This window comes from Cystobacter fuscus (genome assembly GCF_044360685.1).
Classification (GTDB): Bacteria; Myxococcota; Myxococcia; order Myxococcales; family Myxococcaceae; genus Cystobacter; species Cystobacter fuscus_C.
Genome location: NZ_CP043491.1, coordinates 7,876,967 through 7,992,309, shown reverse-complemented (window position 1 = coordinate 7,992,309; position 115,343 = coordinate 7,876,967). Strand labels below are relative to the sequence as shown.

The window sequence follows — 115,343 nt, the reverse complement described above, 5'->3', positions numbered from 1 at the left end:
CATGTCGGCGCTCGTCGACGTGCTGGAGCGGCTGGGCGCCCTCACCGAGGGCGATGAGTCCGCGTCCTTCTTCCTCAAGGCGGCCAACCTCCACGAGCAGAAGCTCTTCCGCCGTGACCGCGCGGTGCTGTGCCTGCAGTGGGCCGCGCGCGCCCGGCCGGATCGCAACACCTTCAAGCGCGCGCGCCAGTTGCTCATGGCCGACGAGCGCTTCCAGCCCGTCTTCGACTCGCTCGAGCGCGAGCGGGCCGCGTTGGGCGGCGAGGGCATGGCGGAGGAATACGCGGCTCTCTGCGAGAAGCTCGTGGAGGATCCCACCGAGCACGTGCTCGCCCAGCAGGCGCTGGCCGTGGTGCGGGAGCTGGAGCCGAAGAATGTCCGGGCGGACAAAGCCGCGCAGACGCTGCAGCGCTTCGAGCAGACGTGGCGCGAGCGCGCGCGCACCCTGCGCGGCATGTCGCTGGAGGAGCGCGATCGCAAGAGCGCGGCGCGGCTGTCTCTGCTGGTGGCCAAGCTGCACGCCTGGTACGAGCCGACGGCGACGGACAAGGTGAAGGAGGCGCTGGATCGCTGCTTCCTGCTGTGGCCGGGCATGCCCGAGGCCGTCAACCTCATCGAGTTCCAGGCCGAGCGCAATGGCGACGTGTCGTCGGCGCAGTCGTGGATCGAGACGCTGGCGAACGAGGCGCGCGAGCGCACGGTGCAGGCGGACCTGTGGCTGCGGTTGGGCACCTTGCGGATGACCCGGCTCAATGATCCGGCCGGGGCGCTCGCCGCGTTCGAGAAGGCCACGTCGGTGGATCCCTCGCGCGCGGACATCGCCAACCTCGGCGCCGAGCTGCTGCTGGATCAGCAGCGTGAAGCGGACGCGCTCGCCCTGTTGGAGCGGGCGCTGGCGACGGTGAAGGACCGCACCACCCGGGTGACCCTGCACCTGCGGCTGGCGGACCTGTACCTGCAGCAGAAGGATGGGACCGCGACGCGCACCCACCTCGAGTCCGTGCTCAAGCTGGATCCGGTCAACGCCGCGGCGGCCTTCATGCTCGCGCGGCTGCTCGCGGAGCAGGAGGATCTCGCGGCGCTCGAGCCCCTGTTGGATCTGGCGATGCTCGCCCCGCGCTCGCGTGCCGAGCGCGTGGCCTTCTGCGAGGGCCTGGCGCTGCTGTACGAGGAGGCGGAGAACGCGCGGGGTGCCTTCGAGGTGCTCGCGCGCGCCCTGACGCTGGAGCCGAGCCGGCCGATGTTGCTGGAGGCGGTGGTGGAGCACGCGAGCAAGGCCCACGCGGAGCCCGCGCTCGCGACGGCGCTGCGGCGCGCGGCCCTGGCGGCGCTTCCTCCCGAGGCGTCGCTGCCCATCTGGCGCCACCTCGCGCGACTGCTCGAGGGGCCGCTGGCGGATCCCGCGGGGGCGGAAGCGGCCTGGAAGGAAGTGCTCGCGCGCGCTCCGGGAGACAGTGCCGCCCAGGAGGCGGTGAAGGCGTTGCGTGCCGCCGCGGCGCTCTCGGCGGATCCGAAGACGCGCCTGGAAGGGGAGATCCTCCGGCGCGAGGCGTCGGGGGCGACCCCCGCCGAGCTGGAGCCCCTGGTGCGCGAGTTGGTGCGGCTCGCGCCGGATGATCCGGCGAGCGTGCGGCGCTTGCAGGCGGTGTGCATCGCGCTGTCGAAGGTGGAGGAGGCCACGGAGCTGGCCGGACGGCTGGCGAAGGTGTCCGAGACACAGGTGGAGCGCAGCGACTGGGCGGCGCGTCAGGCCCGTCTGTACGCCGAGCGCCTGAACCGTCCGCAGGAGGCGGCGACGCTCTTCCTGCAATTGCTCGCGGAGAACGTCTCCACGGGCGTGGTGCTGGGTGGGCTCGAGCGGCTCGCGACGGCGGGGGTGCGCACGGCGGAGATCGCCGAGGCGCTCGCCCGTCATTACGGCCGCCAGGGAGATCATCAGCGCCAGGTGACGGCGTTGTCGCAGCAGTTGGAGGCCACGCAGGACGTGGCGGCGCGGCAGCGGCTGTTCGCGCAGATCGCCGGCCTGCAGGAGAAGCAGCTCGTGGACGGCCGGTCCGCCTTCGATCTGCGCCTCAAGGCCCTGCGCGAGATGCCCACGGACGAGGCCAACCGTGCCCAGCTGGCGCGGCTGGCCCATGAGCTGTCCGCCCACGCCGAGCTGGTGCGCGTGCTGCGCGCCCTGGCCGGTGAAGCGGAGGCGCCGGCGCTCGCCGTGCAGTTGCTCACGGAGACGGCGACGCTGGCCGAGGCGTCCGGGGCGCTTCCCGAGGCCCTTGGCGCACTGGAGGCGGCGCTGCAGCGCGCGCCCGATTCGTCCGACGTGCTCGGCCGCCTCATCCAGATGTACGGCAAGGCGGGCCGCGCGGCGGAGGCGGACGCGCTCTTGCGCAAGCGCATCCAGACGGCTCCTCGCGCGGAGAAGGTGGAGCTGCTGATGCAGCTCGTGGAGCTCAATGCCGGGCTGGGCCGTCCGTTGCAGGCGGCCGAGGCGCTCCAGGCCGCCATCCACGCCGGTGCGGACGAGGTGCGTCACCTGCCACAACTGGCCGAGCTGTACGAGAAGGCGGACCGCAAGCCCGAGTGGGGCCAGGTGCTCGCGCGGCAGATCGCGCTCGCGGAGGACGCGGGCGATCTGGACCGTGTGGCGCGGCTGACGCTCAAGCGCTCGCAGGTGCTCCAGGACTCCTCGGGAGACCGCACGGACGTGGTGCGCAGCTTCTCGGACATCCTCCGCCAGCGGCCGTCGGATACCGACGCCCGGGCCGCGCTCGAGGGGATGCTCACGGCGGGCCCCGCGCGCGAGGAGGCCGCGCGGGCGCTCATCCCGGCGTATGAGGCCACCAAGGATCATCGCAAGCTGGTCGCCGCGCTGGAGGTGCTCGCCGAGGTGGCCAAGGATGACGCCGCCCGGGTGTTGGCGTTGCGGCAGACCGCGCAGGTGCACCTGGCCCAGCTGCGTCAGCCGGAGCTGGCCTTCGCCTCGCTCGCCCGGGCCCTGCGCCTGGCGCCGGGTGACGCCGCGCTTCGGGTCGCGGCGCGTCAGGCCGCCGAGGACGCGGACTCGCTGGATGCCTACGCGGAGATCCTCATCGAGCTCACGGAGGAGGGAACCTCCGACGCGGTGCGCGTGGGTCTGCTGCGCGAGCTGGCCGAGGTGCAGGAGAAGAAGCTCGACGACCGTGGCGCGGCGCTCCAGTCGCTGCGGGCCCTGCTGGTGCTCGAGCCGGGCAGTGTCGACTGCCTGAAGGCCTTGCAGCGCCTGCACCGCGCGGGCGAGGAGTGGGCCGCGCTCGCCGAGGTGTTGGAGAAGCTCGCCGCCGCGGCTCCCGATGTGGCCGAGCAGCTCGCGTACCTGCGCGAGGCCGCCCTGCTGCACGAGACGAAGCTGTCTGATCTGGAGAGCGCCGCCAACGCATGGCGGGCCATTGCCGAGAAGGATCCGCTCCAGCGCGAGGCCGCCGCCGCCCTGGATCGCCTGTACACCGAGCTGGAGCACCCGAAGGAGCTGGCCTGGGCGCTCGGGCTGCGACGCACGCAGGAAGGGCAGAGTCCCCAGGGCCGCGAGGTCTCCTTCCGTCTCGCGGAGCTGCTGCGCACGTCCCTGGGCGACGCCAACGCCGCGCTCCAGCTCTACCAGGGCATCCTCGCGGAGGATCCGGGCCATCCCGGTGCCCGCGCGGCGCTCGAGGAGTGGGTGAAGGCGGCCGTGCCGATGAGCGCCGGGGCGCTGGAGGTGTTGGATCCGGTGCTGGCGCGGCTGGGAGACCATGCCCGCCGCGTGGCGCTGCGCGAGGCGCGCCTGGCGTCCGCCCTGAGCGCGGAGAAGGTGCAGCTCACCGCGGACATCCGCCGCATCTACGAGCAGGACATGCAGCAGCCGTCGCTCGCCTTCATGGCGGCGGTGAAGGCCTTCTCCCAGGGCATCGAGCGGGAGTCGCTCCAGCCGGAACTGGAGCGGCTCGCTCGCGACACGGGCTCCCACGAGATGCTGGCCGAGCTGTACGAAGAGGCTGCCTCGGATCTGCCCACGGGTGAAGCGGCGGCGCTCTCGATGCTGCGCCGCGCCGCGGAGCTGCGCGAGCAGATGGGCCAGACGGAAGAGGCCGCCAGCGTCTGGAAGAAGGTGCTCGAGGACGCGCCGCAGGACCGGCAAGCGCTCGACGCGCTCTCTCGCCTGTACGAGCGGGGACAGAATGCCAAGAGCCTCTCCGAGGTCTATGCCGCCCAGTCCGCGCTGGCCACGGACCCCGAGGCACGGCGCGCGCTGCTGGTGAAGGCCGGCGAGGCCCACGCCGCGGCGGGTGACGACGCCAAGGCGATCGAGACGTGGCGCTCGGCGCTGGCCATCCGCAAGGCGGCCGACGGGCTGCTCGCGTTGGACAAGCTGTTCGCCAAGACGCGCCGTCCCCTGGAGCAGGCGGATGTGCTGGCGCAGCTCGCCGAGCTGGCCAAGGACAACGAGTCCCGCCATGGCTTCATCCTGCGCCGGGCCCAGTTGCTGGAGAAGGAAGGCAGCCACGCCGAGGCGCTGAGCGCCTACCGGGAGCTGCTGGGACTCGCCCCGGGCGATCCGCAGACCGTCGCGGGCCTGGAGCGCCTGCTGCAGCTCGACGCGCAGCGGGTCGAGGCGTCGCGGCTGCTCGAGCCCGTCTACCGCGGCCTCAATGACACCCGGAAGCTGGTGGATGTGCTGGAGATCCTCCTGCCCGTCACCCAGCCCGCGCTGCGCCTGGAGCGCATCCAGGAGATCGCCACCCTGCGCGAGGCGCTCGGCCAGACGTCGCTCGCCTTCGTCGCGCGCCTGCGTGCCTTCAACGATGCCCCGCAGGCCGAGGGCGTGTGCGATGACCTGGAGCGGCTCGCGGCCGACTCGGGCTCGTTCGAGGAGGTGGCGGCGGCCTACGAGGATCAGCTCGATCATGGGGCCGCCGAGCCCCTGGCGGGTGAGCTCTGGCGCAGGCTCGCGGCCATCTACGACGGGCGGCTCAAGCGCTACGATCTGGCGGTGCGCGCGTTGGAGGAGGTCAGCCGGCGCGATCCGAAGAACAAGCAGGTCCTGGAGTCCATCTCCCGCGTGCACCGGCGCACGGGCGCCAACCGGGAGCTGGCGATGGTGATGCGCCGGCAGGTGGCGGCCGAGCCGTCCGTGCCCGCGCAGGTGAACCTGCTCTTCGAGCTGGCGCACCTCGCCGAGGAGACGCTGGGCGACAAGGCGCTGGCCGCGCAGACGTACCGCGAGGTGCTGGAGCGCCGTCCGGAGGACGCCAACGCGTTCAAGCTCTTGGGCCGCGTGCTCACGCAGATGGAGCGCTGGCCGGAGCTGGCGCAGCACATCGAGCGGGAGATCCAGCTCGCCGACGCGCGCAACGCCCAGGAAGAGGGCAGCGAGCTGCGCGTGCGCCTGGGCCGCTTGAAGTTCAGCCGTCTGGATGATCCCCGCGGAGCGCTGGAGCTCTACCAGGAGGTGCTGCGCCGCCGGGCGGGACACGCCGGCGCGGTGGGCGCGCTGGAGGAGATGGCGCGCTCGGACAGCCCGCTGCGAGGCCAGGCGGCCCTGGCGCTCGAGCCGGTGTTCACGGCGGTGGGCGATCACCTCAAGCAGGTGCAGATGCTGGAGTCGCGCGTCTCCGCCGAGCCCGTGCCCCAGGAGCGCGCGTCGCTGCTGCGCCGCATCGCGGAGACGTACGCGGGCCCGCTGGAGAACGCGGAGATGGCCTTCCTGTCGGCCACGCGCGCGCTGCGCGAGCTGCCGGATGAGCCGCGCACGCTCGAGCTGTGCCTCTCGTTGGTGGACAAGGCCGGAGCGCTCGAGGAGTTCGCGGCCATCCTCTCCGAGATCGCCCCGAGGGCGGGCGACACGGCGCGCTCCGAGCTGTACCGGGCCCTGGCGCGGCTGCAGGCCCGTCTGGGCGAGGACGACGAGTCGCTGGCCTCGTGGCGCAAGGTGTTGACGCTGCTGCCCACGGACACCGAAGCGCTCGACAGCATGGCGCGGATGGTGGCCGATCAGGGCACGCCGCAGGAGCTGTTGGAGGTGCTGCGGCGCCAGCTCGCGAGTGCCGAGGAGCCCGCGCGCCGCGCCCAGGTGCTCTTGCAGATCGCCGCGCTCCAGGACGAGAAGCTGCACGACGGCCTGGGCGCGCTGGCCACCCTGCGGCGCCTGTTGGACGTGAAGCCCGACGACGCGGCGGCGCTCGCGCGCATGGATGGCCTGTGCCAGAAGCTCGAGCGCTGGCCGGAGCTGGCGGACGTGCTCGCCCGTCGCATCGCGCTCGTGACGCCCGAGGAGGGACTGGAGCTCAAGTTCCGCCTCGCGGTGGTGCGCGAGACGAAGCTGCTCGACAAGGCGGGGGCGCTGGCGCTCTACGGCGAGGTGCTGTCGGTCCAGCCCAACCACATGGGGACGGTGGGCCGCCTGGAGGCGCTGGTGGGCCGTGAGCCCCAGAACCTGCTCGCGGTGGAGACGCTGCTCAACGCCTTCCGCGCGAGCGGGGACGTGACGCGGCTCGCCTCGCTCATCGAGACACGGGTGGGGGTGTCGCCGGACGCGCACGAGCGCAAGACGCTCCTGGGCGAGCTGGCCACGCTGCGCGAGTCCCAGGGCGAGCCGGAGCTCACGTTCCTGGCGCTCTTCCGCTCCTTCAAGGAGGACCCGAACGACCGCGAGCTGCGGATCCGGTTGGAGAACGCCACGGACGCGGCCGGCTCCTATGACGAGCTGGTGGTGGCCTACGAGGACGCGCTGCCGCGCGTGGCCGAGGTCCAGGACGCGGCGGAGATCTGCCTCAAGCTGGGCCAGCTCTTCGAGTCGCGCCTGGGCGAGCCCGAGCGCGCCATCATCTACTACGAGCGCGCGCGCAAGCTGGACTCCACGGCGCAGGTCAAGTCGCTGGCCGCGTTGGACAGGCTCTACATCACGCTGGAGGCCTGGCCGGAGCTGGCGGATGTGCTGGAGGCGCTGGCCTCCACGGCCGAGCAGACGGTGGAGAAGGTGGGCTACCTGTTCCGCCTGGGTCAGCTCGTCCAGGAGAAGCTGGACAACATGGATCGCGCCGCCTCCGCCTTCGAGCAGGTGATGGCGTTGGATCCCACGCACCTCGCGTCGGCGCGGCTGCTCGAGGGCATCTATGACGCGGCCGGAGCGCAGGACAAGCTGTACGCCATCCTGAAGCTGCAGTCCGAGCGCGTCACGGGCCTGGAGCGCGAGCGCGTCCTGATGCGCATGGCGCAGGTGTCCTCCGAGGGCCTGGAGGACCTGGACCGGGCCATCAAGCTGTACCGCGAGCTGCTGGCGAAGAACCCGCGCAACGAGCAGGCCTTCACGGCGCTGGAGGGGCTCTACGAGCAGGCGGGCCGTCACGAGGAACTGCGCGTGCTGCTGGCGGACAGGCTGGCGCAGACGTTGGATCCGCGCGAGGTGGTGCGGCTCAACGAGCGGTTGGGCAAGGTGGTGTACCGGTTGCTCAAGCAGCCGGAGCTGGCGGTGACCTACCTCAAGGCAGCGCTGGAGCGGGATCCCCGGCACCGGGGCGTGCTGGACACGCTGCGTGAGCTGTACGAGGAGACGGGACCGGCCGAGGAGCTGGTGGGCATCCTGCGGCGGCTCGTGCCGCTGCAGGAGTCGGCCGAGGGCGTGAAGGTGCTGCGCCTGCGGCTGGCCGAGGTGCTCTCGGGCATGGGTCGGCGCGAGGAGGCGCTGGACGCGGCGCGCCGGGCGCTGGAGGTGGAGCCCCACGCGGTGGCGGACCTGGAGCGCGTGCAGGCGCTCTTCGTGTCCCTGCGGGCCTACAACGACGCGGTGCGTGTGCTCGAGCTCAAGGTGCAGGTGCACCTGCAGGAGAACGAGCGCGACCAGGCGGTGGCCTCGTGGTTCGCGGTGGCGGACCTGTGGTCCGGCGCGGGCAACAAGCCCGAGCTGGCGGCGGGTGCGCTGGAGAAGGTGCTGGAGCTGGATCCGGCCAATCGCACGGCCTACGAGCGCGTGTGCGAGCTGTACCGCGCGAACAAGGACTGGCGGGCGTACGCGCAGGTGGTGGACCGCTACCTGCCGCACCTCGTCACGGAAGAGGAGAAGCTGGCCACGCTCAAGGAGCTGGCCAAGGTGCAGGAGGAGCGGCTCGGTCAGAAGGACGTGGCCTTCCTGGCGCTCTGCCGCGCGCTGCAGCTCGACGCCTCGGACGACACGCTGCGCGAGGAGGTGGAGCGGCTCGCCGACGAGACGGGCTCGCACGAGGAGCTCGCCGCCGTGTACGAGGAAGTGGCGGACGCGCTGCCGCGTGGGCCGCTCGCCGAGCGCATGTATGCGACGCTGGCGCGCGTCCATGACCTGAAGCTGGATGACGCGCAGGCGGCGGAAGCGGCGCTGCGGAAGATCCTCGAGTTCGATCCGACGAACGCCACGGCGCTCGATGGGCTCGCGGGGATGTTCCAGCGGCGGGGCCGCGAGCGCGAGTACGTGGTGGCCCTGGAGCAGAAGATCGAGGCCGCGGGCTCCATCGAGGCGCGCAAGGCGATCCTCCGGGAGATCGCGCGTGTCCAGGACGAGCAGGGCGATCCGGACGAGGCCGCGAGCGCGCTGCTGCGGGCGCTGGAGCTGGAGCCGGACACGGAGACGCTGGGCGAGCTCGTCGCGCTCTACCGTCGCCAGAAGGCCTGGCGGGACGTGGCCGCCACGCTGCTGCGGGCGCGCGACCTGGCGGCCACCGTCGAGGAGCGGGCGCGCATCCAGGTGGAAGTGGCGGGTGTCTACGAGCGTGACATCGGGGACGACGAGCCCGCGGTGGCCGCCTACCGGCAGGCGCTCGAGTTCGAGCCGTACAACCTCCAGGCCCTGGAGTCGCTGGAGCGGCTGCACACGCGGCTCGACCAGCCGGGGGAGCTGCTCGCCATCTACGAGCGCATGCTCGAGGTCATCACGGACTACCGGGAGCGGGTCCGGGTGCTCTTCCGGTGCGCGAGCATCTGGGAGGACACGTACCAGAACCCGGCCAACGCGGACGCCTTCGTCGAGGGCGTGCTGGCCATCGATCCGCAGAACATGCAGGCGATCAAGTCCCTCATCCGCCTGCGCAGGACGCAGGCGCGGTGGGAGGATCTCATCGTCGCCTACGAGCGGCAGTTGCAGCTGGCCACGTCGACGCAGGAGCAGGCGGAGATCTACGTGGAAGTGGGCAACGTCTACCACCAGCAGCTCAAGCAGGTGGACCGGGCGGTGAACACGTACCACCACGCGCTGAGCATGGATCCGATGTGCCGGCCGGCGCTGCATGCGCTCGGCAACCTGTACGAGCGCAGCGGCAACTGGCCCTACGCGCTGGAAGTGCTGCAGCAGGAGGCGCAGCTGGCGGGCCGCACGCCCGAGGCGGTGGAGCTGTACTACCGCATGGGCCGGATGCACGAGGACATGCTGATGGACACGGGCAGCGCGCGGGCGAGCTACCAGAGCGCCCTGGCGATTGATCCGGGCCACCTGGCGAGCATCCGCGCCCTCAAGGGCATCCAGGAGCAGGAGAAGGACTGGGGCGGCTACGAGCAGACGCTGCTGCAGGAGGCGCAGCAGACCGAGGATCCCGAGGCCAAGGCGCGCGCGCTGCTCGAGGTGGCGCGCTACAACGCCGAGACGAAGGGCGATCCCGACACGGCCACGCACTACTACGAGGAGACGCTGCGCTACGCGCCGGACAGCCTGGAGGCGGCGCGTCCGTTGTCGGACGTCTACAGCGCGCGCGAGGACTGGGTGCGCTGCGAGCGCATGCTCGACATCGTGGTGCGCAAGATGGCGGAGCGGGCCATCGCGGAGAAGGACTCGGGGCTGGCCGCGGAGTTGTGCCGGCAGCTCTACCGCCTGGGCTACGTGGCGGACAAGCTGGGCAACCGCGACAAGGCGCTCGACTCCTACAAGAAGGCCTATGATCTCGACGCCACGTACCTGCCGGTGCTCGAGGGCTACGGCCACCTGCTGGTGCAGCACGCGCAGCGCTACGAGGACGCGCTGCGCATCTTCCAGACCATCCTCATCCACCACCGCGAGGAGCTCACGGACATGGAGGTGGTGGAGGTCTACTGGCAGCTGGGAGACATCCACGCGAAGCTGAACCAGGTGGACCGCGCGCAGAACCACTTCGAGAAGGCGCTGGCGGTGGACTCCAGCCACGAGGCCTCGTTGCGGGCGCTGGTGGCGCTGATGGACGCGTCGCAGCGCTGGGAGCGGGCGGCGGACCTGCGCCAGCAGCTCGCTCAGGCGCTGGAAGGGGAGAGCAAGGCCCAGGTCTACCTGGAGCTGGGTCAGATCGCGCGCGAGAAGTTGAAGGACGCGTACCAGGCGATCGACGCGTACACCGGTGCGCTCAAGCTCATGCCGGAGTCGCTGGAGGTGCTGGACGCGCTGTACGTGCTGTTGCGCGAGACGCGCCAGGGCCAGAAGGCCGCGGACATGCTGGAGCGGATGTTGCGGCTGCCCGCGCTGAGCGCCGAGCCGAACAAGGCCAAGCGGGTGTGGTTCGCGCTCGGCGAGCTGCGCCGGGACGAGCTGCGTGACGTGGAAGGCGCGGCCGAGGCCTTCAACACGGCGCTGGACCTGGATCATCGCTTCGTCGAGGCCTTCAGTGCCCTCGAGGCGATGCTGGGAAGCGCGAGCCAGTGGAGGGCGCTGGAGGAGAACTACGTGAAGATGATCGGGCGCATGCCGAAGACGCCCGACACGCACGGAGCGCGCATGGGCCTGTGGCGGGCGCTGGGTGACCTCTACCGCCAGGTGTTGAAGAGCCCGGAGAACGCGGTGGCGGCCTACGGGCTCGTCGCCAAGGGCCTGCCGGACGACGCGTCCGTGCAGGAGATCTACGCCGAGCTGGCCGCGGCCTCTCCGGGCAAGGAGGACGAGGCCATCGCGGCGCTGCGCCGGGCCCTGCCGAACACGCGGGATGCGCGCAAGGTGTGCTCGCAGCTGGTGCGCCTGTGCGCGTTGCGCCGTGACTATGACGGCGCGTGGCGGGCGGCGCAGGCGGTGGCGGGGCTGCTGGGCGAGGCGGGAGACGACGAGAAGGAGATCCTCTCCAAGCTCGGGCCCTACGCCAAGCTCAAGGAGGTGGCCCAGAGGCCGCTGCCGGACCGCATGTGGTCCTCGCACCTGCTGCACCCCCGGCTCAAGGGTCCCTTCACCGAGCTGATGGGCCTGCTCTTCGAGCAGCTCGGCCACCTGTACGCGGTGCCGTTCCAGAACTACCAGATCGTGCCCAAGAGGCACCGCATCGACCTGGCCAGTTCGCAGGAGTACCACGTGCAGCACTACCGGTACGTGGCGCGCCTGTTCGGGATGGACGCGGTGGAGTTGTACTCGCCGCACCTGGTGGCCCGGCGCGAGAACATGGCCAAGCGCTCCAACGAGCCGGCGCCGGATCCGCGCCTCAACGTGGAAGTGCTCCAGACGCACCCGGCCTGTATCCGCGCGGGTGGGCGCTTCTTCGCGGAGCAGGGACAGAAGGAGGCGTACTACATGCTCGGCCGGGCGTTCGCGCTGGTGCGTCCGGAGCTGGCGTTGAGCCAGCGGCTGGCGCCCGAGCGGCTCGAGGCCGTGGTGCAGGCCGCGCTCAGCCTGGTGGTGCCCAACCTGCGCTTCACGGTGGATCCGCGCGCGGTGGACGCGGAGCGCCGGGTCCTGGAGAAGAGCGTCAGTGAGCAGGGCCGAGCGGCGCTGGCCAAGGTGGCGCGCGTCTACGTGCCGGTGGCGACGCCGGCGGATGTGCGCCAGTACCTCGAGGGCGTGGAGCTGACGGCGGTGCGCGCGGGCCTGCTGGCCGCGGGCGAGTGCGAGCCCGTCAAGCGCATGGTGCTGGAGGAGACGGGGTCGGCCTTCCGGGTTTCTCCGAAGGCGAAGCTCCAGGATCTCCTGTTGTTCGCCACGTCCGACGAACTTCGCGAGTTGCGTGTCGCGATAGGTACGGACGTGGAGGTGCAGGTAAAGAAGTAGCCGCACCATGAAGGGCGCGTGAACCCGGGAGAGGGGTTCACGCGTTGAAGAAGCAACCGGGCGGGCTAGAGCGGCGTCCTTGACCCCCCCGGAAGCCACCTCTACGATTCCAACGGGTTTTCTCCCGTTATTCCTGAGACTTGCGGGGAACGATGCGTTTCGTTTGCGATAGCTGCCGCGCGCAATACATGATCAGCGACGACAAGGTTGGCGCCAAGGGCGTCAAGGTTCGTTGCAAGAAGTGCGGCCATAACATTGTCGTCCGCCCAGCCGGCTCCGCGCCGGTGAAGGAGGATGGGACGGGTAGTGAGGCCGCGGGCGGAGCGGCCGCGTCCCAGGGTCAGTCGAGTACGGACGGTTTTGGCGTTCCCGCGTCGCTGGGCACGCCTCCCGAGGGAGGAATCTTCGGGGGGGTCGAGGACGACGAGATCGGCGCCGTGTTCGATCAGGTGCTCAACTCCGGTTCGCACAAGGTGCCAGCGGGAGAGGGTCCGGCCCTGGTGGAGGACGCGGCGGTTTCGGACGCGAGCGACGCGATGCGCAAGCTGGCGGAGGCCGAGGCGGGGAGCGCCAAGGCCGCGGCCTCGCACGAGTGGTTCGTCGCCATCGACGAGAAGCAGGTGGGCCCGCTGTCGATGGAGAAGGTGAAGGACCACTGGGAGCGGGGTGAGGTCGGTCCGGACAGCCTGTGCTGGCGTGCGGGCTTCAGCGACTGGATTCCGCTCTCCGAGGCTACGGAGCTGGCGTCGGTGTTGGCGCCGCGTCCGACCCGGCCTGTGATCGTGGAGCCCGCGCCGGTGGCGTCGTCGTCGCCGGTGTCGTCGGGTCCGGTGGAGTCCGCGTTCAGCGCGGGAGGCGCCTCGAAGGCGGGCCGGGCTGAGACGCCCGCGCCCGTGGCTCCGTCCGCGCAGGAGTCGGGTTGGAAGCCGTCGGCGGCGAGTGTGCTCGCCTCGCTGGTGAAGGAGGAGAACGAGGCGCTGTCGAAGCCCGCGGCCAAGAGTTCCGTGGCGGAGGAGAAGGCGAAACCCGCGGCGTCCGGGCTGCTGGATGTGCCGCCGCCCGCGGCCGCGCCGGCGCCGAGCCCGTTGCTGGCCGAGGCCCCCGCGCCTGTGGCGCCGGCCTACGCCCAACCGGCGCCGCATTACGCGCAGCCGATGCCGCAGCAGTACGCGCCTCCTCCGGCCTATGCACCGCCTCCCGCCTATCCCGGCTATCCGCCCCCGGCGGCGCCCAAGCAGGGCGGCAAGATGGGGATGGTGATTGGCGGAGTCGTCGGAGCGCTGTTGCTGGCGGGTGGCGTTGGCTTCTTCATGGCGTCCCGGCCGTCGGCGGCTCCGGCGCCGCAGCCCGTGGCCCAGGCCCCGGTGACACCGCCTCCGGCGAAGGCCGCGGAAGTGCCCATGCCTCCGCCCCCGGCGGCCGCGGTGGCGCAGAATCCCGCGGCAACGCCTCCGGCGGCGGCTCCTGGCGCGGCCACGGCGCCCGCGACGGCTCCGGCAACCGCGCCCGCGGTGGCTGCGGCGGTGCCTCCTGCGGTCGCGCCGACGGCGACTCCGCCCGCGGCGACGCCGCCTCCTCCCGCCGCTGTGCCGGCACAGACTCCGCCGCAGCAGGTCGCCCGGGTGGATCCGCCTGCACGTGGAGGAACCAAGCGGCCTTCGACGGGCCGTACGCAGCGCGAAGACGAGGACGAAGCGCCCGTGGCGCGTAGCAGCCCGCCGCCCAAGAGCAGTGGCGGGGGAGGGGATGACGAGTTCGACGAGCTGTTTGGGACGAAGCCGGCGAGTGGAAAGGGCTCGGCGCCCGCGGGCCGCACGGTCTACGTGCCTCCGGAGCCTGGTGGCGGTGGATCCATTCCCCAGCGGCTCGGACAAGCGGACATCATGCAGGTGGTCGTGAACAACAAGCCCGCCATCGTGAAGTGCGTGAACGAGCAGAAGAAGAAGGACCCGGGTCTGAGCGGCAAGCTGGTGATGCGCTGGACCATCCAGACGTCGGGCAAGACGTCGAACGTGTCCTGCCAGACGGGGGAGTTCCGCTCGACCTACATGGCGACCTGCATCTCCGGGCTGATCAAGGGGTGGAACTTCCCGAAGCACAAGGTGCAGGGAGATCCCATCGACTTTCCGTTCACGTTCTGACCCCAGGGTAGGAGAGGACAGTCACCCAGCGGACAAGACTACAGGGTGACTGTTCCTCTCATGGGGCATGAATCTTCCTCTGGGAGGATGCGTCGAGAGGGCCTGTCGACACTCGTTGACAGGCCTGGAGCGACGGGACTAAAGCCGCGCGCTGCAGGGTGAAGGGGGGCCTTGAGTGGCCGGCTGCCCGCCTTCATGTGACGTATCCCTTCAGGAGGAAGCCGATAATGCAGCTTCGGAAGATGACGTTGATGATTGCCGCACTGGGCCTGGCGTTGACGGCCTGCCCGGGTGGCCGTGATGATCTGTCGTGCACTGTGGCCACTGAGGCTGTTGACTGCACCGGAGAGAACGAGATCTGCCACCCGACGGCCGGGGTCTGTGTGCAGACCTGTACGGACACGAATGATTGTCCGGCCTCCTCGAAGACGTGTGAGGCGATCGGCGGTAGCGGTGCGAATTCGCAGCAGAAAATCTGCAAGTGCGCCACGAATGAGCAGTGCCAGACGGACGAGCGCGTGACCGACGCCTCGACCCTGTCGTGCGTCAAGAGTGGTAGCAACTACGGCGTGTGCAAGTCGACTGGGACGACCCCGCCGCCGGGAGCTGCCTGCACGGGAGAGGGCCAGTCGACCTGTGGCTACGGTCAGTTCTGCAGCAACAGCGTTTGCACGGCGGTGCCTGCGCCGACTTGCCCGAACTTTGACAACAAGCCGGCGAAGAACTTCGATCCAGCTAATGGTACGGGTAATATTATCTACAGCGTGGAGAAGCTGATCTTCGGTGGAAGCAGTGGGTGTGCTGACGCCTCCTCCCAAACCGTCAAGGCTAAAGTTCGCTTCTATACCAAGAGTGGCACGTTGCCGACCACGAAGGAGGGACTGAACGGATTCTTCTACGTGAGGACAACAGGAGGCGAGCAGAACGCTGTTCCCCTTAGCAACGAGTATCAGCGCGCTGCCGATGGTAAAAGCGCAGCCATCTCTGTCAATCTCTGCACTGACGCCGATTTCTCCCAAGTCGTTCTCGGTTTCTATTTCACGGATGGCAACGGTTATTGCGCCACCTTCTCGAAGTAGAGCTTGCATGGTCGGAGGTGTGTAACCTCCGGTAGGCCCTGCCCTCGTTGTGGGGCAGGGCCTTTTTTTGTAGGTATGGTTGGAAATTGTTTGAGCATGCGACTGGGATAGTGAATTTCAGCTCCTTATGCTCGTCATATCAAGTGCAGCGTATAGCGTTGCCGCTCGATTCTCGAAAGGAAGATCCATGTTCAAGAATACTCCGTCCCGTGTACTGGTCCTCTCCCTCTCCCTCTGCACGTCACTCGCTGCGGCGGCTGATGTGAGCGGCGAAGTCAAGCTCTCCTGCCCGGCAGGGACCAAACAGTTCGGTGGTCGAGACACGATGACAGATCGGGGCGTCTTCTGTGTGAAGAGCATTACTGATACTGGTATGCCCATTGCCCATGGCCCGTATGTGAGCTTCCATGTGAATGGTCGCAGGAAGGCGGTCGGGCAGCACATCGACGGTGCTCAGTCTGGACTGTGGACGTTCTTCGATGAGAACGGAGTTAAGACTGAGGAGATCGAGTTCTTGGGTGGCAATTACCACGGCAAGCGCGTACAGTATTTTCCCAACGGCAGGTCGCGCGTGGCTGAGCAGTATGTGAAGGGCAAGCGCAATGGGTTTGTCCAGGAGTTTTCCGAAGACGGAAAGCTCGTTCGTCAAGCAGAGTACCGCGACGGCCATGAGGTCATTGCAAAGTAGCTTGGCTACATTACGGTAACTCCCGGAGGGTCCTCCCCGAGTGGGTGAGGACCTTCCTGTTTTTTCGGAGGCCCTTCCTTCTGTAGGAGCGCTCGGCTAGAAGTCTAGATGTGACGTCCACGCCTTCTACCCCACAGTTGCCTGACATCCCTGTTTGCACCGTGGCGGACATGGGACTCCGCGAACTTGAGCGCATCCGGCTCATTCTCCGAGGTGGATCTGTCATCGACTGGCGGCGAATGCACTTCCAGACCCATGAAGAGGTCGATCGATTTCTTCGCCTCTGCCAGCTCGACATGTCTCGAGCTGAGGACGAGGCGTGGGCGCGAGTTGTGCTCTCGGATGCTGTGGAGTACCTCCGAAAAACCTTCAACTACCGGGTAGCGGATGCTGTGGCGAATCCGGAGATGATCCACGACCTTTTTCTCTTTGCCTCTGGCGTCAAGGGATTACCAAGGCATCGGCGTATCGCTTGTATTGTCCTCAAGGTGATGCACGTTATTCAGCACATTGAAGGACGAGATTTACTTCATCGATTGGCATGCTCCGAAGTGGAACTGTCACGGCTGGTAATGGACAAGGTGCTGAGCGTAGCTCAGTTGCTTCAAACGAAAGGCCTACCAGTTGTTGAGTTCGCTCATTCCATCAAGACGCGAGAATCTCTTGTTACAAAATTGCTGGCCAAGAGAGAGACGGTTGCTGCGCAGATATACGACCGCACTCGTTTTCGGATTATCACTCGGTCACAATCGGATATTCTTCCTGTTTTGTATTTCTTAACTCAACACCTGTTTCCTTTTAATTTCGTTGTTCCTGGGCAAACTGAAAATACGCTTGTCTCGTTCAAGGCTGTGCTTGCGGAGAACCCTCATCTCCAACAATACGCTCAGCATCTTCATTTAGACCTCGATTATGAAGAACGAGAAGAGAGGACGCGTAATGTTTTTTCTGGCGGCACGTACCGAGCGCTGAATTTCATCGTGGACGTGCCGCTAAGGATGGATGCGTACTTGCCCACTCCTGACCAAGACTCGCGTGAGCGAAAGAACAGGACTGTTTTCACGCTTGTTGAATTCCAGATCATGGATGAAGAGACTGCTCAAAAAAATGAAGAGGGCCAGAATGCTCATAGGATTTACAAACACAGACAAAAGCGGCGTGTCTTGCGCCGCTTGTCTCGTGGCCTTGTGATTCCAAAGCGTCAAGGATGAGCTTGTGGTGAGCAATGCTCTCCGTGTTATTGGTTGCGTCTGCGAATGTAGATGTAATTTCCCGTGAAATTGTCTCCTACATTCCCGCTGTCGAGCCAGGCTATAACTGGTCGTTCAGATTGATCGACTGCTAGTGTTGAGCGGATGCTGCTTTTTTGCCCATAGTTGATGCCATTGGCGCTTGAGAGACTGGTCCATGAATTTCCTTCCCAGGTACTAACGAAACTCTGCCTACTTCCGTCGTTATCCCAGGAAAACTCTTGCCATCCGACGAATACTCTTCCGGTGGGTGAAACTTTTGTGTCGGGAAAACTGGTGGTGGTATATGCGTTGTATGCACTTAGTGCTGCACCCATTTTTTCCCAAGATTGTTCGCCCGTTGAGTGAAAGACTTGTATGTCCCTAGCTCCATCTGGAGCGGATTCTTCTGACCAAGCCAAGTATAGATTGTTGTTCAGTCCTATGGCCAACGAGCAGTCCTTCGCCAATGTCTCTCCTCCAGGTGTAGCGCTAAGGCCTCCTGAGATGTATCCATTGGTGTCATCTCCGCGGAAGGGGGGAACAGCGTATTCCCACTTGTTGCTGGCGTTGCTGTACTTCATGACGTAAATGTTGGTGGGAGAGTATTGCTCCAGGGTTTGTTCTTGGAATGCGACAATGGGCTGGCCGTAGCTGTCTACTACCAGCGAAGGCTTTGAACTATTGGTTAGCTTTGCAACCGCATGTACCCGCCCCTTGCTGGCTCCTACGCCCGCGAAGCCACCTCCATTGGCCGACATCCAGACTTGGATGTTCGACACATTGTCGATGTCCCTCTCATCCCAGGCCACATAGATTAGTTTGTCCTTCACCACTAGTGATGGATTGTGCGCGGGCGTCGGAACCCGGCTGGAACGCGTGTCATTTTCAGCGGACAGGGGCCCGGTTCCCACCGTTTGCCAGGTGCTCCCAATCCATCGCATTACGTAGATGTTCTCGTTGAATCCATCGGACTCTTCCCAGGCGATGATGGGGTTGCCATCGCTACCAAGGGCCATTGACGCCTTGAACGCAGATCCAAACGGCGTGCCATTGAGCGACCCCCCCATGGGCACGAAGGCCTTTCCATCCCACCGGGAGACGAAGATGGATGACCTCCCTCCTGGAGCCCGCTCTTCACTCCAGGCAACGATGGGGTTGCCCTCCTTGTCGAGCACCATGGTGGAGTCCTTCAATTGGGTGTCGGTGCCCGGGATGGCTTCCAACGGGCCGCCGAAGGCGTACCAATCCGGAACATCGAAGCTCCATGGCGAACTGGTCGATGTGATGGGGCTTGCCAGCGCATTGCCCGCCAGATCGGTGATGCCCCGGCTCAAGCCAAACGAGAAGGTCGCCGGCAGCGCCGGGCGCTCCTTGGGCGTGATCGTCAGCGTCTTTCCATCGCTCGAGAGCGAGAGCGTTTTTTCCGCCTGGACCCCCGCTACCGCGAAGCTCACCGTGGTGTCGTTGACCGTCGTCGCCTTCACGCCCTTGGTGAACACCACCTGGAAGGGCGTTCGGTAATCCACGTTGGTCGAACCATGTGTCGGCGTCCGTGACGCAACCTGCAGGTTGGTCCGGTCGACGACCACCTTCACCGGCTTACTGTCGAAGCTCTTCCCCGAGCGAAGGGCTCGGGCCGTGATCGCGTACTCCCCCTCGGCTTCCAGTGTGGTGTCCCACGTGTACTGAAACGGTGGGGCAGTCGGTGCGGCCAGCAACTCCCCATTCTTGAGGAGCTGGACGGCGTCCGCGACGCCTCCTCGCACCTCGACCGTGATGGTCACCGACGTGCTGCTGTAGAAGGTGTCCGCGGGACTCGTGATGCTCACCGCCAGGTCACTCACCGGCGTCCCTGAGTCCGGAACTTCCGCCGCCCCCGCGTCCGGTCGGCCGGGTTCGATTTCGGGAACGTTGATGCAGGCGGACATCCACCCGGTGAGCAATAGAGGAATGATGCGTTTCTTGATGGTCATGGCTCTTCGCAGTGCAGGCTCCATTCCAGGAGCCCGTGGCTGACTCGCGGGGCCGCGTGCTGCCGTAAGTCCCCGCAATGTCTCGCCGAGCGTGCCTCAGCCCTCTCCAGACGGAAAGCCCGATGCGCTCGGCTCATCCCGAGTCGAAGAGGGGGGTCCAGCAGAGTGGACGGGAGCCCACAAACGACCGCGCCGCTCCAGGAAGCCCTTCGCGGGACTTCCGAGCGGCGCGTGTGCGGTGCTCCCGTACCGGACGGGTCTACTTCTTCTTCCGGTTCTTCTTCTTGTTCTCCTTCTCGCGCTTGCGGCGCTCCTTGATGGCGTCCTTGTTCTCGGGCTTGGCCGCGGAGGGTGGGGCGTAGCCCATCATCCGCGCCTTCGCCATCGCCGCCTGCCCCATGGGCGCCGTGTAGCCCGGCGCGATCTGCGGCAGCTGCATGCCTCCCATCCCCATCCCCGCCATGGCCTTCTCCATCATCTTCGGGTCCTTCCCGAACATGCTCGACAGGTCCATGTTCTTCATCTGCGCCAACTGCCCCATCTGCTTGAAGCCCGGAATCCTCCCCAGCAGGCCCGGATTCTGGCCAATCGTCCCCATCACCTGCTGCATCATCCCGAACTTCTGCAACAGCTCGCGCACTTCCTCCGTCTTGCGCCCGCTTCCCTTCGCGATGCGCTTCACCCGGCTGTCGTTGATGATCTGCGGGCGCAGCCGCTCCTGCTCCGTCATCGAGTCGTACATCGACTCGATCTTCGTCAGCTCCGTCTCGTCCGGATTGAGCTGCTCGGTCATCTCTCCGAAGAGCGGGAACTTCTCCAACAGGTCCTTCAGCGGGCCCATCTTCCGCACCATGCGGATCTGCCCCACGAAGTCCTTCATCGTGAAGTTGCCCGACAGGAGCTTCTGCGCGTCCTCGGCCGCCTTCTTCTCGTCGACGACCTGCTCGAAGTCCTTCATCAGCCCGACGATGTCGCCGAAGCCGAGAATCCGGCTCGCGAGTCCGTCCGGACGGAACTCCTCCAGCTTGTCCATCGACTCGCCCATGCCGAGGAACTTGATGGGCTTGCCCGTCACCTCCTTGATGGACAACGCCGCGCCGCCTCGCGCGTCACCGTCCAGCTTCGTGAGGATGAAGCCATCCAGGCTCAGGCGCCGGTCGAACTCCGCCGCCGTGCGCACCGCGTCCTGTCCAATCATCGCGTCGCACACGAGCAGGATGTTGTCCGGCCGCACCTGGCCCTTGATGGCCTCCAGCTCGGTCATCAACGCCTCGTCGATGGCCAGGCGGCCCGCCGTGTCGATGAGCACCACGTCGCACTTCTGCTCGCGCGCCGCGGCGTACCCGCGCCTGGCGAGCTCCGGCGGCGCCACGTTAGGCTCGAAGTACACCGGGACCTTCAGCCGCTCGCCGAGCACCTTCAGCTGATCCACCGCCGCCGGCCGGTAGATGTCCGCAGCCACCAGCAGCGGCTTGCGTCCCTCCTTGAGCAGCTTGCTGGCGAGCTTGCCCGTGGTCGTCGTCTTTCCCGAACCCTGCAAGCCCACCATCATGATGCCGCTGAGCTGGTCACGCGGCTTGAGCTGCAGGCTCGTGTCCACCGGGCCCATCAGCGCCTCGAGCTCGTCGTGGCAGATCTTCACGAAGTGGTCGCCCGCCGAGACGCGGCGCTTGTTGCCCGCCTTGTCCGTGATGGTCGTCTGCACCACTTCGCCCACGGCCTTCTCGCGCACCCGGGCGACGAACTTCTTCACCACGTCGAAGGCGACGTCCGCCTCCAGGAGGGAGACGCGGATGTCGCGGAGCGACTCGTCCACCATCTCGGGGGTGATTTCACTCTTGCCCGCGAGGCGGTTCTTCGCGGCACGGAAGCCCTTGGTGACGGTTTCAAGCATGGCGGTCGCTATATAACAGCGGCGCTCGGGACGGGATGCCCATGTGCGGCGCCGTCGTCCGGTGGATGCCACCCCTCGTGTCCGGTGCGGGGCGCTCTCCCTCCCCCTGGCCTCCAGTCGAAGGATGTCCGTTGGCTTCGCCTGTCGAGCCGCTGCTCGCCCCTGCGTCGGGTGCCTTGGACGTCCGCTCCCCGGTGCACCAGTCAGAACCGGCGCCGCGCTCCGAGCCGGACGCTTCGCGGCCGAGGCCAAGCCCCCACGTCTTGTCCTGCCGCGCTCGTGGCGTCGGGCCGCAAGGAACGCTCCCTCCCATACGCTCACCGGGTGTGAGCCTCCCACCCGTACTCGGAGTCGAGGACGCGCTGGCAGTGCCCCCCTCGGGTCTGGTAAGTTCGGCCACCCTGGCCCAACTACCTGTCCAGTTGGGCTCTTTTCATGACCTCTCAGGTAAGAACGGGGGCCGCCCAGGGAGGGTCGAGAGCAGGACGGGGCGGAATGACGCGGAGAAGGGGACTGCCTCCTGGATTCATCCGTTGTTGAGTCGACGCGCGCACGAGTGGCGAAACTGGCAGACGCAGCGGACTTAAAATCCGCTGGCCCGAAGGGGCCGTCCGGGTTCGATCCCCGGCTCGTGCATTCGCAGCTCCATGCTCGGGGCAATGTGCTCGAGGCATGGCGTGGAAGCGTGGCTCCGCCTGGTGAACTGGCGGACAACCTCCCCACTTCCACACGCTTCTTCCAGGGAGTGTCCGCTCCTGGTGGGCTGTTGCCAGAAAGCGTGCTTGCGTCGGCGGAAGAAGTCGGCTACTTACCCGCTCGCCGGTGGCGTTTGCGCGATTAGCTCAGCTGGATAGAGCGTTGGCCTCCGGAGCCAAAGGCCGCAGGTTCGACTCCTGCATCGCGCGCTGATGGAACCCGGTGGAGCTCCTCGGAGAAATCCCGAGGAGCCCGCCGGGTGACTCGGTCCCTCGGCCATCCCCCTCAGAGAGTTGCGAGTCCGCCGTACGGGTCTTCCTCGTCCGACGACCATCGCTCACGCATGCCCCCTGCCTGGTGGGCTGGCGTGCTCGAACGCTCGGCTGAGGCCTGTCCGTGCCTGCCCGTCGGAGCGACGCGACCGCTGCACCGGACCGCATCGACACCCCATCCACAGCCTGTACCGTCGGCTCCAGCGCGCCCCGCCGAGCGGGTGCTCCTTCATCGGCCGTGAAGGCAGCGAGTCACGCCGCTCCCGTCTCGAACACGCTCCCCGCTGGACCGGGGTCTGCCGCGGCTGCTGGAAGGGGAGGGGGAACGCCTGAATACAAAAGCCCCGATGGGAGGACTCCCACCGGGGCTCGAGGCTTCAATGCCTTACATCCGTCTCAGCTGCAGCCGCTCGTGGTGCCGCAATTGCTGCACTTATAGCAGGCGCCGTTGCGCACCATGATCTCCCCGCAGGTGTGGCAGGGCGGGGCGTCGGCCTGGTTGAGGTACGTCCGCCGCGGCGTGGCCATCGGCAGCGCCACCACGGGGGCCGTCTGCACCTCGGGCTTCACCTCGGCCGCCGCCGCCTTGGGCTCCACCGTCTCCTCCACACCCTCGGCCTGCTCGGCCGGCAGGAACTTCAACGCCAGCCACCGGAAGATGTAGTCGACGATGGACTTGGCGATCGGCACCGCCGGGTTGCCGGTGAAGCCGCTCGGCTCGAAGCGCACGTGGCTGAACTTGTCCACCAGCACCTGCAGGGGCACCCCGTACTGCAACGCCAGCGACACCGCCGTGGCGAAGCTGTCCATCAGGCCGCTCACCACCGAGCCTTCCTTCGCCATGACGCAGAACAGCTCGCCCGGCGTGCCGTCCTCGTACATGCCCACCGTCAGGTAGCCCTCGTGGCCCCCGATGGAGAACTTGTGCGTGATCGCCTGCCGCTCGTCCGGCAGCCGCCGGCGCATGGCGTTGGCGTCGCGCACCGCGGCGAGCGCGGGCTCGGCCACCACGGCCTTGGTGTCCTTCACCTTGTCCTTCGAGGTGTTGAGCGGCTGGGTCCGCTTGCAGCCGTCGCGGTACACCGCCACCGCCTTGAGCCCCATCCTCCACGCCTCGATGTAGGCCTTCTCGATGTCCTCCACCGTGGCGTCCGACGGCATGTTCACCGTCTTGGAGATGGCGCCCGAGAGGAAGGGCTGCGTCGCGCCCATCATCTGCAGGTGGCCCATCCAGTGGATGCTGCGCTGGCCCTTGGCCGGCTTGAACGCGCAGTCGAACACCGCCAGGTGCTCGGGCTTGAGGTGCGGCGCGCCCTCGATCGTCTCGTGCTTGTCCAGGTACGTGATGATGTCCTGGGCCTGCGTCTGCCGGTAGCCGAGCTTCTCGAGCGCCAGCGGCACCGTCTGGTTGACGATCTTCAGCATGCCGCCGCCCACCAGCTTCTTGTACTTGATGAGCGCGATGTCGGGCTCGATCCCCGTCGTGTCGCAGTCCATCATGAAGCCGATGGTGCCCGTGGGCGCCAGCACCGTCACCTGGCTGTTGCGGAAGCCGAACTCGCCGCCCAGCGCGAGCGCCTCGTCCCAGGCCTGCTTCTGCGCCTCGAACAGCTCCTGCGTCACGCCCTCGGGGGGGATGTTGTAGGCGGCCTTGCGGTGCTTGCGAATGACGCCGAGGAAGGGCTCGGCGTTCTTCGCGTAGCCCTCGAACGGGCCCTGCTTGCCCGCCATGCGCGCGCTCATCGCGTACGCCTCGCCGCACATGAGCGAGGTGATGGCGCCCGCGTAGTTGCGGCCCACGTCCGAGTCGTACGGCAGGCCCGCGGCCATGAGCAGCGCGCCCAGGTTCGCGTAGCCCAGGCCCAGCGGCCGGTAGGCGTGGCTGTTCTTTGTGATCTTCTCCGTCGGGTACTTGGAGTTGCCGACGATGATCTCCATCGCCAGCAGCACCACGTCCACCGCGTGCTTGAAGGCGGTGACGTCGAAGTCGCCGTCGATGGTGCGGAAGTGCATCAGGTTCAGCGACGCCAGGTTGCAGGCCGAGTCGTCGAGGAACATGTACTCCGAGCACGGATTGGACGCGTTGATGCGGTCCGTGTTCGAGCAGGTGTGCCAGGCGTTGATGGTGGTGTCGAACTGCATGCCCGGGTCACCGCACAGGTGCGTCGCCGTGGCGAGCTCCCGGAACACCTCGCGCGCCTTGAGCGTGTCCATGGGCCGGCCGTCGCGCACCGCGTGCGTCGTCCAGGCACCGTCGTTGATGACCGCGCGCATGAACTCGTCCGTCACGCGCACCGAGTTGTTCGAGTTCTGGAAGAAGACGGACGAGTAGGCCTCGCCGTTGAAGCTCGGATCATACCCGGCCTCGATGAGCGCCCAGGCCTTCTTCTCCTCGTTGGACTTGCAGCGGATGAACTCGAGCACGTCCGGGTGGTCCGCGTTGAGGATGACCATCTTCGCGGCGCGGCGCGTCTTGCCGCCGCTCTTGATGACGCCGGCGAACGCGTCGAAGCCCTTCATGAAGGACACGGGGCCAGAGGCGGTGCCGCCGCCCGCGAGCAGCTCGCGGCTGGAGCGGATGGTGGACAGGTTGCTGCCCGTGCCCGAGCCGTACTTGAAGAGCATGCCCTCGGTCTTGGCGAGGCCCAGGATGGACTCCATGGAGTCATCCACCGAGTTGATGAAGCACGCCGAGCACTGCGGGTGCTCCTCCACGCCCACGTTGAACCAGACGGGCGAGTTGAAGGCCGCCTTCTGGCGCAACAGCAGGTGGGTGAGCTCCGCGTGGAAGGTGTCCCGGTCCGTCGCCGTGGCGAAGTAGCCGCCCTGGGCGCCCCACCGGGTGAGGGTGTCCACCACGCGCGCCACCAGGTGGCGCACGCTCGTCTCGCGCTCCGCCGTGCCCGGCGTGCCCCGGAAGTACTTGGAGGCGACCACGTTGGTGGCCAGCATCGACCAGGACTTGGGCACCTCCACGTCCTTCTGCTGGAAGACGGACTTGCCGTCCTCGCCCGAGATACCCGCGGTGCGCAGCTCCCACGCCAGCTCGTCCGCCGGATCCACCCCCGGCGTCGTGAAGAAGCGCTCCACCGTGAGCCCCGGGGCCTTCGTCCTCGGCCCCGCCATCTCCTTGCCGTCCAGCACCGCCGCCGTGGCGTTCAGCTCGTGGTGTTCCATGGTCCCTCGCCGTGTTTCACTCTGGGTGTGACTGCGAATTTTGCAAAAGGCCAAGTCCGCGAGATCGCTCGGGATCGAGCCAACTCGATGGAAACCCTCGCCGTTCCTTCCAGAGACGGTGGGGGGACCTTGGATCAGGGCCGGAATCGTCGACGTCGTGTCTGCCTGTTCAGGGGGCGGACAGGTAAGCAAAGGTACGATCCTCGATCCGGATTCGTCAAGGCTTCACCCCCAGATCTTGTGCACGTCATTCTCGCACCAACTACCCCTGGGGGTTTCCTACCGGACGAGCGCTTGCTGGAGGAGTCGCTCCGGGGCGGGGCGGGGCTCCAGCAGGTGGGCGATCTAAAGCCCTCCGGCTCGTTGATCAACTCCCTATTCAGGGGGCACGTCATTGGGTGACGAGTCATGTATGGTCACTCCGGAAGTCCGGGGGCGTTGATCAAAAGCGGATGTTTGCTGGGAGTCTGTGCATGGATGGTCCGCCCAGCCAGGGGGGGCGCAAGAAACGAGGGGACGGAGAGGGGGAGATTGCGTTAGGAGGAGGACATGCCTCCGTTCCAACGTCATGTGTTTGTCTGTACCAACCGTCGTCCCGATGGCAACCCCAAGGGGTGCTGTGCCACGAAGGGGGGCGAGGAAGTGCGCGCCCGCTTCAAGGACGAGTTGGAGAAGCGCGGCCTCAAGGGGCAGATGCGCGCCAACGCCGCCGGGTGCTTGGACACCTGCTCCTTCGGCGTGTCGGTCGTCGTCTACCCCGAGGGCACCTGGTATGGCGGGGTGAAGCCCGAGGACGTGCCCGCCATCGTCGACGAGCACATGGTGGGAGGCCGCCCCGTGGAGCGGCTGCTCATGCCGTTCTCCCGGGGCAAGGCCAAGGAGTAGCCCCCCGGGCATGAAAAAGGCGGTGGGCCCGAGAGGGAGCCCACCGCCGGGACGTCCTCACCCGCCCACGACTAATCGTCGCGGCGGTCGCCGAAGAGGCGCAGCAGGGAGATGAAGAGGTTGATGAAGTCCAGGTAGAGCACCAGGGCGCCATTGATGCTCGCCGAGGTGGCCGACTTGTAGCCCACGGCGGCGTGCATCTCGCGCAGCTTCTGCGTGTCGTACGCGGCGAGCCCCGCGAAGAGCACCACGCCCGCGCAGCCCAGCACGAAGTTGAGCATGGAGTTCTGCACGAAGATCTGCACCACGCTGGCGATGACCACGCCGATGAGGCCCATGAAGAGGAAGGTGCCCCAGCCGCTCAGGTCCTTCTTGGTGACCGCGCCGTAGACACTCATCGCGCCGAAGGTGCCCGCGGACATGAGGAAGGCGTTGGCGATGGAGCCGCCCGTGTAGACGTAGAAGAGCACCGAGAAGGTGAGCCCGGTGAGGACCGAGTACACCAGGAAGAGGGCGCCGGCCACCGGGGCCGACATCCGGGGCGCCAGACCCGAGAGGGCGAACACCAGGCCGAGCTGCGCGATGAGGAACACCCACCGGAACTGGGCGACCATCATCACCGCCTGCTGGCTCGACGCGGCCAACAGCGCCACGACGCCCGTCGTCAGCAACCCCGCGAACATCCATCCGTACACGCGCGACATGAAGGTGCGCTGGGACTCCTGCATCAGGACGTCCGTGACGTCAGCGCGCGCTGGCTGCCACCCCTGTGTTTCCCAAGCCATGAATTCCGTGTCCTTTCGCTCCGAACGGGCGGGAGTCCCACCCGACGGGGCCTTATATAGCGCTCCAACAACCCGCGTGCCGCTCATCCCTTCCCGGAGCTGTCCGTTCCCGGGAATTCACGCGCCTTCCAGGCGTCCAGCAGGGCCTGGGCAACCTCGGTGGTGATGAGGGGCAGCACGCCTCCTCCCCCCACGATGTTGACGATCTCCGAGGTGGAACCCCGGCAGACCCCGCCCCAGGCCGGCTGCCGCTCGAGCCCCACCGAGGCATACGCCGAGTAGTCCACATGGAGCCGCAGGGCGGTGAGGCCGCGCTCCTCGCACAGCAGGTGCTCCTCGGGCGGACTCTCCACCACCTCCTGCACCACGAAGCCTCCTCCCTTGGAATCGCTGGCGGCCCGCTCGCACAGCTCTGCCCAGGAAAGTACGTCGCCATAGGCGGCGCGGGAGCGCTCCTCGAACGCCGGTGTGCCCACCGAGCGGCCGAGATAGACGGCCCGGCCGCCATAGTCCCACGCCCGCTTGAGGACGAAGCGGGCGGGCTCGGCGACCACTCGCGCCACGAGATCCGCCACCTTCTCTCCCGCGGGGCCCTGCTCGGGTCCGTGGCGGAAGGGCCTCGTCCAGGGCACCGAGGCGCGGATGGCCTCCAGTTCTTCGGGGGTGAGCCCGGCGGTGGCGGCGAACGCGGCATCCATCTGCGCGCGCGAGACGAGGGCGAACGTCGTCTTCACCTCTACGGGGGAGATGGGCGGGTTGAGCAGCACCGCCTTGCGGCCCGGCACCGTGGAGAAGAAGTCCTCCACCCAGGGGGCGGGCGTCTCCTCCAACCGCCGCGTGAAGAGGTGCCGGTAGACCAGCTCGTAGCGCTTGCCGCGCACCTCGAAGTGCTCCTCGCCGGAGACCTCGTCCGGGTGGACGACGTCCGCGTCCATGCCGAACTCGCGGAAGCGCTCGCACAGGTAGCGCTGCTCGGAGAGCTGGGCGTCGTGGCGGCGGCAGAGCAGGGCGAGGGTGCGCGGCTGCCGGCCCCCGCGCTCGGCGGCAAAGCCGTCCAGCAGGGCGTCATAGAGGGCACGCGCGTTGCTTCCATTGGCGGACAGGAGCGCGGGCAGCCGTGCCTCGGGGTAGCGCACGTGCCGGGCCACGCCCTCGATGAAGGTGCGGGCGGCGATGTCCGAGTAGCCCTGCATGGCCGGAATGGTGGCGTTGACCTCCAGGGCGCGCGGCCGCGTGTCCACGAAGTAGTCCACCCGCGTGGTGGCCAGCCGCTTCACGTTCGTGAAGGTGCGCTCGGTGAGCACGCGCTCGAGGGGCGAGAGTCCTCCGAGCAGCAGCTCGCGCTGTTCACTGGCGAGCACCACGCGCGTCACCTTCAGGGTGGCGGAGGCCAGGTGGGCGGAGAGGGTGGCGCGGCGGCGGATCTCCTCGGCGTCGAGGATGACGGGGGTGGCGGTGACGGGGATGGGCCGGGTGGCTCCGTCCTTGAGGGTCACGGCCAGGCCTCGCGCGTACGCGGTGCGCGCCAGCTCCGGCCCGAAGTGGGCCGCCTCTCGCCGCAGGACTTCCAGGAACTCTTGCACGGGATTCATTCCTTCTGCTCTGTCGCGACCCTTCCTATCCCGGCCCCGCCCCCGCCGGGAGGGACTTCGACACACCGGGCCGTACCAGGGCCCACGCGGAGGACAGATCGTCCTCCCGGGTTCCGGGAAATCAGGGGGAGTCGAGAAAGAAGTCCTGCAATGGCTTGCACCCGCGCGGAGGCTGGCGTAAAGATGTAGACGCAACTGAGTTGCGCTTGGAGCCGTGTCTTCGTGAATTCCCGCCACCAGTCAGCGATGTCCCGACGGCCGCGCCCCCTGGCGCTGCCCTGGGTCGTGCTGTGCCTGCTGGCGTATCTGGGAAGCGCGGCGCACTTCGTCCTGGTGCAGCACGGCACGTGCCTGGAGCACGGCGAGCTGGTGCACGAGGAAGGGGTCGGCCGGGCGGAGTCCTCCGCCACGGCGCCGGTGTCCTTCGAGGACGAGCGGTTCACCGCCTCCGACGAGTCCCCGGTCTCCGCGCATGGTGTGGACGCGCACTGCGCCCATGCCTTCCTCCGCCGGGCGATGCCTCCTCCGTCGGAGGTCATGCCCACCCTCCAGGCGCCCGCTCCCGAAGGTCCAGAAGTCGTGGCCGAGCGCGAGAGTGTGGAGCCGCCCGTGGCCTGGCTGCGTCTGGCGCCCAAGGCCTCTCCTCCTCGGGTCTGAGCGCGTCCGCGCGTTCCCCGTCATTCGTGCATCCCTGACCTCGCCCGTCGCGCGATGACTCCTTCGCGGAGCCGGACGTGCGTCCCCGTGCCTCGCCCGAGGCGCTCGCGGGGACGTGTGTCCCGAGCCTCCGCGCCGGAGCCCGGTCTCGCGGGTCCTCCCGCGTCCAGGTGATGCCCTCCTGTCGCCGTGCGTCCGCGCACGCGTGACGTTCCCCGTCTCCCGTGTCCCGGTTCTTCCCGGGGCCCGGGCGCGGGGGGCTTCGTCGTTCCCCGATGTCCCATCACCCGGAGTGTCACACCATGATGAAGAAGCTGTTGTCCGCCTGCCTGTTGTCGAGCGCCCTGCTCGTGGGATGCGGCGGTGAGCCCGCCGAAGACACCGACGCCGAGGGCTGCGAGCACCTGCGGGAAGGACCCGCGGTCCCCGTCACCGCGAGCGCCTCGTCGACGGGCGCGCCCGACGTGAGCGAGGCGCACAAGCGCTATGACATCTCGCTGCCCGCGGGCACGAGCGGCAATACCGGCTCGGTGTCGTTCAAAGCGGACGCGGCCACGGACTACATCTTCTTCCTGAGCGCGGATGCGTCCCTGACGATCACCAGCTCCAGCGGGCAGGCGGTGTCGTTCGAGTCGTCCGCGAAGAACTCGGCGTCCTGCGACACCATCAAGGGCCGCTACGTCGCGCCGCTGGAGGTGGGCACCTACACCCTCACCTTCGGTCCTTCCAGCAGCGTGAGCTCGGTCTCGCTCGTCATCGAGGAGTCCGGCCACGAACACGAGCACTGAGCTCGTGACTTCCGGAGCGGGGGCGTGCCTCCCGCTCCTCTCTTCTTCCACCCGATTCAACCGCAGGAGACGACGATGGGTACCTTCAAGCAATTCCTGGATGCGCAGCAGCTCGAGCCCCGGACGTTGGTGCGGCTGTCCTCTCAGCTCGAGGCGCGCTCGGACGCGGACCGCAAGCTGGTCAAGCAGCGCTCCGACAAGCGGCGCGACAAGGAGAAGCAGGCCAAGCCGTACGCGGAGCTGGGCATCGGCAAGCCGAAGAGTGGCCGTGGCGTGAGCGAGCAGCAGATTCACGCCGCCATCGAGGACCGGCCCCTGCCACCCAAGGTGCGCGGCAAGCTGGTGCGCGCCGTGAACGCCGTGCTGAGCAAGAAGGGCGGCGCGGCGGTGACGTTCCAGGCGCTGTTCGGTGAGGTCGCCGCCCAGAAGGGCGCGGCGGTGAAGGCCAAGGCGAGCTGAGGACACTCCCCATGGGCTCCTCTTCTTCTTCTCTCTGCGCACTGCCGCACGACGTGCGGCGCGAGGGCGAACCGTTGTTCGACCTCTCCATGTGGTGCCTCGGGCGGGACGTGCTCCACCCGGACAACCTGCTGCTGCGCCGGGGCCTCTCCCGCGAGCGCCTCCCGGCGGGGCAGCAGGGCACCAGCGCCTACGCCACCGCGCTGGATGGAGGAGGGGCCCTCACGTTGTGGGGCTTTGGCGTGCTGTGCCGGAGCGCGGGGGGCTGCGTCTATGTCCCGCGCTCCGGTTTCACCCCCCTCCTGGTGGACGAGCGGCGCTTGGAACGCCCGCTCTTCAACTCGATGGACCTCGGTGTCCCTCGCGTGCCGGGCACTCCGGACGAGTGCTCGCTCGCGCGCGGCGCGGTGGTGGCGGTCGCGCGGTGGCTGGCCGGACACGAGGAGTGGGTGGGGACGCTGTTGGGTCCCGAGTGGCGGCGGGAGTGCATCGCGGCGCTGCGCAAGGCGCCGTCGGTGCCCGGGGAGGGGTTGGCGGCGGCGTGGCGGCGGTTCGCCGCGAAGGTGGACGGGCTGGATCGCCCGGTCGTGAACGCATCGTTGACCCCGCTCGCCGGGGTGTGAGGAGAAACACCATGTTGGCGCGATACCTTCGAGCCGAGGAACCCGCTCTCTTCCCCATCTCCCCCTGGGACGAGCTTCCAGATCTGGAGCTGCCCGCCCCCCGCCTTCGCGAGGGCCTGGGGCGCGCGCACATCCCGGTGAGCACCCGCGAGCCCCTGGCCCAGGCCTGGTTCGATCAAGGGCTGCGCCTGTTGCACCTGGGCTGGCGGAGCGAGTCGCGGCGGGCCTTCGCGGAGGCCGCGCGGAGGGATCCAGAGCTGGCCATGGCCTGGTGGGGTCTGGCCCTGACTCGAGGGGCCGGTGCCCGGTGCGCCACGGCGCGCGCGGAGGCCATCCACCGGGCACTCGCGCTCAGCGAGGGCGTGACGGACGCGGAGCAGCGCTACATCGTCGCGGCCACCTTCCTGGCCGACAAGGGCCCCGCCAACGGCCGCCATGGTTTCGTGCGCGAGATGGAGGGCCTCATCGATCGCTTCCCCGAGGACGCCGAGGCCCGGCTGCTGCTCGCGGGCTTCCTCGCGGACGGGTACGAGCCGGATGGGCGTCCCGGGCCGGGCCAGCCCTATGCGCAGGCGCTCGTGCGCGAGCTGCTGCGCACGCACCCGCACCACGAAGGGGTGCACCATGCCTGGGTGCAGTTGATGGAGGAGAGCGCGCGCCCCGGTGAGGCGGTGGAGAGCGCGCGCCGCCTGCGCCTGCTCGTTCCCCAGGTGGGCACGGCCCTGTTGAGCGCCGGCCGGCTCCTGCTGCGCACCGGCCACACCCACGACGCCCGCGAGACGCTGGAGGCGGCGGTGGCGATGGAGGACGCCTGGCTCCAGCAGGAGGGCATCCCCGGCTCCGGCGCGTCCGTGGCGGGCCAGGCGCTGCGCCTGCTCGTCCAGGCGTGCGCCGACGCGGGGCGCTACGGCGAGGCCCAGGGGTGGGCGCGCCGCCTGCGGGCCCGGGTGGAAGACGTGACGCCGCGGCTCGGTCAGTCGCTCGTGTTCGCCGCGGGCGCGCTCTCTGGCCTGCACCTGCGCTTCGGTTTCTGGCGCGCGGCGGCGGAGCTGCGCGTGGAGCTGCCCGAGGGCTCGCGCCCGGCCGAGCAGGTGCTGCTGCGCGGCATGGAGACGTATGCCCGCGGCCTGCGCGCCCTGGAGATGGGTAAGCTCACCGAGGCGGAGCGCACGTGCGAGGCGCTCGACGCGCTGAGCCTGTCGCTCGCGGAGGAGCGCAAGGGAGATGGCCGCCTGCTGTGCCCGCGCGATGTCGCCCGGGTGGTGGAACTGGCCGGGTGCGAGCTGCGCGGCGCGCTGGAGTCCCGGCAGGGAGATCCCGCCCGCGCCGAGGCCACGCTCATCCGCGCCATGCGCCTGGAGCGCCGGCTGCGCGGAGCGGGCCCCGCTCCCTTCTCCCGTCAGGCCCGCGAGACGCTCGTCCGCGCCCGGATCCGCGCCGGCCGCGCGGACAGGGCCGTCGATCTGGCCGAGTCGCTCGTGAAGGAGCGGCCCGGCAGCGGACATGCCTGGCTCCTGCTGGCCGAGGTACACGTCGCCCGGGGAGAGCGCGACGCGGCGGCCCGGGCCCTCGCCTCGTGTCTGGAGTGCTGGCGGGGCGCGGATGCCCACCTGTCGGAGATCCAACGCGCCCGGCTCTTCCGCTCGGAGCGGGTGGAGCTCGGTGGGGGAGAAGCCGCCAACGCCTCGTGCTGAGCCGCGTGCTCAGGCCGGGGAGGGCACACCCACCCTGTCGAGGAAGGCCTGGAGGCGCTGGCCGCACGCCTCGGGCCGTTCCAGCGGGAAGAGGTGGGTGCCGGGCATCTCCCCGGTCTCGGCGTCGGGGCGCGTGCGGCGCACCCGGGCCAGGGCCGCGGGGGTGAGCGTGTCCGAGTCCTGGGCGCGCAGCACGAGCATCGGCACCTTCACCTCGCGCAGCCAGCGCCACGGGGAGTGGGGCGCGGTCTCGAAGACGCGCGCCTCCCAGGCCGTGGGGATGGTGAGCCGCATTCCTCCGCCGGGCGCGTCCGTGAGGCCATGGGTGAGGTAGTCCTGGAAGCAGTCGGGATCGAAGTGCCGGAAGAGCGCCTTCTTGCGGTAGCTCGTGGCGGCCTCCTCGCGCGAGTTCCACCGCTCTCGGCGCCGGTGGGCGAGGCTCGCCGGAGGCACGCGGCCGGCCAGTCCGAGCAGGCCGATCACCTGGAAGAACAGGGCGGGTCCACCCGTGAACAGCACGGGATCCAGCATCACCACGCCCCGGAAGAGCCCCGGGTGCTTCGCCGCGGCGATCATCGTGGCCACGCCGCCCATGCTGTGCCCCACGCCGACCACGCCCGACAGCCCCCGGGCGAGCAGGGCCCCGGCGAGATCGTCGGCCAGGTCTTCCCAGTTGCGCAGGGACCGGGGATGCATTCCCGGCACGAGCCAGCGGCTCTGCTGGGTGAGCACGTGCGTGCGGGGCGTGAGCGTCTGGAGGAACTTGCGGTAGCTGCCCGGCGGGAAGCCATTGGCATGCGCGAAGTGCAGCACGGGGCCCGCGCCGCCCCAGTCATCCAGTCGCAGAGGTTCGCTCATCGCGCCCTCCCATACCGCGAGGGCCCCCGGCTGTCTCGCCCTCAACCCACCCGGGGCGGCTCGTCGAGGTCTCGCGCGAGGTAGCGGATGACGTCCGCGGGCGTGATGATGCCCAGCAGTTGCTCCTCACGCACCACGGGCAGGTGGTGCACGCCGTGCTTGCGAAAGAGCGCCATCACCTCATCGGTGGTCTCGAACTCGTTCACCGTGTGTACGGGCGAGGTCATCAGCTCGCGCGCCGTGGTGTCCAGCGGCTGGTCCGCCAGGAGGGCATTGAGGATGTCGGGCTCGCTGATGATGCCCAGCACGCGGCCCTCGTCGTCCGTCACCGGGGTGCCGGCGATGTGGGCATCGGCCAGCAGCAGGGCGATCTCCGAGAGCGGAGTGTCCAGGGCGACGGACTTCACGGGCGCGGTCATCAGTTGGCGGGCGTGTCCCTTCATCTCCGCGACATTGGTCACGCGTCCGGGGGTCGTCAATCACCCGGCCCTTGAATCTCGGGGTGCTTGACGATTGGGAGGGGCTCGGAGAGACACGGCCCATGCCTACCTTCCGGCTCCAGAGGGATCGAACCTCGCTCCTCGTCGTCGACGTCCAGGAGCGGCTGTGCGGCGCCATGGCGCAGGACGCGCTCGAACGGATGCTCAACCGAGTCAACGCCGCCATCGAGGGCGCTCGGGCGCTGCAACTGCCCGTGCTCGTCACCGAACAGTACCCCAAGGGCCTGGGGCCCACGCACGCGCTGGTGAAGGCGCGCCTGGGGGACATCTCCCCCGTGGAGAAGCGGGAATTCAGCGCCTGCGTGCCCGAGGTGCTGACGGGGCTCGTCGCCCGCGAGCAGGTGCTGGTCGTGGGCATGGAGACCCACGTGTGTGTCTTCCAGACGGTACGCGCGCTGATCGAGCGGGGCTTCACACCGTTCGTCTGCTCGGACGCGGTGCTGTCACGCCATCCCGAGGACCGGCGCGTGGGCCTGGAGGCGTGCCGTGAAGCGGGCGCTCGCCTGCTCACCGTGGAGCTGGCGCTCTTCGATCTGCTCGGGAGCGCGGACGCCCCCGAGTTCAAGAAGATCTCCGCCGCGGTGCGCTGAGCGCCCCTGGCCTCAGGCCCGGGAGCGGGTGACGAACTGCTTCACGCCGCGCACCCCGAAGGCCAGCGCCACGATCGCGGTCGCGAGCACCGTCTGCGAGCCGCCCACGGGGAAGTTGTAGAAGTAGGCGAAGAGGTAGCCGCCCAGGCCCGAGATGGCACCCGCGAGCGTGGACAACAGGAAGGTCCACGGCAGGCGCAGATCCAACATCAGCGCGGCGAGCGCCGAGAGGATGGAGAAGGCGAACACCGGCAGCGCGCCGAGCGCCCGCGCCGACACGCCCACCATCAGGCCGATGGAGATCATCAACACCGCGTCGAGCATGCGCACCGGCAATCCCTGCACGTGCGCGCCGATGCGATCGAAGCTCGCGAAGGTGAGGCCGCGGAACCACCACAGGTGGATGAAGAGGATGAGGCCACCCGCCCACGCGACCGCGAGCAGTTGGGGGCGCTCCACGAGCACCGCCGTGCCGAAGAGAATGCCCTGGATGTCATGGGCCTCCTGGGAGATGCGGTCGCCCACGAGGATGGCCGCGCCGCCGGTGAACGCATAGGCCAGGCCCAGCAGGCTTTCGCGCGTGAGCCGCAGCCGCGCCGGGTCCATCATCAACAGCATGGTGGCCACGAGCGCGAGCGCCACCGCGCCCACCGTGGGGTCCACGTGCAGGCCCAGGTGGATCTCCACATAGAAGGCGAGCGCCACGCCCAGGCCCGCCGACTGCGTCACCGCGGCGCTGACGAACACCATGCGCCGCAGCACCACGTAGACACCCAGGAAGCCGAGCACGCTCCCGGCGATGAGCGCGCACAGCATGGGATCGCGGAACAGCTCGTAGGCGTCCCAGAACTGGGCCCAGGAGGAGGGACTAACCGACTGTGGGTCCACGAGGATGTCCTGAGGGCGGATGACGGGGGCAGTACTCGTCGCCGTACTGGCGGCGGAAGGCAGGATGGCAGAAGACCGTGTCCGCGTCGCCCAGGACCACGGACTTGGTCTCCCGATCCACGAAGAGGAGCTGATCGGCGGACTCGGCGGCCACGCGCAGGTCGTGACTCACCACCACCACCGCGAGCCCATGCTCATGCGCCAGCTCCGCCAGGCGCTTCATCGTCTCGCGCTCGGCCACGGCGTCCATGGCGGCCGTGGGCTCGTCGAGCAGCACCAGGTCCGCCTGGGTGGCGAGCACGCGCGCGAGCAGGGCGCGCTGCTTCTGTCCCTCGGACAGCTCGCGGTAGGGGCGGTGGGCAATGGGCAGGGCCCCGGCGGTGTCCAGCGCCTGCTCCACCGCGCGCTTGTCCCCCCGCGCGCCAAAGGGCCACAGGAAGTTCCACCCGGACATCCGCCCCCAGCGCACCAGCTCCCCCGCGCGCACGGGCAGCAGCGCGTCGATGCCCGAGGTCTGCGGCACGTACGCGCTCTTCACGTGCGGGCTGGAGCGGTACACCCGGCCGGACACCGGTGGCAGGAGGCCCAGCAACGTCTTGAACCACGTGCTCTTGCCCGAGCCGTTGCGGCCGATGACCGCCAGGAAGGTGCCCCGGCGCACCTGGAAGTCCACGGGCGGCAGCATCGGCTTGCCGTCGTAGCCGATCACCAGATCCTCGCAGCAGAGGATCACGTCCTTCGAGTGCTCGTGCGGGTGCGAGTGCTCGTGTTCCGCCACCACGGGCTCATTCTCCACGGGACACCTCCGCTTGGGGCTTGAGCTGGGACAGCCGCTCCACCAGGGCAGTGCGTGCGTTGTTGTCGAATTCTATCCGGTCGTCCTTCACGAGCGCGCCCCAGTCCACCGGATCGAACAGCGCGGCCGTGAGCACCAGGTCCAGGTGCAGCTTCGCCTCGGGCGGGGTCGTACGGTCCGAGGGCAGGTCTACCGCGCCGGTGAGGATCGCCACGGGAGCGTCCGTGGTCGTACCGGTGGGAAGCTCCAGCACGAAGGCGCGCTCGCCCTGGAAGCGCGCGGGGACGCGCGAGTCGCGCACGGTGCCCACGAGCCGCAAGGCCGCCACGGACCAGCGGCCCTGGGACACCTGGGTCTGCGGCAGCGCGCACTCGGGGGAGCACCCCAGCGCGCGCGTCTCGGGGGCGAGCAGATCCAGCGGTCCTTCCGTGGCGAGCGTCACCACGGCACTCGAGCCGCCTCCGCCCCCCATCTCCGCGGCTATCTGCTCATAGGGGATGAGGGCGCCGTCGTCGCGGTGGCAGTGGCCGCCGTGGCACAGCGAGTAGCCCGGAGGCGGACGGGCCGGGTCGAACGTCCCGCCCGAGCCCGACCCCGAGGCGCTGGCGAGCAGCTCGATGCCGGACAGCCGCATCGAGGCCGAGTCCAGGCGCACCTGGTAGTCCGAGCTCAAGCGTTGGTAGCCGTCGCTCGCGGCGCGGGAAGAGAGGGGCGCGTAGGCGACGCGCACGGAGGGCTCGACGACGGCGAAGCCCTGGCCGGGCTCCCAGGCGCAGCCACCCAGGGCGAGGCCCCAAACGAAGAGGAGGGAGCGGCGCATGATTCAGCTCCCCTGACCCTTCAGGCCCTTCTCCAGCCGGCTCACCACGTCCTCGATGTGCTGGAGGTACGTCTCCCCGCCGCGGAAGTTGGTGCCGCCCGGGAGGACGACGAGGGGGGCGGGGATTTTGTCCGCCACCAGCTTGGAGGTGCTGGCGGGGTAGTACTCCTCGCGCAGCACCATGCGCGCCTTGCGCTGGCGGGCCTGCGCGAGCACCTGGGCCACGTGGGCGGGCGTGGGCGGGATGCCGGGCTTGGGCTCGAGGTAGGCGATGGTGTCGAAGCCCAGCCACGCGGACAGATAGGCCGTGGTCCGGTGGTAGGCGACGACGGGCGTGCCCTTGAGTCCGGCCAGCCGCTGCTCCCAACCGGGGAGGGCCTTCTTCAGCTCGTCGGAGAACTTCGCCAGGTTGGCGCGGTAGGCCTCCGCGTTCTTGGCGTCCAGGGCGATCATCTTCTCGGCGATCCCCTGGGCGACCACGAGGCCGATGTTCGGATCATAGAGGTAGTGCGGGTTGCCGCCCGGGTGCACGTCACCATTGCTGCGGTCCGTGGGCGTCTGGGGTACCTCGCGCTTGCTCGTGACGAACTGGGACACGTCCAGGAAGCCGGGGCCGCTGGTGAGGATGCGCTGATTGCGCGCGCCATTCTGGAGCGTGGGCAACCAGCCGACCTCCAGCTCCAGGCCGATGGAGAGCAGCAGATCGGCGCGGTTGAGCTCGAGCGCCAGGTTGGGCCGGGCGTCCACGAAGTGGGGATCCTGGGTGGACAGCGCCATGGCGGTGACCTGGACGTGCTCGCCGCCCACGGCCTTGGCGAGCGCGGCGAGGTCGGGCAGCGTGGCGACCACCTTCAGGTCGGCGCGGGCGGGAAGGGACAGCAGGCAGCAGAGGGCGGCGCTCAGGGCCGCGAGGAATCGGAAGGGGCTCATCGGAGGCTCCAGTGCGGGAAGGGGATTCAGAAGGCGTGAGCGCCGTGCGCGCCCATCACCACTTCGAGTGCGAGGAAGACCGAGGTGTCTGGCTGCTCCCGCCAGCCGACGAGATCCGTGGCGGCTTGCAGACGCAGGCGCGAGAACTCGGTGGGCCAGAAGGTGACGTTGGCCGAGATGCGCTGGCGGTTGGCGGTCCAGTCGGGGTCGAGCGCGTCGTTGGCGATGGCGCCCTCGAGGTCACGCGCGGGCGTGCCGAACTCGTAGCGGCCGGCGGCGGCCCAGCGCTGGGAGAAGCGCCAGAGGACCTGGCCGTAGCCGCTGAGGTCCGAAAGGACGTCCTGGGGCACCTGCCGGCGCCGGTAGAACAGCTCGCCCTGGAGGGCCACGATGGTGGAGCTGCCTCCGGCGAGGGGCCGGTACTTGAGGTACACGTCGGTGCCGAACACGTCGGCGCGGTTGCGGTAGCCGGTGGGGGTGGGCCCATCGGCGGCGGACAGGCCCCAGACGAGCGAAAGCTCATCCCTCAGCGGGAAGAACTGCTTCACCGCGCCGGTGAACTGGAAGTCGAGTGGTGAGCGGACCCCTCCGCCCCCGGCGCCGAGGAAGCTGCGCGCGGTGCTCCCGCCGCTGGCATCGGTGACGGAGCCGACGACTTCCAGGAACCAGGGCAGCGGCGCGAGCCAGGAGGCCTCCACGCCGAGGCCACGGTTGCCTTCACCGCCGAAGACACGGCCGAGCGCGAAGGGCTGGTCCACGAAGTCCCAGCTATGCGGGTGGGTGGAGTTGAGCCGGCCGAAGAGGGTGAGGAACTGGCCGGCGCGCAGCTGGAGGTTGGCGGGCAGGGCGGTGGTGGCGGCGTAGGCCTCCTCCACCTCGACGCCGAACTGGCTGAAGACGATGTTGCCGGTGAAGCGGAAGTAGGGATCCACCGCTGTGTTCAACGACATCTCCAACTGCTGGAGGTTGAAGCCGTTGGCGGTGGGATCATGCCCGCCCGACTGCAGGGGCTCCTTCGCGCTGAAGGCGGCCCCCGCCACGTCGAGGATGAAGGACAGCTCCAGTCCGCGGAAGTTGATGTTGCTCGGGCTGATCACCACCCCACTGGGGTTGGAGCTGGAGGCGGGCGTGGTCGCGGCGGAGGGCGCGCCCGCCTGGGTGGCGTCGGCGGCGTCCTGGCCGAGCGCCGACTCGATGTCCTTCAAGTCGTCGGCGGACAGCCCCGGCTCCTCGGCGGGAGGAACGGTTTGAGGGGAAGAAGGGGCAGGCGCGGCCGGGTCCTGCGCGGACTGCGCGGACGCGGACAGCGGGAGGGACAACGACAGACAGGTGATGATGCCGGCGAGCCGGCACGACGGAAGGGACACGTGCAACTCCTCGAACCAGGACGTCGCCCGGGGGGCGGACGTCGACCCAAGACCTCACTTCGACGCGGCTAGGCGCGCGCCGGAGGAGACACCTTGGGCGCCAGGTCGAGCACGGACAGCGAGGACAGCGCTCGGGGCGACTCGGTGACGAGCGGGTTCACCTCGAGGCATGTCGCGACGAGGGACGCCTCGGGCGTGGGGCTTCCGGCCCACTGGGGGCGCTCGTTGGAGGAGAGGAAGTCGCACGCCTCATGGCGCAGCGCGCCTTCGGGCACGGACGCCTGCCGCTCCACCGCTCGTTCTTCCTGGAAGCGCACCGAGCGTGCGGAACTCCCGCTGGAAGGGGCCTCCTCGAAGGCGCCATGCACCGCGCAGTAGCGGTGCGAGTGTCCCTGGACGTGCGTGAGGGCGAGCACCGACTGGAGTACCCAGAGCACCACCAGCAGGGGCGCGATGAGGGGACCAGCGGTATGGGCTCGGGAACGCATGGACCAGGGGATCTCAGGGCTCTACTGACGCGCCCGGAGCGTGTCAAGGGTGGGAGGGTGAACGGCGGGAAGGGCTCTTCATTCCGGGGACGGGTCTTCCCGGAAGATCCCACGCGGGCTTCGCTATCGCTATAGGTTGCACCCGCTGCCGTGATGGGGTCCAAGGAATACTCAGGAGGTGTGCCCGTGGGAAATCGCCGAGTCACGAAGGAGGGAGCGCGGGTCGTGAAGCCGGATCGGGCCGCCATGGCCGTGGCCATCCAGGACTTCCTGCGCGCGGCGGGCCTCTCCCAGGAGGCGGATCCCAACCTCCACGAGACGCCGGAGCGGGTGGCGGAGGCGTGGGCGACGGAGTTCCTCGACGGCTACACCCAGACGCCCGAGGAGGCGCTGGGGGAGTTGATCCGCGCGCCGCGGGGGTCGTCCGGGGAACTGGTGGTGGTGACGGACTTGCGCTTCCAGTCCATGTGTCCGCACCACCTGCTGCCCGTCGAGGGCCGGGCCCATGTGGCCTACGTCCCGGCGAAGTGGGTGGTGGGCTTCGGGCGGCTGGGCACGCTGGTGGACTGCTTCGCGCACCGGCTCATCCTCCAGGAGGACATGGCGCGCGAGGTGGCCGCGTCATTGGCGCGCGTGCTCGGCAGCCCCGCCACCGCTTGCATCATCGAGGCGGAGCAGGCGTGCCTGCGCATCCGGGGGGCCCGGCAGCGGGATGCGCGCACGCACGCGGAGGCCTATGAAGGTTTGTTGCGACGGGACGGAGCCATGCGCCGGGAGTTGTGGACGCGCCTGGCGCTCCCGCGCCGATGAAGGAGGGAGCGGCATGAGCCTGCCCGCGGAGCGTACCTTTCCGAGACCCGATCCCGCGCTGATGGATCGAGCCCACGCGGCGCTGGTGGCGGTGCTGTCCGAGGGCCAGGTGCGCCGCGACGCGCCCACCCTGGAGCGCTATGCCCGGGACGAGTCCGACTCGGGCGTCTATCCGCCGGATCTCGTGGTGTTTCCCGAGGACACGGCCCAGGTGTCCGCGGTCTTCAGGACCTGCCAGGCGCTCGGTGTGCCCTTCACGCCCTGTGGGGCGCGCAGTGGCAAGAGTGGAGGCTCGCTGCCCCTGCGAGGCGGCGTGGCGGTGAGCCTGGAGCGGATGAACCGCATCCTCTCGGTGTCGGTGGAGGACATGACGGCGGTGGCGCAGCCGGGCGTCATCACCGGCGACTTCATGAAGGCGGTGGAGGCCCAGGGGCTCTTCTATCCCCCGGACCCGAACTCCTGGGAGTTCTGCACCCTGGGCGGCAACGTGGCGGAGAACGCCGGAGGCCCGCGGGCGCTCAAGTACGGCGTCACCCGGGACTACATCATCGGCCTGGAGTGGGTGCTGCCCTCGGGCGAGGTGCTGCACGTGGGCCGCCGCACGCTCAAGGGCGTGGCGGGCTACGACCTGGTGGGCCTGTTCGTGGGCTCGGAGGGCACGCTCGGGGTGGCCACGGAGATCACCGTCCAGCTCGTGCCCCGGCCCCGACACGTGAAGACGGCCCTCGTCGTCTTCGACTCGGTGTACGCCGCCGCGCGCGCCATCACCGCCGTGCTGGTGGCGGGAATCCTCCCCCGGACGTTGGAGCTCCTCGATGACACGGCCCTTCACGCCGTGCGTCATCGCGGCTTTCCCTTCCCCGAGGGCGCGGGCGCGGCCGTCATCGCCGAGGTGGATGGCAACGTGGAGGAGGGTCTGTTCGCGGAGCTCACCTGGCTCGGGGAGATCTGCGAGCGGGAGGGCGCGCGGGAGGTGCTCGTGGCCCAGGACGAGTCCCAACGAGAGCGGCTGTGGACGGCACGCCGCCTGGTCTCCCCGGCCCTCCGGGCCCTGCGGCCCCACAAGATTTCCGAGGACATCGCCGTTCCCCGCTCCCGGATTCCCGACATCATCCGGGCCCTCAAGGACATGGGCGAGGAACTCGGTCTGCTCGTCGCCACCTACGGACACGCGGGAGACGGCAACCTCCACGCCAACCTGCTCTACGACGGTCCGCACCAGCGCGCGCTCGTGGAGAAGGGCATCCAGAGGATGTTGGAAATCACCGTCGCCATGGGTGGCACCATTACAGGCGAGCATGGTGTGGGACACGCCAAGCGGGAATATCTGGCGATGGAGCAGTCCGAGGGCGTCCTCTCCCTGCAACGCCGACTGAAGGAATTCTTCGACCCTTCAGGGCTCCTGAATCCGGAGAAGATCTTTCCAGCGCCCAGGCGGCCGTGACGCTATGGAAGGAGTGGGTTCGTTTCACTCCAAGTCGTTGGAGCGAACATTGTCGTGCGACTTGTGGACAGGGTAAGCAGAACAAATACTTCCCTGTCGTGGAATCGAGAAACCCTCCGGGCCGTCGTGCGTCTTAACTCCAAGAGTGGACGCGGAGACGGGGGTGGGCGCGTCCGAATCGTGAAGACAACGGAGGACGCGAAATCATGGCAACCAGGACAATGAAGTTCGGAGCCGAGGGCCTTTCGCACTATCTGCGTCACCTCGGGGAGCACACGCAGTTGACCCGGGAGCAGGAGTACGAACTGGCCGGGCGTGCCCGCAAGGGCGATGAGGCGGCACGGCAGACGCTCGCCACGAGCAACCTGGCGTTCGTGGTGGCGGTGGCCAAGAAGTTCGCCAACCGCGGGGCTCGTCTGGATGACCTCATCCAGGAGGGCAACGTGGGCTTGATGAAGGCCATCGAGCACTTCGACCCGAAGAAGAACGTGCGCTTCGCCACCTACGCGGTGTGGTGGATCCGCGCCTACATCACCCGCTACCTCAAGGACAACCGCAGCCAGGTGCGCGGTGGCGAGGCCGAGCGCGGCAGCATGATGGACTTCTCGCTCGACGCGAGCATCGACGAGGAAGGCGAGACGACCTTCCTGGATCGGCTGGAGGACTCGGGGCCGTCGCCCCAGGCCATCTTCCTGTCGCGCGAGCAGGATGGGGAGGTTCAGGAGGCCCTGGCCAAGGTGCGCAAGCGCATTGGAGATCTGGGCTGGGACATCCTCCAGGAGAGGCTCACGCAGGACAAACCGCGCACGCTCGAGGAGCTGGGCCAGCGCTGGGGCGTGTCGCGCGAGCGCGTGCGGCAGGTGGAGCTCAAGACGAAGAACTTCCTCGAGCGCTACCTGGCGGCCTTCAACCAGGACGAAGAGTTCGTCGACGCCATGAACCCGGCCGACGCCGCCTGACGAGGGCGGGTTCCATGTTCACAGCTCACCGAGGCGGTCCTCGAGGTGCCTGAAGCACCGCGGGGGCCGCCTTCCTCGTTTGAAAATCGCGTGCTAACACGACGGGAATGCGCTCGATTGCCCTCGCCCTCGTCCTGTTGATGGCCCTGCCCGGGCTGGCCGCCACCCCCGATGAGCTGTCCGCCATGGACGCGCTGTACGCGAAGCGGGCGGACGGTGCCGTGGTGAAGCAGCTGGGCGAGACGTTGAACAAGGCGCTCCAGGCGGCCCCCGAGGACTTCGAGCTGCTGTGGCGCTCGGCCCGGCTCCTCCAGTGGCAGGCGGATGGCGCCGCCGATTCCAAGGTGAAGAAGAGCTTCGGCAAGCAGGCCTGGGAGATGGGAGATCGCGCGCGCAAGGCGGCGCCCGGGCGCGTCGAGGGCCACTACTTCTCCGCTGCGGGCATTGGCTCCTACTCGCAGGCGGTGGGCATCCTCACGGCGCTGGGCGAGGGGCTGGAGGGCAAGTACAACGAGCGCCTGGACACGGCCATCAAGCTCGATCCCCAGTACGACTTCGGCGCGCCGCTGCTGATCAAGGGGCGCTACCACTACGAGCTGCCCTGGCCCAAGCGGGACTTGAAGAAGTCCGCCGCGCTCTACCAGAAGGTGCTCGCGGCGCATCCCGGCAACCTGCGCGCGTGGATGTTCCTGGCCGACACGCTCCTGGCCCAGGGCGAGGAGAAGCAGGCACACGAGGCCATCCTCAAGGTCTTCCAGGGCAGCGTGGCGTATGACCCCGCCGAGGGCCAGCGCGTCCAGTCCCAGGCGAAGGCGGTGCGGGCCCGCATCGAGGAGAAGCTCAAGTAGGGCGGGGCAACCAACGACGACGCCCGTGTCGCCCCCTCGTCTGAGGGAAGCGCACGGGCGCGAGCCGCACGACGTTCGCGGGAGGACTCAGCCCTGACGGCTGGCGCTGCGCGCGTTGGCGTCCTTCATGTCCACGCCATTGGAGCCCTCGGCGAAGGTCGGCGTGGACTTCTTCTCCTCGGGCGCGGACTCCTCACCGCTGAAGCCCCGCTTGAAGTTGCGGATGGCGCTCCCCAGGGAAGAGCCCAGCTGCGGCAGGCGCGAGCCTCCGAAGAGGAGGAGCAGCGCCCCCATGATCAACAGAATCTCCATCGGTTTCAGACCCATCGCGCCCTCCTTGGCACAAACCGGCGCCACAGGATAGCCCCATGCGGGGTGGGTCGCCAGCAAGACCCGCGTGCTTACACCTGGATTACACCTGGACGCTCGCGGAGGTGGCGAGCATGGCGGGCAGGATGAGGTAGAGCGTCGTGCCGCCCGCATCGCTGCTCGCCCCCACCGAGCCTCCCTGCGCCTCCACTTCCTGCTGGGCGAGCGCCAGGCGCAGCGGATCCTCCAGCTTCTTCTCGCGGAAGGCGCGCTCCTCCCGGGCGAACACCAGGGCGAGCTCCTCGTCCGGCACCGGGACTCCGTCCCGCCGGACCTCGACGCGCAGCCATTGCCCTTGGGGCTGGACCCGCACCCGGAGTTGTTCCCCGGCCTGGGCGCGCAGCAGGTGGTGGCGGATGAAGGCCTCCACGGCGTGCTGGACGCGCCCCGCGTCCACGTCCACCTCGGGCAGGGGAACGCCCGGCAGCTCCAGGCCGAGCGCCACGCTGGCCGTGCCCGCCGCCTCCAGGTGGCGCTCCACCGCGGCGGTGAGCAGGGGCTCGAGCGGCTGCCGCTCCCGCTCGCACGCCAGCATGCCCAGGTCCGCCCGGCTCGCGTCGAAGAAGTCCTGGGAGAACGACAGGGCCTTGTCGGTGTTGCGCAGGATGGTCTCCAACCCGCGCCGGGCCTTGGCCTCCAGGGGGATGCGGCCGTTGAGCAGCAGGGCCGCGTAGGAGCGCACGTTGGCCAGCGCGCCCCGGAGATCATGCGAGGCCATGCCCAGGTAGCGCACCCGGCGGTGGATGAGCGTCGCGTCGTCCTCCTGGAGCTGGGCCCACACCAGCCGCGCGCCATCGCCCATGGGCCGCTCGCCCACCCGCAGCAGACGATCCTCGCGCTCCCACAGCTCTCCGCCCTCTCGGAGGTGGAAGCCCGCTCCCTCCATCAACTCCGCCACGGAGCCCACGGTCTCGGGCAGGCGCTCCAGTCCCAGCTGGGCGCTCAACCGCTCGTCCAGTGGCTGGAGCTGGCCACGCCGTGAAAGGATGGCGAAGCCAGGCTCGTCGGCGCCCATCGCCCTGGGTCTTTCCAACTCACACCTCACGCCTGCCCTCTCCTCGTCCATGGGTTGATGTACAGAGTGGGTCGGCTCTGTCACTTTTGCAACGAGCCTGCTGCGCCGCTCCACGGACCGGCCGATTTCCCCCGCACCTTGACGCGCCTTGGGGGAAAATCGAGCCCGCGCATCACTTGAGGAGAAGAATCTGTCTTCCGCTAATCTTCAGCCCCAGGATTCCCACGTCGTGCTGGTGGTCGATGACGACCCCGACATCCTCGAGGCCCTGTCGGAAATCCTCGAGGCCGAGGGCTTCGAGATCCGCCGGGCTCGCAATGGCAAGGAGGCCCTCGAACGGCTCGAGCCCGATCCCCCCCAGCTCATCCTCCTGGACTTGATGATGCCGGTGATGGACGGCTGGGAGTTCGCCCAGCGCATGCGTCAGCGGCCCAGCGTGGCCCACATCCCCATCATCGTCCTGAGCGCCGACCGCAACGTGGGCCTCAAGGCCACGGACATCGGCGCCACGGGCCATCTGGCCAAGCCCTTCGAATTGAGTGATCTGCTCGACATGGTCCGCCGTGCCCTGGCCAACGGCACGCGCGGTACCGCTCGCTGAGCCCGCTTGCTGGCTTGACCTCCCCGGGAGCCGTCATTACGGTCCTGGCCGGCGTTGATTCAACAATCAATCCCCAAGGAGCAAGCATGAACTCGAAGGACATCATCGAGAGCCGCATCCCGAGCATCCTCAAGGAGAAGCCGGAGCTGGCCAAGGAGATCAACGCGGTCATCCACTTCGACATCAGCGGCGACAACGGCGGCAAGTGGACGCTGGACTGCACCAAGCCCGAGGGCTGGGTGTCCGAGGGCATCAACGGCGCGTCCAAGATGACCGTCTACATGAGCAACGACGACTTCGTGAAGATCACGGAGAAGAAGCTCAACTCGCAGATGGCCGCCATGCAGGGGAAGATCAAGTTCAAGCCCATGGACATGGGCCTCGCCATGAAGCTGGCGAAGCTGCTGGGCTAGACTCACCGGAAGCCGCGTCCCCCTCGGGGCCGCGGGTTTCCTCGGGCGGCGCGCGCTCCTCTGGGGCTCGCGCCGCTTCTTTTTTTCCCGCCCCCGCCCCCACGCCCATGAACACGCTTCCCCTGTCTGGCCTCAAGGTCCTGGATCTCTCCCGGCTGCTGCCGGGCCCGTACGCCACGCTGGTGCTCGCCGACCTGGGCGCCACGGTGGACCGGGTGGAGGACCCCGCCGGGGGCGATCCCCTGCGCCAGATGCCTCCGCTGAGCGACAGCGGCGAGAGCGCGCTGTTCTACGGGCTCAACCGCAACAAGCGCTCGCTCACGCTGGATCTCAAGTCCCCCGCGGGCCGCGACGCCTTCCTGCGCCTGGTGCGCGGCTACGACGTGCTCGTGGAGAGCTTCCGGCCGGGCGTCATGGAGCGCCTGGGGCTGGGCTGGGACGCGCTGCACGCGCTCCACCCGCGGCTCATCTACTGCGCCATCTCCGGTTACGGCCAGACGGGCCCGGATCGGCTCCAGGCGGGACATGATCTCAACTACGTGGCGCGCGCGGGGGTGCTCGGCTACGGCGGACAGCCAGACGGCGCGCCGGCCTTTCCCGGCGTGCAGGTGGGCGACATCGGCGGCGGCAGCCTCTTCGCGCTGGTGGGCGTGCTCGCGGCGCTCCATGAGCGCGAGCGCACCGGCCAGGGCCGCTTCGTGGACGTGTCCATGACGGACGGCGCCCTGGCCTTCCTCCACATGCACCTGGCCGCGCGGCTCTTCCTCGGCGACGAGGCGCCGCCCCTGCGCCGCGGCATGGACGTGCTCAACGGCGGCTTCGCCGGCTACGGGCTCTATCGCACCGCGGATGGCCGCTACCTCTCCGTGGGCGCCCTCGAACCCAAGTTCTTCGCCGGCGTGTGCGAGGTGCTCGGACGCCCCGAGCTGCTCGCCGATGGCTACTCCCCGGGCGAGGCGGGCGCGCGCGTGAAGGCCGAGCTCACGCGCCTGTTCTCCGAGCATCCGCTGGCGTACTGGATGGAACGCTTCAGCGGCCACGACGTGTGTGTCGAACCCGTACTCGAAGGGGACGAGGTGCTCGCGGATGCCCAGCTGTGCGCCCGGGGTCTGTTCGCGCGGTCCGTGGATACCCCTCGGGGGAGGACGGTGACCCACCTGCTCACGCCGCTGCGCCTGGGCGACACGCCCCTGCGTCCTCCTCCCTCTCTGGGACAGCACTCCCGGGAGATCCTCCAGGAGGCGGGCTTGAGCCTGGAAGAGATTGAAAAGCTGGGCATCCAGGCCATGCCAGGAATTGAATGACCCGCTTCCCGGTTGTTTTACAGCCCGGTAATCCCCGCTCTATCCGTTTTCGCGCGGGTCTGTCTCTACCCGCTCCTCAAGCCAGAAAAGACATGCGATTTTGAGGGGGTTCAGATGGGGCCCCGCTCATATGCGCTGCGTCACAATAGACGACACCCGGGGTGCGCCCCGGGTGGGCGAGCCTTCATGCGCTGGACACGCGAAAACAGGTGAAGTCCGTAAGGGACGCAAGTCTTTGACGGCTGGAAGCGGGACACAGGAAGGCAAGACATGACGGACAGCGAGAACCCCCTGAAGCCCGGCGTCCACTCCACCACGAAGGCGGAGCGCGAGGAGGACACGGAGACGGGAGCCCTGGCGGCCTCGGGTGAAGTGGAGCCGCTCGCCGTGGTGGGGCTGGCGTGTCGCTTTCCCGGGGCGCCGGACGCGGAGGCGTTCTGGCGCGTGCTGTGCGAGGGCCGGGAGTTGCTCCAGGAGGTTCCCGCGGATCGCTGGGACGCGCATGCCTGGTACGATCCGGACCCCCAGGCCGAGGGGAGGATGATCACCCGCCACGGCTACTTCCTCGAGGGGGTGAGCGGGTTCGATCCGCTCTTCTTCGGCATCTCCCCGCGCGAGGCCGCGGAGATGGATCCCCAGCAGCGCTTGATGCTGGAGGTGGCGTGGGAGGCGCTGGAGGACGCGGGCCTGCCCCCCTCGAGCCTCAAGGGCTCGCGCACGGGCGTGTTCATGGGCTCCATCTGGCATGACTACGCGGACCGCCACCTGAGCGAGCGCGCGGCGGTGACGCTGCACAGCGCCACGGGCCAGTCGCTCAACATCGTGGCCAACCGCCTCTCGTACACGCTGGGGCTCAAGGGGCCGAGCCTCACGGTGGACACGGCGTGCTCCTCGTCGCTCGTGGCGGTGCACCTGGCGTGTCAGAGCCTGCGCTCGGGGGAGAGCCGGCTGGCGCTGGTGGGTGGCGTCAACCTGATGTTCTCGCCCGAGGCGAACGTGCTCTTGTCCAAGTTCGGCGGGCTGTCACCGGACGGGCGCAGCAAGGCGTTCGCGGCGGGCGCGGATGGCTTCGGGCGAGGGGAGGGCGCGGGGCTCGTGGTGCTCCAGCCGCTGTCGGCGGCGATCGCCGCGGGCGCGCGCATCTACTGCATCATCCGCGGCAGCGCGGTGAACAACAACGGCCTGGGCAACGGGCTCACCGCGCCGAGCGTGCCCGGTCAGGCGGCGCTCTTGCGCGAGGCGTACGCGCGCGCGGGCGTGCCCACCAACCGCGTGCACTACGTGGAGACGCACGGCACGGGCACCGCCCTGGGAGACCCCACCGAGGCGAGCGCCCTGGGCGCGGCGCTCGGCGAGGGCCGGGCCATCGATCGGCCGCTGCTCATCGGCTCGCTCAAGGCGAACATCGGCCACCTGGAGGGCGCCGCGGGCATCGCGGGCGTCATCAAGGTGGCGCTCGCGCTGTCACGCCGGCTCGTGCCCCCGCACATGTTGCACGGCGAGCCCAACCCCCGCATCCCCTTCGGTGAGCTGCGCCTGAGCCTGCCGCGCCACACGCTGCCCTGGCCTGGAGAGGACGGGCCGGCCACCGCGGGCGTGAGCGCGTTCGGCTGGGGCGGCACCAACGCCCACGTCGTGATGGAGGAGTGCCCCGTGGGGGGCGAGGAGCTGTTGCCCCTGGCGGCCGACAGCGCCGAGGAGCTGCTCGCCCAGGCGGCCCGCGCGGAGGAACTGGTGCTCAACCGCTCGGCGCCGGTGCCCGTGCGCGACCTGTGCCGCACCTGGGCCCTGTACGCGGGCGCGGGCGGCCACCGCGCGGCCATGGTGTTCCGCACGCGCTCGGAGCTGGCCGCGCTCCTCAAGAGCTTGCGTCAGGGCAAGCGCCGCGCGGGCCTCTTCACCGGTGAGCCCTGCGAGCGCCCGCGCGTGGCCTTCGTGTGCGCGCCCCAGGGCTCGGAATGGCCCGCCATGGGCCGGGAGCTCCTGGCCACCGAGCCCGTGTTCCGCGCCCGCGTGGAGGCGCTGGACGCGAGCTTCATGCCGCTGGCGGGCTGGTCCCTCGTGGAGATGCTGCGCGAGCCGCACGCGCGGGGGGAGACGGACGAGGACGCCGCGGAGCCGCTGGCCTTCGCGGTGCAGATGGGGCTCGCGGCGCTGTGGCGCTCCTGGGGCGTGGAGCCCGAGGCCGTGGTGGGCCATGGCGTGGGCGAGGTGGCCGCGGCGTGCATCGCCGGCGGGATGGACGAGGTGGACGCGGTGTGGAAGGTGTACCGCGCGAGCCGCCTGCGGCAGTGGGAGCCCCTGCGCGACGAGCTGGAGGCGGCCCAGGAGCGGCTGTGGGCGCGCGCGAGCGGCCCCATGTGGCTGTCCACCCTGGCGCGCGAGGTGGGCCCGGAGGGCCGCGCCGGTGACGCGCGCTGCCGCAACCCGCGCCAGCCGGTGCGCTTCGCCCAGGCCGCCGAGCGGCTCGTCTCCGAGGGCTTCGACACCTTCGTGGAGCTCAGCCCCCACCCGGTGCTGTGCCGTCCGGTGGAGCAGCTCCTGCGCAAGGCCGTGCGCGCGGGCGTGGTGGTGGGCTCGCTGCGGCGTGACGAGCCTCGCGCCGCCCTGCTCGAGGCGCTCGGGGCCCTGCACGCCCGGGGCGTCGCGGTGCGCTGGAGCGCGCTGCCTCCCCCGGAGTCGCCCGTGAGCGAGCTGCCCTCGCCGACACGGCCTTCCGGGGACTCCACGCGCGTGGAGCTGTTGCCCCTGTCCGCGCAGACGCCCGAGGCGCTCGCCCGCGCCGCGCACCTGCTGCTCGCCCGGCTCGAGGAGCGCCCGCTGTCGCTGCACGACGTCTGCTACTCCGCCTCCGTCCACCGCGGCCACCTGCACTACCGCCTGGCGCTCCAGGCGCGCAACCACGCCGAGGCCCGGGCGGCCCTGGGCGCCTTCCTGCGCGGAGAGAGCCGCCCGGGCCTGTCCACCACCCGCCACGCGGATGGCCGGCACCAGCCCGTGGTGTTCGTCTTCCCGGGGCAGGGCTCGCAGTGGGCCGGCATGGGCCGGCGCCTCATGGCCGAGGAGCCCGTGTTCCGCGCCGCCATCGAGCAGTGCGACGCGGCGCTGCGCCGCCACGTGGACTGGTCCCTCGTGGAGCTGCTTCGCTCGGACTCGGCCGCGTGGATGGAGCGCGTGGATCAGGTGCAGCCCGCGCTCTTCGCCGTGCAGGTGGCGCTCGCGCGGCTGTGGCGCGCCTGGGGCGTGGTGCCCGACGGGGTGGTGGGCCACAGCATGGGCGAGGTGGCCGCGGCGCACGTGGCCGGGGCGCTGAGCCTCGACGACGCGGCGCGCGTCATCTGCCGCCGCAGCCTGCTCTTGCGCCGGGTGAGTGGCCAGGGCGGCATGGCCATGGTGGAGCTGACGCTGGAGGAGGCCCGCGCCGCCATCCAGGGCCTGGAGGACTGGCTGTCCGTGGCCGCCAGCAACAGCCCCCGCTCCACCGTGCTCTCCGGGGATCCTCACGCGCTCGACCAGGTGCTCAAGAAGCTGGAGGCCCAGGAGGTGTTCTGCCGCCGGGTGAAGGTGGACGTGGCCTCGCACAGCCCGCAGATGGAGCCCCTGCGCGAGGACCTGCTGCGCGCCCTGGAGGGCCTGTCGCCCCGGCGCGGCGAGGTGCCGCTGTACTCCACGGTGACGGGCCAGGTGATGGACGGCTCGGACCTGGAGCCGGCCTACTGGGTGCGCAACCTGCGCGAGCCGGTGCTGCTCTCGCCGGTGGTGGAGCGCCTGGCCACCAGCGGCCACACGCTCTTCGTGGAGGTGAGCCCGCATCCGGTGCTGCTGCCCTCCATCGAGCAGACCATCGCCCACCTGCGCCTGGAGGGCACGGTGCTGCCGTCGATGCGGCGCGAGATGAACGAGCGCGAGGTGATGCTGGAGACGCTCGGGGGCCTCTACGTGGTGGGCCACGAGGTGGAGTGGAAGGCGCTCTACCCGGAAGGGGGCCGCCAGGTGCGGCTGCCAGACTATCCCTGGCAGCGCCAGGACTGCTGGTTCCAACCCGGCGCCAAGCCGGCGCTCCCCCACGGGCAGCGCGAGGCGGCACCGGCCTCGGTGTTGGGCGAGCCCCGCCGCTCCTCCCTGCGCCCCGGCGCCTTCTTCTGGGACGTGGACGTGGGCCTGTCCACCCTCCCGTGGCTGGCGGACCACAAGGTGCAGGGCTCCGTGCTGCTGCCCACCACGGCCTACCTGGACTGGGTGATGACGGCGGTGCAGTCCGCGCTCGGCCCCGGGCCGTGGGTGCTCGAGGAGCTGCGCATCGACGACGCCCTGGCGCTGCTCGGCGACAGCGCGCGCCGGGCCGAGCTGCTCGTGGACGTGAGCTCCACGGGAGCCATCTCCTTCAAGGTGTCCAGCTTCATCCCCACCCCGGGCGGCAGCGGCGCGGAGATGTGGACGGTGCACGCGGGCGGCCGCGTGCGTGCCTCGGACAGCCACACCCGGAGCGCGCCGGCGCCCGTCGTGGTGGAGGAGCTCCAGCGGCGCCTGTCGTCCCGGCTGCTCATCGGCGAGGCGCACTACCACGAGATGGAGCAGCGCGGACTCCAGTACGGCCCCGCCTTCCGCGGCGTGCAGGAGGTGTGGAGCACGGAGGGCGAGGCCCTGGGCCGCATCGCCGTGCCCGACGCGCTCGGGGCCACGGGCGCCTCGCACCCCGGCGTGCTCGACGCGGCGCTCCAGGTGTTGCTCGAGTGCCTGCCCTCGGATGAGACCACCTTCGTGCCCGTGCGCCTGCGCCACTTCGAGCTGCTGCGCCGGGGCACGCCCCAGTGGGCCCACGCGCGCATCACCCCCCGCGAGTCCTGGCGCAAGGGCTCCACCCTGGAGGGCGACGTGGTGTTGCTGGACGGGCAGGGCGCCACGCTCGCCGTGGTGGAGGGCCTGGAGCTCGCGGCCCTGCCCACGCGCTACGGCAAGGCGCGCGCCGAGCAGGATCGCTCGCTCTTTGAGGTCGCCTGGCGCCGCGCGGGCCTGCCCGCCGTGTTCGAGCCGGGCTCCGCCGACATGCCGTGGCTCATCTTCCAGGACGCCTCCGGCGTGGGCGAGGCGCTCGCGCAGATGCTGGAGTCGTGGGGCGGGGCGTGCATCCGCGTGGAGGCGGGCACGGGCCTGCGCCGCATCCACGCCCGGCACTACACCGTGGCCCCGGGCTCGCGCGAGGACCTGAGCGCCGTGGTGCGCCAGTGCTTCCCCGAGGAGAACTCCTGCGCGGGCGTGGCGTACCTGTGGGGCCTGGACGCGGCCGGGCCGGACGTGCCGGGCGAGCAGGCGCTCGAGTCGGCGATGCGTACCTGCGGCGGCGCGCTCCGGGTGGTGCAGGAGATGCTGCGCTGGGGTTGGAGGGATCCACCGCGCCTGTGGCTGGTGACGCGCGGGGCGTGGCCGGTGCTGGGCTCGCCCACGCCGGGCGCGCTCCAGGCGGCGCTCTGGGGCCTGGGCCGCACGGTGGGACAGGAGCACCCGGAGCTGCGCTGCACGTGCGTGGACCTGGATCCCTCCTCCGCCCAGGTGGACGTGGAGTCGCTGGGCCGCGAGCTGTCGGCGCGCGCGGATGACGAGCAGGTGGCCCTGCGTGGGGGAACGCGCATGGTGGCGCGGCTCGTGCGGCGCTCGGCGGCCAAGGACATGCTCAACGAGCCCCTGCTGCCCGCGGCCGGCAAGAGCTTCCTGGTGGAGACGGCTCCCGCGGCCTCCTTCGGCGGCGTGGTGGTGCGCATGGCCGAGCGGCGCCGCCCCGCGCGCGGGGAGGTGGAGATCGCCGTCGAGGCCTCGGCCCTCAACTTCATCGACGTGATGAAGACCATGGGCCTGTACGTGATGAAGGACGTGGAGGGGGGCCGCTCGGGCGTGCCGCTGGAGGGGCTGCCGCTCGGACTGGACTGCGCGGGCCGGGTGGTGGCGGTGGGCGAGGGCGTGGAGGGGCTCGCGGTGGGCGACCCGGTGGTGGCCTTCGCGCGCTCGGCCATGGCCTCGCACGTCGTCGTGGACGCGCGCTTCGTGGCGCGCCGGCCTCCGGACATGGGCGTGGAGGAGGCAAGCTCCATCCCCAGCGTCTTCATGACGGCCTGGTACGCGCTGCACCACCTGGCGCACCTGGGCGCGGGCGAGCGCATCCTCATCCACTCGGCCGCGGGCGGGCTCGGGCTCGCGGCGGTGCAGATCGCCCAGGCGCTGGGCGCGGAGGTGTTCGCCACCGCGGGCACCCCCGAGAAGCGCGAACTGCTGCGCGGCATGGGAATCACCCACGTGATGGACTCGCACACGCTCGCCTTCGCGGACGAGGTGATGCGCGTGACGGACGGGGAGGGCGTGGACGTGGTGCTCAACTCCCTCTCCGGAGACGCCATCACCCGGAGCATGGAGGTGCTGGCGCCGGACGGCCGCTTCCTCGAGGTGGGCAACCGGGACATCCACGCCGGGCGCTCGCTGGAGCTGTCCCAGTTCAGCCGCCGGCTCATGTACGTGGCCATCGACCTGGGCGGCCTGCGCGAGCGGCGGCCCGCGGTGTGCGCGCGCCTGTTGCACGAGGTGATGGAGCGCATGGCGTCCGGCATGCTCCGGCCCGTCCAGCACCGCTCCTTCCCCGTGTCGCAGGTGTCCGAGGCCTTCCGGGAGATGGCGCGGGGCCAGCACGTGGGCAAGCTCGTCGTCACGATGCAGGATCCGCAGCTGCGCGTCGTCCCGCCCAAGCCGGGCTTCCGGGTGCGCGCGGACGGCTCGTACCTCATCACCGGAGGACTCGGGGGCCTGGGCCTGTCGGCGGCCCAGTGGCTCGTCGGGCACGGCGCGCGCCACCTGGTGCTGTTGGGCCGCGGCTCCCCGTCCGAGTCCGCCATCGAGAAGATGGAGGCCATGCGGGCCACGGGGGCGCGCGTGGAGGTGGCGCGCGTGGACGTGGCGGATGCCCGGGGGCTCGCCGAGGTGGTGGCGCGCACGCGCGGCGAGCTGCCCACGCTCCGGGGCGTGCTGCACTGCGCGGGCGTGCTCGATGACGGCATCCTCGAGCAGCAGGAGCTCTCGCGCTTCCGCGAGGTGCTGATCCCGAAGATCCAGGGCGCCTGGAATCTGCACGCTCTCACCCGCGACGAGCCGCTCGACTTCTTCGTCCTCTACTCCTCCATGTCGGCACTGTTGGGCATGCCGGGCCAGGGCAACTACGCGGCGGCCAACGCCGCCATGGACGCGCTGGCCCACCACCGGCGCCAGCAGGGCCTGCCGGCGTTGAGCGTGAACTGGGGGCCCTTCTCCGAGGTGGGCCTCGCCGCGGCGCGGGCCAACCGGGGCGAGCGCCTCGCCTTCCAGGGCATGGCGAGCTTCACGACCAGACAGGGTGACGCGCTGCTCGAGCGCCTGCTCGCGGAGGGCGCGGCGAACGCGGGCGCGGTGCTGCTGGACTTGCGCCAGTGGTTGCAGTTCTTCCCGAGCGCGGCGTCTCAGCACGTCTGGGAGGAGCTGGCGCAGGAGAGTCATGCCGAGGGCGCGCGGGGACGCTCCAGCCTGCTGTTGGATCTCAAGCGCTGCGCGCCGGGCGGACGCGTGGCGATGCTGGAGAACTACCTGCGCGAGCGGCTCGCCCAGGTGCTCCGGGTGGACCCCGCGCGCATCGGGCGGCATGAGCCGTTCCGGGGCCTGGGGCTCGACTCGCTGATGAGCCTGGAGCTGCGCAACCGCATCGAGGCCGCGCTGGACCTGAAGCTGTCGGTGACGCTGTTGTGGGCGCGCTCTACGCTGATGGCCCTGTCAGGCTACCTGTTGGAGCAGCTCGGCCTGGCGCCCGTGCAGGAGCAGGCGGCGCCGGCGGCGCCCGTGGAGAAGCCTCGCAAGGAGAAGAACCGGCCTGCTCCCGTGGAGCAGGAGGTGCACCAGCTCGCCGAGCTGTCCGAGGGGAAGTTGCTCGAAATGGTGGATGACGCGCTGGCGGGCTGGGAGGACGCATCGTGAGCGAGGAGGTCAAGGAGGAACTCAAGCAGCGCCTGGCACGCGCGGTGATGGCGATGCAGAAGATGCAGGCGCGCATCGAATCGCTCGAGCGCGCGCGCTCCGAGCCCATCGCCCTGGTGGGCATGGGGTGCCGCTTCCCGGGAGGCGCCGACACGCCGGAGGCCTACTGGGAGCTTTTGGCCGCGGGCCGGGACGTCGTCCGCCGCGAGCCGGCCTCGCGCCGCTTCGGGCCCGACTCGGGTGCTCCCCGCTGGGCGGGCTACCTGGAGGACGTGAGCGGCTTCGACGCGGAGTTCTTCGGCATCTCCCCCCGCGAGGCCGCCAGCCTGGATCCCCGCCAGCGCCTGTTGCTGGAGGTGGCGTGGGAGGCGCTGGAGCACGCGGGGCAGGATCCCGAGCGCCTCGTGGACACCGCCACGGGCGTCTTCGTGGGGCTCACCGGGGATGACTACGCGCGGCTCCTGCCCACGGATCCGGAGAGCATCGACGCCTATTTCTCCACGGGCAACGGGCACTGCTTCCCGCCCGGACGCCTGTCGTACACGCTCGGGCTCCGGGGCCCGAGCCTCTCGGTGGACACGGCGTGCTCCTCCTCGCTCGTGGCGGTGCACCTGGCCTGTCAGAGCCTGCGCTCGGGCGAGTGTGACGTGGCGCTCGCGGGCGGCGTGAACCTGGTGCTGCACCCGTCCGTCACCCAGTCGCTCGTGCGCATGCAGGCGCTCTCCCCGAATGGCCGGTGCAGCGCCTTCGACGCGCGCGCCAATGGCTTCGTCCGGGGCGAGGGCTGTGGCCTCGTGGTGCTCAAGCGCTTGTCGGACGCCCAGGCCCACGGAGATCGGATCCTCGCGCTCATCCGCGGCTCGGCCGTCAACCAGGATGGCCGCTCGCAGGGGCTCACCGCGCCCAACGTGCTCGCCCAGCGGGACTTGCTGCTCCAGGCCCTGAAGAACGCGAAGCTGCAACCCTCGGCGCTCGGGTACGTGGAGGCCCACGGCACGGGCACGCCCCTGGGTGACCCCATCGAGGTGGAGGCCCTGGTGGAGGTGCTGGGCAAGCCCCGTCCCGATGGGCAGCCGTGCGCGCTCGGCTCGGTGAAGACGAACATGGGCCACCTGGAGGCGGCCGCGGGCATCGCCGGGTTGATGAAGGCGGCGCTCGCGCTCCATCACGAGGCCATTCCCAAGCACCTGAACTTCAGCCGGCTCAACCCCCGCATCCGCCTGGAGGGCACGCCCTTCTTCGTGCCCACCGAGACGCAACCCTGGATGCGCTCGGCGCAGCCCCGGTTCGCGGGCGTGAGCGCGTTCGGCATGAGCGGCACCAACGCGCACATCATCCTCGAGGAGGCGCCCCTTCCGGCCGCCCCCACGCGCGCGCCCGCCCCGCGCCCCACGCACCTGTTGACGCTCTCGGCCCGGAACGAGGACGCGCTGGGCGAGCTCGCGCGCCGCTACGCCAGCCACCTCTCCGCCCACCCCGAGGAGGACGCGGCGGACGTGTGCTTCACCACCAACACCGCTCGCGCGCGCATGGAGCACCGGCTGTCCGTGGTGGGCGGCTCGACGCGGGTGCTCGCCGATCGCCTGTCCGCGTTCGCCTCGGGCGCGCGGCAGGAGCGCGTGGCCCAGGGGAAGGCGGGACATACGCCGCCCCGGGTGGCCTTCCTCTTCACCGGCCAGGGTGCGCAGTTCGCCGGCATGGGCCGCCGGTTGTACGAGACGGCCCCCGCGTTCCGCGACGCGCTGGAGCGCTGTGCCTCGCGGCTCTCGCCCCGGATGGATCTGCTGTCGGTGCTCTACCCGAAGGACGGGGTGAGCTCGCCCATCGATCAGACGGCCTTCAGCCAGCCGGCGCTCTTCGCCCTGGAGTACGCGCTCGCGGAGCTGTGGCGCTCGTGGGGCGTGGTGCCCGACGCGGTGATGGGCCACAGCGTGGGCGAGTTCGCCGCCGCGTGCGTGGCGGGCATCCTCTCCATGGAGGACGCGCTGGAGCTCATCGCCGAGCGCGGGCGGCTCATGCAGGCCCTGCCACCGGGCGGCGTCATGGCCATGGTGTTCGCCACCCGCGAGCAGGTGGAGCCGCTGCTCGCCAAGGAGCATGGACGCGCCTCGATCGCCGCGGACAACGCCCCGGGCCAGCTCACCGTGTCCGGAGAGGCGGCGGCCGTGGGGCGCATCCTCGCGGCGCTGGAGGCCCAGGGCCTCGCGACGCGCAAGCTCAACGTCTCGCACGCCTTCCACTCTCCGTTGATGGAGCCGATGCTCGACGCGCTGGAGGCGAAGGCGGCGCGCCTGGCACGTGCTCCCGGTCAGCTGCCCCTCGTCTCCAACGTGACGGGCCGGGTGGTGGGGCCCTCGGAGCTGGGCGCGCCGGGCTACTGGCGCCGCCACGCGCGCGAGGCCGTGCGCTTCCAGGAAGGCATGGCGTCGCTGCGCGGCCTGGGCATCGATGTCTTCGTGGAGGTGGGCCCGAACGCCACGCTGCTGGGACTCGGCAAGGCGTGTCTGGGCGACGGGCCCACGTGGCTCGCCTCGCTGCGCAAGGGCCAGGACGATCAGGAGCAGATGCTGGACACCCTGGGCCGCCTGTTCGTCCAGGGCCACTCCCTGGAGTGGAAGGGCGTGGATCCCGAACCCGCCCGCCGCAGGCTCGTGCTGCCGCGCTACCCGTGGCGGCGGCAGCGGCACTGGGCCGTTCCGGAGACGTCCGCCACTGTCGTGCCCCAGGTGGAAGAGGCGCGGCTCGCTCCGGAGGGAGGAAGCCAGGGCGCCCGGTACGAGGTGGAATGGCGGCCCTCGGCGCGCGCGGTGTCCGAGGTGGCACCGGCGCGGGGCTCCTGGTTGGTGCTGGGCGAGGGAGAGGAGGGCCGCCGGCTCGCGGCGCACCTCCAGTCCCAGGGCATGGCCTGTGTGACGGTGGCGCCGTCGGCCTTCGCGGGGGCCTGGCGGGAGCACGCGGCCTCGTGCACGGGCGTGGTGTTCCTGCGCGCCCTGGAGACGGAGCGGGCGCACGAGGCGTGCCTGGAGCTGGCCTCGGTGCTTCACGTCCTGGAGGGGACTCCGGACGCGGCGGCCCGCGTGTGGGTGGTGACCCGGAACGCGCATTCCCCGAGCGCGGAGGCGCGCGTGAATCCCTCCCAGGCCCTGTTGTGGGGGCTCGGGCGGACCGTGTCGCTGGAGAGTCCCCAGCACTGGGGTGGGTTGATCGACCTGGGGCCCGAGGAGGGCCTGGAGCGGCTCTGGGAGGAGCTGGGCGCGGCGGACGGCGAGGACCAGGTGCTCCTGCGGGGCGGCCAGCGCTACGTGGCGCGGTTGCTGGAGCGGGAGGCGCCCGAACTCCAGCCCCTGCCCGTGAGCGCCGACGCCACCTACCTCATCACCGGCGGCAAGGGGGCGCTCGGGCTGAACGTGGCGCGCCGGCTGGTGCGGCGGGGTGCCCGCCATCTGGTGCTCACCATGCGCGGGGCCTTTCCCGAGCGCTCGCGATGGGACGCGCTCCAGGGGCTGGGGGATGAGCAGGCCCGGCGGATCGCCACGGTGCGCGAGCTGGAGGCGGCGGGCGCCGAGGTGTGGCTGGCCCAGGCGGATGTGTCCCAGCGTGACGCGATGGCGGCGCTGCTCGAGCGGATGAAGGGCGCGCTGCCTCCCTTGCGCGGAATCGTCCACGCGGCGGGGGTGTCCGCGACGGCGCGGGTGGCGGATCTGGACGCGGAGACGCTCGGGCGGGTGCTGGCGCCCAAGGTGGACGGCGCGTGGAACCTCCATGCGTTGACGCGCGAGCTGCCGTTGGACTTCTTCGTCCTCTTCTCCTCGGTCGCGGGGGTGTGGGGCTCGTCGAACGGGGGCGCCTACGCGGCGGCCAATGCCTTCCTGGATGGGCTCGCGGCGCACCGGCGGGCCCTGGGGCTCGTGGCGACGAGCATCGACTGGGGCCTGTGGGAGGGCGCGGGCCTGGCGACGATCGAGGAGCGGGTCTGGCTGGAGGGGGTGGGGTTGGAGGCGCTCGATCGCGAGGCCGCGCTGGACTGGATGGAGCGGCTCGTGGCCGCGCGGGTACCGCACTCCGTGGTGGCGAGTGTCCGTTGGGATCGCTTCCGCTCCCTGCTCGAGGCCCGGAGAGCCCGGCCGTTCCTGGCGGCCCTCCGCGCGCCCGGCACCGAGCCCACGCGGGCGCTCCCCGAGGGCAAGGCTCCGCCCCGGCCGGCGTGGAAGGACGCGGCGACGCCGTCCGCCCGGCGCGAGGCCGTGGGCACGCTGGTGCGCGAGACGGTGTCGCGCACGCTGGGCCTGTCCGCCGGACAGCCGCTCGACGCTGAGCGCGGCTTCCACGAGCTGGGGTTGGACTCCATCATGGCGGTGGAGCTGAAGGGACGGCTCCAGGAGCAGCTCGGGCTGACGCTGCCGGCGACGCTCGCGTTCAACTACCCGAGCGTGCGCGCGCTCACCGAGCACCTCGACTCACTGCTGCATCAGGAGTCTCCCCTCGCCGCGACGGCCGAGGCCCGTGCCGGGGCCGCCTTGGACGAGCCCATCGCCATCGTCGGCATGGCGTGCCGGATGCCGGGGGGCGCGGACACGCCCGAGGCCTTCTGGCGGCTGTTGAAGGAGGGGACGGACGCCATCTCGGAGGTTCCGGCGGATCGCTGGGACGTGGAGGGCTGGTACGACCCGGATCCCGAGGCACCGGGGAAGATGTACGTGCGCGAGGGCGGCTTCCTGCGCGAGGTGGACCGATTCGATCCCCGCTTCTTCGGCATCTCGCCGCGCGAGGCGGAGAGCATGGATCCGCAGCAGCGGTTGATGCTGGAAGTGGCCTGGGAGGCGCTGGAGCGCGCGGGGCAGGACGTGAGCGCGCTGCGGGGCTCGCGCACGGGCGTGTTCGTGGGCGTCACCGCGGCGGACTACGCGCGGGTCATCCTCCAGGGGCCCGCCGAGCAGGTGGATGCGTGGTTCGCCTCGGGCACCTCGCTCAACGCGGTGGCCGGGCGCGTGTCGTACCTGCTCGGGTTGCAGGGGCCGAGCATGGTGGTGGACACGGCGTGCTCGTCGTCGCTGACGGCGTTGCATCTGGCGTGTCAGAGCCTGCGCTCGGGCGAGTCCACGCGGGCCCTGGCGGCGGGGGTGAACGTCATCCTCTCGCCCGAGTCGATGCTGGCGGTGAGCAAGGCGCGGATGCTGGCGCCAGACGGGCGGTGCAAGACGTTCGACGCATCGGCCAATGGCTTCGCGCGGGCGGAGGGCTGTGGGGTGCTGGTGCTGGAGCGGCTGTCGGACGCGAAGGCGCGCGGCTCCAACATCCTCGCGGTCATCCGGGGCTCGGCGGTGAACCAGGACGGGCCGAGCAGCGGGCTCACGGTGCCCAACGGCCAGGCGCAGCGGGCGGTCATCCAGCAGGCCCTGAGCAGCGCGGGCGTGGCTCCGGCCGAGGTGAGCTATCTGGAGGCGCACGGCACGGGGACGTCGCTGGGAGATCCCATCGAGGCCGAGGCGATGTGGTCGGTGTTGAAGGAGGGGCGCCAGGGCAACGAGTCGCTGTGGATGGGCTCGGTGAAGACGAACGTGGGCCACCTGGAGTCGGCGTCGGGCGTGGCGGGCGTGATGAAGGTGGTGCTGGCGCTGCGGCACGGCCAGTTGCCCGCGCACCTGCACCTGAAGACGCCCAACCCGCACATCGACTGGAAGGGCATGGGGGTGAAGGTCCCGGTGGCGCTGACGGACTGGGCGCCCACGCGGGGCCGGCGCATCGCGGGGGTGAGCTCCTTCGGCTTCAGCGGGACGAATGCCCACGTGGTGTTGGAGGAGGCACCGCCCTCGCCCGAGCGCAAGCGCCCGGAGGCGGAGCCGAGGCGGCACGTGCTGTTGCTGTCGGCGCGGAATCCCGAGGCCCTGCGGGCCCTGGCGGGCCGTTACGCGCGGGCCCTGGAGGACGGCGTGGACGTCGTGGACATGTGTTTCACGGCGGCGGTGGGACGCACGCGTTTCGAGCACTGGCTCACGGTGGAAGCCGACTCGGCGGAGCGGATGCGCGAGCGGCTGTCCGCGGTGGAGGCGGGCCAGTCCCCCGAGGGCGTGGTGTTCGGAAGCGGAGCGGACCAGGCGCCCCGATGGGAGCGCTCGGAACTCGAGGCGGGCGGGGGCCGGCTCATCCCCCTGCCCACCTATCCCTTCCAGCGTCAGCGCTACTGGTGGAAGGGCTCGACGCCCCGCGCGGCGTCCCGGAACCACGAGACTCCGGTGCCCCACTTCGGCCGGCGGCTGCGGTCTCCGGCGCTCGACGCGATCGTCTACGAGACGGTGTATGGCCCGTCCGGTCCGGTCCATCTCGACGACCACCGGCTCTACGGAACCCGCGTCGCGGCGGGCTCCTCGCACGTGTCGTTGCTGCTCTCGGTGATCGAGGACGTGTATGGCTCTCCCGCGTGCACCCTGGAGAACCTGGCCTTTCCGCGCGCGTTGATCCTCTCGGAGAACGAGGAGCGCACGGTGCAGGTCATCCTGTCGCCGCCGGAGCGCGGTGGCGCGTTCGAGGTGAAGTCGCTGGGCGCCGACGGTGGCGGGGAGACGTGGCTGCCGCATGTCAGCGGCTCCCTGAGCCTTGGTGAGGCCCCGCCCCCGGAGCCGTGGGAGTCCCGGGAGGAACTCCAGGCGCGTTGCCGGGAGGTCCTCCTGGGCGAGGACTTCTACCGGGGGATGCGCGGACAGGGCTACGTGCTCGGCTCGAGCTACATGTGGATCCACTCGGCGAAGCGCGGGGGGGCGGACATCCTCGGAGAGCTGCGGCTGCCCGAGCTGCCGGACTCGCTGGAGGAGCACGTGCTCCATCCCGGCTTCGTGGACTCGTGCTTCCAGGTGCTCACGAGCTGGACGCTGGAGTACCAGTCGCGCTTCCCCGACGCGATCCTCATTCCCTTCAGCCTCTCGCGCTTCACCGTGCACCGGCGGCCCCGGGGCACGGTGTGGTGCCACGCGCGCGTCCGGGAAGACGGCCGGGCCGGGGTGGGGGCATCCCTGGGCGGAGATCTGCGCATCTACGACGAGCAGGGCCTGGTGGCCGAGGTGCTCGGCTTCCGCGCGCGGATGGCGAGCCGCGAGGCCGTGCGTCCGGGACTCCAGGCGCCGAGGGAGGAGGCGCGCTACGAGCTGACCTGGAAGCCCGAGCCGCCTCTGTCCGGGCCCCTGCCCGTGTTGGATCCCCGGCCCTGGGTGCTGTGGATGGACCGGCACGGCGTGGGCGAGCGGCTCGGGCGGCTGATGGAGGAGCACGGGGCCCCGGTCATCCGGGTCCGCTCGGCGGGCGTGTTCCAGAAGCTCGGCGCGGGCTCCTTCGAGGTGGATGCGCGGCGGCCGGAGGACTGCGCGCGCCTGGTGAGCGAGGCCCTGGGCGCGGAGGGGTGCGCGGGGGTGGTGTACCTGGCGGGCCTCGATGCCCGGGCGTCCGAGGACGCTTCGGCGGACACGGTGCAGCGCGCCGTCCTGGAGGCGAGCGGCGGGGCCCTGCACCTGGTGAAGGCGCTGGTGGGGAGCAACACGGTGGTGCCGGTGTGGCTCGTCACGCAAGGAGCGCAGGCGGTGAGCCATGGACCCGTGAGCCTGCCCCAGGCGCCGTTGTGGGGGCTTGGCCGGGTCATCGATCGCGAGCACCCCGAGTTGCGCTGCACGCGCGTGGACCTGGACGCCCGGGACGAGGAGGGCAGCCTCCGGGGGCTGCTGGCCGAGCTGGCCCGTGGCGAGAGCACCGCTGGACGCGAGGTGGTGTTGCGCCGGGGCGTGCGGCTGCACCCCGAGCTGCGCGAGGAGCGGGGTGGACGGGACGTGGCCCCCGTGCTGCTGCCGGAGGCCTCCTACCTCATCACGGGGGGGCTCGGAGGATTGGGCCTGGAGGTGGCGAAGTGGATGGTGGAGCGGGGTGCGCGACACCTGGTGCTGGTGGGACGCCGGGCGCCCTCGGCGCTGGCCACCGAGGCGGTGCGTGCCCTGGAAAGCGTGGGGGCCCGGGTGACGCTCGCGTCCGTGGACGTCTCCCGCGAGGAGGAGGTGTCCCGGCTGCTGCGTCAGGTGGATGCGGCCTGCCCGCCCCTGAGGGGTGTCATCCACGCGGCGGGCGTGCTGGAGGATGGCGCGCTCTTGCAACAGGACCTGGAGCGCTTCGAGCGGGTGATGAATCCGAAGGTTGCGGGCGCGTGGAACCTGCACCGGCTCACGCGGGACCGGCCCCTGGACTTCTTCGTTCTCTTCTCCTCGGCCTCCGCGCTGCTCGGCTCGGGGGGACAGGGCAACTACGCCGCGGCGAACGCCTTCCTGGACGCGCTGGCGCACGAGCGGCGGGCGCACGGGTTGCCCGCGCAGTCGCTCAACTGGGGCCCCTGGGCGGAGACGGGAATGGTGGGCGCGTCGGACGGAACCCTGGCCCGGTCCCTGGAGCGGCGGGGCATCCGGCCGCTGCCCACGGCGGGGGCGCTCGCGTTGTTCGGTGAGGCGCTCGCGAGTGGCCGGCCCCAGGTGGCGCTCCTGTCCATCCAGTGGCCGGTGTACCTGGAGTCGCTGGGGGCCCTGGGCCGCGTGCCCCTCTACGCGGCGCTGGCGCCGGTCCGTGCCGCCGAGACGCGCGCGGGTGCACCACTGGCCGAGCGGCTGCGGAGCGCACTGCCCCAGGAGCGCTCCCGTCTGCTGGTGCGCAGCCTCCAGGAGGAAGCGGCGCGCATCCTGCGGCTGGAGCCCTCGGAGGTCGACTGGCGCCAGGGCTTCGCCGAGCTCGGAATGGACTCGCTGATGGCGATCGAGCTGCGCAATGTGTTGCAGAAGCAGCTCGGCGCGCCGGTGCCCGCGACGGTGGCGTTGGATCACCCCACCGTCGACTTCCTGGGACAACACCTGCTCACCGACGTCTTGAAGCTCGACGCCCAGGCGGCGCCGGCCGCGCCTCCACCTTCTCCCGTGGCCAAGGCCTCTCCGGTGCCCGCGGCGGAGGAACTGGATGCGCTGTCCGACGCCGAGCTGGCGCGGCTGGTGGCCGAGGATCTCGCCAAGGATTCGTGAGGACCCGTCATGTCCGAGGAAATCAATTACCGGCAGTTGCTCCAGCAGCAGTTGGTGAAGATTCGCAAGCTGGAGGCGAGGCTGGAGCAGGCGGAGGCGGCGCGCCGGGAGCCCATCGCCATTGTCGGCATGGGCTGCCGGTTGCCGGGAGGGGTGGAGGGGCCGGAGGACTTCTGGGAGTTGATGGTGCGGGGCGTGGACGCCACGAGCGAGGTGCCTTCGGACCGGTGGGACGTGGAGGCCCTGTTCGGCACGGAGCCGGGGAAGATCGCCACGCGGCGCGGGGGCTTCCTGAAGGACGTGGAGCAATTCGACGCCCGGTTCTTCGGCATCTCGGAGCGTGAAGCGGAGCGGATGGATCCGCAGCAACGTCTGGTGTTGGAGGTGGCGTGGGAGGCGTTGGAGCGGGCGGGGCACGCGGTGGAGCGCGCGAGGCGCGAGCGGGTGGGCGTGTTCGTGGGGGTGATGAACAACGACTACGGCCAGCGGGTGTTGGACCAGGAGGGGCTGGAGGGGATTGATCCCACCTTCATGGGGGCACGGGCCAACTGCGCGATCTCCGGGCGGCTGTCCTACCTGTGGGGCTTCCAGGGACCGAGCCTCGTGGTGGACACGGCGTGCTCCTCGTCACTGGTGGCGGTGCACCTGGCCTGTCAGAGCCTGCGCAACGGGGAGTGCAACGTGGCGCTGGCGGGAGGGGTGAACCTGCTGCTCTCGCCGGAGGTGAGTGTCTATCTTTCGAGCAGCGGAGCGCTCTCGCCGGACGGGCGGTGCAAGAGCTTCGACGCATCGGCGGATGGCTTTGGCCGGGCGGAGGCGTGCGGGGTACTGGCGTTGGAGCGGCTGTCGGACGCGCGGGCGAGGGGCGCGCCCATCCTGGCGATCATCCGGGGCTCGGCGGTGGGGCATGACGGGCCGAGCAGTGCCTTCACGGTGCCCAATGGAGTGGCACAGCAGGGAGTCATCCGTCAGGCGCTCCAGAGCGCGGGCGTGGCTCCGGCGGAGGTGAGCTACTTGGAGGCGCACGGCACGGGGACGGCGATGGGAGATCCCATCGAGGCCGAGGCGATGTGGTCGGTGTTGAAGGAGGGGCGCAAGGGGGGCGAGTCGCTGTGGATGGGCTCGGTGAAGACGAACCTGGGCTATTCGGAGGCGGCGTCTGGGGTGGTGGGGATGATGAAGGTGGTGCTGGCGATGAGGCATGGCCAGTTGCCGGCGCACCTGCACCTCAAGACGCCCAACCCGCGCATCGACTGGGCGAGCATGGCGGTGAAGGTGCCCGGGGAGCTGACGGCGTGGACGCCCACGCAGGGGGCGCGCATCGCGGGAGTGACGTCCTACGGGCGGACGGGGACGCTGGCGCATGTGGTGCTGGCGGAGCCTCCCCCACGGGTGGAGCCCGAGCCTCGCCCGGAGCGGCCCGGGCACGTATTGGTGTTGTCGGCCCGGAGCGAGGAGGCGCTGCGGGCGCAGGTGGAGCGCTACGCCCGGTTCCTGGCGACGAGCACGGAGTCCCTGGGAGACGTGTGCTTCACGGCGGCGGTGGGGCGGACGCACTTCGAGCACCGGCTGGCGGTGGTGGGGCGGGATGCGCGGCAGGTGCGCGAGCGGCTGCTGGAGGCGCGAGGGGGGAGCAAGGTGACGCCGGGTGCGCTGGCGCCGGACGTGACGTTTGTCTTTGGCGGCGAGGGGGCGGCTGGGGGCCGAGAGCTGTACGACACCCAGCCCGCGTTCCGAGAAGGGCTGGAGTCCTGTGCGGCGGCCGTGAAGGACCTGCTGGGAGAGCCGTTGGTGGGGCTGATGTACGGCGAGGGCGCGGGGCGGCGGAAGGACGCATCCCAGGAGCGGATCGCGGTGTTCGCGCGGCAGTGGGCGCTGTCGCGGATGTGGAGGGCGTGGGGAGTGAGGCCCTCGGCGGTGGCGGGCGAGGGGGTAGGGGAGTGGATCGCGGCGGTGGAGGCGGGGGTGCTCGGGCTCGAGGCGGGGCTAAGGCGCGCGGCGGGGGAGACGGGTCCCGCCGTGGATTGGGCTTCGGCGGCGCTGCCCCGGGTCACGCGGGCACGTGACGCGGGTGTGCGACTGGATCTGGGACGCGCGGACGGCGCCGAGTGGAGCCAGGTGTTGGAGACACTCGGCGCGTTGTACGTCCGGGGCGTGGAAGTGGATTGGGCGGCCTTCGATGCGCCCCATTCACGGCGCCGGATCGCGCTTCCCACCTATCCCTTCCAGCGCCAGCGCTATTGGCTGACGCCCGCCGTGCCTCAATAGAGACAAGTGTTCGACGAAGGGTCACACTCCAGTCCGCTGGAACAGACATTGTTCGCACAGCAGCGCTGCTTGAAGGACCCACAGCCCGGGGGAATGAGAAGCCCTTGGGCGGAGGTGTCGTGGGAGACCGCCTCCGTCATGGGGGTGGCCTCCCCCTCGCCCGTGTTGACGTCCTCGGGAAGCTCTCCACCACATGCGGCGGCGACGGCCATGCACAGCAACATGCAGACGCTCTTCAAGGATCTCATCGAGTGCTCCTTCTGGGGATTGGCCCCGGCGGAGTATGACCCGGGCACGTGGGGGACATAAGGCCCCTCGTGATTGATTTCGCCCGATGTTGTCCGGGTCACGCGGGTTCGAGCAGCCGGAGGAAGGCGCGCACGGCCTGCGCGTCATCGAGGCCCGCGAGCCCTTCACCCACCTGCAATTCCGTCTCGACGACTCCTGGGACGCGTGTCTGGCCGAAGCCGTTCGCCACCCAGATGGAGTCCTCGCGCGCGATGCGATCCCTCTGGCGAGAGAACGCGGCGGGATCCCCGCGCAGGAAGACCCGGAACATGTTGGTCTGCACGGGCCTGGGGAGCACCACGAGGCGGGAGTCGGCGGCGAGCGCCTCGGTGAGGGACTTCGCGCGCTGGACGTAGGAGGGAATGCGGCCCAGGACCTGGTCCAGGCGCATGGCCGCGGAGGCGACGTAGGGCAGCATCTGGAAGATGTTGCCCCCGTGCCGGTGCCTCCACATCCGCGCCGTGCGGATGAAGTCCTTCCCGCCCACCACCATGGCTCCGCCCAGGGCGCCCACCATCTTGTAGAAGGAGACGTACACGGAGTCGAAGCCCCGGCAGATGTCCGCGTATGAGCGGCCATAGAAGGGCTGGCTTTCCCACAGCCGGGCGCCATCCATGTGCAGCTTCACCCCGCGCTCGCGGCACGTGTGCTTGAGCTCCTCGAGTTGCTCCCACGAGGGCAACTGCCCGCCCAACCAGCGCACGGGCATCTCGACACTGACCATGCCCAGACGCTCACGGGCATTGCGCACGTCCTCGGCGATCACGGGCCGGGACCAGGGGCAGAGGAGCACGGGCTGGAGCCCGTGGAGCACGGTGTGGCTGTCGTCCTCGTGCAGCACGTGGTGGGAGGACGGGTGGAGTCCCACGGTCCGAGTGCCCCCCTCGTCCGCGTAGATGCGCAGCGCGATGAGCTGGCCCATGGTGCCGGTCGGCATGAAGCACCCGTCCTCGAAGCCGAGCCGTTCCGCGACGCGACGCTCGAAGGACTGGATGAACTCGCTGTTGCCGTACACGTCGGGCTGGAGGCCCTGGTCGCGAATCCACTCACCCAGGCGGATCAACTCGGTGCCCGCGTCCGCGGAGGAGTTCAGATTGAACGCGGCGCGGCAGCTTCGCCGCAAGTGGTCGCCTTGCACGGGAGCGGGTCCGGTTGGCCCGGGCTTCGGAGCGGTGGGACTCGGGGTCGTCTTCCCGGAGGGCTTGGGCGCGGCATCCGCCGGACGTGGAAGGAGGGAGGAGCCCGCCAGCAGGCTCGTGAGGGAGAGGAACTCTCCCCGGCTGAGGTGTCGAGGGTTCACGCGGGAGTCTCCAGGAAGGTGTCGTGCGGTCCGCAGTGGAGCACGAGATGTGGCTGGAGCCTCGTGTGAAAAGTGTTGTCTCGGGAGTGAGCGGCGCGAGGCTGGAAGCCTCTATGCTGCGCGGGCATGCGTGACTTCGCTGATATCTCTCGCCTGGAGACCGAGGCACTCCGCTCGCTGCTCGAGACGGGGGCTGCACCCGAGCGCGTCCGCGCCGCCTGGGCCCTGGCCTTGCGCCTGGGGGGGATGATTCGTCCCGAGCTGATCCAGGACTCGATGACCGAGCCGCATCCGGGAGTGCGGCGGCATCTGGTCGTCGTGCTCGCGGGCTACCAGGAGCGGGCGGTGCTGGCCACCCTCGCGCGGCAGGACCTGGATGCGGAGGTGCGCGCCGTGGCTTGCCAGTACCTCGCGATGCTCGGCCGCTCCGAGGACACCGATTCCTGGAGGGTGCTCCACGAGCGGTTGGAGGCGGATACTTCCGCCGAGGTGCGCCGGGCCTGCATCGCCTCCCTCCCGTCTCACACGCCCGACTTCGTCCGAAACGCCGTGGCTGGCGTGGTGGGAGATGAGAGCCTCGACGTGCGGCGCGAGGCCGCCTGCAAGTGGCTGGAGTGGGCCGGAGGATTGCCAGACGTGCTCGTGGCCCGTGTGACACTCGAGCCCGATCCGGAACTGCGCCGGGAGCTGGTGCGGCGCGGATGCGCCGTGGACGGGGGACGCTCGCTCCTGAAGGCCCTGCTGGATGCCCCGGAGGAGACGCTCCGGCTCGTGCTGGAGACCTGCGCGGAGCGGGAATACCGGCTGCCCTGGTCGCTCCTCCAGCCCATCTCCCGGCGTGGGCGGCCCGGATTGGACTCGCTCCTGATGGATGTGTTGGAGGCGGACGCCCCGGCCGAGGTGATCGTGTGGTTGCTGATGGTGGCGCTGCGCTTCTGGCGCGATCCCTCCCAGGATTACGACGATGAGGTGGCCCGGGCGGCGTATGAGGCTCTCGGCTGTCTGGCGTCACGGCTCGAGGCGGGTCACCTCGGGGAGCCGGATGCACGAGCCAGAGCGCTCGCCCACGAGCTGAGGGAACTCCTGGCCGAGGAGCGGCGCCGGCTCCTCCCCGCCCATCGCGAGTGGTGTGATGCGCCCGAACACGAGGAATGCCTGGTCGAGGAATGGGGGCTCGACGGGATGATGGAGTTGCTCGGGCGCATCCGCGGTACCTCCGGCTCCTAGCGAGACAGGACATTCAGTGCGCGGGTGGCATTGGCGTCTCGGCTGGCCTTGCCGTTGTAGCCCTCGTTGATGCGCTTGGTGACGGTGTCGAAGGGAGGTCATCTCTTCGAAGTCGCGGAACTCGGCGCTCTCGTGCGCGAGGAATACCGTTTGGTGGCGCGGGGTGTTGATGACCTCCGCTGCTATGATCAAGGCGTGGCGTTGGGCAGGCTCTCTCTTCTCACGGGAATCAAAGCCCTCGAACGAGCGGAGAGTGCGCGATGTGCTCGTCGACAACCTTCCGATGCTCAGGCTGAGCGCGGTGACGGATCGTGGTCCATTCATCTAAGCAGCGCCGTACAAAGTCGCGCCCAGTCCGTTCGAAGTCCGTTTCGTGACCGTGCGTGCGTAGGAACTTCTCGACTCGCACGATGTGATCCCAACTGATCCGATCTAGGACCTTTTCCTTTGCCAGCGGCAGCGCGAGATCTTGGGGCAGGTACTGACGGACGCACACGAAGTCGTAGGCGGGTGACAGTCGGGCCGTTCTTCCGTCCGGGTAGATAAGCGACCAATTTTTCAGGTGTGCGTCCGTATTACAACAAATCAGGAGGAAAAGGACCCGCCGCAGGTACTCAGCGAGATCCTCGGGGCCGCAGAGGTCTCCGATGAAGCGCGCGAGCCCATCAAGGCTCCATCCCGTGTACTTGCGCTCCGGAGGAATTCCGCGCACTTGGGCGAAATCCTCTTGGTGTACGCGGCTGCCATCGTGGCCTCGGTCATAGCGTTCGATTGCGAAGACGTACTCGCCGAGTGCCCAGAAGCGGTTGTCCAACCCCTCAATGTCCCGCGCCGCGATGAGCCGATGTCGGGGCACCTTCAGTCCTGAGGCAGCCGCCCAGTCCATCGTGACGGACTCGTTCTCCGGGAGCTTCGGGTATGTCTCCGATCCGAATTTGAGAATCCACCGCCCTCCCATACCCCGGAAGGGCAGGGTGAAGCGTTGCTCGGCGCTCTCAATGGCAGAAAACTTCAACTGGACGCCGCCTAGAGAGAAGCGTAACCCGTCGTCAACCGAGGGGACGATCGTTCCAGGCTCGTCGAACGCGCGCGCTCGGGGCGGCACGATCACCTTGTCCGTCATCGGGCGGACGATGACTGCGCCGGGGAGATCCTCGCCGACGACCGCCAGGGTGGCGGCCGCGTTCTCCGGCGAGAATTGCGCCTGAACCATGGCCTGAAGAGCGCCTTCTGGAAGAAGGTTGGCAAAGAACGTCGGCAGCTCACCCGGGACGCTTGATTGACGGAAGATCCGGTGCTCTCGACGTTCCTCGAATTGCTGCCCGAGCACTGGTCGCGGACGCATGGAGGCGTAGGTCTCGTCGACGACGAACGAGATGATCCCCGTGTGCTCCTCACGAATTATCGCACCGATCCGAATTGTATTCAGGAATACGTCGAGCATCAGGCGGACTCCGCATCGAAATACGCGTCCAGCGGAGGACGGTCGTGATCTGTGTCGTCTACTCCCGTCCACTCTCGAAGCGTAGCCTGCACATAATGTGCAAGGACATTGGTGCGCTGGGCGCTGAAGGTCGCGGCGTCGCCAGCCAGAAGCGCATCCAGCGTCGCGTTGTCCAGGCCATGACTCTCAAGGGTCAGCTTGTCTGGTCGCGTGCTGAGTTCGGAGAGGTCGAACTTTGGGTGCAGCAGGTAGTCGGCAATGGTTCTGCTCTCGTCTATGACCGCGCTCGGGACGAGGTCCTCCTTCTCAATTAGCGCACCAAGCGCGAGGGGTTGCCCCCGGTCTTCTCCGGTAAGCCACCGTGGTTCCATTGCGGCGAGAGCGACGAGTTCGATCCGCGTTCTCGCCGTCCTCCGGTTGAAGGGCTGTAGCGGCGCCTTGATCTCTGCGGCGATGTCGATTCGGTTTCCAATTTTCAAGAGGCGCTGAACCGTCTCGTGCTGGTCGGATCCAATGGCCTGCCACTTCGGCTGGTCAGTCTTGTTATCCGTCTTGTGATCGCCGCTCAAATTGCCCCGCCAAAACCAGCGGGCTAGCAAGACGCGGTTACGGTCGTGCAACTTCGGGTGAGCGTCGAAAAGTTTCGCGAGAGTCGCGATGACACCACCGTACGGAAGCCAGTCGATGTGAGGAACGCCACAGTCCTCTGCCAAGAATTCTACCGTCCGCACGAGCGCCTGTGACACGCGCGCAAAGAGCGTTGGCACCTCGTTCGCCGAGAGCGCATCCACTAGCTTCGCGCTGGGCAACTTGCCGGCGACTGCGAGTGCCGCGCGTTCAATCTGCTTCCCCTCGAGTTCGCCGAATCCCACCTGTGTGAGTTCGGCGCGAACCCTATCGATAGGCTTGCCCCCCTCGCGCGTCGCGTGAAGCGCTTCGAACACTTCGTCAGTGCTGAGCGCGCGGCGATTCCTGTTCATCCGGGCGAACATGACTTTCACGACGCCTTCGTACTCAGCGTCGAATGGCACGAGGTACGCAGGCAGGAGATACTCGCGCAGTCGACTCGCAATCTGATCGGCTCGATCGCTGAACTCGTCGGGCAAGGCGCGTTCGCGGAGCCACTTGTTCAAGAGAGCGGAACTCGCGAGCACGTGGGTTGGAACCCAGTGGGGTGGCGGTGCGCGTTTTCGGGCCCCGAGGACGAACGAGTTTGCCTGGAGATCGAAGTAGATTGGCCGGTATGCTCCCGAGTGCTCGTCGAGAAGTGCCATTGCTAGAGTCGATAGGCGCTGCTGCCCGTCTACAACCCATAATGCCTCCTTTACCTCTCCCACGTCCGCCGTAAACCCGCCCAATACGACGCGCTCGGCGGGCGCAGCGCCCTGGGCGAGTAGCAGAGTACCGGCTGGGAAGCCCTTCTGGAGGCTGTCGAAGAGCAGGCGTCGGTCTTCGTCCTGCCAACGGAATCGACGCTGGAAGTATGGGACGCGCACCTTCCCGGTCCGGATGAGATCGAGTAGCTTCGCGACGCTGTACGTCTTTGTCTCAAGCGCCGTCGTGCTTAGCCCCTCTGCGACGCGGTTGTTGCTCGACATCGATTGACCCTCCCGCCGCAGGGCGCGGCTTGCCCACTCTATACCCAGGGCCCTAGATTACTTCCGAAGTGAGCGCAGAGTCCTAGATTCCCGAGTGCTCCTCGCGCATTCGCGCCGCTGGTCTCGCCAGCCGCTTTCCCTCGGCGATCAACGTGTCCATCTCTCCCCGATTCGTCTGGTCCTCGCGCTCGGGCATTCGCGCGCAACTGTTGACCTTCCTGGAGTCACTGCCTGCAGGGGACTTCGACGCGCGAGTCCGCGTGCTCCGGTTGTTGCGCCTGTTCGGCGGCGAGGACGAGCTGCCCCTCGTGCGGGCGCTCCTGCTCAATCCCCGGGAACACTTCACCGTGCGCTCCTGGGCGCTCGGACTGGGCTTGCACCTGGGCCTGCGGCTCTCGGGCGCCGAACTCTCCGGGCTCGTGGGCGCCAGCGCGCTCTCGCCGTCCCAGGAAGACGCCCCGTGCCTGGAGGCGTACCGGTGCCTGCGCCTGGTGCGGGCGGAGGAGGACATCTCCTGGGTGGAGGCGACCCTGCTCCGGTGGTCCGCCTGGGAGCGCGCGGACCTGCTCATCCAGTCGAGGCGCGAAGGCGAGCCGCTGCCCGCGCCCGTCCTGACGTGGCTGTACAGGCGCTGGTGCGAGGATGATCGGCGGGCCCTGGAGCGGGAGCCGGGAGGCCCGGAGCGCAACCTCCAGGTCGCGGCGGCCACCTGGACGCGGCCGGAGTCGTGGGCACTGCTCGCCCGGGAGTCGCGGAACCTGCCTTCCGAGGGACCCATGCCCCGGGAAGCCCTGCACCAGTTGTTGAGCGCCGATCCCGAGGCCCTGCACCAGGCGGCGAAGGCCCTGCGCCTGCCCCTGCCCACGCTCCTGGTCTGTCTCGGGCGGGAGGGACTGCTGCGGCGTCTGGAGGAGGTGCTGCATGCCCAGAGCCTCTCGCTGAACGTCGCCTATGGGCTGATGCCCTCTCCGGAGGACTACCCGCGCGCCCTCGAGGTGCTGGCGGAGTGGCCCGAGGCCCGTGCGTTGCGGCTGCGCGTCCTGTGTGACTTCGGCGTGGCGCTCGAGCTCCGGAGGGAGCTGCTGCGGCAGCTCTTCCAACGGGAGCGGGCCACGGCGCTGCGCTGGGCCCTGGCCGCGGGGAAGTGGCCCGAGAACCTGCCCCTGGTGCGCACGGTGCTGCGGGAGGCCGCGGGCTCGGCCGAGCCGGGGGACCGTCCGCTCTTCCTCGCGGCGCTGTCGGGGACGGATGACGCGGCGGCGTGCTTCGCCCTCGAGGGGTTGCTCGCCCTGGACGAGTCCGGCCCGGCCTGGCTCGAGCGGCTCGAGGCGCTGCTCTATTCCGCGCATCCGCTGGTGCGCGTGCGCGCGGCGGCGGGGCTCCTGCGGTGGGGGCGAGCGGAAGGGGGCGAGCTGTTGAGGCGCACCGCGCGGGAGTCCGACGAGCCGTGGTTGCGCGCCGAGGCGTTGCGCTGGCTCGGAGTGCTGGACGCCCCGGGGCACGTGGAGCTGTTGGAGCGGGGGCTGCGGGACGAGACGTGGGAGAAGAGGCTGTGGCCCGGCGCGGACGAAGCCGCCTGGGCTCTGTTCCGGTGGGGAACGCCCGAGGCGCTCGGGGCCCTGCTCACCGCCTGGCTGCACGGCGGCACCGCCGATGTCGAGGACTACCTGGAGGCGCACCTGGCTCGTCAGGAGGGACGCCCCTTCAAGCACCTGCCTCCGCCCCGGACGCGGGCCCTCGTGGCCCGGTACATCGAGCAGCCCTTCGCGGGCGGATAGCGGCGGAACAGAAGAAGTGGAACAAAAGCGACGGGCCGGTTCCCCCCGCCAGGGAAACCGGCCCGCATCAACAAGACTGGGCTGGACTCAGTTCACGCTGACGGCGGACCAGGCGGCGGCCACGGCCTTGTACTGGGTGCTGGTCGAGCCGAAGAGATCCGCGGCGGCGCTGAGGGTGGCGGTGCGGGCGCCGGCGTACTTGGTGCTCGAGGTCATGTACACGGTGAGCGCGCGGTACCAGATCTTCTCCGCGGCGGAGCGGCCGATGCCGGTGATCGTGGAGCCGTTGCAGGTGGTGCTGCCCGTGGAGCCCTCGGCCAGCAGGTAGAAGAAGTGGTTGGCCACGCCGCTGGAGTAGTGCACGTCCAGCGAGCCCACGGAGCTGGACCAGCAGTTGACCGACTTGCCGTCCTTGGAGGGGTTGGCCATGTAGCGCAGCGCGTCGCCGGCCTTGCTCGGCGTGTAGATCTTCTCGCCGATGAGGTAGTCGCCCGGGTCGCTGGCGTTGGCGGCGTAGTACTCCACCATGGTGCCGAAGATGTCGCTGGTGGCCTCGTTGAGGCCGCCGGACTCACCCGAGTAGACGAGGCGCGCGGTGCGGCTCGTCACGCCGTGGGTCATCTCGTGGCCCGCCACGTCGATCGCCGTCAGCGGGGTGAAGGTCGTGCCGTCGCCATCGCCGTACGTCATGCAGAAGCAGCTGTCGGACCAGAAGGCGTTGTTGTACTTGCTGCTGTAGTGCACGCGGTTGTAGCCCGTGCCGCCCGCGCCATCGATGCCGTTACGGCCGTGGACGTTCTTGAAGTAGTCGTACGTCTTCTGGATGCCGTAGTGGGCGTCCACGCCCGCCGACGCCGCGTTCGAGGTGGTGCCGTTGCCGAAGCTGCTGGTGGTGCTGGTGAAGACGCTTCCGCCGCTCGTGCCGTTGGCCAGGTTGAGGGTGTAGAAGCCATTGCCGCGCGAGGGATCCCTCATCTCGTAGCCGGTCGAGGTGCTGTTGGTGGCGATGGACACCGAGCCCAGGTAGAGCGAGTTGCCCGTGCTGGTGGTGGCGGCGGTCTCGATCTCGTCCGCGGTCTCGAGCACCTCGCCCGTCTGCGCGTTGACCACCACGTGCAGGATGCTGGGCGTCCCGTCGTCCTTGACGCCCTCGAGCACCACCTCGTAGGCCGCCACCGGCTTCTCACCCCGGGCGAAGACGACGAGCTCCGCGGAGGCGGCACCCGTGTCGCGCTTGCCGACGAAGGCGCGCTCGGCGAGCTGCGTGGCGCGCGCGGCGCTCAGCGAGGGCTTCACGCTCAGGCCCTGGAGGCTCTCCGGGCCGGCGTGGGTCAGCTCGCGCAGGGCGCCGTTCTCGCTCTGGTGCGCCACGAAGTCGCCGCCGAGCACGCGCAGCCCCTGGAAGCGCCGGTCGAACCGGACGTGGCTGTCCCCGTTGTCATCCAGGATGGCGCCGCGCGCCACGAACTCCTCGCCCGCCTGCTGGCGGCTCTTCAGGGCCGCCTGGGCCTGGGCTACCGCGCCCGCGCCCTCGACCACGTCGAGTTCGACGGAAGAGGTCACGGTGTTGGAGGTGCTGCCACAACCGACGAGCGTCAGGGTCGCCAACGAGGCCAACAGCGTACGAGACATGGGGTCGCTCCGGGGACAACGAGGCGGCATGCCTTCTATCAATTGGATTCATCCAAGTAAATAAGGTTTTGGGAGGAATCATGGGTATCCGGATTTGTCTTGTATTTGGGCTGCAAAACATCGGTCGGGGGGAGCGGATATGAATCGTGCACGATTCAGTTGCGTTCGATTCAGATTGGGATAGATTCACCTCACACCGCAGTTCCAACCGGAGAACATCCATGAGCCAGACCCCTGTTGCCCTCGAGAAGCGCCTGTACACCGCCGTTGCCACCGCCACCTCTGGCCGCGAGGGCCGCGCCAAGACGGACGATGGCCTGCTCGACGTCGCGCTGGCCCCGCCGCGCGCCCTGGGTGGCAATGGCAACGGCACCAACCCCGAGCAGCTCTTCGCCGCGGGCTACGCGGCGTGCTTCGGCAGCGCGCTCGGCCACGTGGCCCGCGCGAAGAAGATCACCACGGGCCCGGTGAGCATCACCGCCAACGTGACGATCGGCTCGGTGGGGCAGGGCTTCGGGCTGGCCGTGGAGCTCACCGCCTCCATTCCCGAGCTGCCGCGCGACCAGGCCGAGGCGCTGCTGCACGCCGCGCACCAGGTGTGCCCGTACTCCAACGCGACGCGTGGCAACATCGCCGTTGACCTGCGCCTGGCCTGAGCGAAGGCTAGATTGGAAAGGTGATGACCGACGTTCTTCGACTCGATGATCAGCTCTGCTTCGCGCTCCACGCGGCCTCCCGCGCGATGACGGGCGCGTACCAGCCCCTGCTCGAGGAACTCGGCGTCACCTATCCGCAGTACCTCGTCCTCATGGCGCTCTGGGAGGAGGATGGCGCGCGGGTGTCGCGGCTCGGCGAGCGGCTCTACCTCGACTCCGCGACCCTCACGCCGCTGCTCAAGCGCCTGGAGTCCCGGGGGCTGGTCGAGCGCCGGCGCAGCCGTGTGGACGAGCGCGTCGTCGAGGTCTTCCTCACCCCCGAGGGAAAGCGGCTCGAGCAGCGGGCGCTGGAGCTGTTTCCCCAGCTCGCCTGCAAGACGCGGCTGTCGCTCGGGGAGCTCGTGCGCCTGCGTGACACGCTGAAGAAGCTCACACGGACGCTGCACGAGGCCACCGGGGAGGAGTAGCCGCCGGGGGTTTTCCGGTGGGCCACCTTCCTGCTACGTCCGCCGTGCATGGATGAGAACCGCACGCTGCGTGACGAGCTGGAACGGGTCCAGGGGGAGCTGCGCCAGTCGAAGGAGGCACTGGCCCGGCTGCGGGCGCACCATGCCCGGGAGCGGGATTCGCTCGTGCGCCAGTTGGAGGAGGCGCATCGCGAGCTGGCCACGCTGCGGGCCCGGGTCTCCGAGGCTCCCTCGCGGGAGGCGCCCCCCCGGGCTTCCGCGAGCACGGCGGCTCCCCCGTCGGGAAGACTCACGGGCAGCACCGGGCTCGTGGCGCTCCTCGAGGTGCCCGCGCTCCAGGACGAGGCGGCCCTGCGGCGGCTGGAGACGGCGAGCCGGTTGGGGCTGGCCGATCTGCGCCTGCGTCTGGCGGCGCCGCCCCCCATCGTCCTGGCCCGGCTGCCCCCTCGGGAGGCCCGGAGTCTCCGGGACGCACTGCGCGCCGAGGGCTTCAAGGCCGTGGACGGAGAGATGCCCTCCCGCGCCGCGAGTCCACTGCCCGTGCGCCGCTTCGTGCTGGGGCAGACGGGGCTGCGGTTGGAGGGGGCGCGGGGCGAGCGCATGGAGGTGCAGTGGCGGGAGTGGCGCCTGCTGGTGCTCGGCCGGCGGAGCACCGTCTCGGAGGAGACGCAGGTGGAATCCTTCTACGATCACCGGGGCGTCAAGCAGACGCGGACCGTGGACGTGCGCGAGGAGGCCACGGCCCACTTCCTGTGGGGGTATGGCGAGGGGCTGTGGTTGTCGTTCACGCCGGAGACGGACTACACGGGCCTGGGCGAGCGGCGGGGGCTGTCTCACCTCGCCAGTCTCCAGGCCCTGGTGGAGACGGTGCGCGAGCGGGCGCCCCAGGTGGTGTCCGATGACAGACTCCTGAGGATGGCCACGCTGTCGCTGCCCCTGGTGGACGCGGATCGCGCCCACGAGGCGCTCGCCGAGCTGCTCTGGCAAGCCGTCCTGGACGGGCTGTTGTAGGCCCCGCGGCTCAGGGCCACGTATTGGCGTTGCTGGAGTCCAGGGGGCCGCGCTGGGGCCGGACGATGCAGAAGCGCTGGCCCGAGGGGGCCTCCATGACCCACCAGCGCTTGACGAACGCCACCCGCTTCGCCCCGAGCGCCTCGAGCCGGAGGACTTCCGCGTCCAGGTCGTCCGTCTCGATGTCCAGATGGATGCGGCCGGGATGGTCCACCTGCTGGACCAGGAGGATGGGTTCCTGGGGCTCCGTCGACAGCTCGCGGTAGGTGGGGCTCTCGGGCTCCGGCGGCTTGACGGCTCTGCCGAGGGCCTGGCTCCAGAACGTGGTGGCCGCGTCGAGGTCGTCGGTCTTGCAGTCGATGACGAAGGTACTGAGCCGGCTGTGGTGCATGGCTTCTCCTGGGGAAGGGCTGCGGGCCCCCTATACCGCGCCTTGTGGCCTCGCGGGCAACAGCCGGGGTGGGTGATGAGGAATTGTGACAGTCCTTGCCCGTGTCTTGTTGCCTCGAGAGCAACAGATTGGAGGGAGGGGAGGATGGAATTGGCGGGAATGGATGAGAGGAATTGACGTGCCCGGGCGAGGTTTGTACGGTGACAATCACACCCGCCCCCCGGAGTCGAACATGAAGCACTCGCTGCTCATTCTCGCGACGCTTGTCCTTTCCATCGTGTCTGGCTGTGGAGGAACGGAAGTGGAGACCGGTGAGGAACTCCTGGCGCAGAGCCAGAGTGCCCTTTCCACCTGTTCGACGACCTGCTCGAACGGAAACACCATCTCCTGTCAGGGGACGAGCTGCTCCGCCTCGGATGGTGTCAGCGTGACGTGTGATGGCAACACCACGTACTGTGGGCTGGTTCCCGTGCCGATCTGCTCGCGCTTGGGCAACTCGTGCTCGAACGTCAACGGGCAGTCGTGTATCTCCGGCACCACGCGCAACTGCTGCATCGGCGGCTCCAATACGGGGACCTGCATCTGCAGGAGCTCGAAGTGGTCGTGCCCGCTGGTGGTGGATCCCGGCCCCCTGGATCCCGGGCCGCTGGAGCCCTGGGATCCCTCGCCCGTGAAGCCTCGCCTGTAGGCCTGGCCTCAGCCCGCCCGGCGCAACGCCTCGCGGCCGGCGCGCAGTCCCTCGCGCACGGAGTCCAGGAGCTGCTCCGAGCGCAAGGGGCCCGACAGGAAGTCCCGGGCGCCCAGGGACCGGGCCCGCGCCTCGTCGCGCGAGCGGCCCACGAGCACGAGCTGGGCGCGCATGCCCCGCCGCTTCACGCTCTCCACGGATTGCAGCGGCGCGAGCACCACCTCGCGCGCGCTCGCCTTGCGCACGTCCTCGGTCCGTCCCACCCGGGCGCGCAGGCCGCCTTCCTCCAGCAGCGCCATCAGCCCCCGCGTCGCCTTCACGCCCCAGCCGTACACCCACACCTCCGGCGGGAGCTCCTTCGGGGCCATGGGGAGCACATCCACCCGGCGCAGCTCGGGCTCGGTGAGGCGCTGGGACTCGGGGGTCTCGTGCGTCAGCGGCAGCATCACCGGTAGCCCGTCCGGAGCCTCGACGGACACCTGGGCCTGGCGCTGGAGCATCTGTCCCATCAAGAAGCACTCGGAGCGCTCCGTCACCAGGGGGAGCTGCTCGTCGGCCTCGGGCAGGGGAATGGGCTCCACCGGGCGCCGCGCGTCGAGCAGGTGGGGGTAGTAGAGCCGCTCGATGGCCTGGGAGATGGCGGCGTCGGTGGCCAGCAGCGTCACCACGCGCGCCTTGCCCGTGCGCCGCGCCACCTCGTCCAGGGCGAGCGGATCCGCGGGCGCCGCGGTGGCCACCACGAGCACCGAGTCGCGCGGACCTTCCTGGCGCAGGGGGATGACGCGGCAGCTCTCCGCCACGCTCACGGGCAGCACGTCCACGAGCTGGGGATCCAACAGCTCTGCGTCCAGGTCCACCGTGGGCAGTTGCACCTGGGAGGCGAGCAGCTCCAGCACCTGGCGCGCGGAGCAGAAGCCCATGTCCACCACCACCTGGCCCAGCGGAACGCCCCACTTGTGGTGGTAGCCCAGGGCCGCCCGGAGCTGCAGCTCGTCCACGAGCCCGTTCTCCCGAAGCAGATCCCCCAGCTTTTTCTTCCGCATTCCCGTGACCTCTGATGGTGAGTCGTCGAGCGCGCTCCTTGCGTCCGGCGTGCCAGCCCCGGTGGGACGTGGGGCGCACGCGGTTGCCCGTGCTCGCGCGCGGTGGAGGGGGGCTCGGGAGGGCGGAAGAGGTGACAGCGCTCACCAGGGTGGTGACAACCGTCACCAGCTTTTCCTAGGGTCGCTGGCATGGCTTCCAAGATTTCCGATGAATGGCGGGTGCGCGCTCACGGTCCCCTCGAGCAGCTCGCCGAGAACCTGTGGCGCGTGGAAGGGTCCCTGCCGAACATGTCGCTCAAGCGCGTCATGACCGTCGCGCGCCGGGGGGACGGCTCGCTCGTCATTCACAACGGCATCGCCCTGGGCGACAAGGAGCAGCGGGAGCTCGAGGCCCTGGGGCCGCCCGCGGTGCTCATCGTTCCCAACGGGATGCATCGGCTCGACGCGCCCGCCTACAAGAAGCGCTACCCGTCGCTGCGGGTCTTCGCGCCCAAGGGCAGCCGCGCCAGGGTCGAGGAGGCCGTGCCCGTGGACGGCACCTATGAGGACTTCGCGGCCGATGACGCGGTTCGCCTGGAGATGCTGCACGGCGTGAACGACATGGAGGGAGCGATGCTCGTGCGCTCGAGGGATGGCACGACGCTGGTGCTCAACGACGCGCTCTTCAACATGGATCGCAAGAAGGACTTGCTCGGCTGGCTCTTCACCACGGTGTTGGGCTCGGCGCCCGGACCGCGGGTGTCCCGGCTGTCGAAGCTGGTGTTCGTCAAGGATCGCAAGGCGCTCCGGGAGGACTTCGAGCGCTACGCGGCGCTGCCCGGGCTCGTGCGGCTCGTCGTCTCGCACGAGAAGGTGGAGCACGGCAGCCAGGCGGCGCTCGCCCTGCGTCAGGCCGCGACGTACCTGTAGAGCGGCGCGGCCCCGGGCTCACAACCGCCAGGTGAACTTGAGTCCACCGGCGGCCAGGGCCCGCTCGGCGCCGAGCACGGGCAGGCTCGCGCCCAGCTCCGCGCCGAAGTGCTCGCCCGCGCTGAAGCGCACCCCCAGGGTCGGCGCCACGGAGTCGAGCACCGCCCGGCGGCCGAAGCGCGCGTTGGCATCCAGCACGACGGCGAAGGGCCGGCAGACGATGTACTCGACGCCCACGTTCACCAGGACACCAGCCCGGGGCAGGGACGCGGCGGCGCCCAGGCCCAGGTCTCCATCCACGCCCGCGTAGCCGTGCACGTCGAAGCGCTCCGTGGGCCGGTAGAGCAGGGCGGCGCCCACCTCCGCGCCCGCGGTCCGCGTCCGGGGGCTCGCGAAGGAGGTGGGCAGTTGCAGGCGCACGCTGGGCGCCAGCACGAAGGCCCCGCGCGACAGCACCGCCCAGGTGGCCCCCGCCGTGAGCTGCCCCAGGGCCACGTCCGTGCCGGTGAGCGAGGCGTTCTGCACGTACTGGATGCGTGGGGCCTCCAGGGTGGCGAAGACCTCCAGGTCCGGGCGCACCGCGACACTGCCGGACACCACGCCCGAGCCGGTGACGGCGCCGTAGAGGTTGTGGGTCTCGATGATGGCGTTGCCCTGGATGCCCAGGCCCACCTCGGTGCGCGGGCAGGTGCGGCGTCCGGTGGAGACATCGGCGGAGAGGAAGCCCAGGGCCACGGGGCCCTCGGCGAGCGCGGGAGAGAGCCACCGGGAGCACCCGCCCTCGTCGGCGCGGGCGGCGGCGGGCACGAGCAGCAGGGCGGCGAGCGCGGCGAGCAGTCGGAACATGGTCACGGGAGATCCTCGGTTCACGGAGCGGTCACGCCGGGGGCCTCGAAGCGTCCGTTGCCATTCCGGTCGAGGATGAAGGGGTTGGTGAAGGCCATCGGGTAGCCGCCGTTGATCACCTGGGCGAAGTGGAACAGCGGATCCGCCTCGCTGGTGGGGAGCACGGCGGAACGCAGGGGGCCGGACGAGGAGCCCGGGGCGATGTCGCCGCGGTCCACCACGCCATCCCCGTTGTTGTCCCCGGTGTCGGGGATGCCATCGGGCTCGGAGCTGCCCACGCCGCCGAAGTCCGCGGTGGGTTGCAGCCGGGTGCCGGCCTCCACCACGAGCCACGCGTCCCCGGGGACGGTGACGAGCTCGGACAGCGGGAGGCTGCCCTCGTAGCGCACGAGCCCCGAGTCACCGAAGGCATCCACCGGGCGGGCGAGCTCTCCACCGCTCAGCGTCCGCACGAGGCGGCCGTTGACGATGATGCGCACCTCGTCCACGGGCACCCACGGGGCGGCGGAGACCTTGAGGCGGAGCCGGGCATCGGCCGAGGGCACCACGGGGGTGAGGCCATAGCGCCGGGGCCCGCCGGTCGTGTCGAGCGTGGCCTCGATGACGGGCCCGTTGGTGCCGAAGGAGCCACCGGCCTTCAGGGCGGCGTTGAAGCGCGCGGTGTCGAAGCCGGGGCCGGCCGAGGTGTCCGCGTAGACGATGTTGCGGGGCACGCCCACGGTGTTGTCGGTGAGGCTGTGCGAGTCGCTGTTGGCGGTGCCCACGACGAGCTGGCCCTGGCCGAGCACGTAGAACCAGAAGGCGCGGTAGGAGGGGAGCAGACTGTTGTCCGAGCCGTTCATGACCTCCTGGGTGTGCTGGCCGTTGTTGGCGAAGCCTCCCTTGGGCGAGCGCACGTAGAGGCCCGCGTTGGTGCCGTCGTCCGTGGTGGGCAGGTTCTTTCGGGTGTCGAGTGCGAGCGCGCGGGGGAAGCCCAGGTCCCGCCCGAACTCCTGGTTGGCCCACGGGTGGTTGAGCTGCACGATGAGCTGCTCGCGCAGGGGCTCGGGGGCGCTGGCCTTCACGCGGTCGAACAACTCACCGGGCTCGACGCGCTCGTCGTCCGGGGCGCCGTTGCGCGGCTTCGTCGGGTCGTACTCGAGCGGCCAGAAGTTGTAGTGGCCCACCACGAGCGGGATGTCATAGCCGTGGCGCTTGAGCCAGAGGATGTGGCCGGTGGTCTCCAGGCCCGCCACGGTGCTCATGTGCTCTTGCAGACCCAGGCCCTGGACGACCTGGCTGTAGTCGTAGACGACGTCATGGTCGCTGGCGACGATGACCTCCAGGTCCGTGGCGGCGAAGGACAACACGCGATCCTGGTCGGGCAGGGAGCTGTCGAAGCTGGCGGCGCCGTGCACGTGCAGGTCCGCGCTCACGGTGCCGGAGGGCTGGAGCGGCAGCTTCTTCAACGTGAAGTCGAGCGCCGTGTCCGTGTCGCCGAAGGACACCGACTCATGGGCGAGCGTCCAGAAGGGGCCCTTGAAGGCATAGACGTGGAAGCGGCCCTGGGGGACTTCCACCTGGGCGAAGCCGTTGACGACGAGGAAGCGGTTGCACGCGGGCGAGGGGCCCGCGGGAGAGCCGAGCCACGGGGCGCAGGAGGTGAAGGCGCCGTGCAGGGAGCCTTGGGTGTCCTGCCGGGTGGCGGCATCCACCGGGACGAGGAAGACCTCGGCGGTGAGCGGGGCGAACGTGTCCGTCTCCGACACGTTCACCGTGAGCCGGGTGTGCGAGGGCTCGGCGAACGTGCCCAGCTCCACGTCCTCGTTCACCACGTCGAGCTGCCGGTCCGCCACCTTGCGGCCGAAGGCATGCACCTCCACGGCGTACTTTCGCCCGGCGGGCACCCGGGCCTCGAAGCGGCCCGCGCTGTCGGGTGTCACCTGGCTCCAGGGGATGCGCTTGCTCTTGTCGGCGGACAGCTCTCCCTCGCTGATGAACACGCTCAGCTCGTGCCCGGGCTCACGGGGGGGCGCGCGGCGGTTCACCGTTCCGCGCAGGGTCACGTACTTCTCGCCCCGCAGCGCCTGCCGCAGCTCCAGCGCGAGGTTCACGGCGGAGGCCGCGTCGCCCCGGTCGCCCACGGCGAGGAAGCGCTCGAAGACGAGGTAGTCCCGGGGCGGCACCACGGTGCGCGGCAGTCCGGAGAGGGAGATCTGATCGCTCTGGAAGCCCTCCACGGTGTCCTTGGGTCCACAGGCCACCTGCGCGTAGCTCACGCCGGGCTCGGAGGGGAGCGCGGCGGCCAGATAGGGCACGCGGCTGTAGACATCGCCGATGGTGAGCAGGCTGAAGGAGGGGTGCGAGTAGCCCGTGCCGGGCGCGGACGTGAAGGGCAGCGCCTCGCGGCCACTCCAGTAGAAGCCGTCCGCGAGCGCCCAGAGTTGGGGATCCACGGAGGCGTTGAGCACCTCGGTGCGCACGCGCACGCCCGGCTCGCATGGCCGCATCTCATAGAGGGTGTGGATGGGGAACTCGGGCCGGCCGTCGAGCGTGCCGTCGAGCTGCACCGCCACGCGCCGGGGCCGCTCGTCGATGAGCCGCATGGACGTGTAGTGCGCGGCGTCCGCGGGGAGCACGCCCACCACGGAGAGCATCTGGTTGAGGCCGTCGTTGTTCGCGCCGCGCACGCCCAGGTCGAGCAGCGAGCCGCCATTGGGATCCAGCAGGTGGGCGTTGCCGATGCCGGCGATGACGGCCACCGCCCTGTCATTGCCCAGGAGGATGTCTCCCCGGGAGGCGATGGCGTTGAGCCCACCGGGCACGGTCTCGCTGCCGCCGGACGGGGCATGGCTGCCCACGCGCGTGTCCTCGGAGGTGAGCACGCGCAGCTCCAGGGCCGGGCCGGATGCGGCTTCACACGCGTAGCTCAATGCCTCGCAGGGACTGGAGACCTGGCAGGACGCCTCGTTGCCGAGGCAGCTCTCCTTCTTGCAGCCGGCGAGGGTGAGCCCGAACAGGGCGAGGCTCGCGGCCAGGAAGCGAAGGGGGATGGGCATGGCGGGGCGTTGTATCAACCGCCGAGGGTCCGCCTCCAGTCATGCCATCCCCGAGCGGCGTGGCACGTGTCACCGAGGAGATCCAGGAAGAGCGAGGGGCTGGCCGCCTTCAACGCATCGCGATTCCGCCAGGCACCTGACGCGTCGAGCCGGCGCACCGCGCCATCCAGGAGCGCGCCTGCCTGCCGGATGGCTTCGAGCTGCGTGGCCGTGGGAGTCCAGCCCGTCTCGTCGCGGTAGCGGCCGAGCGTCTCCAGCCAGTGCCCGTGGAACTTCATCATCTGGAGAAGCACGGGGAGCCGGTGGGAGGGGAGGGTGGAGGTGAGGGCGGCGTCGTATTGGCGGGACTCGGAGGCGAGCCGGTAGAGAAGCAGGTCCACCTGGGTGTCGAGCCGGGAGCCCCAGGCGGCGCGCACGGTGGGGTGGCGCGCGTGGGAGAGGACGGCCTGGACGAGGTGCAGTCCGCCACAGGGGTGGGCGTAGAGGCCCTGGTGGCGCTTGGGCACCTGGGGAAGACCCGCCTTCATGCCCGCGAGCAGCTCGGCCTCCTCGCGCTCGAGCAGCGCGAGCGCCTCGTCCATCACCGCGTCGAGGCGCACGGTGGAGCCGTCCCGCGTCGTGAAGGAGGCGTTGGGGGGGAGGGCATGGGAGAGGGCGTCGAGTGTCCAGGCTCCCTCGGGGGAGAGGGCGGAGTCCCGGCGGAAGTCCCGCTTCAGGTCCTCCACGAGGGCGCCGAGGGTGATGGGACCCCAGGAGGCTCGGAAGGAGTGGGAGGGGGCGAGGCCCGTGAGCAGCAACGTCTTCACCAGGAGGTGGGGGTGGGGCTCCACGGGCGTGCCGTTGGCGGTGGTGGGATCGAAGCGGAGGTCGGCGCCGGGGGAGGAGCCCTCGCGGTGGAGGAAGTCGGAGACGATGACCTGCACGGCGAGGCGTCCATCGCGGGCCCGGAAGGAGCGGCCCTCGGAGAGGAGGCCGTGGGCGAGCGCCCAGGGGTTCTGGGGGTCCGCCGCTCCCATGCGGCAGTGTTCGCGGAGCAACGCTCCGGTGGGCGGACGAGCGGCCGGGGTAGCCGACAGGAGCGCGGCGAGGACGAGGGCGGCACCAGTCATGGGGGTGTACTATCGCCGTGTCTCATCCCGACACCCAAGGAGCCCGGCGACCATGTTGAACCCTTTCACCGAGGAGCATGAGGCTTTTCGCAAGACGGTGCGTACGTTCGTGGAGAAGGAGATGACGCCGCATGCCCTGGAGTGGGATCGGGCGGGCATCTTCCCGAGGGAGATCTTCAAGAAGTGCGGCGAGCTGGGCTTCTTCGGCATCAACCATGATCCAAGGTATGGCGGCAGTGGGCTGGACTACTGGTACGTGACGGCCTTTTGCGAGGAGCTGACGCGCAGCCGCAACGCGGGCGTGAACATGGCGTTGATGGTGCAAGGCCAGATGGCCACGCCGATCATCAACGAGATTGGCACGGACGAGCAGAAGCGGGAGTTCCTCGCGCCGGCGCTGGCGGGGGAGAAGATCGCCGCGCTGGGGATCAGCGAGCCGGGGGTTGGCTCGGACGTGGCGAACCTGCAGACGACGGCGCGCCGGGACGGGGATGACTACGTCATCAACGGCTCGAAGATGTGGATCACCAATGGCACGCGGGCGGACTTCATCACGCTGGGGGTGCGCACGGGGGGGCCGGGACACGAGGGCGTGTCCCTGGTGACGTTCCCCACGGACGTGAAGGGCTTCTCGGTGTCGAAGAAGCTCGACAAGGTGGGCAACCTGTCGTCGGACACGGCGATTCTCTACTTCGAGGACTGCCGCATCCCCCGGCGTTACGTGCTGGGGGAGGAGAACCAGGGCTTCTACCACATCATGACGAACTTCCAGGGCGAGCGCCTGGTGGGGGCCTTGTCGGCGGTGAGCGGCATGGATCGGATGATCGAGGACGCGCTCGCGTATGGGAAGGAGCGGCAGGCGTTTGGCAAGCCGCTGTTGGGCTTCCAGGTGTGGCGGCACAAGCTGGTGGAGCACATGGCGGCGCTCGAAGCGGCGCGGCGGCTGACGTACCACGCGGTGGCGCTGTTCGACGCGAAGGAGAACCCGGTGCGGGAGATCTCCATGGCGAAGCTGTTCGCGGGAGACCTGGCGCAGAAGGTGGCCTACGACGTCCAGCAGTTCTTCGGAGGCATGGGCTACATCGAGGAGACGCACATCGCGCGGGCCTGGCGCGACATCCGGCTCATCACCATCGGAGGAGGCACCTCGGAGGTGATGAAGGAAATCCTCTCCAAGATGTCTGGGTTCTGAAACCCTTGGCCCCGAGGGTCGCCCGGTGGATGTGCACCGATGCGCTCATTACATCTACGAGTGAAGTCGATGGGAATACGAGTTCAGGTAGAGTGGTTAACACTACTGCGTCAGGGGCCCGACGGGTAAACGCAAGAGGCCAGGGGCCCGCGAGATGAATCCGGGCACCTGCGGTGGCAGGTGGGGCAGCGGGGCAGCCAGGAGGCAATCACCCGAGCGATGGCCAGCCGTGCGGTGATGAAGCTGTCGTGAAAGTGGCGCTCAGGCCTGGAGCGGCTGCGCGTGGGCCTCATCCGCCCCTCGGGCCGAGGGGGGAAAATGCCGCACGCGTTCAGCGATGATGAACGCGTAGCAGCAAAGGGCGACGGAGACGTGGTGGTGCCAACCCGGAAAGCGACGGCCCTCGTAATGGTCGAGCCCGAGCTCTCCCTTCAAATCCTCGTAGACGCGCTCGGTTCTCCAGCGCTGCATGACGAGGCGGATGAGTTGTTTCGTTGCCGTACGGTCCGGCACGGAAATGAGAAAGTAATTGGCCGGCTCGGGCTCGTTCTCGCGCCACTCGATGAGCAGCCAGAGGGGTTCTTGTTGGCCCTTGGGCTCTCCCGCGGCGACCACGCGACGCAGGGCGAAGTGCGCCCGGAGTTCCTCCCGGGTGCCGCTGCGCCAGGTGCAGCGTCGAAAGCCCCCACGCTCGTGGATGCTCAACGCCATGTCTTTGACGCTCACCGCCTCGTCGTGAGGGTGCCCCTGGTTGTCGAGGAGGGAGACGGTTGTTTGCGGGTCTACCCCCACCGCATAGTGCAACCCCAAGGAGCGCACCTGCGCGCGGAAGTCGCTGGAGGAGCCATACGCGGAGTCCGCCAGGACGACTCCTTTGGGAACGCCGTCCGCCACGGCTCGTCCAATCATTTGCACCGCCAGCTGGGGCTTGGTCTTGAAGAGGACATCCTCGGGGATTCGGGCCTCCTGGCGGCGAACCGAGTCATTGGCCCAGGACTCGGGCAGGTACAGCTCGAAGTCGATGGGGAGGTGCTCGGTACGGGTGGCGATGCTGAGGCTGACGCCAATCTGGCAATTGGTGATTTTTCCCGCCGAGCCGGTGTATTGCCGCTGGACTCCCACCGAATGCTTGCCCTGTTTGAGGAAGCCCGTATCGTCGATAATCCAGGCTTCCACGGGCTCGCGTTGCGTCATGGCGTCCAGCGCATACCGGGCCGCCTCCCTGCGGACCTCCCGGTCGCTCCAGCGAGAGTCGACAGCGAAGTGGAGCAGTCGCTGGTGCATCGCATCGGTCTTGCTGGGGTCAGGACAGGCACGAGCCGCAATGGGTTCGACGCTCTTGCGCTCCCCGTCTCCCAGCAGTCCCATGGCATAAATAGCAAAGGAACCCCGGCGGCGCTCCTCTCCCAAGACATCGCCGATTCTTCGGAAATACTCCTCGAGTCGTTGAACCCCACCTGCGTCCATGAACGTGCGCATCGCCTGACTCGCTGAATCCGCTCCACCTCCCAAGCAATACGCACCGGTCGACTTTTCCGGTAGGGGCTCTCGCACTACTTCTAGAACCAAGCGGGCTGGCAAGCTCCCCCTTCACTGCCTGCCCATCTATGACGCAGTAGTGTTAACTGCGTCGATTCTTCCCGTATTCTGCCGTGTCAGCGCAGTTGCCAAACGGTTTTATCGACGCATTGCGCCACTTCCCCCCGAGCCTCTTCGCGCATAGCAACAGGGGCTCGGGCTGAGGCGCGGCGTAGCGCGACTTGAGCGGGTCGCGTCCTAGTTTGTCTTCGAATGATTCAAGTAGGGAATGGAGTAAGCCAGTAACAAAATGTCGCCCAAGCCGTCTCATCGTTTTCTGTGTTCGAACGAACCGCCTTTACGAATGCGATGTCATATGCAACTCCGGCTGCAAGTTCAGTGCAAAAGTTTTTGCTATACTTCGCTGCGATCTTGTCGTTTACAACCCATAAAGTACCAACAACGGAATGAGCTCCCAGGCGAAGAAAACCAGAGGCCAAGCTGAATTGCTCGCCTGGACTCGGCATTCCCTCATGGGCTGTTTCACAGGCACTTAAGAGGACTAACGGCTTCCGATCAAGGGCTTTGGCAGAAAGGAGATCCAGCAGGCGGAGCGATTTCATACGACCGGCTTCATCGACGAGCAGGAGTTCGGGTTCGTGCTCGCCACCCGCCATTCCATGACCAGCGTAGAAAATCAAATCAAATTCATGCAAGTGCTCCTGCATCCATTCGGGAGTTGGACGCTGCTCCAGCACTTGAACATTGGACGGTAACATGAGCGAGCGCCGTTCAAATACAGCGCGACCTAGCGCAATATCTGCTGACGCCAGGAGAGTGACGTCAGCGCCAACTTGCGCCAACGTCGTGGCGAAAGACGTGATCTCCCCGGGCGCTTCATCAAGTCTGTCAGACCCCATTACGATTGGATCTGACAGTATGCAAAGAACCTTTTGTTTCTGAAGAAGTACAGTGTCAACCTCGACGAGTTCGGGTTTGGGCACCCACGCCAATCCCTCAATGGTGTCCACGAGGCGCTTGCCTCTGGGGGCGCAAGCATGAAGCGGAATTCCACCCAAAACTCCAGGCGAGATGAGTAGCCGGGTGCCTTCCAAGGAAAGATCAGTGCTATCCAGGCTGGGCTCCCACAAATTCTCATTCACTTGCTGAATGAGGCTGCGAGTCGATTCTTTCCATTTTTTTGGATCTGCACTTCTGTTGGCATATGCATTGAGCCAACCTGTCTCATTCTTATCTCCATACAGCCAGGAGTCGATCTGTCCAAGGTGGAGGGGTATGACAGATTTTGCTCCGTGTGGCGGCAAGCCATGTCCAGCCCACAGGACGACAGTCCCCCATTTTGAGACATTAATATCGCAAAGTATCCTTTTGGTGCTTGAGACATCAACAGAGTGTCCAGGTGTTGCAGTCCCGATGCTCAGAACAGGAGACGCCACGGCACGAAGTTCAAGAGCGATCAATTCCTGCCGATATTCGTCCAGTGCTTCATGCGTGCCACGAATGGCATCGGACCGATCACTCTCGGGAGGGCTTCGGTCTTGATTGCGAATGAAGTCTGCTTCATAAATAAGGGCAAGGCGTCGGCTTTCATCAGTGGCACGTGCTCGCTCATCACCAGAGGCAATAGCCTTCGCCCTCAATTTAATCTCGGCCAGTTGCTGGCTCATCTCGTTTGCTTTCGCTTGCTGAGCGAGACTCCATAGCTCGGTTGCATCCGTTCCCAGGTTTGCTTCCAACCAAATGAGATGGGTGGACAACCACGCGTTTCTCTCGGACCAGCGACGCCGCCAAGCACCATGATCACTGCGCTTTTTTAGATGAGCGACGTGCTGTAGGGCTCTCTTGATGGCTGCTCTTGCCTCAAAAAGGTGAAAATTTTTCTGTTCAAGTTCGAGACTTGACCGGTCTACTTGGATGGCTGCATATTCTTCAAGTACTTCGATAGCAAGACTTATCTCGCCTTGTGATTCGAAATTCTCAGCAGCCATGGCTAGATGCTGAGTTGCCCGTCTCATACGAAAGCGTGAACGATGTCCATCGAAAGTTTGAAGCCGAGCCATCATCCAACACGCTTTACCAAGCCCGACAAGGTCTCTAGATTCGAGATAGATCCTGCGCGCGCGCTCAACAGCCTGCATTTGATCCCACCATGCGGCACGCCCACCTGATGGAGCGAAAAACCATACTTCGGCCCGTGCGATGGACACAAGTCCATAAACGTCAGGTGACGTCTGGAGCAAGCTCATGGCTTCATCAAGATGCTGCATGGCCATCTCGGCTTCGCCTTGTTTGGGCTCCCCCTCCAGGTAGGCATATCCCAAGTTTAAACGAATCTCACCACGTAGCCTATCGAAGCCTTCTGCGGGCAATATCCTCAACGCACGGTGGTATGACTGAATGGAAAGCTGCCGTCGTTGCTCTGGATCACCAGGAGAGCGACGTCGGAGAATATTGCCCTTGGTTAGTTCAAGAGTTGCTTGGATTTGCTTGACATACACCCCAGCATCTATCGGCAGTTCCATGCTCCGCAAGGAGTCAATTCCTTGATTGATGTACCGAAGCGCGAACTCTTGGTTCTCACTTCGGACACCCTCTGTCCTTTCGTTGTAAAACTGCGCAAGCTGAATCAAGACCGTCGCCAGACCGATAGGGAATTCGGTTAGCAATTGTAACGCCTCTTCATAAATCGCGACGAGTTCCGCATCAGTTGCCCTGACGCCCGGTGGCGCATGCGTAAGGGCACTGGCTAGATCTCCCAACGCGCGGCCACGTGCTTCGCGCTCGTACTTTGCTCCTTCAATGGCGAGCCCCTTCTTGAAGTCTTCAATAGCACCAATCACTTGTGGTGGGTCCCATCGAGAAAGCTCACGGCGGATGCGAGCCCGAAAGAACAATATGTCACGGCGAAGGCGCGGGTTGGTCTTCGCATTGGCCTGCGGTTCTACTGCGTTGAGTAGGCGAAATGCATCTTCTAAAGCAAGTCGAGGTTCAGGAACTACAAGGTAATTAGGCGCTAAAAGCATTGCATAGCGCAATACGTAGCTAATACGCTCTGCCGTAGAGATGCGGTGCATGATCGGAGCGTCAAGTAAAGCTCGGAATTGTTGCAGACAATCAAAAGCCAAGGTCGGACTGGTGTTGATCAAGAAGGCGCAAAAAGCCGTTCCTCCCCAAGCAAAGAGCGAGTCCCTATTGTTTTGGAAGGGATTGGTGGGATCATATAATCCGGTTGACAGGTCAGCCGCATCCCTTGCTGCCACCGTCAGTTCGATCTCTCTGTCTTTAACTTTTCCCGCGAGTTGTTCAAATCTTGAAAAAAGCTGTGATGGAGGAAAGAACCAAAGCTCCGAGCGTTCAGGACTAGTCGGTATCCTTATTTTTACCTGCTCGGTTCCATCGCGCAGTTGCTTGTGAAATTCATCATAGGCGGCGATAGCCCTCCTGCTGCTTTCCAGATGCTCAATGACCTGCTCAATATGGGTTGTGCTTTCCTTACTGGCTTCGTTACTCCTTTCGTGTTGAGCCATGGCTCGGAGAAACTCTAGAAATCCAGGGTCCATAAGCTCTGGATGAGTTTTTAAATCCATCGGACGTCGCGGCTGTAGCTTGTTCAACCTCTCAATGAGTTCGAAGGCCAATTCATAAACGCGCAAGGCGTTTTTGAGTCTCTCGGCACGCGCGGTGTCGCCTTCGCGGGAGGCATCGAAAATGCTGACTTGAATCAAAGGTTTGAAATTAAAGCTCCAGCAGAGCCAATGACTCTGAGCGGCGCTTGCTAAATCAGATAGATTGTCGACATGCGAGAACCTATGGATCAACTTGTGGGTGTTTTGTATAAGGCGCATGACTGCTTGAATCCGCTCTCGACTTGCAACCCACTCTCCTTGTTCGAGTTCTCCGAGGCGGTCAATAAGCGCAGGAGTTCGTGCGTTTTTCTCCGCGATAAAAATACTTATAGCCGCATCGGGCGAGTCGGCGGTTAGCAACCGCCAAAGGACATCTTCTTTTTGAAGTTCGGCCATTGAGCACCTCTATGCAGGGGAACCGCAGGCTCGCACCTGCTCTTAACCCCATGGATGAAGCTGGATTTGGTAGGTATGTCCCAGCACCTTGTTGCCTGTAGTTTGGCTGTCAGGAAAATTGCGCTAAGAGCCAGTTTCGGTAAGCCGCACCCCTGACCGGTTGCCCCTCGGGCGAGGGGTGGATGAGGGTCCCTAGCGAAACAGGCTATCACTACGGTGGGATTCTACCCATGCGGAAGTCTCCGACTCAAGACATTGAGTTCCTTGTATCCGGCCCACGACTCTCCTGGCAAGGCGCCCGCATTAAACTGGGTACTTCCCTCAGCCAGGGGCTGGCGGCCCCCTGTATCAGGGGCGGCGTATCGTCGTAGCCCTTCGCGCTCTTGCTGACCCAGTCGGGCATCTCGTCCGAGAACATGAGCCCGTAGAAGGTGTCAAAAAAATTGCTCCAACAACCCCCGCCCTACGAATCGTTTGACACCTTTGTCGGAATTGGGCAGGCAGAAACAAAAGGCAGGCATGTTTGTCAGGCTGGCACTCGCCGATGGTTTCTTCGGGTATGGGAGACTGCTTGAACCACCCAGTATTGCCTTCTACGATCACAAGACCACGGACCCAGACTCTGACTTGGACAGGATTGCGTCAAGGCCCGTCCTCTTCAAGATTGCCGTCAACCTGCTGGCTCTGAATGCATGGGAAATCATCGGATGGAGAGCACTCGAGGAGCACATGACTCAGCCGCTCGTTCAGTTCAGGCAGGACGTGGGAGACTTCCGTCGCTGCACCATCTTCGACACCGCTGGCAACAAGAGATCCGCCGAGCCACAGGAATGCGTGGGGCTCGAGCGCGCCGCGGTCTGGGAGCAAGATTCCGTCGAGGAGCGCCTGCTCGATGCCTTCCTGGGGCGGCCCAATGCCGCTATGGAGCACTTGAAGGTACGCCTTCGTTAGCGCTCCGAATGGCTTGAGCACACCCGTCACGTGCCCACCTCGGCGTTCCCCTCTCCCGATACCGGCCCGTGTAGCCCGAGCCGCGAAGCCGCCCGCGAGGCCGTACCACTCTGTTTGTCTCGCGCGAGGACGAGCCTCCACGCCTCCCGGGCCTCGTCATGGCGGCCGAGCCCCGCGAGGCAATCTCCCCAGGCCAGCAGGCCATCTCCCCCCTGACCCTGGTAGGGGTGCGTGGCGCCAGCCTCGAAGAAGCGCAAAGCCTCTTCCGGGTGCCCCTCCGCCAGGGTGATGCGCCCGAGCAGGAACAGCCCGTTGCGCGTGCTCGACACCCGGAGCGCGTGCTTCAACCCCGTGCGTGCCTCTCGCCGAGCCTCCTCGTACCGGCGCACCGCCAGCAGCGAGGCGGCACGGGCGAAGTGCGCCTCGCTCCGGTACATCCGGGGCAGGCGCCGCCAGTCCACCTGGGCGAGGGCTCTGAGCGCGTCCTCTCCGCGTCCGGTATGGGAGAGGATCCACGCGCGTTGGACGGGGAAGAAGTTCCACAGGAAGGCATCCCCACGAGCTGTCTCCTCCAGGTTGGACAGACGCGCGCTGGCGGCCTCCCAGCTCCCGAGGTTGTAGACGGCCTCGACGAGGTTGAACCGCACCAGGGCCCAATCGCGCGCCGCGGACGGCTCCGGGGGATTGGACGGACCCTGCCAGCCCCGTTCGATGTCGAGTGCTTCTAAATAGAGGCCCGCGTTGATGAAGAGGTTGATGGCGCAGTTGGCGCAAGGAAGACACGCGTCCGCCTTGGCATGGACCGCGAGGTCGCGGGCCCCCGAAACGGCCTTCTCGGTACGGCCGAGTGCCGAGTGAGCGTAGAGCTCCTCCCGCCGCAAAATGGGTCTCATCCAGGCCGCGAGGGGAAGGCGCTCCAGGACTCGGATGAGGGCGAGAGCCGCGCGGAATGCGCCCCGGTTGAAGACCCAGGTCGTGAGGCGCAGCAGAAGCCGATGCACCGGATCCCAGAGCAGCAGCCAGACCACGAGGACGAGGAGCAACTCAGGGGGGATGGGGGCGAGGCTCGCGAGGGCGAGGGACATGGGCGGTGGGACTCCGGAGCCGGGTACTCTACCTCTTGAGGGCGGTTCCACGGGATGACTTTCGAGGTAGAACCCCAGGAAGGAAAGCAACCCCTCGTCAGCGCCCGCATCGCCCACGACGTGTCCGTCAACGGAGGGGCGAGCATGGCGCTCTCCTACGCCAAGACGAACTGGGACAAACGGACGGTGACGACGCTCCACGTCAAACTGAACGCGGGCGCGAACACGATCCGCTTCTCCCGGACTCTGTGTCTTTATCAAGGTTGACGCGAAGTGAGCCGTTTGGACTCAAGTCATGTTTCTCGGCCAAACGGGGAATTACATAAAATTTCTCATTATGTTATAAACTGGGTAACCGGGGCGCCTCGTGGGCACCGGTCTTGATCCAGAAAGGGAGTCCTGCGTGAGCAAGAGCCTTCGCGGTAACTTCAAGTGGCTGGTGGGCGGAATCGTCGGTGTGTCTCTACTGGGCGCGTGTGGCGCTCCGGCGGAGGGCGAGGACGGCTCCGAGATTCAGGACCAGGCCACTGGCGACGTGACGGTGAGCCTGTCCGTGGCGAAGTCGTCGCTGAGCGCTCGCGAGGACGTGTCGGTGGCGGTCACCTTCACCAACACCTCGTCCCAGCCGGTGCGGCTGCTCAAGTTCTACGTGCCGGATGGGCACCTCAAGGAGGGCCTGTTCGAGGTCACCCGCAACGGTGAGCCGGTGGAGTACATCGGCCCTGAGATCAAGCGCGCGGCGCCGACCGCCCAGGACTACATCACCCTGGCACCCGGCGAGAGCCTGACGGGCTCGGCGCCCGTGTCGGGCATGTATGATCTGTCCGAGTCCGGCAGCTACACCCTCCGCTACGCCGCGCGCTCGCTGGATCAGCACAGCGCGCTCCTCTCCAAGGCCGCCCAGCTCGACTCCAACCTCGTGAGCCTGTGGATCGAGGGCCGTGAGAGCGGCCAGCCCGAGCTCCAGGCTCAGGGCACCGTGTCGGCCCAGGGCTTGTCGTACTCGGGCGCCTGCACCACCTCGGAGCAGTCGTCGATCAGCACCGCGGTGGCCAACGCCACTTCGTACGCGAACAGCGCGTCGTCCTACCTCAACGGCATCTCCTCGGGCACCACGCGCTACACCACCTGGTTCGGCGCCTACTCGAGCACCAACCTGGGCACGGCTCGCAGCCACTTCACCAACATCAAGAACGCCTTCGCCAGTGCGGCGATCGTGGTCGACTGCAGCTGCAGCGACAGCTACTACGCCTACGTGTATCCAACCGCGCCGTACAAGATCTACGTGTGCAACGCCTTCTGGAGCGCTCCCGCCACGGGCACGGACTCCAAGGCCGGCACCCTGGTCCACGAGATGAGCCACTTCAACGTGGTGGCGGCCACGGATGACTGGGCCTACGGCCAGAGCTCGGCCAAGAGCCTCGCGTCCTCCAACCCCTCCAGGGCCCTGGACAACGCGGACAACCACGAGTACTTCGCGGAGAACACCCCCGCGCTGCCGTAAGCTCGGCCGGGATAGATGGATGAGAGACGGGAGCGGTGACGCTCCCGTTTTTCTTTTCCGCGTGTGCCCAATGACTGGCCCCCAGAAGAAGACCAGCACCACGGAGCCCAGGGCAAACAGCGTGTCGCCGGGGACGCGCAGCCACCGCAGCGTGTCCATGACGGGCGTCTGGAGGAACTCGGCGCTCCGCGCGTACCAGTAGCCGTGCTCCACCGCGGCCCAGGTCTGCATCAGCCCCACGGGCAACAGGCTGATGCCCACTGGAGCCCACCTCCATGCCGCCCATGGACTGCCAGGTGTTCTGCCCCGGTGGATCTCCCCCGGGCCGATGAGCACCTGGCCATCGGTAGTCACCACCCGCTCCGGGACGGGAGGGGCCTGTTGGTAGATCCGCACCCCCGTCCACCCCAGGATGGAGAAGGAGACCACCAGGACCAGTGCGAACGCGAACCAGAACTTCCGCACGATGACGCCTCCCGGGCTCCGGTGGGACAGCCGACCCAGGAGACGTTGCGCACGTGGACTCCTTGGGACAACCGAGAGGCGTCTGGCCTGCCAGGGGTGGGCGCGTCCAGGCACACCCCACCAACAGTGGCCCGTTGAGCATCGCCCGGTGGACAACTCTACGGGAGCGCGGCTCCGCCGCCGACTCGCTCGGGGTGCTATGCACCCGAGGAAGTGCTGAACCCAACCTTCTCCAGGAGAACAGCGAACCATGCTCAAGGTGGCCATCATCATCGGAAGCACGCGTCCGGGCCGCAAGGCCGAGGCCGTGGCCCGCTGGGTCCACGAACTCGCGAAGAAGCGCGATGACGCCGAGTTCGAACTCGTGGACATCCAGGACTTCAACCTGCCGCTCCTCGACGAGCCGGTGCCACCGTCCATGGGACAGTACACGCAACCGCACACCAAGGCCTGGGCCGCGAAGATCGACTCCTTCGACGCCTATGTCTTCGTGACGCCCGAGTACAACCATTCGATGTCCGGCGCGCTCAAGAACGCGATCGACTACCTGTACAAGGAGTGGAACAACAAAGCGGCCGGGTTCGTCAGCTACGGCAGCGCGGGTGGAACACGCGCGGTGGAGCAACTGCGTCTGGTCATGGGTGAACTGCAGGTCGCCGACGTGCGCGCCCAGGTGATGCTCTCGCTTCGCACCGACTTCGAGAACTACAGCACCTTCGCGCCGGCGCCCCACCATGAGAAGTCGGTCCACACCCTGATTGAGCAAGTCATCGCCTGGGGTGGGGCGTTGAAGCCGCTGCGGAAGAAGTGACGTGAGCCTCGCTCTCGTCGTCGCCGTCCAGCCGCACCATGTCGCCCGGCCCGACATTCGCGGCCACACTGATGACGAACTGTGATGCGTTGTCGGCGGGCGTGGTGATGACCGGCATCAGACTTCGCCCGCCGCGACCGCGGCCTTCACATTCTGGAAGAAGAGCTCGAAGTTCTTTTCCGAAATCTTCTTCGCGTCTGCTTCGGGCATGTCCACGGGGATGAAGGTCGAGCGCAGCATCAGGACGCAGGCCTCGGGTCCGGCACGAATCACCTTCGCGAAGCCACGATAATCGGCGAACGGCACGAGGCCGCCCGTGTCGATGATCTGATACATCATTTCCATGTTCGCGTCGTCGTAGTGGTCGCAGCGCTCCTTCACATAGGCCACGCCCAGATGGCCTTCCGTGCGCATGGTTCGCACCATGCCGAGCCCTTGACCTTCGAATTCCATCGACGAGACGTAGCCCTTGCCGGCGATGCGCTGCCCGTCGGGGGTCGAAAAAAGCTTCCAGACTCGCTCGGCCGAAGCGGCGATCTTCGTGGCCTGTTCATTCACGACCATGGACTTCCTCCCATGCCGCAGTGTGGGCCGGGCGGCTTCCGCCGAGCAAATCCCACTGCGCGGGCAGCCCGCCAGCGCGGTGTACCACGTGTACCACCGGTACAGCGGTGTACCGGCCTCCTCCTTCGGGAACTGGTACACCTCGTTCCAGCACCCGCCCAGATTCCAAGGGGTTGCCCCAGTCACCGGGTTGGCCTGTCACTTGCTCATGCGTCCTCGCGCAGTCCATCCACTCGCATCCCGAGGATTTCCATGAACCACCGTCTCTCGATCGCCGCCGTCGTGACGTCCTTCTCGCTGCTGCTCTCCGTGGGCTGCGGGGAGGCCATGGAAGAAGCGCCGCGGGAGCCCGCTACCCAGGACTCGGCGCTCACCGCCTATCACAATGGCCTCGCCTGCGACACGGTGCAGCCGTTCACTTCCTCCATGGTTCCCCCCGCCGTGGGTTCCAACTATGTGGACACGCATTGGATCTATCCGGCCTGTGGCGCCGTGAATGGCCGACGGTACGTGGGGGTGGAGGTCTTCATGGTGGCCTGCGGAACCATGGATGGCACGGGCTGCCCGAAGTTCGAGGTGCTCGACGCCTCGGGCGCGGTCCTGAAGACCTATACGAGTTCGAGCGCGAACCAGTATGTCCGCGTCTCCGCGCCGACGTCGGATGCCATCTTCGGCATCCGCTTCACGCAGCCGACCTGGTTGCCCGCGAGTTCCGCTACGTCCGCGAACATCAACGTCGCGAGCTGGTAGCGCGTCGCCCTTGATGCCGGAGGCCCTCCGCGGACCTCCGGCGGCGACGTGTTCCGGTGGCTAGTAGGACGACTTCGACACCATGTTCTGGTTGGTGACGGCGGCGCCCGTGCCGTTGATGATGTGGTTGATCGCGGCGCCCGGGGTGCTGCCGAGGAACACCGTGATCATGTGCTGGAACTTCACCCCGGGGGTGGTGGGCGTCTCGATGGCGTTCTCCAGGATGACGGGGTTGTAGAACACGGAGTAGATGCCCAGGCCCCGGGCGTCATGGTTCGTCACCGAGTTGGCGACCTTGTACGACGCGTAGCCGTTCACCCCGTCGTGCGTCCACCGGCTCTGGTTGGGCACGTCGTAGGGGATCTCCGACTGGTAGAAGTAGACGCGGCCGTTGTTGCCGTTCCACAGGGTCTGGTAGCCCTCGAAGTGCTCGCAGAACAGACCGTAGGCGGACACGTTGTTGCCGTTGACGATGATGCCGTTGATGCCCTTGTTGGTGTCCCAGCCCACGCCATTGCCGTGGTCGGCGCGCCACAGCCAGATGTTGTCGATGAGCACGTCGTTGCTGTTGATGGTGACGCACACCGTGGCGTTGCCGGCCTGCGCTCCGCCCACGCGGCAGGACACGTCGAAGAGCGCCGTGGGGTTGGCCGCGTGGCTCACGGTGCTCGCCGCGCTGCCCACCGAGAGCAGCACGGCGGAGTTGTTGATGCCCGCGTCGAAGAGCACTCCGGCCACCGTCACGCCGTCCACGTCCGCGACGTTCATCGCGGCGGTGCCTTGATCCGGAATGAGCGTGGCGAGCCCCAGGCCGAGGATGATGGTGTTGGGGTTGGAGACCTGCAGGGCACGGCTCAGGTGGTAGATGCCCGGGGTGAGCAGCAGGTGCTTGCCCGCGCTGAGCGCGGCGTTGAGCGTGTCGGCCGTGTCCCGGTCCGAGCGGGCGATGTGGAACTTGTCGATGGAGAGGGTGGTGCCCGCGGTCGTCCCGGCGCTCCACGTGGTGCCCTTGCTGTTGGTGCGCAGCGAGGGGACGCGCACGGCGTAGGCGCCGTTGGCGTCGATGAAGAGGTAGGGCTTCTCCCGGATGACGGGCGTCGTGTCGACGACGGTGTACACCTGGTTGGGCCAGGTGCCCGACGGGGCCTGCTCATCGCCCACGAAGACCATGTTCCAGTTCTGGCCCTGCCAGTTGTTCAGGCTCGTGTTGCGCGTGAGGAACTGCTGCTGGGTGCCGGAGTTGATGACGTTGTCGATCTTCGAGTCCGCGATGAACCCGCCGCTCGACCAGGCGTTCTGGTAGGCGTTGTCCCAGAGGTTGATGGAGCCCTTGACGTGGATGCGGCGCATGGTGGTCGCCTGCGACACCGCCCACACCGCCGTGTTCGAGTCCTTGGTGGGCACGATGGAGAGGTTCTCGGCGCCGCGCCAGAAGTTCTGGGTGGCGTTGCCGTTGAACCAGTCCGCCTTGGCCCGCACCGCGCCGTTGATGGTCACGTTGTCGGGCGACTGTCCAAGCCCGAAGACGCTCATGTAGAAGCCCACCCGCACGTCGACGTTGTACTGGCCCGGCTTGAAGAAATACGCGTAGCGCTGGCTGCCGAACTGGTTGGTCTCCTGCTGCTGGAAGATCTGATCGAGCCGGCTCTGGATGCTCGCCGCCGACATGGAGGGATCGAAGACGAAGACGTTGGGGCCGAAGTCCGGGCCCCCCGTGCCACCCCCTCCCCCCGAGGCGGTGATGCCCAGGGTGAGCGTCTCCCACTCGCGCGCCGAGGCCCCGGCGGCCGAGACCGTGGAGCCGCCCGCGTTGGCGGCGGAGATGTACTGGCCCGTCACCACCGTCTTGAGGGCGATGGAGTCGCCGCTGACGACGGTACCGGTGCCGTTGAGCTTCTGCAGGGTGAACTGCTCCCAGGACTGGGGCGCGGTGGCGGTGAAGCGCACGGTGCTCCCGCCGCCATTGAGCGCCGAGCCGTACTGGTTGCTGATGCTCTGCAGCGTCACCGTGTCACCGTTGACGAGCGAGCCGCCGTTGAGATCGGTGAGGGTGAACGTCTCCCACTCCAGCGCCTGGGTGCTGTAGGCCATCAGGTCCGCACCCCCGCCCTTGTCGGCCACGAGGTAGTGGCCCGACCAGGTCTTGAAGTTGACAGTGTACTGGTTGGTCGCCAGGGGCTGGGCGGTGCTTCCCGCGGCCTCGCTCTGCTCGGGGCTGGAGGCGGGCGCGCAGCTCGCGCTGACCGCCAGCAGGCTCCAGGTGGCGAGGTTCATGACTCGCGACCGGCGGGGGTGAACGGCGGGGAACGACTTATCGGGCTTGGCTCGGCGCATTGCGTCCTCCACGTGGACTCGTGGACTTGGGGTTGCACCCGCTTTAAGTAAATTCTATGTAAACTACAAGAACAGATTGTTCTTGTTTTCAGTCGGAGGGCTCGCCACGACTGGAAGTGGGCTTTCATCCGCCTGAGCGGAGGAGGCAGGCGGTGGTCAGTCGAGGAAGCGGCGCTGCCAGCGTCGTGCGGTAGCTTGGGAACCGGGCTGCGCGTACAAGTAGGGTTCCAACACCCCAGCCAGGGCGCGGTAGGGTTTCATCTCTTCCTTTTGCTCCACGTCGCCCGCTTCAGGCCATTTCCCTAGGGAAACCAGCGCCTTCTCCGCGCCTGCGTCTTCAATGGACACCTCTGGAAGAGCCAGCCGCGCGCGAAGACCAGCCACGCCGCCGAGTTGATTGAGCAATGGCTGACCGTAGAAGTTCAGCCAGTAGGCGCCCAGCACACGCTCTCCCAGGTTCATGGAGGTGGTGTCGAGGCGAGGTATGTCCATCCCTGGGTAGCGGAAGCATTGCTCGCGGATGAACTGCATGACCGGCTTGCTCTCCAGGAGAGGGTTGAAGGCAAGGCTGACATAGCCAGAGGTGAGAGGGAGTTCTCGTGCGAGCGCCACAGCCAGGGCCTTGACGTGCTCGGGTCCACGGGTGTCCAGGTACTCGGTGGGCATCCAGAAGGACACCGCGCTCACGAAACCTGGCAGATCGAGGTCTTCTCTCGGCCTGCCGTGGTACTCGAAATGAAAACCACCTACCTGGTTTTCGTACTCCTCCAACCGCAGGATGCAGCTATCGCGGGAGCTTAGTTCAGCGCGAACCTTCGCCCAGAGTCCGCCATCCAGGGGCCGCACGTCCCCCGCCCATCCTTTGTACTCTTCGGGGGAGATGTCGCCTCCCATGTCCACGTACCAGCTCAGCTTTTCGTGTCCCACTGCATCGAGATAGAGGTCCAGAGCGCGCGTGACGGCCTGAGATATGTCGTCGTGTGCGCGCCGCATGAAGAAACAGAGGATGAGTCCTTCGCGCAGCACCAATCGACCATCAGGCGAGGCTTGCCTGAGCTTCGGATATTTTTTGCTCACCATACGGGCTCTGGAATGACTCCGTCCAAGGGGGTAATGCGAGAAGGCGATTGTCCCAGAACGCGTCGGTACATCTCTCCTTGAGTGCGACCCTGATAGGGATGCCCTTTAGGATATGTGCTCCAGGTAGGGAGATTGGTTTCTGGGCAGGGGAACTTGAAATCATAGATAGCCCATGCGTGGAGTGGGTCTCCTGAATGGATGACGACATCAGGTTCCAGGGTGCCCTCAAGCTCTTTTTCCCGTCCTTGCCGCATGAGTTCTTCTCGTGCTTCTTTGCTCACGAGACTCTTGCGTCCTGTCACGGGGTCGAAGCGGTAGCGCTGTTCCAGGCTGAAGTGTCTGGGGAGCAGTTGATTCAGTGCTTTATCGGCACACTCGCGAGCCTCCTTGTGTTTTTCCAGTCCCCAGCGCATCGCCTGGGTTATCGGCTCCCCTTTGGGGGTCCTTCCGATTTTCTGGTCGCACTCGTCTCTTCTCGGTTTCCTTCCACCCAGCCGCTTTCGGTTGATCTCTTCTTCCGCATGGCGCGCGCACTTTTCCAAGAGCTTTTCGATCTCCGCTTGAGCCGCTTGAAGATCATCGACATCCTTCAGCACCAGTGCCGCTGCGGTTGTGGTCGCGACCTTTCCATCAGGGACGCGGGTGTTCTTCATGGGTTGTACAGACCGGAAGGCTTGACCTTCCGTCCCCTCGATTCCGTCGCAGGCTTCCGGATTGTCAGGGTGGTTCTTCACGCAACAGCTATGGGTGGTATCCGTTGACGTGCAGTTGACTCCATCCAAACACCCACTGACACAGATACAGGTGAGCAGGACGAGCAACGGAGGTAGCGCCCAAGGCCCAGGCTCCTTGGTGGTGATGTCGCACGGTGAGAGATGAAACTCCTGTGACAGCATGGGCTCATGTTACCGCACGGCATCCCCGGTGTTGATGGGTGAAATCGTGCGGCGGGCTCATTGCGCGAGTATCATGGCCCTCATGGTGCGCAGGATCGGGCGGGAGCGTCCGCGAGATGTGAGCGGATTGTCGTTGAGGTCCAAGGGAACTCGTCGGCCATGAAATGGCGGACCGCGCTGGCGTTCGCCGCCGTGTCGCTGCTCGTCCTCCCCTTGCTGGGACTGCTCTTTCTATGGAGCTGGGCGCCCGAGGAGCGGGTGGTCGAAGGGTGGCGATTCGCTCCGTGGCTGCCTCCCGCGGAGTTCCGAGAACGGCCAACCCATCTTCATCCCTGCGAGGGGGACGAGCAGTGTGACCCGCCACTCGTGTGTTTCCATGATCCGCGCTACCAGCAACGGCGATGCACGGGGAGTGGATGTGAGTCGGATTCGTGGTGCCCTGCTCAGAGCGCCTGTCGGTCCGTTCCCATGCGGGGGCGGCAGGGCATGGCTCTCCGTGCATGTGCCCTCGAGGGGACGCGCAAGGAGGGAGAACGGTGCCTGCGGTATCCGCAGCCGGCTCTGAGGCAATGGGCCTGTGAGGAAGGGCTCGTCTGCGCCGGTTCCGGCTGGTGTGGTCGGCGGTGCATGCCTGGGGAAAAGGGGACGTGCCCGGAAGGCTTCTTCTGTGCCCGAGGGGACCCTGACGGGCCCGTGTGCCAGCCCTCGTGTGAGGGCCGTGCGTGCCCCGCGGGCCGGGAGTGCGTCCGGCAGGACGGCGGCGTGTCGGTGTGCCTCGAGGTGCGGGGACATCCATGTCACGGCGAGGAGCCCTGTTCCGAGGGGGATGTGTGCGAGACGGAGCCGTTTGTCTCCGTGGAGGGGCAGGCCTGGAGGCAATGCGTCCAGCTTTGTGGGCAGGAGGGTGCTGGGCGTTGTCCGGAAGACTTCGTGTGCCACCAGGGCCGGTGTCGTCTGCACTGCTCCTTGCATCGGCCCTATCCGTGTTTGACCCAGTTCTGCGTGAGCACCGACGACGCGGGCAACGGCGTGTGCTTGTTCTCGCCGGAGCAGTGGAGCCTGGACGCCGCGCCGGTCCAGCATGGCGGGTGACCCGAAGAGCCGAATCCTCTGGTGTCTTGGTGCAATTCCCGACCAGAACCACTGGAGGGAAGGCCAGGCAGTGACAACCCCTTGGCGAGAACTGTGCTACCGGTAGAAGTGGTCCGCGAGGAGCCGGGCGTTGAAGAGCATGGCGTCGTAGCTGGTGTAGACGCCGTGGCCGAAGCACGTGGTCAGGCAGTTGGGCATGGCACCCGTGCCCCGGTCGCCGTAGTCGACGAGGTAGCTGAACCCATCCCTCGGCACGCGCGCGCCATGGCGTACGTGCCGCAGCCACGCCTGCACGTCGTGGCCCTCTCCGAGGATGGCATCGAGCCGCGCGGCCAGCTCCCGCTCCTTCGCGCTGCCCGGCGGAATGTCCGAGCCGGAGATGCCCCACTGGTGCACGTAGTCGCCGTTCTCCGTGTAGAGGACTCCGGCGATGGAGCTCCCGCGCGGCTCCGTTCCCCGGTGATTGATGACGTGGAGGAGACGGCACTGCCGGCCCGTGGCCCAGCCATAGCGCGGCGGCATGCCGAAGGTGGCGATGTCGAGCCGCGCGCGGGCGACCGTGCGCGCCATGTCCTGGAGGGCCTCGGTGGGCTCGCCCGCGTCGCGCACGGCCTGCCAGAGCGCCTCCGCGGTCCGCGCCGGATAGACGAGCTGCGTGAGCAGGGCGAGCACCTGGCCGCCGTGGCTATGCCCGAGCAGCAGCGCCCGCTTGCGCCCAAGCTCCGAGGTGGCCAGCAGCCGCAGCAGCTCCACGGCCGCGCGCAGGCGGGCGACATGGTTGTTCGCCGAGGACCAGACGAAGCGCGTGGTGGGGATGTCCGCGCCCAGCGCCTTCTGGAAGAGGGAGACGTACTCGGGGGTGTAGTTGCCGAGATCTCTCAGGAGGCGGTCGCTCGGGAGCTTGGAGAGGCGTTGCAGGGACGGCATGAACCCCGGGCCCAGCGCCGAGAGAGGCCCCTGGAGCGAGGAGAGCAGCAGGGTGGGGTCGTGGCCGACGAAGGTGCCGTGCACGAAGACGACGTGGCGCACCCCGGCGCGGCGCAGCCGGAGGCCCGCCTGAGCCATCGCCTCGCGCCAGGCAGTGGATTGGGCCTCGAGGAGAGGCGTCTCGCGAGCGATCGGCGGCATCGCCTCGAGCGGCCGCACCGCGAACGTCCCCGGCCGCGGCGCGGTGTCGTATTGCTGGGGTTGGCAGAGGGAGGGCTTCGGGCGCAGCCGCCACGCGACGAGCCCGGCGAGGGTGGCGAGGAGGAGGAGGAGCGTGAGCGCGAGCCACATGTCATTCCACCTCGTGCCGCCACGGCCACGGGGACGGCCCGTTGGAACGGGCCGGGCGGAGGGGGATGGTTCCGGTCAGGTGCCGCATGCCGCGGCAGTTTATTCGGAAAGCTGATGTATGGAGCGGGGAAGACTCCGCCTGGGCGAACCATGCTCCTCTTCCTCCTCACCGCCGCCAGTGCCCTCTATGCGCTCACCATGACCGTCCTGCTGGTCCGGGTCATGCGTGCCGTGCCCCAGGTCCAGCGATTGAACGTGCCGCCCCCCGCGCGGTGGCCTCGGGTGTCGCTGGTCATGCCCGCGCGTGATGAGGAACGCACGCTGGAGTCCGCCATGCGCTCCAAGCTGGGGAACACCTACCCGGAACTCGAGCTGGTGCTGGTGGATGACCGCTCGACGGATTCGACGGGAGCCCTCGCCGACCACTTCGTCCGGACCGAACCCCGGCTCCAGGTGGTGCACGTCGAACACCTGCCGGAGGGGTGGCTCGGAAAGGTCCACGCCATGCACCGGGGACTGGAACGCGCGAGCGGCGAATGGGTGCTCTTCAGCGACGCGGACGTGCACCTGGCCCCGGGAACCCTGGAGAAGATCATCGCCCACGCGGAGCACGAGGGGCTCGGCCATGTCACCGTATTGCCCGAGATCACCAGCTCCGGAGTGGTGCTCCAGATGGCGCTCGTCTCCATGTTCCGGCTGTTGTGCGTGAGCGTCCGGATGTGGGCGGTGTCCGATCCGCGCTCGTCCGCCACCATGGGCGCGGGAGCCTTCAACCTCGTGCGCCGCTCGGCCCTGGAGCGCACGCCCGGGCTGGAGTGGCTGAAGATGGAGATTGTCGACGACGTCGCGCTCGGAATGATGCTCAAGCGCTCCGGAGCGAAGCAGGCCGTGCTCAATGGCCGCGGTGGCGTGAGCCTCGAGTTCTACCCGTCCCTGGGTGCCTTCACCCGGGCGCTGGAGAAGGGCGGCGCGTCCTTTCCCTTCCTCGCGCTCGTCCTGGGCAACGTGCTCCTGACGGTGCTCGAGTGCGGGTTCCTCGCGGGAGTGTTCTCGGGACGCCCGGCGCTCGTGCTCCTCGGGGTGGGAACGTGGGCGCTGGGAGCCGGGACGACCTGGGCCTTCAGTACCTGGGCCGGCTTTCCCCGATCGCCCGCGCCCCTGGCCTTCCTGGGCGTCCTGCCCGCCGCCTGGGCCTCGATCCGCTCGGCCGTGCTGGCGCTCGTGCGAGGGGGCGTTGTCTGGCGAGGGACGTTCTACCCGACGTCCGCGGTGCGCGCCGGACAGCGGATGGGGCGCTGACGGGCCGCCCCACTCCGTGCAGCGGCCCGGCCTACTTGCGGTTGCGGCCGTATTTGTCGTGGCTGCTCACCCAGTCGCCGGCCAGGATGGCGGAGGAGAGCGAGATATCGCCCGCGAGGACGACGGCGGCGCAGATCTCCGCCAGCTTGTCGGCCTTGCCCTGGCCCACGCAGCCGAGCATCTCGAGGCACTCGCGCTGGGTGGCCAGCGAGGTGCCGCCACCGTAGGTCGCGACGATCAGCGCGGGCAGGGTGACCGACCAGTAGTAGTCGCCGTTGGGCAGCAGCTGGGCGTAGGTGATGCCGGCATGGGACTCGGAGACGTTGGCGACGTCCTGGCCGGTGGCGATGAACATCGCGGCGAGGGCATTGGCCGCATGCGCTCCATTGTAGGCACTGCCCGCCATGAAGCCGCCCGCCTGGGTGATCTGCCGGTACTCGAAGAGCTGCTCGGGCGTGACGTGGGCGATACGCTCCAGCACCTCGCGCGAGAGCACCGCCTCGGCCACCACGCGCCGGCCCCGCGTCTGCAACACATTGAGCTGCGAGTGCTTCTTGTCCGTGTCGATCGCGCCCGAGAGGATGTAGCGGATCTTCTTCGGGTAGTGGGCGAGGATCCACTCACAGGCCGCGTGCGTGGCCTTGCCGCTCATGTTCTGTCCCGCGGCATCCCCGGTCGAGTAGTTGAAGCGCAGGTAGAGATTGCAGGCGAGCGGATAGCGGGCGATGTGGAGCAGCTTGCCCACGCGGGTCGTGCTCTCGGCGGCCTCCTTGATTTCCTCGTGGTGTTCGGTGAGCCACTCACCGAACTCACGCGCCGCTCGCGCGTCCTCGAAGAGGAACACGGGGGCGCGCTGCATGGCCTGTTCGACCACGGTGGTCTTGACGCCGCCGCACTCGGTCAGCAGCCGCATGCCCCGGTTGTAGCTGGCGACGAGCGTGCCCTCGCTGGTGGCGAGCGGAATGTAGAAGTCGCCCTGGGCGTGCTCTCCGCGGATGCGCACCGGGCCCGCGATGCCGATCGGCACCTGGGCCACGCCCATGAAGTTCTCGATGTTGCCGGGCAGGGTGCCGGGCTCGAGCGAGTAGTGGCCCACGTGCTCGAGCGACGCCCCCGTGCGCTCCTGGATGAAGGCGCGGCGCCTGGCCGCGGCGCTCTCGGTGTAGTCGTTGTCGCGATCTCGCGGGATGGGCACGCGTGGGGTCTTCGCATCGGCATCACTCATCGGCGCTTCGTCCTGTCGGAAGCAAGGGAGACTCCGGTGATTCTACTCAGCCGGGACGGGGCGTGCTCCAGATAGCCGAAGACGGCCCGGTTGACCCGTGCGACGAGTGTCGCGTCATCGCGCTCGCCGCGGTCTCCCGCGGCATCGACGAGGCCTTTCATGATCGCCAGCAGATCCTCGGCGACGTATGGGGGACAAGGCGAGACTGCCAGGTCGGGCGCGTCGAGGCACCGTTGGACCGTACGGGTCAACAGCTCACCGACGCGCTGCACTTCCTGGCCGACCGGCAGGCGGCGTTCCTCCACGTCGAGCAGCCGCGCGAGGGTTGGACGGCGAAACTGGTAGGCAACGGCCACCTCGATCAGTCGCTGGAGGCCCGCCCGCCCGCTCGTTTCCGTGTCGATGGCGGCGACGTCCTCCAGGAGCTGGGTCGTCTCCCTGAGCATCAGCGCCTTGGTGATCGCGTCCTTGCTGGGGAAGTACTGGTACAGCGAGCCGATGCTGACGCCAGCACGCCGGGCCACCGCGTTGGTCGTATAGCCCTCGAAGCCCTCCGTTTCCAGAATGCGAGCAGCCGCTTCGAGCACGGCGGCGACGGTCGCCTCCGAGCGCTTCTGGCCCGGCTTCTTCCTCGGGTCGAGCGTGTGTGCGGGGGGTCGGGTGGTCATGGGTGAATGCGAGTAGCGAACGTGAGCGAATGCTCACATTCTATCCACCGTCATCCACACACACAAGAGGAACACATGCTGACTGGCACCAGTGATGAAGCGTTGCTGCCCGCCGTCGTGACGGCTGTCCAAGCCGCGGGGCGTCACCTCAAGGGTCGTTTTTCCTCCGCCTCGCGACTTGGAAGCAGGGATGAAATCCTCGCCGCGCTCCATGCCAATGATGAGGAGTCGTTGGGAATCCTGCGGGGGATGCTGATGCAAGCGCGTCCCGGGGCGGGATGGGTCGAGGACGAACTGGAAGTGGGGGAACTGCCGCCTGGCGAGTGGTGGATCACGGATCCCGTGGAGGGGAACATCAATCACATCCACGGAATGGCCGATTGGTGTGTCACGGCGACGCTGGTGCGTGACAACACACCGGTGCTGACCGTGGTGTACCTGCCGATGACCGGCAACACCTACACCGCGATCCGGGGCGGCGGAGCCTACCTGGATGGGGTGCGATTGCAGGTGTCGGACAAGACGAAGCTGGACGCGGCGCTGGTCGGGACCGGTCAGGCGCAGCCGGGTGAGGACCGTGAAACCTACCGCCGTATCGGCCAGTCCGTCACCGCGATGCTCGACAACGCCCTGGTCCTCCGCGTGTCGGTGCCGGCCACCCTTCAGCTCATTCAGGTCGCGGCTGGGCGGATGGACGCCTTCTGGCAATACAGTCAGGTCCGCTCCGGGCTGCTGGCTGGCGCCCTGCTGGTCGAGGAAGCCGGAGGCAGGATCTCCGATACCCAGGGTCGTCCGTGGAGTTTGACGAGCGGTGACTTCCTGGCCGCCGCTTCACGCCTCCACGGCGCCGCGGTCGGCGTGCTGTCCTCGATCTCCTGACCAGGCTCCCCCCCTACACGCTCATCGAAGGGAGAACTCTTGAATCGCATTGGCATATTTGGAACAGGCCGTGTCGCCACGGCCCTTGCAACCAGGCTCGCGGCCACCGGGCACGACGTGATGATCGGGACACGGAACGTCGCCGACTCGTCGGCGAGGTGGACCGGCCCATCGGTCACGTTCGCGAATCACTCCCAGACCGCGCGCGAGTCCCCCCTGCTCATCAATGCCACTCCCGGTGACACCAGCCTGGAGCGGCTCGGTGCGCTCCGCGAGGAGTTGGACGGGAAGATCCTGGTGGATGTCTCGAATGCGACCCGCCGCGGCGCGGATGGGCTGCCGGCGGGCCTGCTCCATCCCGACAGCAGTCTGGCCGAGCTCCTGCAACAGGCGCTGCCCGGCACCCGGGTCGTCAAGACGCTCAACACCATGCTCTTCTCCGTCATGGTCGCCCCACGCGGCCTCTCCGTCCCTCCGACAGCGTTCCTGTCGGGCAACGACGCCGAGGCGAAGGCGACCGTCCGCGAGCTGCTTCACGACCTCGGGTGGCCCCCCGACTGGATCGAGGACCTGGGTGACATCTTCACCGCCCGGGGGACGGAGGCACTCATGCTGCTCGTGCCTCACCTCGTCCGTCGCCGGGGTTTCGCGCCCTTCGCGCTCACGATCGCGAGGTGACCCGCCTACCGGGCGGCGGTGCCGCCGTGCCGCCCTGTGAGCCAGGTCACAGCACGGAGGGACTTCGCCGGGATAGAGTGGTGGGGTCTCTCAGCGAATGAACAGGCGCTGGCTTCCGAAGGAGACGCCGTGGCACACCGGGCAGGGTACTCCCTTCAGGAGCAGCTTCATTCCAGCCATCGCTCGACGATCTTCCGGGCCATCCGGCTCAGGGACCAGTGTCCGGTCATCCTCAAGCTGACCAGCAGCGACTACCTCGACCGGCGCCGCACGCAGGAGCTGCGCCGCGAGTACGCCATCGCCCGCCGCGTCGAGGGGGAGGGCGTCGTCCAGGTCCTGGCGCTGGAGCAGTTCCCCGACCGGGCGGCGCTCGTCCTGGAGGACTTCGGGGGCACCTCCCTGCGCCATCTGCTGGACGAGCGGGGTCCCCTGCCGGTGACCACCTTCCTCGACTTCGCCGTGCGCATCAGCGCGGCCCTGGGGCACATCCACCAGCACGGCGTCATCCACAAGGACATCAAGCCGCACAACATCATCGTCAATCCGGCCACCGGGGTACTGAAGATCACCGACTTCTCCCTCGCGGTGGCGCTCGCGCTGGAGACCATCCCGCCCGAGCTCCCCACACATCTGACGGGTACACTGGCCTACATGGCGCCCGAGCAGACCGGACGCATGAACCGGGGCGTGGACAGCCGTGCGGACTTCTACGCCCTGGGCGCCACCTTCTTCGAGCTGCTCACCGGCCGGCGCGTCTTCTCCACGATGGCACCGCTGGAGCTGCTCCACGCGCACATCGCCCAGGTGCCTCCCTCGCCGAGGGACTTCAATCCCGAGGTGCCGGAGCTCCTCGCGGCCATCGTGCTCAAGCTGCTGGCCAAGGCTCCGGAGGACCGTTACCAGAGCACCTGGGGGCTCATCGCCGACCTCGAGGCGTGTCAGCACCAGCTGCGCGAAGGGGGCAGTTTCCCGCCCTTCGTCCTGGGCCTCTCGGACCGGCCCCACCGGTACCACCCGCCCCAGGGACTGTATGGACGCGACTCGGAGGTCGCCGTGCTGACCGGGACGTATGCGTGCGCCGCGGCCGGCCGTGGCCAGCTCCTGCTCGTGTCCGGCCCCGCGGGCATCGGCAAGTCCTCGCTCGTCAACGAGCTGTACCGGGTGACGGCCGCCAGCCGGGGGCGCGTCGCCATTGGCAAGTGTGATCAGCTCCTGCGCAGCGAGCCCTTCGACGCCGTCCACCAGGCGCTGCAACACCTGGTGCGGCAGACGCTCGGGGAAGGGGAGGCGGAGACGGCTGTCATGCGCGAGCGCCTCCAGCAGGTGCTCGGGGCGAACACCTCCGTCCTCGTCGAGGCCGTGCCGGACACCCGCGCGCTGGTGGGTGAGCAACCGGCCTCCCCCCCGCTGTCCGCCTCCGAGTCCCGGAACCGTCTCACCCTCGTGCTCGCGCGCACGCTCCAGGCGTTCGCGACCCCCGAGCGTCCGCTCGCCGTCTTCCTGGATGATCTGCAGTGGACCGACAGCGCCACGCTCTCCCTGCTGCGGACCCTCGCCCGGGACTCGTCCACCCAGTACCTGCTGCTCGTCGGCGCCTACCGCGATACCGAGGTCTCCACGGAGCACCCCCTCACACTCGCGCTCGACGAGCTGCGTGCCGCCGGCACGCCCTGGGAGCAACTCCCGCTGATGCCCTTGGGCTTCGCGGATGTTGCCCGGATGGTGCGGGAGACCACCGCGGCGGAAGCCGGGCGCACGCTGGAACTCGCCCGTCTCATCCATTCCAGGACGGGGGGCAATCCCTTCTCCGTCAAGGCGTTCCTGCGCTTGCTGCACGAGCAGGGGCTGCTGCACTTCGACCCACGAAGCCGACGGTGGCAGTGGGACCTCGCCCGCATCGAGACCCAGGGCATCCCGGAGGACGTGGCCGAGCTGATGGTGGCCGAGAGCCTCCGGTTGCCGGAGGAGACCCGGAACCTGCTCCAGCTCGCGGCGTGCCTGGGCGTGTCGTTCGGCTTTCGCGACCTCACGCTGGCCCATGGTGCCTCGGCCGGGGAGACGGCACGCGCCCTCTGGCCCGCCATCGAGCAGCGACGCGTGTTCCCGCTCGACAAGGACTACGTCCTGCTCGACCCACAGGGCGGCGCGGTGGACCTCTCGGACCTGGAGGTCTCCTTCCGCTTCGTGCACGACCGGGTCCGGCAGGCGGCCTATGCACTCATTCCCGAGCAGGAGCGCGCCGGGCGGCATCTGGAGGTGGGCCTGCGCCTGTACGAGCATGCCCGCGCCACGAAGACGCTCGACGAGCGGGTGTTCGCCATCCTTCCGCACCTGGGCCACGCGCCGGAGCGCATCGGCCCGGACGCACTGAGGCTGGAGCTGGCCGATCTCCACCTGGCGGCCGGACAGCGGGCGAAGGCCTCGGGTGCCTACCGCTCCGCGGGTGAGTTCTTCCGCACCGGAGGCAGGCTCATCCCTCCCGCGGCCCGTGAGCGCGAGCACGAGCGGACCTTCGCGCTCCAGAAGGAACTCATGGAGTGCCTCTATCTGGCGGGCGAGCTCGAGGAGGCCGCCGCCGGATTCTCCGCCCTGCTCGCCCAGGCGCGCACCCCGGCCCAGCGAGCCAGTGTCCTCTGCCTGCGGGCCCTCTTGAGCTCTCTCGGTCATCGGCCTGGCGAGGCGGTGGAGCTCGCTCTCGAGGGACTGCGCCTGCTTGGGATTGATCTTCCCGCCGCACCCGACGATGCCACCCTCGCCGTGGAGCTGCGAGAGGTGGAGGTCGCGCTGGCGGGCCGGGATCCCCAGGAGTTGCTCGACCTGCCCCGGATGAGCGATCCCCACGCGCTGCTCGCCTCGGAGCTGCTGGGTGCCATCGTGGTCTCCTCCTACATGACGGCGCAGAAGCTCCTCGTCCTCATGGCGTTGCGGCAGGTCCGGCTGAGCCTGGAGTACGGCAACGGCCGCTTCTCGCCCTATGGTTACTCCTCCTACGGCTTCGTCGTCTTGACGTTCCGCGACGACCCCGAGATGGGCCAGCGTTTCGGCCTGCTCGCCCTCGAGCTCGCCGCGCGCCTCAAGGAACCGAGGCAATACGCTCGCGCCCTCTGCGTTCAGGCCGGTTTCATCGGTCCCTGGACGCGGAGCACGCGCGCCGGTGTCCCCCAGCTCGTCGAGGCCTGCAAGCTCCTCCTGGAGGTGGGGGACTGGCAGTATGCGGACGCTTGCTCCATCTTGCTGTGCTGGCGGCGGTTCTCCCTGGGAGAGCCGCTCCAGGACTTGCTGGCGGAAAGCCAGAAGTTCATTGATTTGCTGGGGACCCGGCAGGATCCCGACAACCAATATTTGCAGCGGGCGTTCCGGCAGACCTTGTTGTTGCTGACCGGCGCCCAGGAGAGCCCAGGACAGACCCTCCAGCTCTCCCAGCTCCAGTGGTCCGCGGGCAAGGCGCACGCCGGACAGGTGCTGCTCGCGCAGCACTATCTGTTCCGTCAACTCGAGCAGGCGATGGCGGTGGCGGAGGAGAGCGCCGGGACGATGCGCGTGGTTCCCGGGAGCTTCCTGCAGACCACACATGCTTTCTATTACGCACTGAGCGCGGCCGCGGTGTACCCGGCGGCCAGCGAGCGCCGGAAACAGGAGCTGCTCTCGCTCATGGAGCAGCGGTGTGCGTACCTGGAGACATGCGCCCAGCGCGTGCCGGAGAACTTCTCACCCTACTACCTGCTGGTCCACGCGGAGCTCGCCCGCGTGAGGGGACGGCACGCCGAGGCGCACACCCGTTACGAGGAAGCCATCGCCGCGGCGCGCGCCGGCGGCTTCACCAGCGTGGAAGCCATCGCCTGTGAACTGGCCTGTCGCTTCCAGGCGGAGCTGAACCGTCCACCCCTGGCCGCCGCCTACCTGATGGAAGCCCTCAACACGTATGAGCGGTGGGGTGCCGCGGGCAAGGTCCTGCACCTCGCCGCCGAGCAGGTGCACCTGCTGCGGTTCTACAGCGGTACCCTCCGGGGCTGGGAGCACAAGCTCCAGCGTGACGGCCTGCCGAGGGCCCATCCCCCGAGCGGCGAGTTCCCGGTGCTCGCTTCCAGCTCCGACCTGTCCAGCACGGATTCCTTCACCGAGGTGCTCGACATGTCCTCGGTGATGAAGGCCTCCCAGGCCATCTCCCGGGAGCTGCACTTCCCGCAGCTCGCCGCCAAACTCATCGACATCCTCATGGAGAGCACGGGGGCCCAGCGCGGCGTGCTCGTGCTCCAACGGGAGGAGGACTTCTTCGTCGAGGCCTCGGGCGAGGTGGGCAACGGCAGCGCGCCACTGCGGCCCGTGCAACGCATGGCCCACAGCGACGTGCTCTGCCAGAGCATCGCCGGGCAGGTGCTCCACACCAGTACGCACCTGCTCCTCGACGATGCCTCCGCCCAGGAGCCCTTCCGGAGTGAGCCCTATATCACCCACCACCGCGTCCGCTCGGTGCTCTGCGTCCCCATCCTCCACCGCAAGCAACTGCTCGGCCTCGTCTACCTGGAGAACAACCTCACCGCGGGGGCCTTCAACGCCAACCGCCTCCGGGCGGCTGGCATGCTGCTGGCCCAGGCCGCCATCTCCATCGAGAACGCCGGGCTCTATCGCAAGCTCGCGGAGTCCAACCGGACGCTCGAACAGCGCGTCCAGGAGCGCACCGAGCAGCTGCACTCCAAGAACGCCGAGCTGCAGCGCGCCT

74 protein-coding genes and 2 tRNA genes (2 of these 76 running past the window's edge) are annotated in these 115,343 nt (G+C 68.3%); 42 read left to right on the top strand and 34 right to left on the bottom strand.

The window, feature by feature from the left end; translation table 11 throughout:
* The 5 genes from F0U63_RS32560 to F0U63_RS32540 form a co-directional block, all read left to right on the top strand.
* Positions 1-11,965, top strand: partial view of a tetratricopeptide repeat protein gene (locus tag F0U63_RS32560; protein WP_395835928.1) — the 3' portion only. It extends 305 nt beyond the left edge of the window; the window shows 11,965 of its 12,270 coding nt (coding positions 306-12,270); its start codon lies beyond the left edge, outside the window; the stop codon is at positions 11,963-11,965.
* Positions 11,966-12,117: 152 nt separating this feature from the next.
* Positions 12,118-14,106 carry an adventurous gliding motility protein GltJ gene (gene gltJ, locus F0U63_RS32555; protein WP_395835926.1) on the top strand — a complete coding sequence of 663 codons (1,989 nt, stop codon included), beginning with the start codon at positions 12,118-12,120 and terminating at the stop codon, positions 14,104-14,106.
* A gap of 227 nt (positions 14,107-14,333) precedes the next feature.
* Entirely contained in the window at positions 14,334-15,185 is an 852-nt protein-coding gene (locus F0U63_RS32550; RefSeq protein WP_395835924.1) for a hypothetical protein, read from the top strand.
* Between the two features lie 187 nt (positions 15,186-15,372).
* Positions 15,373-15,873, top strand: a complete 501-nt coding sequence (locus tag F0U63_RS32545; protein ID WP_395835922.1) for a toxin-antitoxin system YwqK family antitoxin — start codon at positions 15,373-15,375, stop codon at positions 15,871-15,873.
* Between the two features lie 170 nt (positions 15,874-16,043).
* Positions 16,044-17,084: a TIGR04552 family protein gene (locus F0U63_RS32540; RefSeq protein WP_395848464.1), complete on the top strand. Its 1,041-nt coding sequence runs from the start codon at positions 16,044-16,046 to the stop codon at positions 17,082-17,084.
* 26 nt (positions 17,085-17,110) lie between these two features.
* Here F0U63_RS32540 and F0U63_RS32535 read toward each other — a convergent pair whose 3' ends face one another.
* On the bottom strand, positions 17,111-19,078 hold the full coding sequence (locus tag F0U63_RS32535) for an Ig-like domain-containing protein (protein ID WP_395835920.1): 1,968 nt from the start codon (positions 19,076-19,078) through the stop codon (positions 17,111-17,113).
* Positions 19,079-19,337: 259 nt separating this feature from the next.
* Entirely contained in the window at positions 19,338-20,972 is a 1,635-nt protein-coding gene (gene ffh / locus F0U63_RS32530) for a signal recognition particle protein (protein WP_395835918.1), read from the bottom strand.
* 550 nt (positions 20,973-21,522) lie between these two features.
* Here ffh and F0U63_RS32525 point away from each other — a divergent pair.
* Both F0U63_RS32525 and F0U63_RS32520 read left to right on the top strand, forming a co-directional pair.
* Positions 21,523-21,608 (top strand) — tRNA-Leu (locus F0U63_RS32525).
* 195 nt (positions 21,609-21,803) lie between these two features.
* Positions 21,804-21,877, top strand: a tRNA-Arg gene (locus F0U63_RS32520).
* A gap of 459 nt (positions 21,878-22,336) precedes the next feature.
* On the opposite strand, the gene F0U63_RS32515 is transcribed toward F0U63_RS32520, so the two are convergent.
* The gene (locus tag F0U63_RS32515) at positions 22,337-25,066 is read right to left on the bottom strand and encodes a vitamin B12-dependent ribonucleotide reductase (protein ID WP_395848463.1); all 2,730 of its coding nucleotides are present in this window, start codon (positions 25,064-25,066) and stop codon (positions 22,337-22,339) included.
* Between the two features lie 600 nt (positions 25,067-25,666).
* Between F0U63_RS32515 and F0U63_RS32510 the strand changes: the two genes are divergently transcribed.
* A complete protein-coding gene (locus tag F0U63_RS32510; RefSeq protein ID WP_395835916.1) occupies positions 25,667-26,002 on the top strand; it encodes a (2Fe-2S) ferredoxin domain-containing protein in 336 nt (111 codons plus the stop codon).
* Between the two features lie 71 nt (positions 26,003-26,073).
* Here F0U63_RS32510 and F0U63_RS32505 read toward each other — a convergent pair whose 3' ends face one another.
* Positions 26,074-26,787 (bottom strand): Bax inhibitor-1/YccA family protein, encoded by a 714-nt coding sequence (locus F0U63_RS32505; protein WP_002624078.1) that lies wholly within the window; start codon positions 26,785-26,787, stop codon positions 26,074-26,076.
* A gap of 83 nt (positions 26,788-26,870) precedes the next feature.
* The gene (locus F0U63_RS32500; RefSeq protein ID WP_395848462.1) at positions 26,871-28,370 is read right to left on the bottom strand and encodes a hypothetical protein; all 1,500 of its coding nucleotides are present in this window, start codon (positions 28,368-28,370) and stop codon (positions 26,871-26,873) included.
* A gap of 255 nt (positions 28,371-28,625) precedes the next feature.
* Here F0U63_RS32500 and F0U63_RS32495 point away from each other — a divergent pair, with 255 nt between their 5' ends.
* From F0U63_RS32495 to F0U63_RS32475, 5 genes are all read left to right on the top strand, one after another.
* Positions 28,626-29,036 carry a hypothetical protein gene (locus tag F0U63_RS32495; RefSeq protein WP_395835914.1) on the top strand — a complete coding sequence of 137 codons (411 nt, stop codon included), beginning with the start codon at positions 28,626-28,628 and terminating at the stop codon, positions 29,034-29,036.
* A gap of 302 nt (positions 29,037-29,338) precedes the next feature.
* The gene (locus tag F0U63_RS32490) at positions 29,339-29,824 is read left to right on the top strand and encodes a hypothetical protein (protein ID WP_395835912.1); all 486 of its coding nucleotides are present in this window, start codon (positions 29,339-29,341) and stop codon (positions 29,822-29,824) included.
* A gap of 75 nt (positions 29,825-29,899) precedes the next feature.
* Positions 29,900-30,283, top strand: coding sequence for a hypothetical protein (locus F0U63_RS32485; protein ID WP_395835910.1), 384 nt, complete (start codon positions 29,900-29,902; stop codon positions 30,281-30,283).
* A gap of 11 nt (positions 30,284-30,294) precedes the next feature.
* Positions 30,295-30,906 carry a hypothetical protein gene (locus F0U63_RS32480; RefSeq protein WP_395835908.1) on the top strand — a complete coding sequence of 204 codons (612 nt, stop codon included), beginning with the start codon at positions 30,295-30,297 and terminating at the stop codon, positions 30,904-30,906.
* An 11-nt stretch (positions 30,907-30,917) separates the two neighbouring features.
* Positions 30,918-32,600 (top strand): tetratricopeptide repeat protein, encoded by a 1,683-nt coding sequence (locus F0U63_RS32475; RefSeq protein ID WP_395835906.1) that lies wholly within the window; start codon positions 30,918-30,920, stop codon positions 32,598-32,600.
* A gap of 9 nt (positions 32,601-32,609) precedes the next feature.
* Here the strand turns inward: F0U63_RS32475 and F0U63_RS32470 are convergent, their stop codons facing one another.
* Complete coding sequence (locus F0U63_RS32470) at positions 32,610-33,458, bottom strand: alpha/beta fold hydrolase (protein ID WP_395835904.1); 849 nt, start codon at positions 33,456-33,458, stop codon at positions 32,610-32,612.
* Positions 33,459-33,499: 41 nt separating this feature from the next.
* Positions 33,500-33,937, bottom strand: a complete 438-nt coding sequence (locus F0U63_RS32465) for a cyclic nucleotide-binding/CBS domain-containing protein (RefSeq protein ID WP_395835902.1) — start codon at positions 33,935-33,937, stop codon at positions 33,500-33,502.
* A 62-nt stretch (positions 33,938-33,999) separates the two neighbouring features.
* Between F0U63_RS32465 and F0U63_RS32460 the strand changes: the two genes are divergently transcribed.
* Entirely contained in the window at positions 34,000-34,548 is a 549-nt protein-coding gene (locus tag F0U63_RS32460) for an isochorismatase family protein (RefSeq protein WP_395835900.1), read from the top strand.
* A gap of 12 nt (positions 34,549-34,560) precedes the next feature.
* On the opposite strand, the gene F0U63_RS32455 is transcribed toward F0U63_RS32460, so the two are convergent.
* The 6 genes from F0U63_RS32455 to F0U63_RS32430 all read right to left on the bottom strand — a co-directional run bounded on the left by F0U63_RS32455 (position 34,561) and on the right by F0U63_RS32430 (position 39,837).
* Positions 34,561-35,436, bottom strand: coding sequence for a metal ABC transporter permease (locus F0U63_RS32455; RefSeq protein WP_395835898.1), 876 nt, complete (start codon positions 35,434-35,436; stop codon positions 34,561-34,563).
* Positions 35,417-36,217 carry a metal ABC transporter ATP-binding protein gene (locus tag F0U63_RS32450; RefSeq protein WP_395848461.1) on the bottom strand — a complete coding sequence of 267 codons (801 nt, stop codon included), beginning with the start codon at positions 36,215-36,217 and terminating at the stop codon, positions 35,417-35,419. Before F0U63_RS32450 ends, F0U63_RS32455 begins: the two co-directional genes overlap by 20 nt.
* A gap of 4 nt (positions 36,218-36,221) precedes the next feature.
* Positions 36,222-37,052, bottom strand: a complete 831-nt coding sequence (locus F0U63_RS32445) for a hypothetical protein (RefSeq protein ID WP_395835896.1) — start codon at positions 37,050-37,052, stop codon at positions 36,222-36,224.
* Between the two features lie 3 nt (positions 37,053-37,055).
* Entirely contained in the window at positions 37,056-37,982 is a 927-nt protein-coding gene (locus F0U63_RS32440) for a metal ABC transporter substrate-binding protein (RefSeq protein ID WP_395835894.1), read from the bottom strand.
* A 26-nt stretch (positions 37,983-38,008) separates the two neighbouring features.
* The gene (locus tag F0U63_RS32435) at positions 38,009-39,349 is read right to left on the bottom strand and encodes a zinc-regulated TonB-dependent outer membrane receptor (RefSeq protein WP_395835892.1); all 1,341 of its coding nucleotides are present in this window, start codon (positions 39,347-39,349) and stop codon (positions 38,009-38,011) included.
* Positions 39,350-39,417: 68 nt separating this feature from the next.
* A complete protein-coding gene (locus F0U63_RS32430) occupies positions 39,418-39,837 on the bottom strand; it encodes a hypothetical protein (protein ID WP_395835890.1) in 420 nt (139 codons plus the stop codon).
* Positions 39,838-40,062: 225 nt separating this feature from the next.
* On the opposite strand from F0U63_RS32430, the gene folE reads away from it, so the two are divergent.
* The 4 genes from folE (at position 40,063) to F0U63_RS32410 (ending at position 43,898) form a co-directional block, all read left to right on the top strand.
* A complete protein-coding gene (folE, locus tag F0U63_RS32425; protein WP_395835888.1) occupies positions 40,063-40,647 on the top strand; it encodes a GTP cyclohydrolase I in 585 nt (194 codons plus the stop codon).
* A gap of 13 nt (positions 40,648-40,660) precedes the next feature.
* Positions 40,661-42,091, top strand: coding sequence for an FAD-binding oxidoreductase (locus F0U63_RS32420; protein WP_395835886.1), 1,431 nt, complete (start codon positions 40,661-40,663; stop codon positions 42,089-42,091).
* Between the two features lie 206 nt (positions 42,092-42,297).
* On the top strand, positions 42,298-43,050 hold the full coding sequence (locus tag F0U63_RS32415; protein ID WP_395835884.1) for an RNA polymerase sigma factor RpoD/SigA: 753 nt from the start codon (positions 42,298-42,300) through the stop codon (positions 43,048-43,050).
* A gap of 107 nt (positions 43,051-43,157) precedes the next feature.
* Positions 43,158-43,898: a tetratricopeptide repeat protein gene (locus F0U63_RS32410; RefSeq protein WP_395835882.1), complete on the top strand. Its 741-nt coding sequence runs from the start codon at positions 43,158-43,160 to the stop codon at positions 43,896-43,898.
* Positions 43,899-43,985: 87 nt separating this feature from the next.
* Here the strand turns inward: F0U63_RS32410 and F0U63_RS32405 are convergent, their stop codons facing one another.
* Together F0U63_RS32405 and F0U63_RS32400 are read right to left on the bottom strand one after the other, a co-directional pair.
* Positions 43,986-44,225, bottom strand: coding sequence for a twin-arginine translocase TatA/TatE family subunit (locus F0U63_RS32405; RefSeq protein ID WP_395835880.1), 240 nt, complete (start codon positions 44,223-44,225; stop codon positions 43,986-43,988).
* Positions 44,226-44,310: 85 nt separating this feature from the next.
* On the bottom strand, positions 44,311-45,282 hold the full coding sequence (locus tag F0U63_RS32400; RefSeq protein WP_395835878.1) for a sensor histidine kinase: 972 nt from the start codon (positions 45,280-45,282) through the stop codon (positions 44,311-44,313).
* Between the two features lie 229 nt (positions 45,283-45,511).
* On the opposite strand from F0U63_RS32400, the gene F0U63_RS32395 reads away from it, so the two are divergent.
* The 7 genes from F0U63_RS32395 (at position 45,512) to F0U63_RS32365 (ending at position 67,195) form a co-directional block, all read left to right on the top strand.
* Positions 45,512-45,883, top strand: coding sequence for a response regulator (locus F0U63_RS32395; RefSeq protein WP_395835875.1), 372 nt, complete (start codon positions 45,512-45,514; stop codon positions 45,881-45,883).
* A gap of 86 nt (positions 45,884-45,969) precedes the next feature.
* Entirely contained in the window at positions 45,970-46,296 is a 327-nt protein-coding gene (locus tag F0U63_RS32390) for an SCP2 sterol-binding domain-containing protein (protein WP_095988854.1), read from the top strand.
* A 107-nt stretch (positions 46,297-46,403) separates the two neighbouring features.
* Positions 46,404-47,600: a CaiB/BaiF CoA transferase family protein gene (locus tag F0U63_RS32385; protein ID WP_395835872.1), complete on the top strand. Its 1,197-nt coding sequence runs from the start codon at positions 46,404-46,406 to the stop codon at positions 47,598-47,600.
* 270 nt (positions 47,601-47,870) lie between these two features.
* Positions 47,871-55,583 (top strand): SDR family NAD(P)-dependent oxidoreductase, encoded by a 7,713-nt coding sequence (locus F0U63_RS32380; protein WP_395835870.1) that lies wholly within the window; start codon positions 47,871-47,873, stop codon positions 55,581-55,583.
* Positions 55,580-64,618 (top strand): SDR family NAD(P)-dependent oxidoreductase, encoded by a 9,039-nt coding sequence (locus tag F0U63_RS32375; RefSeq protein ID WP_395835868.1) that lies wholly within the window; start codon positions 55,580-55,582, stop codon positions 64,616-64,618. Before F0U63_RS32380 ends, F0U63_RS32375 begins: the two co-directional genes overlap by 4 nt.
* Before the next feature lie 9 nt (positions 64,619-64,627).
* A complete protein-coding gene (locus F0U63_RS32370) occupies positions 64,628-66,886 on the top strand; it encodes a type I polyketide synthase (protein WP_395835865.1) in 2,259 nt (752 codons plus the stop codon).
* Positions 66,887-66,979: 93 nt separating this feature from the next.
* The gene (locus F0U63_RS32365; protein ID WP_395835863.1) at positions 66,980-67,195 is read left to right on the top strand and encodes a hypothetical protein; all 216 of its coding nucleotides are present in this window, start codon (positions 66,980-66,982) and stop codon (positions 67,193-67,195) included.
* A gap of 37 nt (positions 67,196-67,232) precedes the next feature.
* Here the strand turns inward: F0U63_RS32365 and F0U63_RS32360 are convergent, their stop codons facing one another.
* The gene (locus tag F0U63_RS32360; RefSeq protein ID WP_395835861.1) at positions 67,233-68,474 is read right to left on the bottom strand and encodes a threonine aldolase family protein; all 1,242 of its coding nucleotides are present in this window, start codon (positions 68,472-68,474) and stop codon (positions 67,233-67,235) included.
* Positions 68,475-68,600: 126 nt separating this feature from the next.
* Here F0U63_RS32360 and F0U63_RS32355 point away from each other — a divergent pair, with 126 nt between their 5' ends.
* A complete protein-coding gene (locus F0U63_RS32355) occupies positions 68,601-69,701 on the top strand; it encodes a HEAT repeat domain-containing protein (protein ID WP_395835859.1) in 1,101 nt (366 codons plus the stop codon).
* A 229-nt stretch (positions 69,702-69,930) separates the two neighbouring features.
* Here the strand turns inward: F0U63_RS32355 and F0U63_RS32350 are convergent, their stop codons facing one another.
* Complete coding sequence (locus tag F0U63_RS32350) at positions 69,931-71,145, bottom strand: type II toxin-antitoxin system HipA family toxin (protein WP_395835857.1); 1,215 nt, start codon at positions 71,143-71,145, stop codon at positions 69,931-69,933.
* The gene (locus F0U63_RS32345) at positions 71,145-72,743 is read right to left on the bottom strand and encodes a DUF262 domain-containing protein (protein WP_395835855.1); all 1,599 of its coding nucleotides are present in this window, start codon (positions 72,741-72,743) and stop codon (positions 71,145-71,147) included. The genes F0U63_RS32350 and F0U63_RS32345 overlap by 1 nt, the downstream gene beginning before the upstream one ends.
* 152 nt (positions 72,744-72,895) lie before the next feature.
* Between F0U63_RS32345 and F0U63_RS32340 the strand changes: the two genes are divergently transcribed.
* On the top strand, positions 72,896-74,521 hold the full coding sequence (locus F0U63_RS32340) for a HEAT repeat domain-containing protein (protein ID WP_395835853.1): 1,626 nt from the start codon (positions 72,896-72,898) through the stop codon (positions 74,519-74,521).
* Between the two features lie 87 nt (positions 74,522-74,608).
* Here the strand turns inward: F0U63_RS32340 and F0U63_RS32335 are convergent, their stop codons facing one another.
* Entirely contained in the window at positions 74,609-76,153 is a 1,545-nt protein-coding gene (locus tag F0U63_RS32335; RefSeq protein WP_395835851.1) for a M4 family metallopeptidase, read from the bottom strand.
* Between the two features lie 221 nt (positions 76,154-76,374).
* Here F0U63_RS32335 and F0U63_RS32330 point away from each other — a divergent pair, with 221 nt between their 5' ends.
* From F0U63_RS32330 to F0U63_RS32320, 3 genes are read left to right on the top strand one after another with little or no spacing between them, the layout of a single operon-like run.
* Positions 76,375-76,809 carry an organic hydroperoxide resistance protein gene (locus F0U63_RS32330; protein WP_395835849.1) on the top strand — a complete coding sequence of 145 codons (435 nt, stop codon included), beginning with the start codon at positions 76,375-76,377 and terminating at the stop codon, positions 76,807-76,809.
* A gap of 23 nt (positions 76,810-76,832) precedes the next feature.
* On the top strand, positions 76,833-77,276 hold the full coding sequence (locus F0U63_RS32325) for a MarR family winged helix-turn-helix transcriptional regulator (RefSeq protein ID WP_395835847.1): 444 nt from the start codon (positions 76,833-76,835) through the stop codon (positions 77,274-77,276).
* Between the two features lie 48 nt (positions 77,277-77,324).
* The gene (locus F0U63_RS32320) at positions 77,325-78,287 is read left to right on the top strand and encodes a hypothetical protein (RefSeq protein ID WP_395835845.1); all 963 of its coding nucleotides are present in this window, start codon (positions 77,325-77,327) and stop codon (positions 78,285-78,287) included.
* A 10-nt stretch (positions 78,288-78,297) separates the two neighbouring features.
* Here F0U63_RS32320 and F0U63_RS32315 read toward each other — a convergent pair whose 3' ends face one another.
* A complete protein-coding gene (locus F0U63_RS32315) occupies positions 78,298-78,678 on the bottom strand; it encodes a VOC family protein (RefSeq protein WP_395835843.1) in 381 nt (126 codons plus the stop codon).
* 232 nt (positions 78,679-78,910) lie between these two features.
* On the opposite strand from F0U63_RS32315, the gene F0U63_RS32310 reads away from it, so the two are divergent.
* Entirely contained in the window at positions 78,911-79,366 is a 456-nt protein-coding gene (locus F0U63_RS32310; protein ID WP_395835841.1) for a hypothetical protein, read from the top strand.
* Between the two features lie 8 nt (positions 79,367-79,374).
* On the opposite strand, the gene F0U63_RS32305 is transcribed toward F0U63_RS32310, so the two are convergent.
* A complete protein-coding gene (locus tag F0U63_RS32305) occupies positions 79,375-80,409 on the bottom strand; it encodes an ATPase (protein WP_395835839.1) in 1,035 nt (344 codons plus the stop codon).
* Positions 80,410-80,598: 189 nt separating this feature from the next.
* On the opposite strand from F0U63_RS32305, the gene F0U63_RS32300 reads away from it, so the two are divergent.
* Positions 80,599-81,318 carry a hypothetical protein gene (locus F0U63_RS32300; RefSeq protein ID WP_395835837.1) on the top strand — a complete coding sequence of 240 codons (720 nt, stop codon included), beginning with the start codon at positions 80,599-80,601 and terminating at the stop codon, positions 81,316-81,318.
* An 18-nt stretch (positions 81,319-81,336) separates the two neighbouring features.
* On the opposite strand, the gene F0U63_RS32295 is transcribed toward F0U63_RS32300, so the two are convergent.
* The 3 genes from F0U63_RS32295 to F0U63_RS32285 are packed head-to-tail and all read right to left on the bottom strand — an operon-like array spanning position 81,337 to position 86,311.
* A complete protein-coding gene (locus tag F0U63_RS32295; RefSeq protein WP_395835835.1) occupies positions 81,337-82,170 on the bottom strand; it encodes a hypothetical protein in 834 nt (277 codons plus the stop codon).
* Between the two features lie 14 nt (positions 82,171-82,184).
* On the bottom strand, positions 82,185-85,202 hold the full coding sequence (locus F0U63_RS32290) for a CehA/McbA family metallohydrolase (protein WP_395835833.1): 3,018 nt from the start codon (positions 85,200-85,202) through the stop codon (positions 82,185-82,187).
* A gap of 14 nt (positions 85,203-85,216) precedes the next feature.
* Positions 85,217-86,311: a hypothetical protein gene (locus F0U63_RS32285; protein ID WP_395835831.1), complete on the bottom strand. Its 1,095-nt coding sequence runs from the start codon at positions 86,309-86,311 to the stop codon at positions 85,217-85,219.
* A 52-nt stretch (positions 86,312-86,363) separates the two neighbouring features.
* Between F0U63_RS32285 and F0U63_RS32280 the strand changes: the two genes are divergently transcribed.
* On the top strand, positions 86,364-87,503 hold the full coding sequence (locus F0U63_RS32280) for an acyl-CoA dehydrogenase family protein (RefSeq protein WP_395835829.1): 1,140 nt from the start codon (positions 86,364-86,366) through the stop codon (positions 87,501-87,503).
* A gap of 261 nt (positions 87,504-87,764) precedes the next feature.
* On the opposite strand, the gene F0U63_RS32275 is transcribed toward F0U63_RS32280, so the two are convergent.
* The gene (locus F0U63_RS32275) at positions 87,765-88,982 is read right to left on the bottom strand and encodes an IS701 family transposase (protein WP_395835827.1); all 1,218 of its coding nucleotides are present in this window, start codon (positions 88,980-88,982) and stop codon (positions 87,765-87,767) included.
* A gap of 317 nt (positions 88,983-89,299) precedes the next feature.
* Positions 89,300-93,064, bottom strand: a complete 3,765-nt coding sequence (locus F0U63_RS32270) for a CHAT domain-containing protein (protein ID WP_395835825.1) — start codon at positions 93,062-93,064, stop codon at positions 89,300-89,302.
* A 519-nt stretch (positions 93,065-93,583) separates the two neighbouring features.
* Between F0U63_RS32270 and F0U63_RS32265 the strand changes: the two genes are divergently transcribed.
* Positions 93,584-94,015, top strand: coding sequence for an immunity 26/phosphotriesterase HocA family protein (locus F0U63_RS32265; protein WP_395835823.1), 432 nt, complete (start codon positions 93,584-93,586; stop codon positions 94,013-94,015).
* A 26-nt stretch (positions 94,016-94,041) separates the two neighbouring features.
* Here the strand turns inward: F0U63_RS32265 and F0U63_RS32260 are convergent, their stop codons facing one another.
* Entirely contained in the window at positions 94,042-95,100 is a 1,059-nt protein-coding gene (locus tag F0U63_RS32260; protein WP_395835821.1) for a tol-pal system YbgF family protein, read from the bottom strand.
* A gap of 54 nt (positions 95,101-95,154) precedes the next feature.
* Here F0U63_RS32260 and F0U63_RS32255 point away from each other — a divergent pair, with 54 nt between their 5' ends.
* From F0U63_RS32255 to F0U63_RS32245, 3 genes are all read left to right on the top strand, one after another.
* The gene (locus tag F0U63_RS32255) at positions 95,155-95,367 is read left to right on the top strand and encodes a hypothetical protein (RefSeq protein ID WP_395835819.1); all 213 of its coding nucleotides are present in this window, start codon (positions 95,155-95,157) and stop codon (positions 95,365-95,367) included.
* 136 nt (positions 95,368-95,503) lie between these two features.
* Positions 95,504-96,604, top strand: coding sequence for a M35 family metallo-endopeptidase (locus F0U63_RS32250; protein ID WP_395835817.1), 1,101 nt, complete (start codon positions 95,504-95,506; stop codon positions 96,602-96,604).
* 715 nt (positions 96,605-97,319) lie between these two features.
* Complete coding sequence (locus tag F0U63_RS32245; RefSeq protein WP_395835815.1) at positions 97,320-97,880, top strand: NADPH-dependent FMN reductase; 561 nt, start codon at positions 97,320-97,322, stop codon at positions 97,878-97,880.
* 117 nt (positions 97,881-97,997) lie between these two features.
* Here F0U63_RS32245 and F0U63_RS32240 read toward each other — a convergent pair whose 3' ends face one another.
* Positions 97,998-98,444, bottom strand: a complete 447-nt coding sequence (locus F0U63_RS32240) for an SRPBCC family protein (protein WP_395835813.1) — start codon at positions 98,442-98,444, stop codon at positions 97,998-98,000.
* A 252-nt stretch (positions 98,445-98,696) separates the two neighbouring features.
* Here F0U63_RS32240 and F0U63_RS32235 point away from each other — a divergent pair, with 252 nt between their 5' ends.
* Positions 98,697-99,194, top strand: a complete 498-nt coding sequence (locus F0U63_RS32235; RefSeq protein WP_395835811.1) for a hypothetical protein — start codon at positions 98,697-98,699, stop codon at positions 99,192-99,194.
* Between the two features lie 60 nt (positions 99,195-99,254).
* On the opposite strand, the gene F0U63_RS32230 is transcribed toward F0U63_RS32235, so the two are convergent.
* The 4 genes from F0U63_RS32230 to F0U63_RS32215 form a co-directional block, all read right to left on the bottom strand.
* Positions 99,255-101,468, bottom strand: a complete 2,214-nt coding sequence (locus F0U63_RS32230) for a hypothetical protein (protein WP_395835809.1) — start codon at positions 101,466-101,468, stop codon at positions 99,255-99,257.
* A gap of 216 nt (positions 101,469-101,684) precedes the next feature.
* A complete protein-coding gene (locus F0U63_RS32225) occupies positions 101,685-102,608 on the bottom strand; it encodes a type VI immunity family protein (protein WP_395835807.1) in 924 nt (307 codons plus the stop codon).
* Positions 102,602-103,261 carry a hypothetical protein gene (locus F0U63_RS32220; protein ID WP_395835805.1) on the bottom strand — a complete coding sequence of 220 codons (660 nt, stop codon included), beginning with the start codon at positions 103,259-103,261 and terminating at the stop codon, positions 102,602-102,604. Before F0U63_RS32220 ends, F0U63_RS32225 begins: the two co-directional genes overlap by 7 nt.
* A 1,431-nt stretch (positions 103,262-104,692) precedes the next feature.
* A complete protein-coding gene (locus F0U63_RS32215; protein ID WP_395835803.1) occupies positions 104,693-105,874 on the bottom strand; it encodes a hypothetical protein in 1,182 nt (393 codons plus the stop codon).
* A 150-nt stretch (positions 105,875-106,024) separates the two neighbouring features.
* On the opposite strand from F0U63_RS32215, the gene F0U63_RS32210 reads away from it, so the two are divergent.
* A complete protein-coding gene (locus tag F0U63_RS32210) occupies positions 106,025-107,173 on the top strand; it encodes a glycosyltransferase (protein ID WP_395835801.1) in 1,149 nt (382 codons plus the stop codon).
* 31 nt (positions 107,174-107,204) lie between these two features.
* Here F0U63_RS32210 and F0U63_RS32205 read toward each other — a convergent pair whose 3' ends face one another.
* Positions 107,205-108,398 (bottom strand): hydroxymethylglutaryl-CoA reductase, encoded by a 1,194-nt coding sequence (locus tag F0U63_RS32205; RefSeq protein WP_395835799.1) that lies wholly within the window; start codon positions 108,396-108,398, stop codon positions 107,205-107,207.
* Positions 108,395-109,066: a TetR/AcrR family transcriptional regulator gene (locus F0U63_RS32200; RefSeq protein ID WP_395835797.1), complete on the bottom strand. Its 672-nt coding sequence runs from the start codon at positions 109,064-109,066 to the stop codon at positions 108,395-108,397. The genes F0U63_RS32205 and F0U63_RS32200 overlap by 4 nt, the downstream gene beginning before the upstream one ends.
* A 75-nt stretch (positions 109,067-109,141) precedes the next feature.
* On the opposite strand from F0U63_RS32200, the gene F0U63_RS32195 reads away from it, so the two are divergent.
* The 3 genes from F0U63_RS32195 to F0U63_RS32185 form a co-directional block, all read left to right on the top strand.
* Positions 109,142-109,945, top strand: coding sequence for an inositol monophosphatase family protein (locus tag F0U63_RS32195; RefSeq protein WP_395835795.1), 804 nt, complete (start codon positions 109,142-109,144; stop codon positions 109,943-109,945).
* 39 nt (positions 109,946-109,984) lie between these two features.
* Positions 109,985-110,623 (top strand): NADPH-dependent F420 reductase, encoded by a 639-nt coding sequence (locus tag F0U63_RS32190; protein WP_395835794.1) that lies wholly within the window; start codon positions 109,985-109,987, stop codon positions 110,621-110,623.
* Between the two features lie 129 nt (positions 110,624-110,752).
* On the top strand, positions 110,753-115,343 hold the 5' portion of the coding sequence (locus tag F0U63_RS32185) for an AAA family ATPase (RefSeq protein WP_395835792.1). Its footprint extends 809 nt past the window's final position; 4,591 of the gene's 5,400 nt are visible here — the first part of the coding sequence; its start codon is at positions 110,753-110,755; its stop codon lies off the right edge, out of view.

What these genes read in the sequence shown, in the direction of transcription:
- F0U63_RS32330 (WP_395835849.1), top strand. Translation starts at nt 76,375, where the DNA reads ATGAGCCAGACCCCTGTTGCCCTCGAGAAGCGCCTGTACACCGCCGTT.
- F0U63_RS32410 (WP_395835882.1), top strand. Translation starts at nt 43,158, where the DNA reads ATGCGCTCGATTGCCCTCGCCCTCGTCCTGTTGATGGCCCTGCCCGGG.
- F0U63_RS32470 (WP_395835904.1), bottom strand. Translation starts at nt 33,458, where the DNA reads ATGAGCGAACCTCTGCGACTGGATGACTGGGGCGGCGCGGGCCCCGTG.
- F0U63_RS32345 (WP_395835855.1), bottom strand. Translation starts at nt 72,743, where the DNA reads ATGTCGAGCAACAACCGCGTCGCAGAGGGGCTAAGCACGACGGCGCTT.
- F0U63_RS32215 (WP_395835803.1), bottom strand. Translation starts at nt 105,874, where the DNA reads ATGTGGCTCGCGCTCACGCTCCTCCTCCTCCTCGCCACCCTCGCCGGG.
- F0U63_RS32495 (WP_395835914.1), top strand. Translation starts at nt 28,626, where the DNA reads ATGTCCCGACGGCCGCGCCCCCTGGCGCTGCCCTGGGTCGTGCTGTGC.
- F0U63_RS32390 (WP_095988854.1), top strand. Translation starts at nt 45,970, where the DNA reads ATGAACTCGAAGGACATCATCGAGAGCCGCATCCCGAGCATCCTCAAG.
- F0U63_RS32210 (WP_395835801.1), top strand. Translation starts at nt 106,025, where the DNA reads ATGCTCCTCTTCCTCCTCACCGCCGCCAGTGCCCTCTATGCGCTCACC.
- F0U63_RS32230 (WP_395835809.1), bottom strand. Translation starts at nt 101,468, where the DNA reads ATGAACCTCGCCACCTGGAGCCTGCTGGCGGTCAGCGCGAGCTGCGCG.
- F0U63_RS32325 (WP_395835847.1), top strand. Translation starts at nt 76,833, where the DNA reads ATGACCGACGTTCTTCGACTCGATGATCAGCTCTGCTTCGCGCTCCAC.
- F0U63_RS32380 (WP_395835870.1), top strand. Translation starts at nt 47,871, where the DNA reads ATGACGGACAGCGAGAACCCCCTGAAGCCCGGCGTCCACTCCACCACG.
- F0U63_RS32540 (WP_395848464.1), top strand. Translation starts at nt 16,044, where the DNA reads ATGGGACTCCGCGAACTTGAGCGCATCCGGCTCATTCTCCGAGGTGGA.
- F0U63_RS32535 (WP_395835920.1), bottom strand. Translation starts at nt 19,078, where the DNA reads ATGACCATCAAGAAACGCATCATTCCTCTATTGCTCACCGGGTGGATG.
- F0U63_RS32400 (WP_395835878.1), bottom strand. Translation starts at nt 45,282, where the DNA reads ATGGGCGCCGACGAGCCTGGCTTCGCCATCCTTTCACGGCGTGGCCAG.
- F0U63_RS32350 (WP_395835857.1), bottom strand. Translation starts at nt 71,145, where the DNA reads ATGCTCGACGTATTCCTGAATACAATTCGGATCGGTGCGATAATTCGT.
- F0U63_RS32280 (WP_395835829.1), top strand. Translation starts at nt 86,364, where the DNA reads ATGTTGAACCCTTTCACCGAGGAGCATGAGGCTTTTCGCAAGACGGTG.
- F0U63_RS32320 (WP_395835845.1), top strand. Translation starts at nt 77,325, where the DNA reads ATGGATGAGAACCGCACGCTGCGTGACGAGCTGGAACGGGTCCAGGGG.
- F0U63_RS32385 (WP_395835872.1), top strand. Translation starts at nt 46,404, where the DNA reads ATGAACACGCTTCCCCTGTCTGGCCTCAAGGTCCTGGATCTCTCCCGG.
- F0U63_RS32550 (WP_395835924.1), top strand. Translation starts at nt 14,334, where the DNA reads ATGCAGCTTCGGAAGATGACGTTGATGATTGCCGCACTGGGCCTGGCG.
- F0U63_RS32505 (WP_002624078.1), bottom strand. Translation starts at nt 26,787, where the DNA reads ATGGCTTGGGAAACACAGGGGTGGCAGCCAGCGCGCGCTGACGTCACG.
- F0U63_RS32275 (WP_395835827.1), bottom strand. Translation starts at nt 88,982, where the DNA reads ATGCGCACGTTCATGGACGCAGGTGGGGTTCAACGACTCGAGGAGTAT.
- F0U63_RS32225 (WP_395835807.1), bottom strand. Translation starts at nt 102,608, where the DNA reads ATGGTGAGCAAAAAATATCCGAAGCTCAGGCAAGCCTCGCCTGATGGT.
- F0U63_RS32430 (WP_395835890.1), bottom strand. Translation starts at nt 39,837, where the DNA reads ATGCGTTCCCGAGCCCATACCGCTGGTCCCCTCATCGCGCCCCTGCTG.
- F0U63_RS32510 (WP_395835916.1), top strand. Translation starts at nt 25,667, where the DNA reads ATGCCTCCGTTCCAACGTCATGTGTTTGTCTGTACCAACCGTCGTCCC.
- F0U63_RS32370 (WP_395835865.1), top strand. Translation starts at nt 64,628, where the DNA reads ATGTCCGAGGAAATCAATTACCGGCAGTTGCTCCAGCAGCAGTTGGTG.
- F0U63_RS32300 (WP_395835837.1), top strand. Translation starts at nt 80,599, where the DNA reads ATGGCTTCCAAGATTTCCGATGAATGGCGGGTGCGCGCTCACGGTCCC.
- F0U63_RS32240 (WP_395835813.1), bottom strand. Translation starts at nt 98,444, where the DNA reads ATGGTCGTGAATGAACAGGCCACGAAGATCGCCGCTTCGGCCGAGCGA.
- gltJ (WP_395835926.1), top strand. Translation starts at nt 12,118, where the DNA reads ATGCGTTTCGTTTGCGATAGCTGCCGCGCGCAATACATGATCAGCGAC.
- F0U63_RS32205 (WP_395835799.1), bottom strand. Translation starts at nt 108,398, where the DNA reads ATGAGTGATGCCGATGCGAAGACCCCACGCGTGCCCATCCCGCGAGAT.
- F0U63_RS32460 (WP_395835900.1), top strand. Translation starts at nt 34,000, where the DNA reads ATGCCTACCTTCCGGCTCCAGAGGGATCGAACCTCGCTCCTCGTCGTC.
- F0U63_RS32480 (WP_395835908.1), top strand. Translation starts at nt 30,295, where the DNA reads ATGGGCTCCTCTTCTTCTTCTCTCTGCGCACTGCCGCACGACGTGCGG.
- F0U63_RS32270 (WP_395835825.1), bottom strand. Translation starts at nt 93,064, where the DNA reads ATGGCCGAACTTCAAAAAGAAGATGTCCTTTGGCGGTTGCTAACCGCC.
- F0U63_RS32195 (WP_395835795.1), top strand. Translation starts at nt 109,142, where the DNA reads ATGCTGACTGGCACCAGTGATGAAGCGTTGCTGCCCGCCGTCGTGACG.
- F0U63_RS32365 (WP_395835863.1), top strand. Translation starts at nt 66,980, where the DNA reads ATGAGAAGCCCTTGGGCGGAGGTGTCGTGGGAGACCGCCTCCGTCATG.
- F0U63_RS32405 (WP_395835880.1), bottom strand. Translation starts at nt 44,225, where the DNA reads ATGGGTCTGAAACCGATGGAGATTCTGTTGATCATGGGGGCGCTGCTC.
- F0U63_RS32315 (WP_395835843.1), bottom strand. Translation starts at nt 78,678, where the DNA reads ATGCACCACAGCCGGCTCAGTACCTTCGTCATCGACTGCAAGACCGAC.
- F0U63_RS32245 (WP_395835815.1), top strand. Translation starts at nt 97,320, where the DNA reads ATGCTCAAGGTGGCCATCATCATCGGAAGCACGCGTCCGGGCCGCAAG.
- F0U63_RS32200 (WP_395835797.1), bottom strand. Translation starts at nt 109,066, where the DNA reads ATGACCACCCGACCCCCCGCACACACGCTCGACCCGAGGAAGAAGCCG.
- F0U63_RS32490 (WP_395835912.1), top strand. Translation starts at nt 29,339, where the DNA reads ATGATGAAGAAGCTGTTGTCCGCCTGCCTGTTGTCGAGCGCCCTGCTC.
- F0U63_RS32335 (WP_395835851.1), bottom strand. Translation starts at nt 76,153, where the DNA reads ATGTCTCGTACGCTGTTGGCCTCGTTGGCGACCCTGACGCTCGTCGGT.
- F0U63_RS32475 (WP_395835906.1), top strand. Translation starts at nt 30,918, where the DNA reads ATGTTGGCGCGATACCTTCGAGCCGAGGAACCCGCTCTCTTCCCCATC.
- F0U63_RS32415 (WP_395835884.1), top strand. Translation starts at nt 42,298, where the DNA reads ATGGCAACCAGGACAATGAAGTTCGGAGCCGAGGGCCTTTCGCACTAT.
- F0U63_RS32445 (WP_395835896.1), bottom strand. Translation starts at nt 37,052, where the DNA reads ATGCGCCGCTCCCTCCTCTTCGTTTGGGGCCTCGCCCTGGGTGGCTGC.
- F0U63_RS32310 (WP_395835841.1), top strand. Translation starts at nt 78,911, where the DNA reads ATGAAGCACTCGCTGCTCATTCTCGCGACGCTTGTCCTTTCCATCGTG.
- F0U63_RS32545 (WP_395835922.1), top strand. Translation starts at nt 15,373, where the DNA reads ATGTTCAAGAATACTCCGTCCCGTGTACTGGTCCTCTCCCTCTCCCTC.
- F0U63_RS32265 (WP_395835823.1), top strand. Translation starts at nt 93,584, where the DNA reads ATGTTTGTCAGGCTGGCACTCGCCGATGGTTTCTTCGGGTATGGGAGA.
- F0U63_RS32485 (WP_395835910.1), top strand. Translation starts at nt 29,900, where the DNA reads ATGGGTACCTTCAAGCAATTCCTGGATGCGCAGCAGCTCGAGCCCCGG.
- F0U63_RS32285 (WP_395835831.1), bottom strand. Translation starts at nt 86,311, where the DNA reads ATGACTGGTGCCGCCCTCGTCCTCGCCGCGCTCCTGTCGGCTACCCCG.
- F0U63_RS32515 (WP_395848463.1), bottom strand. Translation starts at nt 25,066, where the DNA reads ATGGCGGGGCCGAGGACGAAGGCCCCGGGGCTCACGGTGGAGCGCTTC.
- F0U63_RS32290 (WP_395835833.1), bottom strand. Translation starts at nt 85,202, where the DNA reads ATGCCCATCCCCCTTCGCTTCCTGGCCGCGAGCCTCGCCCTGTTCGGG.
- F0U63_RS32220 (WP_395835805.1), bottom strand. Translation starts at nt 103,261, where the DNA reads ATGAAGAACACCCGCGTCCCTGATGGAAAGGTCGCGACCACAACCGCA.
- F0U63_RS32255 (WP_395835819.1), top strand. Translation starts at nt 95,155, where the DNA reads ATGACTTTCGAGGTAGAACCCCAGGAAGGAAAGCAACCCCTCGTCAGC.
- F0U63_RS32260 (WP_395835821.1), bottom strand. Translation starts at nt 95,100, where the DNA reads ATGTCCCTCGCCCTCGCGAGCCTCGCCCCCATCCCCCCTGAGTTGCTC.
- F0U63_RS32420 (WP_395835886.1), top strand. Translation starts at nt 40,661, where the DNA reads ATGAGCCTGCCCGCGGAGCGTACCTTTCCGAGACCCGATCCCGCGCTG.
- F0U63_RS32305 (WP_395835839.1), bottom strand. Translation starts at nt 80,409, where the DNA reads ATGCGGAAGAAAAAGCTGGGGGATCTGCTTCGGGAGAACGGGCTCGTG.
- F0U63_RS32440 (WP_395835894.1), bottom strand. Translation starts at nt 37,982, where the DNA reads ATGAGCCCCTTCCGATTCCTCGCGGCCCTGAGCGCCGCCCTCTGCTGC.
- F0U63_RS32235 (WP_395835811.1), top strand. Translation starts at nt 98,697, where the DNA reads ATGAACCACCGTCTCTCGATCGCCGCCGTCGTGACGTCCTTCTCGCTG.
- F0U63_RS32355 (WP_395835859.1), top strand. Translation starts at nt 68,601, where the DNA reads ATGCGTGACTTCGCTGATATCTCTCGCCTGGAGACCGAGGCACTCCGC.
- ffh (WP_395835918.1), bottom strand. Translation starts at nt 20,972, where the DNA reads ATGCTTGAAACCGTCACCAAGGGCTTCCGTGCCGCGAAGAACCGCCTC.